The sequence below is a fragment of the Staphylococcus sp. GDY8P94P genome (genome assembly GCF_017892255.1).
Taxonomy (GTDB): domain Bacteria; phylum Bacillota; class Bacilli; order Staphylococcales; family Staphylococcaceae; genus Staphylococcus; species Staphylococcus cohnii.
This window is the reverse complement of the sequence record NZ_JAESKU010000012.1, coordinates 57,672-173,014: the sequence shown is the minus strand read 5'-3', so window position 1 is coordinate 173,014 and position 115,343 is coordinate 57,672. Positions and strand designations below refer to the sequence as shown.

The 115,343-nt window shown below is 32.9% G+C and carries 122 protein-coding genes, 1 tRNA gene, 3 pseudogenes, 2 riboswitches and 1 other annotated feature (2 of these 129 cut by a window edge); of the genes and pseudogenes, 84 read left to right on the top strand and 42 right to left on the bottom strand.

Annotation, left to right across the window (positions count from 1 at the left end):
• From KA926_RS08515 to KA926_RS08480, 8 genes are all read left to right on the top strand, one after another.
• A protein-coding gene (locus tag KA926_RS08515) for an SDR family oxidoreductase (protein ID WP_107386049.1) crosses the window boundary here: on the top strand, positions 1–317 show its 3' portion. The gene continues 442 nt to the left of window position 1, outside the view; 317 of the gene's 759 nt are visible here — the last part of the coding sequence; its start codon lies beyond the left edge, outside the window; its stop codon occupies positions 315–317.
• A gap of 33 nt (positions 318–350) precedes the next feature.
• Positions 351–671: a hypothetical protein gene (locus tag KA926_RS08510; RefSeq protein ID WP_073345411.1), complete on the top strand. Its 321-nt coding sequence runs from the start codon at positions 351–353 to the stop codon at positions 669–671.
• A gap of 46 nt (positions 672–717) precedes the next feature.
• Positions 718–1,065, top strand: a complete 348-nt coding sequence (locus KA926_RS08505; RefSeq protein ID WP_107386048.1) for a MerR family transcriptional regulator — start codon at positions 718–720, stop codon at positions 1,063–1,065.
• 355 nt (positions 1,066–1,420) lie between these two features.
• Complete coding sequence (fadX, locus tag KA926_RS08500) at positions 1,421–2,995, top strand: fatty acid degradation protein FadX (RefSeq protein ID WP_107384170.1); 1,575 nt, start codon at positions 1,421–1,423, stop codon at positions 2,993–2,995.
• Positions 2,996–3,013: 18 nt separating this feature from the next.
• Entirely contained in the window at positions 3,014–4,540 is a 1,527-nt protein-coding gene (fadD, locus tag KA926_RS08495) for a long-chain-fatty-acid--CoA ligase FadD (protein ID WP_107384169.1), read from the top strand.
• Positions 4,541–4,612: 72 nt separating this feature from the next.
• Entirely contained in the window at positions 4,613–5,821 is a 1,209-nt protein-coding gene (gene fadE, locus KA926_RS08490; protein WP_107384168.1) for an acyl-CoA dehydrogenase FadE, read from the top strand.
• Positions 5,822–5,865: 44 nt separating this feature from the next.
• A complete protein-coding gene (fadB, locus tag KA926_RS08485; RefSeq protein WP_119535724.1) occupies positions 5,866–8,121 on the top strand; it encodes a 3-hydroxyacyl-CoA dehydrogenase/crotonase FadB in 2,256 nt (751 codons plus the stop codon).
• A gap of 34 nt (positions 8,122–8,155) precedes the next feature.
• Positions 8,156–9,340 (top strand): thiolase family protein, encoded by a 1,185-nt coding sequence (locus tag KA926_RS08480; RefSeq protein ID WP_107384166.1) that lies wholly within the window; start codon positions 8,156–8,158, stop codon positions 9,338–9,340.
• A 195-nt stretch (positions 9,341–9,535) separates the two neighbouring features.
• On the opposite strand, the gene KA926_RS08475 is transcribed toward KA926_RS08480, so the two are convergent.
• The 3 genes from KA926_RS08475 to KA926_RS08465 are packed head-to-tail and all read right to left on the bottom strand — an operon-like array spanning position 9,536 to position 10,900.
• Positions 9,536–10,000 carry a DUF4188 domain-containing protein gene (locus tag KA926_RS08475; RefSeq protein WP_107384165.1) on the bottom strand — a complete coding sequence of 155 codons (465 nt, stop codon included), beginning with the start codon at positions 9,998–10,000 and terminating at the stop codon, positions 9,536–9,538.
• Entirely contained in the window at positions 9,993–10,463 is a 471-nt protein-coding gene (locus KA926_RS08470) for a DUF3021 domain-containing protein (RefSeq protein ID WP_107386046.1), read from the bottom strand. Before KA926_RS08470 ends, KA926_RS08475 begins: the two co-directional genes overlap by 8 nt.
• The gene (locus KA926_RS08465; protein WP_107386045.1) at positions 10,460–10,900 is read right to left on the bottom strand and encodes a LytTR family DNA-binding domain-containing protein; all 441 of its coding nucleotides are present in this window, start codon (positions 10,898–10,900) and stop codon (positions 10,460–10,462) included. The genes KA926_RS08470 and KA926_RS08465 overlap by 4 nt, the downstream gene beginning before the upstream one ends.
• 324 nt (positions 10,901–11,224) lie before the next feature.
• Between KA926_RS08465 and KA926_RS08460 the strand changes: the two genes are divergently transcribed.
• A complete protein-coding gene (locus KA926_RS08460) occupies positions 11,225–11,386 on the top strand; it encodes a hypothetical protein (RefSeq protein ID WP_181187411.1) in 162 nt (53 codons plus the stop codon).
• A 330-nt stretch (positions 11,387–11,716) separates the two neighbouring features.
• Here KA926_RS08460 and KA926_RS08455 read toward each other — a convergent pair whose 3' ends face one another.
• From KA926_RS08455 to KA926_RS08430, 6 genes are all read right to left on the bottom strand, one after another.
• The gene (locus KA926_RS08455; RefSeq protein WP_210144117.1) at positions 11,717–13,618 is read right to left on the bottom strand and encodes a diflavin oxidoreductase; all 1,902 of its coding nucleotides are present in this window, start codon (positions 13,616–13,618) and stop codon (positions 11,717–11,719) included.
• Positions 13,619–14,072: 454 nt separating this feature from the next.
• Positions 14,073–14,813, bottom strand: coding sequence for a cyclase family protein (locus KA926_RS08450; RefSeq protein WP_107386463.1), 741 nt, complete (start codon positions 14,811–14,813; stop codon positions 14,073–14,075).
• Positions 14,814–14,837: 24 nt separating this feature from the next.
• On the bottom strand, positions 14,838–17,084 hold the full coding sequence (gene metE / locus KA926_RS08445; RefSeq protein WP_107386464.1) for a 5-methyltetrahydropteroyltriglutamate--homocysteine S-methyltransferase: 2,247 nt from the start codon (positions 17,082–17,084) through the stop codon (positions 14,838–14,840).
• Positions 17,078–18,919: a bifunctional homocysteine S-methyltransferase/methylenetetrahydrofolate reductase gene (locus tag KA926_RS08440; RefSeq protein WP_107386465.1), complete on the bottom strand. Its 1,842-nt coding sequence runs from the start codon at positions 18,917–18,919 to the stop codon at positions 17,078–17,080. The genes metE and KA926_RS08440 overlap by 7 nt, the downstream gene beginning before the upstream one ends.
• Positions 18,873–20,048 carry a cystathionine beta-lyase MetC gene (metC, locus tag KA926_RS08435; protein ID WP_107386466.1) on the bottom strand — a complete coding sequence of 392 codons (1,176 nt, stop codon included), beginning with the start codon at positions 20,046–20,048 and terminating at the stop codon, positions 18,873–18,875. Before metC ends, KA926_RS08440 begins: the two co-directional genes overlap by 47 nt.
• Positions 20,045–21,148 (bottom strand): PLP-dependent transferase, encoded by a 1,104-nt coding sequence (locus KA926_RS08430; RefSeq protein ID WP_107384157.1) that lies wholly within the window; start codon positions 21,146–21,148, stop codon positions 20,045–20,047. The genes metC and KA926_RS08430 overlap by 4 nt, the downstream gene beginning before the upstream one ends.
• A gap of 65 nt (positions 21,149–21,213) precedes the next feature.
• Positions 21,214–21,587, bottom strand: a binding site (T-box leader).
• Between the two features lie 172 nt (positions 21,588–21,759).
• Between KA926_RS08430 and KA926_RS08425 the strand changes: the two genes are divergently transcribed.
• The 16 genes from KA926_RS08425 (at position 21,760) to add (ending at position 39,821) form a co-directional block, all read left to right on the top strand.
• Positions 21,760–22,593 (top strand): ParB/RepB/Spo0J family partition protein, encoded by an 834-nt coding sequence (locus KA926_RS08425; RefSeq protein WP_107386467.1) that lies wholly within the window; start codon positions 21,760–21,762, stop codon positions 22,591–22,593.
• A gap of 351 nt (positions 22,594–22,944) precedes the next feature.
• Complete coding sequence (locus KA926_RS08420; RefSeq protein WP_107385853.1) at positions 22,945–24,090, top strand: globin domain-containing protein; 1,146 nt, start codon at positions 22,945–22,947, stop codon at positions 24,088–24,090.
• 429 nt (positions 24,091–24,519) lie between these two features.
• Positions 24,520–25,701, top strand: a complete 1,182-nt coding sequence (locus KA926_RS08415; protein WP_226953554.1) for a YhgE/Pip domain-containing protein — start codon at positions 24,520–24,522, stop codon at positions 25,699–25,701.
• A 55-nt stretch (positions 25,702–25,756) separates the two neighbouring features.
• Positions 25,757–26,296 carry a PadR family transcriptional regulator gene (locus KA926_RS08410; RefSeq protein WP_107385854.1) on the top strand — a complete coding sequence of 180 codons (540 nt, stop codon included), beginning with the start codon at positions 25,757–25,759 and terminating at the stop codon, positions 26,294–26,296.
• Positions 26,297–26,471: 175 nt separating this feature from the next.
• Positions 26,472–26,563 (top strand) — tRNA-OTHER (locus KA926_RS08405).
• Positions 26,564–26,661: 98 nt separating this feature from the next.
• Positions 26,662–27,894 carry an aminoacyltransferase gene (locus KA926_RS08400; protein WP_192945668.1) on the top strand — a complete coding sequence of 411 codons (1,233 nt, stop codon included), beginning with the start codon at positions 26,662–26,664 and terminating at the stop codon, positions 27,892–27,894.
• A gap of 1,026 nt (positions 27,895–28,920) precedes the next feature.
• On the top strand, positions 28,921–29,655 hold the full coding sequence (locus KA926_RS08395) for a phosphoadenylyl-sulfate reductase (protein WP_192945669.1): 735 nt from the start codon (positions 28,921–28,923) through the stop codon (positions 29,653–29,655).
• A gap of 183 nt (positions 29,656–29,838) precedes the next feature.
• Positions 29,839–31,662: an assimilatory sulfite reductase (NADPH) flavoprotein subunit gene (locus tag KA926_RS08390; RefSeq protein ID WP_182478575.1), complete on the top strand. Its 1,824-nt coding sequence runs from the start codon at positions 29,839–29,841 to the stop codon at positions 31,660–31,662.
• 16 nt (positions 31,663–31,678) lie between these two features.
• Positions 31,679–33,388 (top strand): NADPH-dependent assimilatory sulfite reductase hemoprotein subunit, encoded by a 1,710-nt coding sequence (locus tag KA926_RS08385; protein ID WP_107384181.1) that lies wholly within the window; start codon positions 31,679–31,681, stop codon positions 33,386–33,388.
• 23 nt (positions 33,389–33,411) lie between these two features.
• Positions 33,412–34,179, top strand: coding sequence for a uroporphyrinogen-III C-methyltransferase (gene cobA / locus KA926_RS08380; protein WP_107384182.1), 768 nt, complete (start codon positions 33,412–33,414; stop codon positions 34,177–34,179).
• Between the two features lie 22 nt (positions 34,180–34,201).
• Complete coding sequence (locus KA926_RS08375) at positions 34,202–34,936, top strand: sirohydrochlorin chelatase (protein ID WP_107384183.1); 735 nt, start codon at positions 34,202–34,204, stop codon at positions 34,934–34,936.
• 44 nt (positions 34,937–34,980) lie between these two features.
• Positions 34,981–35,592 (top strand): NAD(P)-binding protein, encoded by a 612-nt coding sequence (locus KA926_RS08370; protein WP_107384184.1) that lies wholly within the window; start codon positions 34,981–34,983, stop codon positions 35,590–35,592.
• 24 nt (positions 35,593–35,616) lie between these two features.
• Positions 35,617–36,522: a sulfite exporter TauE/SafE family protein gene (locus tag KA926_RS08365; protein ID WP_019469811.1), complete on the top strand. Its 906-nt coding sequence runs from the start codon at positions 35,617–35,619 to the stop codon at positions 36,520–36,522.
• Between the two features lie 21 nt (positions 36,523–36,543).
• A complete protein-coding gene (gene sat / locus KA926_RS08360) occupies positions 36,544–37,725 on the top strand; it encodes a sulfate adenylyltransferase (protein ID WP_107385858.1) in 1,182 nt (393 codons plus the stop codon).
• 18 nt (positions 37,726–37,743) lie between these two features.
• On the top strand, positions 37,744–38,352 hold the full coding sequence (cysC, locus tag KA926_RS08355) for an adenylyl-sulfate kinase (RefSeq protein WP_107384186.1): 609 nt from the start codon (positions 37,744–37,746) through the stop codon (positions 38,350–38,352).
• A 491-nt stretch (positions 38,353–38,843) separates the two neighbouring features.
• Positions 38,844–39,821 (top strand): adenosine deaminase, encoded by a 978-nt coding sequence (gene add / locus KA926_RS08350; RefSeq protein WP_107384188.1) that lies wholly within the window; start codon positions 38,844–38,846, stop codon positions 39,819–39,821.
• 78 nt (positions 39,822–39,899) lie between these two features.
• Here add and KA926_RS08345 read toward each other — a convergent pair whose 3' ends face one another.
• The 3 genes from KA926_RS08345 to solA form a co-directional block, all read right to left on the bottom strand.
• Positions 39,900–40,760: a LysR family transcriptional regulator gene (locus tag KA926_RS08345; RefSeq protein ID WP_107385859.1), complete on the bottom strand. Its 861-nt coding sequence runs from the start codon at positions 40,758–40,760 to the stop codon at positions 39,900–39,902.
• 94 nt (positions 40,761–40,854) lie between these two features.
• Entirely contained in the window at positions 40,855–41,988 is a 1,134-nt protein-coding gene (locus tag KA926_RS08340) for a M20 family metallopeptidase (protein ID WP_107385860.1), read from the bottom strand.
• 2 nt (positions 41,989–41,990) lie between these two features.
• The gene (solA, locus tag KA926_RS08335) at positions 41,991–43,175 is read right to left on the bottom strand and encodes an N-methyl-L-tryptophan oxidase (protein WP_107385861.1); all 1,185 of its coding nucleotides are present in this window, start codon (positions 43,173–43,175) and stop codon (positions 41,991–41,993) included.
• Positions 43,176–43,559: 384 nt separating this feature from the next.
• Here solA and KA926_RS08330 point away from each other — a divergent pair, with 384 nt between their 5' ends.
• A complete protein-coding gene (locus KA926_RS08330) occupies positions 43,560–43,691 on the top strand; it encodes a beta-class phenol-soluble modulin (protein WP_046207113.1) in 132 nt (43 codons plus the stop codon).
• Positions 43,692–43,866: 175 nt separating this feature from the next.
• Here KA926_RS08330 and KA926_RS08325 read toward each other — a convergent pair whose 3' ends face one another.
• Positions 43,867–44,475 carry a class I SAM-dependent methyltransferase gene (locus KA926_RS08325; RefSeq protein WP_107384192.1) on the bottom strand — a complete coding sequence of 203 codons (609 nt, stop codon included), beginning with the start codon at positions 44,473–44,475 and terminating at the stop codon, positions 43,867–43,869.
• A 321-nt stretch (positions 44,476–44,796) separates the two neighbouring features.
• On the opposite strand from KA926_RS08325, the pseudogene KA926_RS08320 reads away from it, so the two are divergent.
• From KA926_RS08320 to KA926_RS08300, 5 genes and pseudogenes are all read left to right on the top strand, one after another.
• A pseudogene (locus tag KA926_RS08320) lies at positions 44,797–45,511 on the top strand (FtsW/RodA/SpoVE family cell cycle protein).
• Positions 45,508–46,092, top strand: a complete 585-nt coding sequence (locus tag KA926_RS08315; RefSeq protein ID WP_107385862.1) for a phosphatase PAP2 family protein — start codon at positions 45,508–45,510, stop codon at positions 46,090–46,092. The pseudogene KA926_RS08320 and the gene KA926_RS08315 overlap by 4 nt, the downstream one beginning before the upstream one ends.
• A gap of 72 nt (positions 46,093–46,164) precedes the next feature.
• On the top strand, positions 46,165–46,632 hold the full coding sequence (locus tag KA926_RS08310) for a nucleoside deaminase (protein WP_107385863.1): 468 nt from the start codon (positions 46,165–46,167) through the stop codon (positions 46,630–46,632).
• Positions 46,633–46,838: 206 nt separating this feature from the next.
• Entirely contained in the window at positions 46,839–47,237 is a 399-nt protein-coding gene (locus KA926_RS08305) for a hypothetical protein (RefSeq protein WP_107385864.1), read from the top strand.
• A 57-nt stretch (positions 47,238–47,294) separates the two neighbouring features.
• Complete coding sequence (locus tag KA926_RS08300) at positions 47,295–47,612, top strand: YflT domain-containing protein (protein WP_107384196.1); 318 nt, start codon at positions 47,295–47,297, stop codon at positions 47,610–47,612.
• A 235-nt stretch (positions 47,613–47,847) separates the two neighbouring features.
• On the opposite strand, the gene KA926_RS08295 is transcribed toward KA926_RS08300, so the two are convergent.
• The gene (locus KA926_RS08295) at positions 47,848–49,251 is read right to left on the bottom strand and encodes an MDR family MFS transporter (RefSeq protein ID WP_107384197.1); all 1,404 of its coding nucleotides are present in this window, start codon (positions 49,249–49,251) and stop codon (positions 47,848–47,850) included.
• 266 nt (positions 49,252–49,517) lie between these two features.
• Complete coding sequence (locus KA926_RS08290) at positions 49,518–50,417, bottom strand: DUF5996 family protein (protein ID WP_107385865.1); 900 nt, start codon at positions 50,415–50,417, stop codon at positions 49,518–49,520.
• A 277-nt stretch (positions 50,418–50,694) separates the two neighbouring features.
• Here KA926_RS08290 and mbcS point away from each other — a divergent pair, with 277 nt between their 5' ends.
• A complete protein-coding gene (gene mbcS / locus KA926_RS08285) occupies positions 50,695–52,272 on the top strand; it encodes an acyl-CoA synthetase MbcS (protein WP_107385866.1) in 1,578 nt (525 codons plus the stop codon).
• 140 nt (positions 52,273–52,412) lie between these two features.
• On the opposite strand, the gene KA926_RS08280 is transcribed toward mbcS, so the two are convergent.
• Positions 52,413–53,024, bottom strand: coding sequence for a YIP1 family protein (locus KA926_RS08280; RefSeq protein ID WP_107384200.1), 612 nt, complete (start codon positions 53,022–53,024; stop codon positions 52,413–52,415).
• Positions 53,025–53,280: 256 nt separating this feature from the next.
• Here KA926_RS08280 and KA926_RS08275 point away from each other — a divergent pair, with 256 nt between their 5' ends.
• The 11 genes from KA926_RS08275 (at position 53,281) to ychF (ending at position 65,749) form a co-directional block, all read left to right on the top strand.
• Positions 53,281–54,309 carry an efflux RND transporter periplasmic adaptor subunit gene (locus KA926_RS08275; protein ID WP_107385867.1) on the top strand — a complete coding sequence of 343 codons (1,029 nt, stop codon included), beginning with the start codon at positions 53,281–53,283 and terminating at the stop codon, positions 54,307–54,309.
• Complete coding sequence (locus tag KA926_RS08270; protein WP_107384202.1) at positions 54,306–54,986, top strand: ABC transporter ATP-binding protein; 681 nt, start codon at positions 54,306–54,308, stop codon at positions 54,984–54,986. The genes KA926_RS08275 and KA926_RS08270 overlap by 4 nt, the downstream gene beginning before the upstream one ends.
• Positions 54,983–56,158 (top strand): ABC transporter permease, encoded by a 1,176-nt coding sequence (locus tag KA926_RS08265; protein WP_107385868.1) that lies wholly within the window; start codon positions 54,983–54,985, stop codon positions 56,156–56,158. Before KA926_RS08270 ends, KA926_RS08265 begins: the two co-directional genes overlap by 4 nt.
• A 392-nt stretch (positions 56,159–56,550) precedes the next feature.
• On the top strand, positions 56,551–57,396 hold the full coding sequence (locus tag KA926_RS08260) for an ABC transporter ATP-binding protein (protein WP_107385869.1): 846 nt from the start codon (positions 56,551–56,553) through the stop codon (positions 57,394–57,396).
• Positions 57,393–58,019, top strand: coding sequence for an ABC-2 transporter permease (locus KA926_RS08255; RefSeq protein WP_107385870.1), 627 nt, complete (start codon positions 57,393–57,395; stop codon positions 58,017–58,019). The genes KA926_RS08260 and KA926_RS08255 overlap by 4 nt, the downstream gene beginning before the upstream one ends.
• Before the next feature lie 417 nt (positions 58,020–58,436).
• Positions 58,437–59,966, top strand: coding sequence for an NADH dehydrogenase subunit 5 (locus tag KA926_RS08250; protein WP_210144114.1), 1,530 nt, complete (start codon positions 58,437–58,439; stop codon positions 59,964–59,966).
• Positions 59,967–62,579 (top strand): DUF2309 domain-containing protein, encoded by a 2,613-nt coding sequence (locus tag KA926_RS08245; RefSeq protein ID WP_107385872.1) that lies wholly within the window; start codon positions 59,967–59,969, stop codon positions 62,577–62,579.
• A 181-nt stretch (positions 62,580–62,760) separates the two neighbouring features.
• The gene (locus KA926_RS08240) at positions 62,761–63,129 is read left to right on the top strand and encodes a Na-translocating system protein MpsC family protein (protein WP_107384209.1); all 369 of its coding nucleotides are present in this window, start codon (positions 62,761–62,763) and stop codon (positions 63,127–63,129) included.
• Positions 63,130–63,530: 401 nt separating this feature from the next.
• A complete protein-coding gene (locus tag KA926_RS08235) occupies positions 63,531–64,415 on the top strand; it encodes a mechanosensitive ion channel family protein (protein ID WP_107385873.1) in 885 nt (294 codons plus the stop codon).
• A 20-nt stretch (positions 64,416–64,435) separates the two neighbouring features.
• Complete coding sequence (locus tag KA926_RS08230; RefSeq protein ID WP_046836920.1) at positions 64,436–64,651, top strand: DUF951 domain-containing protein; 216 nt, start codon at positions 64,436–64,438, stop codon at positions 64,649–64,651.
• Positions 64,652–65,749, top strand: coding sequence for a redox-regulated ATPase YchF (gene ychF / locus KA926_RS08225; RefSeq protein WP_107385197.1), 1,098 nt, complete (start codon positions 64,652–64,654; stop codon positions 65,747–65,749).
• A 292-nt stretch (positions 65,750–66,041) separates the two neighbouring features.
• Here ychF and KA926_RS08220 read toward each other — a convergent pair whose 3' ends face one another.
• A complete protein-coding gene (locus tag KA926_RS08220; RefSeq protein WP_210144113.1) occupies positions 66,042–66,839 on the bottom strand; it encodes a GH25 family lysozyme in 798 nt (265 codons plus the stop codon).
• Between the two features lie 390 nt (positions 66,840–67,229).
• Here KA926_RS08220 and rpsF point away from each other — a divergent pair, with 390 nt between their 5' ends.
• Genes rpsF through rpsR form a run of 3 tightly spaced genes read left to right on the top strand, consistent with a single transcriptional unit; the run spans position 67,230 to position 68,358 of the window.
• Positions 67,230–67,535 carry a 30S ribosomal protein S6 gene (rpsF, locus tag KA926_RS08215; RefSeq protein ID WP_019469843.1) on the top strand — a complete coding sequence of 102 codons (306 nt, stop codon included), beginning with the start codon at positions 67,230–67,232 and terminating at the stop codon, positions 67,533–67,535.
• An 18-nt stretch (positions 67,536–67,553) separates the two neighbouring features.
• On the top strand, positions 67,554–68,066 hold the full coding sequence (gene ssb, locus KA926_RS08210) for a single-stranded DNA-binding protein (RefSeq protein ID WP_107385199.1): 513 nt from the start codon (positions 67,554–67,556) through the stop codon (positions 68,064–68,066).
• 49 nt (positions 68,067–68,115) lie between these two features.
• A complete protein-coding gene (rpsR, locus tag KA926_RS08205) occupies positions 68,116–68,358 on the top strand; it encodes a 30S ribosomal protein S18 (protein WP_002484306.1) in 243 nt (80 codons plus the stop codon).
• A gap of 59 nt (positions 68,359–68,417) precedes the next feature.
• Here rpsR and KA926_RS08200 read toward each other — a convergent pair whose 3' ends face one another.
• The 7 genes and pseudogenes from KA926_RS08200 to KA926_RS08175 all read right to left on the bottom strand — a co-directional run bounded on the left by KA926_RS08200 (position 68,418) and on the right by KA926_RS08175 (position 71,178).
• On the bottom strand, positions 68,418–69,269 hold the full coding sequence (locus KA926_RS08200; RefSeq protein WP_157947966.1) for a CPBP family intramembrane glutamic endopeptidase: 852 nt from the start codon (positions 69,267–69,269) through the stop codon (positions 68,418–68,420).
• Positions 69,269–69,587 (bottom strand): annotated as a pseudogene (locus tag KA926_RS08195) (tyrosine-type recombinase/integrase); the annotation flags it as partial. The pseudogene KA926_RS08195 and the gene KA926_RS08200, both read right to left, overlap by 1 nt.
• 28 nt (positions 69,588–69,615) lie before the next feature.
• Positions 69,616–69,723, bottom strand: a pseudogene (locus tag KA926_RS14190) (hypothetical protein); the annotation flags it as partial.
• Positions 69,724–69,731: 8 nt separating this feature from the next.
• Positions 69,732–70,523: a hypothetical protein gene (locus KA926_RS08190; RefSeq protein WP_107524090.1), complete on the bottom strand. Its 792-nt coding sequence runs from the start codon at positions 70,521–70,523 to the stop codon at positions 69,732–69,734.
• A 20-nt stretch (positions 70,524–70,543) separates the two neighbouring features.
• A complete protein-coding gene (locus KA926_RS08185; RefSeq protein WP_181187407.1) occupies positions 70,544–70,681 on the bottom strand; it encodes a hypothetical protein in 138 nt (45 codons plus the stop codon).
• Positions 70,682–70,705: 24 nt separating this feature from the next.
• Positions 70,706–70,912: a hypothetical protein gene (locus KA926_RS08180; protein ID WP_107383836.1), complete on the bottom strand. Its 207-nt coding sequence runs from the start codon at positions 70,910–70,912 to the stop codon at positions 70,706–70,708.
• Positions 70,913–71,037: 125 nt separating this feature from the next.
• Positions 71,038–71,178, bottom strand: a complete 141-nt coding sequence (locus KA926_RS08175; RefSeq protein WP_154409604.1) for a hypothetical protein — start codon at positions 71,176–71,178, stop codon at positions 71,038–71,040.
• 99 nt (positions 71,179–71,277) lie between these two features.
• On the opposite strand from KA926_RS08175, the gene KA926_RS08170 reads away from it, so the two are divergent.
• The 10 genes from KA926_RS08170 to KA926_RS08125 all read left to right on the top strand — a co-directional run bounded on the left by KA926_RS08170 (position 71,278) and on the right by KA926_RS08125 (position 77,254).
• Positions 71,278–71,466 carry a hypothetical protein gene (locus tag KA926_RS08170; protein ID WP_107385948.1) on the top strand — a complete coding sequence of 63 codons (189 nt, stop codon included), beginning with the start codon at positions 71,278–71,280 and terminating at the stop codon, positions 71,464–71,466.
• Positions 71,467–71,605: 139 nt separating this feature from the next.
• A complete protein-coding gene (locus KA926_RS08165; RefSeq protein WP_107383838.1) occupies positions 71,606–71,797 on the top strand; it encodes a hypothetical protein in 192 nt (63 codons plus the stop codon).
• 118 nt (positions 71,798–71,915) lie between these two features.
• Entirely contained in the window at positions 71,916–72,191 is a 276-nt protein-coding gene (locus KA926_RS08160; RefSeq protein WP_107383839.1) for a hypothetical protein, read from the top strand.
• Positions 72,192–72,530: 339 nt separating this feature from the next.
• Entirely contained in the window at positions 72,531–72,782 is a 252-nt protein-coding gene (locus tag KA926_RS08155; RefSeq protein ID WP_107383840.1) for a GlsB/YeaQ/YmgE family stress response membrane protein, read from the top strand.
• A gap of 130 nt (positions 72,783–72,912) precedes the next feature.
• On the top strand, positions 72,913–73,443 hold the full coding sequence (locus tag KA926_RS08150; RefSeq protein ID WP_107383841.1) for a hypothetical protein: 531 nt from the start codon (positions 72,913–72,915) through the stop codon (positions 73,441–73,443).
• A 152-nt stretch (positions 73,444–73,595) separates the two neighbouring features.
• A complete protein-coding gene (locus KA926_RS08145; protein WP_107385947.1) occupies positions 73,596–74,084 on the top strand; it encodes a GNAT family N-acetyltransferase in 489 nt (162 codons plus the stop codon).
• Positions 74,085–74,304: 220 nt separating this feature from the next.
• On the top strand, positions 74,305–74,493 hold the full coding sequence (locus KA926_RS08140; protein ID WP_046207074.1) for a hypothetical protein: 189 nt from the start codon (positions 74,305–74,307) through the stop codon (positions 74,491–74,493).
• Positions 74,494–74,695: 202 nt separating this feature from the next.
• Positions 74,696–76,012 carry a peptidoglycan recognition protein family protein gene (locus tag KA926_RS08135; protein ID WP_107383843.1) on the top strand — a complete coding sequence of 439 codons (1,317 nt, stop codon included), beginning with the start codon at positions 74,696–74,698 and terminating at the stop codon, positions 76,010–76,012.
• Positions 76,013–76,154: 142 nt separating this feature from the next.
• Complete coding sequence (locus KA926_RS08130) at positions 76,155–76,844, top strand: hypothetical protein (protein WP_107383844.1); 690 nt, start codon at positions 76,155–76,157, stop codon at positions 76,842–76,844.
• A 173-nt stretch (positions 76,845–77,017) separates the two neighbouring features.
• Positions 77,018–77,254, top strand: a complete 237-nt coding sequence (locus KA926_RS08125) for a hypothetical protein (protein WP_107383845.1) — start codon at positions 77,018–77,020, stop codon at positions 77,252–77,254.
• A 99-nt stretch (positions 77,255–77,353) separates the two neighbouring features.
• On the opposite strand, the gene KA926_RS08120 is transcribed toward KA926_RS08125, so the two are convergent.
• Complete coding sequence (locus KA926_RS08120; protein ID WP_107385946.1) at positions 77,354–78,658, bottom strand: TrkH family potassium uptake protein; 1,305 nt, start codon at positions 78,656–78,658, stop codon at positions 77,354–77,356.
• A gap of 95 nt (positions 78,659–78,753) precedes the next feature.
• Positions 78,754–79,491, bottom strand: coding sequence for a poly-gamma-glutamate hydrolase family protein (locus KA926_RS08115; RefSeq protein ID WP_107383847.1), 738 nt, complete (start codon positions 79,489–79,491; stop codon positions 78,754–78,756).
• A 339-nt stretch (positions 79,492–79,830) separates the two neighbouring features.
• Between KA926_RS08115 and KA926_RS08110 the strand changes: the two genes are divergently transcribed.
• The 3 genes from KA926_RS08110 (at position 79,831) to merA (ending at position 82,143) form a co-directional block, all read left to right on the top strand.
• On the top strand, positions 79,831–80,235 hold the full coding sequence (locus KA926_RS08110; RefSeq protein ID WP_107383881.1) for an SRPBCC domain-containing protein: 405 nt from the start codon (positions 79,831–79,833) through the stop codon (positions 80,233–80,235).
• A gap of 164 nt (positions 80,236–80,399) precedes the next feature.
• A complete protein-coding gene (gene hypR, locus KA926_RS08105; protein ID WP_107383848.1) occupies positions 80,400–80,834 on the top strand; it encodes a redox-sensitive transcriptional regulator HypR in 435 nt (144 codons plus the stop codon).
• Positions 80,821–82,143, top strand: coding sequence for a hypothiocyanous acid reductase MerA (merA, locus tag KA926_RS08100; protein ID WP_107383849.1), 1,323 nt, complete (start codon positions 80,821–80,823; stop codon positions 82,141–82,143). The genes hypR and merA overlap by 14 nt, the downstream gene beginning before the upstream one ends.
• A gap of 104 nt (positions 82,144–82,247) precedes the next feature.
• On the opposite strand, the gene KA926_RS08095 is transcribed toward merA, so the two are convergent.
• Positions 82,248–82,424: a hypothetical protein gene (locus KA926_RS08095; protein ID WP_181187406.1), complete on the bottom strand. Its 177-nt coding sequence runs from the start codon at positions 82,422–82,424 to the stop codon at positions 82,248–82,250.
• Positions 82,425–82,637: 213 nt separating this feature from the next.
• Here KA926_RS08095 and KA926_RS14075 point away from each other — a divergent pair, with 213 nt between their 5' ends.
• Complete coding sequence (locus KA926_RS14075; RefSeq protein ID WP_258230505.1) at positions 82,638–82,772, top strand: hypothetical protein; 135 nt, start codon at positions 82,638–82,640, stop codon at positions 82,770–82,772.
• A gap of 281 nt (positions 82,773–83,053) precedes the next feature.
• Here the strand turns inward: KA926_RS14075 and KA926_RS08090 are convergent, their stop codons facing one another.
• Positions 83,054–83,278 carry a hypothetical protein gene (locus KA926_RS08090; protein WP_107383850.1) on the bottom strand — a complete coding sequence of 75 codons (225 nt, stop codon included), beginning with the start codon at positions 83,276–83,278 and terminating at the stop codon, positions 83,054–83,056.
• A gap of 259 nt (positions 83,279–83,537) precedes the next feature.
• Positions 83,538–83,635, top strand: a riboswitch (guanidine-I (ykkC/yxkD leader).
• 53 nt (positions 83,636–83,688) lie between these two features.
• On the opposite strand from KA926_RS08090, the gene KA926_RS08085 reads away from it, so the two are divergent.
• The 3 genes from KA926_RS08085 to KA926_RS08075 all read left to right on the top strand — a co-directional run bounded on the left by KA926_RS08085 (position 83,689) and on the right by KA926_RS08075 (position 85,146).
• Positions 83,689–84,015 carry a DMT family transporter gene (locus KA926_RS08085; RefSeq protein ID WP_107383851.1) on the top strand — a complete coding sequence of 109 codons (327 nt, stop codon included), beginning with the start codon at positions 83,689–83,691 and terminating at the stop codon, positions 84,013–84,015.
• Positions 84,015–84,329, top strand: a complete 315-nt coding sequence (locus KA926_RS08080; RefSeq protein ID WP_107383852.1) for a DMT family transporter — start codon at positions 84,015–84,017, stop codon at positions 84,327–84,329. The genes KA926_RS08085 and KA926_RS08080 overlap by 1 nt, the downstream gene beginning before the upstream one ends.
• 190 nt (positions 84,330–84,519) lie before the next feature.
• Entirely contained in the window at positions 84,520–85,146 is a 627-nt protein-coding gene (locus tag KA926_RS08075) for a LysE family translocator (protein WP_019469885.1), read from the top strand.
• Positions 85,147–85,247: 101 nt separating this feature from the next.
• Here KA926_RS08075 and KA926_RS08070 read toward each other — a convergent pair whose 3' ends face one another.
• Complete coding sequence (locus tag KA926_RS08070) at positions 85,248–85,613, bottom strand: DUF4870 domain-containing protein (RefSeq protein WP_107385945.1); 366 nt, start codon at positions 85,611–85,613, stop codon at positions 85,248–85,250.
• Positions 85,614–85,722: 109 nt separating this feature from the next.
• Here KA926_RS08070 and KA926_RS08065 point away from each other — a divergent pair, with 109 nt between their 5' ends.
• Entirely contained in the window at positions 85,723–86,301 is a 579-nt protein-coding gene (locus KA926_RS08065; protein WP_107383854.1) for a histidine phosphatase family protein, read from the top strand.
• A 55-nt stretch (positions 86,302–86,356) separates the two neighbouring features.
• Here the strand turns inward: KA926_RS08065 and KA926_RS08060 are convergent, their stop codons facing one another.
• From KA926_RS08060 to KA926_RS08035, 6 genes are all read right to left on the bottom strand, one after another.
• Positions 86,357–86,572 (bottom strand): hypothetical protein, encoded by a 216-nt coding sequence (locus tag KA926_RS08060; protein WP_107383855.1) that lies wholly within the window; start codon positions 86,570–86,572, stop codon positions 86,357–86,359.
• Between the two features lie 322 nt (positions 86,573–86,894).
• The gene (locus KA926_RS08055) at positions 86,895–87,515 is read right to left on the bottom strand and encodes an NDxxF motif lipoprotein (RefSeq protein ID WP_107383856.1); all 621 of its coding nucleotides are present in this window, start codon (positions 87,513–87,515) and stop codon (positions 86,895–86,897) included.
• A 271-nt stretch (positions 87,516–87,786) separates the two neighbouring features.
• The gene (ahpF, locus tag KA926_RS08050; RefSeq protein ID WP_210144111.1) at positions 87,787–89,310 is read right to left on the bottom strand and encodes an alkyl hydroperoxide reductase subunit F; all 1,524 of its coding nucleotides are present in this window, start codon (positions 89,308–89,310) and stop codon (positions 87,787–87,789) included.
• A gap of 16 nt (positions 89,311–89,326) precedes the next feature.
• The gene (gene ahpC, locus KA926_RS08045) at positions 89,327–89,896 is read right to left on the bottom strand and encodes an alkyl hydroperoxide reductase subunit C (protein WP_107383858.1); all 570 of its coding nucleotides are present in this window, start codon (positions 89,894–89,896) and stop codon (positions 89,327–89,329) included.
• Positions 89,897–90,457: 561 nt separating this feature from the next.
• On the bottom strand, positions 90,458–90,808 hold the full coding sequence (locus KA926_RS08040; RefSeq protein WP_107385943.1) for a helix-turn-helix domain-containing protein: 351 nt from the start codon (positions 90,806–90,808) through the stop codon (positions 90,458–90,460).
• A 278-nt stretch (positions 90,809–91,086) separates the two neighbouring features.
• On the bottom strand, positions 91,087–93,078 hold the full coding sequence (locus KA926_RS08035) for a catalase (RefSeq protein WP_107385942.1): 1,992 nt from the start codon (positions 93,076–93,078) through the stop codon (positions 91,087–91,089).
• A gap of 397 nt (positions 93,079–93,475) precedes the next feature.
• On the opposite strand from KA926_RS08035, the gene nfsA reads away from it, so the two are divergent.
• The 6 genes from nfsA to KA926_RS13960 all read left to right on the top strand — a co-directional run bounded on the left by nfsA (position 93,476) and on the right by KA926_RS13960 (position 98,320).
• The gene (nfsA, locus tag KA926_RS08030) at positions 93,476–94,231 is read left to right on the top strand and encodes an oxygen-insensitive NADPH nitroreductase (RefSeq protein WP_210144109.1); all 756 of its coding nucleotides are present in this window, start codon (positions 93,476–93,478) and stop codon (positions 94,229–94,231) included.
• Between the two features lie 75 nt (positions 94,232–94,306).
• The gene (locus tag KA926_RS08025) at positions 94,307–94,873 is read left to right on the top strand and encodes a hypothetical protein (RefSeq protein WP_107383882.1); all 567 of its coding nucleotides are present in this window, start codon (positions 94,307–94,309) and stop codon (positions 94,871–94,873) included.
• Positions 94,874–95,422: 549 nt separating this feature from the next.
• The gene (locus tag KA926_RS08020; protein WP_107385940.1) at positions 95,423–96,457 is read left to right on the top strand and encodes a PTS sugar transporter subunit IIC; all 1,035 of its coding nucleotides are present in this window, start codon (positions 95,423–95,425) and stop codon (positions 96,455–96,457) included.
• 12 nt (positions 96,458–96,469) lie between these two features.
• Positions 96,470–97,147 (top strand): L-serine ammonia-lyase, iron-sulfur-dependent subunit beta, encoded by a 678-nt coding sequence (gene sdaAB, locus KA926_RS08015; RefSeq protein ID WP_210144107.1) that lies wholly within the window; start codon positions 96,470–96,472, stop codon positions 97,145–97,147.
• 12 nt (positions 97,148–97,159) lie between these two features.
• Complete coding sequence (sdaAA, locus tag KA926_RS08010; RefSeq protein ID WP_107383864.1) at positions 97,160–98,050, top strand: L-serine ammonia-lyase, iron-sulfur-dependent, subunit alpha; 891 nt, start codon at positions 97,160–97,162, stop codon at positions 98,048–98,050.
• Between the two features lie 90 nt (positions 98,051–98,140).
• The gene (locus tag KA926_RS13960; protein WP_107383865.1) at positions 98,141–98,320 is read left to right on the top strand and encodes a hypothetical protein; all 180 of its coding nucleotides are present in this window, start codon (positions 98,141–98,143) and stop codon (positions 98,318–98,320) included.
• Positions 98,321–98,450: 130 nt separating this feature from the next.
• On the opposite strand, the gene KA926_RS08005 is transcribed toward KA926_RS13960, so the two are convergent.
• From KA926_RS08005 to KA926_RS07990, 4 genes are all read right to left on the bottom strand, one after another.
• The gene (locus KA926_RS08005; RefSeq protein ID WP_107383866.1) at positions 98,451–99,833 is read right to left on the bottom strand and encodes an L-cystine transporter; all 1,383 of its coding nucleotides are present in this window, start codon (positions 99,831–99,833) and stop codon (positions 98,451–98,453) included.
• Between the two features lie 466 nt (positions 99,834–100,299).
• The gene (locus KA926_RS08000) at positions 100,300–101,328 is read right to left on the bottom strand and encodes a hypothetical protein (RefSeq protein ID WP_107385938.1); all 1,029 of its coding nucleotides are present in this window, start codon (positions 101,326–101,328) and stop codon (positions 100,300–100,302) included.
• A gap of 121 nt (positions 101,329–101,449) precedes the next feature.
• Positions 101,450–102,115, bottom strand: coding sequence for a hypothetical protein (locus KA926_RS07995; protein WP_107385937.1), 666 nt, complete (start codon positions 102,113–102,115; stop codon positions 101,450–101,452).
• Between the two features lie 246 nt (positions 102,116–102,361).
• Positions 102,362–102,775: a general stress protein gene (locus KA926_RS07990; protein WP_107383869.1), complete on the bottom strand. Its 414-nt coding sequence runs from the start codon at positions 102,773–102,775 to the stop codon at positions 102,362–102,364.
• A 227-nt stretch (positions 102,776–103,002) separates the two neighbouring features.
• A riboswitch (purine riboswitch) is annotated at positions 103,003–103,105 on the top strand.
• A gap of 248 nt (positions 103,106–103,353) precedes the next feature.
• Between KA926_RS07990 and xpt the strand changes: the two genes are divergently transcribed.
• The 9 genes from xpt to KA926_RS07945 all read left to right on the top strand — a co-directional run bounded on the left by xpt (position 103,354) and on the right by KA926_RS07945 (position 111,503).
• Positions 103,354–103,935, top strand: coding sequence for a xanthine phosphoribosyltransferase (gene xpt, locus KA926_RS07985; RefSeq protein WP_107383870.1), 582 nt, complete (start codon positions 103,354–103,356; stop codon positions 103,933–103,935).
• Positions 103,932–105,200, top strand: a complete 1,269-nt coding sequence (gene pbuX / locus KA926_RS07980; protein ID WP_210144105.1) for a xanthine permease PbuX — start codon at positions 103,932–103,934, stop codon at positions 105,198–105,200. The genes xpt and pbuX overlap by 4 nt, the downstream gene beginning before the upstream one ends.
• A 37-nt stretch (positions 105,201–105,237) precedes the next feature.
• Complete coding sequence (gene guaB, locus KA926_RS07975) at positions 105,238–106,704, top strand: IMP dehydrogenase (protein ID WP_107383871.1); 1,467 nt, start codon at positions 105,238–105,240, stop codon at positions 106,702–106,704.
• A gap of 20 nt (positions 106,705–106,724) precedes the next feature.
• A complete protein-coding gene (gene guaA, locus KA926_RS07970; protein ID WP_107383872.1) occupies positions 106,725–108,266 on the top strand; it encodes a glutamine-hydrolyzing GMP synthase in 1,542 nt (513 codons plus the stop codon).
• Between the two features lie 340 nt (positions 108,267–108,606).
• Positions 108,607–109,035: an organic hydroperoxide resistance protein gene (locus KA926_RS07965; protein WP_107383873.1), complete on the top strand. Its 429-nt coding sequence runs from the start codon at positions 108,607–108,609 to the stop codon at positions 109,033–109,035.
• A 309-nt stretch (positions 109,036–109,344) separates the two neighbouring features.
• Positions 109,345–109,542, top strand: a complete 198-nt coding sequence (locus KA926_RS07960) for a hypothetical protein (RefSeq protein WP_107385935.1) — start codon at positions 109,345–109,347, stop codon at positions 109,540–109,542.
• A gap of 37 nt (positions 109,543–109,579) precedes the next feature.
• A complete protein-coding gene (locus KA926_RS07955; RefSeq protein WP_226952043.1) occupies positions 109,580–109,843 on the top strand; it encodes a hypothetical protein in 264 nt (87 codons plus the stop codon).
• A gap of 524 nt (positions 109,844–110,367) precedes the next feature.
• Complete coding sequence (locus tag KA926_RS07950) at positions 110,368–111,015, top strand: hypothetical protein (protein WP_107386694.1); 648 nt, start codon at positions 110,368–110,370, stop codon at positions 111,013–111,015.
• Positions 111,016–111,338: 323 nt separating this feature from the next.
• The gene (locus KA926_RS07945; protein WP_182478557.1) at positions 111,339–111,503 is read left to right on the top strand and encodes a hypothetical protein; all 165 of its coding nucleotides are present in this window, start codon (positions 111,339–111,341) and stop codon (positions 111,501–111,503) included.
• Between the two features lie 80 nt (positions 111,504–111,583).
• Here KA926_RS07945 and KA926_RS07940 read toward each other — a convergent pair whose 3' ends face one another.
• Complete coding sequence (locus KA926_RS07940; protein WP_181187401.1) at positions 111,584–111,751, bottom strand: hypothetical protein; 168 nt, start codon at positions 111,749–111,751, stop codon at positions 111,584–111,586.
• A gap of 196 nt (positions 111,752–111,947) precedes the next feature.
• Between KA926_RS07940 and KA926_RS07935 the strand changes: the two genes are divergently transcribed.
• Positions 111,948–112,472, top strand: a complete 525-nt coding sequence (locus KA926_RS07935) for a GrpB family protein (RefSeq protein ID WP_107385660.1) — start codon at positions 111,948–111,950, stop codon at positions 112,470–112,472.
• A 72-nt stretch (positions 112,473–112,544) separates the two neighbouring features.
• Here the strand turns inward: KA926_RS07935 and KA926_RS07930 are convergent, their stop codons facing one another.
• Positions 112,545–112,757 carry a hypothetical protein gene (locus KA926_RS07930; protein WP_107385661.1) on the bottom strand — a complete coding sequence of 71 codons (213 nt, stop codon included), beginning with the start codon at positions 112,755–112,757 and terminating at the stop codon, positions 112,545–112,547.
• A 189-nt stretch (positions 112,758–112,946) separates the two neighbouring features.
• On the opposite strand from KA926_RS07930, the gene KA926_RS07925 reads away from it, so the two are divergent.
• The 3 genes from KA926_RS07925 to KA926_RS07915 all read left to right on the top strand — a co-directional run bounded on the left by KA926_RS07925 (position 112,947) and on the right by KA926_RS07915 (position 114,357).
• Positions 112,947–113,141: a hypothetical protein gene (locus KA926_RS07925; RefSeq protein ID WP_107385662.1), complete on the top strand. Its 195-nt coding sequence runs from the start codon at positions 112,947–112,949 to the stop codon at positions 113,139–113,141.
• Between the two features lie 171 nt (positions 113,142–113,312).
• Positions 113,313–113,474 carry a hypothetical protein gene (locus tag KA926_RS07920; RefSeq protein WP_154409607.1) on the top strand — a complete coding sequence of 54 codons (162 nt, stop codon included), beginning with the start codon at positions 113,313–113,315 and terminating at the stop codon, positions 113,472–113,474.
• Positions 113,475–114,051: 577 nt separating this feature from the next.
• Positions 114,052–114,357 carry a hypothetical protein gene (locus KA926_RS07915; RefSeq protein ID WP_107383879.1) on the top strand — a complete coding sequence of 102 codons (306 nt, stop codon included), beginning with the start codon at positions 114,052–114,054 and terminating at the stop codon, positions 114,355–114,357.
• Between the two features lie 148 nt (positions 114,358–114,505).
• Here the strand turns inward: KA926_RS07915 and KA926_RS07910 are convergent, their stop codons facing one another.
• Positions 114,506–114,922 carry a YxeA family protein gene (locus tag KA926_RS07910; RefSeq protein ID WP_107385663.1) on the bottom strand — a complete coding sequence of 139 codons (417 nt, stop codon included), beginning with the start codon at positions 114,920–114,922 and terminating at the stop codon, positions 114,506–114,508.
• 343 nt (positions 114,923–115,265) lie between these two features.
• Here KA926_RS07910 and cspD point away from each other — a divergent pair, with 343 nt between their 5' ends.
• Positions 115,266–115,343: the 5' end (the start) of a cold-shock protein CspD gene (gene cspD / locus KA926_RS07905; protein ID WP_019469926.1), read on the top strand. The gene runs 123 nt beyond the window's last position; 78 of the gene's 201 nt are visible here — the first part of the coding sequence; it begins with the start codon at positions 115,266–115,268; its stop codon lies beyond the right edge, outside the window.

Here is a 115,343-nt window from a genome sequence, read left to right as displayed (position 1 = left end):
TGCTTGCTGCATACACAGGCTTTTATTCAACTTATGCTGGAGGCAAATCGCCTGTTGAGCATTATACACGTGCAGCATCATCAGAGTTTATGGATAGAGGCATTTCAGTAAACGCGGTCGCTCCTGGACCAATGGATACGCCATTCTTCTATCCACAAGAAAGCGAAGATGCTGTAGCATTCCATAAATCTCAAGCGCTTCATAACCAACTTACAAAAATAGAAGACATCGCGCCAATTATTATTTTCTTAACTTTAGATGGATGGTGGATCAACGGACAAACATTATTTGCTAACGGCGGTTATACGACACGCTAGTTTACTTATTAATCATGAGGAGGTCATTTTGATATGAATTACTTTTTAGCAATATTTAAAGGGAAAGAAACAGATATCAAAATTATTACAGAAGCAAAGGTAATAGATGAAAAAAGTGTATCTGTGCCAAGTCATAATTACGTTAAATCATTAGCTGAAGAGATTATTGAGCTATCGCATCAAAATAATTTATTCCATAATGATATTAAAGGCATTGGTTTAAATATAGATGATCCTGAACACATTGGTTATAACAGTGTGGAGTCATTAAAGAACGATATGACATCGACATTTGGATTTGAAGCTATCATTGATAATGACTATGAAGATTTACTGGTTCAACTTATGAAATAGACAAAAAGGTGACTTTATAAAGTCACCTTTTTTTAGGAGGTAAATTATGCAAGTAAAACAAGTTGCCGATAACTTAGGCATCAGTGAACATACCATTCGATATTATGATAAAGCAGGACTTTTTCCATTTGTTCAGAGAAATAAGAATGGTTATAGAGATTTTTCAGAAGAAGACTTATATTGGATTGAATTTATAAAATGTATGCGTCAGACACATATGCCCATATCAACGTTAAAAGAAATTGCGGAGTTATATCATCAAGGAAGTGACACAAAAACGAAGCGAAAAAATATATTTTTGGAACATCAAAAAAATTTAATTGAACAAAAAAAGATTATAGATCAAGGACTTCAAACTCTAGAAAAAAAATTTAAATTGTTGGAGAATGAATAGATAAAAGTACAGTACAAGAGAGAAAATCTATACGATAAAAAAGAATCTGGGACGAATCAATGTTGTCCCAGATTCTTTTTTATCATCTTAAGACATATTTACTTTTTTGATAAACTATTTGATTTATATACCCCTCGTTCAACTATTTTCATATTTTTCTTAACCCACTTCTAAAACTGTCACAGCAGATGTTGTGCGTATTTTCACAATTCACTATAAACGTAAAATTTAAAATTTTTGCATAAATTTCAAAAATAATGGTATATTACATGTAAGGGCTTACATACATAAAGAAAGGAGATATTTATAACTCAAAACTTTAATAGTTGGATTAAACATAGATAGGAGAAACTGTATGAAAATTATTCCATTTTCAGATTTGAAAGACATCGTAAATGAAGGTGATGTTATAGCTCTGGCAGCCTTATCTACAGCAAATTTACCAGCTGAGATACTTAAAACGTTAGTCGAACAATATGATGAAGATCAATCACTTAATAATTTAACGTTCATGCTTGCAAATGATATTAGTGATTATAGAGGAGACAGTTATGATTTAGATTCATTTGTTTCAAGGGGTATGGTCAAACGATTAATCACGAGTATTATTACTGGTTCACCAGTAACGATTCAAGCAATGCAAAACAATGAAATAGAGGCTTACTTCCTGCCTCAAGGTGTAATAACCACACATTATCGTGGAAGTACGGAAGCTTTTCCAGGTCCGATTACTAAAATTGGATTAAATACAAACGTGGATCCACGTTATTCAGGTGGCAAAGTCAATTCATGTACGACTGATGATTTAGTTTCTTTAATAAATATAAATGATGACACTTATTTGAACTACCGTTTTCCAGATATTGATATAGCTTTACTAAGAGGTACATATGCTGATGAAGAGGGCAATATTTACATGCAGCATGAGACACATTTAGGAGAAGGTTTTAGTTTAGCAGCAGCTACGCATAAAAATAAGGGTAAAGTCATTGTTCAAGTTAAAGAAGTGATTCAAAGTGGTCGTTTCAATCCAAATGAAGTGTTTATACCTGGTAAATTAGTAGATTATATTGTGGTGAACCGTGATCCAAAATATCATAGACAAGTGATTCAAACGTATTATGATCCGGCACTTTCAGGACATTATCAAATTACAGAGATGCGAGAACCATATATAGCATTGAACACTCGAAAAGTAATTTTGAGACGTGCTGCTCAATTTTTACTTCAAGGTGATGTCATCAGTATTGGTTTTGGCATAAATAATGAGTTATCCAATCTTTTAACTGAAGAAGGCGTTAATAATTTAGTACAGCCCAATATAGATACAGGCGTGTTTGGTGGTTTGATTAGCAGCGGAAAATATTTTGGTATGAACTATAACTTAAGTGCACGTATGAGACACGATATGACTTGGGATTTCATTTATAACGGAGGTGTTGATATAGCATTTCTAAGTTTTGCTCAAGTAGATTCCAAAGGTAATGTAAATGTCTCAAAATTTGGCAATAAAATGAATGGCTGTGGTGGATTTATCGACATAAGTCAAACGGTAAAAACAATTGTCTTTTCCGGTTCGTTAGTTGTCGGGGGTCAACTAAGTTATGAACAGCGCAAGGTAAATGTAGAACAAGAAGGTCATATACCAAAATTTATCAATGAAATTGATAATATCGATTTCAATGTTGAAAATGCGTTTTTGCTTGATCAAGAGGTGTACTTTGTCACCGAAAGGGCTGTATTTGAACTTACACAACAAGGATTAAAACTCATTGAAATAGCTCCAGGTCTTGATTTAGAGCGGGATGTTCTAGCAAATATGGAATTCAAGCCGCTCATTGCAACACATTTGAATGAAATGAATAGCGATATCTATCAAGATAAGTGGGGAGGATTGTCTGATGCAATAAAGTCGGATTATCGTATTTAAACTAAGGGGGAGAAAAATATGAACTACGACTGGATTAAAACGAGAGCGACATTTGACGATGAAAAAGCCGCAGTGATTGACCCATTCAAAGGCACAGAATGGACCTATCAAGATTTGAATATTCGTGCAGAAAATTTAGCTAATTATTTACAAGATCAAGGTGTAAAACGTGGTGATGTCGTCGGTATATTCACTCCTAATGATGTAGCATTATTAGATTTGATGTTCGCTTCATTTAAATTGGGTGCTGTATACTTGCCAATTAACTGGCGTTTGAAAACACAGGAAATAAAAAGTGTGATTGAAGATTCCAATGTCAAACTCATTTTTTATGCTGAGAAGCATGTTTCAAGTTTAGAAGGTATTGCAGATGATTTGCTACACATGGATATTGACTCAAAAGCATACGATGAAATAGTAGATCCTTCGCAACACCGCCCATTCAATACTGTTAGTGTGGAAGGAAGCGATTTAGCGTCATTAATGTATACAAGTGGTACGACAGGGCTACCTAAAGGCGTTATGTTTTCATACGATTCTTTTGTAAATAACCCAATTAATATAGCACTGACTTATAAAATTAACTCGACATATACAACAATTGTTTCCACACCAATGTTTCATGTCTTAGGATTTAACGATTTGACACTGCCTTTATTAATGGCTGGCGGCACACTGATATTACAGCGTTACTTTAATGGCGAAGCGTTAAATGATTTAATGGCTCAGTACCAACCTAATTATTTAATTCAGATTCCAACGATGTATTATGCCATGTTAGTAGCTGAAAATTTCGATCTAAAAAACTTTGAAAGTATCGATTTCTTAATTCAAGGTGGTTCATCACCTTTACCAATGGTACAAAAGAAATTTAATAGCTTAGGCTATTCAATTATTAACGGTTATGGTTTAACTGAAGCACCGCTTGTCATGGTGAATACACCTGAGAATGGTGCACAGAAACCAGGCAGTATTGGTAAGCCGGTCATGTTTATGGATATATGTATATTTGATGATAATTTTGAAGAAGTAGAAGTTGGTGAAATTGGCGAACTTGGCGTTCGCGGTAATAATATAACACCTGGTTATTGGAACAAACCGGAAGAAACTGCAAAAACATTTCATGGCGAATATTTCTTAACAGGTGATTTAGCAAAAGTAGACGAAGATGGTGATGTCTATATTGTTGATCGTCGTAAAGAAATGATTATTACTGGTGGTGAAAATGTCTTACCTTCCGAAGTAGAAACGGTATTAGCAGAACACCCACTCGTAGCTCAAGGTGTTGTCGTTGGATATGACAGTCCTAAATATGGTGAATCAGTTGCTGCAGCAGTTGTACTTACCGAAGATGACCCGGATTTTGAAGCAAAATTAGATGCGCATATGCGTGAAAATATAGCTGGTTATAAAATACCGAGATTATATCTGAAATTGACACACATGCCATTGAATTCAACGTCAAAAGCAGACAAATTAGAACTTCAGAAATACATGAATGAGAAAGCCCAACAAGAAGCAAAAGATGTTGACGATTTGAATTAAAATAAAATGCTGAAAAGCACAAAATTTTTTTACTATAAATGTAAGCGCTATCAAAAAATGGAGGTTTTTATTATGCCAACAAAAGAAGAAACATTAAAAGCATTGTACCCAGAAGATATTTTAAGTATTGGAAAAGATTTAACAGAAGGTGAAGTTAAATTATTAAAACAATTGAATGACATGTTAGAAGAAAAGTATCGTGATTCTGTCAATGAACATTGGTTAAATGCCACTGAGCCAGAAGATTATTTTAACGAGTTAGGTAAACTTAACTATTTTAATAATCCATTGCTTTTTGAAGGACGTGAAGGCGCTCGTACACCGAGTCAAATGTTCCAATTTTTCATGTCATATACGATTGCAAGATTTGATGTATCTTTAGCAACGTTGCTAGGTGTGCATCAAGGATTAGGGCATAATTCATTCTGGTTTGGCGGTAGTAAAGAGCAACAGGCATATTACCTACCAAAGTTACAATCGCATGAATTACGTACTTGCTTTGCACTAACGGAACCAGAACATGGCTCTGATGTCGCAGGTGGATTAGAAACAACTGCAAAACGTCAAGGCGATGAATGGATTATTAATGGTGAAAAGAAATGGATTGGTGGAGCAAATGTATCAGATGTTATGCCAGTTTATGCCGTAGATGTTGAAACAGGAAAACCTAAAGGCTTCATTATTGAACCAAGCCAAGAAGGTGTAGAAATTGAACTGTTAGAACATAAAATTGCACTAAGAATCGTACCTAATGCAAAAATTCGTTTGAAGAATGTCGTTGTCAAAGAGGAACAACGCTTACAAAATATCAATAGTTTTAAAGATATAGCGAAAGTTTTATATTCAACACGTGCAGGTGTTGCATATATGGCAACAGGTGCAATGGCCGGTGCATTGAAAGCAACGACAGATTACGTAACAAAACGTAAACAATTTGGTAAAGAAATTAGTAAATTCCAACTCATTCAAGAAAAATTGGCAATGATGCAAGGAAACTTAGCACAAGCCATGGCTACATGCGCACAGCTCGCACGTATGCAGGCTAACGGTGAATACGATGAAGTAGCGACTTCAACAGCTAAAATGATGAATTCATTAAGATTAAGAGAGACTGTAGCTATGGGTCGTGGTGTTCATGGTGGTAACGGTATCTTAGCTGGAGAGTATGATATTGCTCGTTTCTTTGCGGATGCAGAAGCGATATACACATATGAAGGTACGCACGAAGTCAACGCACTGGTTATCGGCAGAGCAATTACAGGAGATTCCGCATTTATATAAAAATTTATGCTTAAATGGTTAATGAAAAAATTGGAGGGTTTAGTATGACGATAAGAAAAGCAACAGTGCTAGGTGCAGGAACAATGGGTAGTCAAATTGCTGCACTACTTGTAAATGCAGGCTTAAAAGTTAAATTATTGGATATTGTCATTGATGAAAATGATCCAAACAAAATCTCGAAAAAGGCTTATGAAGTAATAACAAATCCTAAACGTCCACAACTGTTTGATTTATCATTTGCCTCAAACTTATCATATGGTAATTTCAATGAAGATTTACAAGATGATGATGCAGATATATATATTGAGGCAGTGAAAGAAGAAGTGGACATAAAGCATCAAATTTGGGATCAAGTTAAAAAAGTAGCAAATGACGATGCAGTGTTTGCAACAAATACTTCAGGTATTCCAATTGAAGCAATTGCAGAGGTATTTGACGATAGTGATAAAGAAAGATTTTTCGGTATGCACTTCTTCAATCCACCAAGAATAATGAAATTAGTGGAAGTTATCCCAAATAAACAAACGCATTCAGAGGTTGTCGAACGGGTACAAGCTTTTGCAGAAGATGTATTAGGTAAAGGTGTAATTGTAGCAAACGATGTACCTGGATTTGTTGCCAATAGAGTCGGCACACAAACAATGAATGATATTATGTATCGAGCAGAACAACAAGGTTTCTCTATTACTGAAGTTGACGCATTAACAGGTCGCAGTATTGGTCGACCTAAAATGGGAACATATGGGTTATCTGATTTAGTAGGATTAGATATTGCTATGGCTGTGATCAAAGGATTACAAAAAATTCCAGAAGAGCAACCATTCTTCAAGGATGTAGCACTTTCTGAAAAATTAGCAAAAAATGGTGCATTAGGTAATAAAACAAAACAAGGTTTTTATAAAAAAGTAAATAAACAGCGTTATGTATATGATGATAAGCAAAATGACTATGTTGAACCTAAACACCCACAATTAGAAATTTTAGGTCGCTTTAGTAAAGATCTTGCCTCAAATTTAGATGTTATCTTTAATGCGCAAGATGATGCGGGCGTATTCTTATGGGAAACATTGCGAAATAATTTCTACTATTCAGCAGTGAATGTACCAAAAGCTGCGGAAGATTTTAAAGATATTGATCGCGCATTAGTTTGGGGCTTTAACTGGAAATTAGGACCATTCCAATTATGGGATTTAATGGGATATGAACGTGTTAAATCTCGTATGAAAGAAGAATTAGGTCAATTACCAGATTGGATTGAGCAACGCAACGAAGCATTTTATGCTGAAGGTGAATCTATTGAACGCGTAACACCAGTAACAGCTTATATCGATTCAGAGTTGTGGGATAGATCGGATTCTAATTTATCTATAGCGAATAAAGATCAACTATTATTAAAATTACAAAGTAAAAATAATGTCATTTCAAATAGCTTTTTATCTGACTTATTAGAAGCTATTGATAAGCTTGAAAATGAAGACTTTACGAGCATGGTGATTTACGCAGGCGGTAACAACTTTAGTGTAGGTGCTAATTTATATCAAATGAAGAAAGCACATGAAGACGGAAAAGTAGTTTCTGAAGTAGGTGAAGCGGTCGAACAATTACATCATGTATTTGCGAGACTGAAACATGCATTGAAACCTGTTGTAACAGCTGTTCAAGGACGTGCATTAGGCGGTGGTTGCGAACTCGTACTACATTCACCAATTGTTGTAGCGTCAAGTGAGTCTTACATTGGTCTTGTAGAAACAGGTGTAGGTTTATTGCCAGCAGGTGGCGGACTCGCAGAACTCACGGATCGCATTATGCGTACAAATCATAAAAATGATGATAAACAAGCGTCTATTACTAAAATTTTAATGCAGATTGGTTTTGCTAAAGTGTCTACAAATGCTTATGAAGCTAAGAGATATGGCTATTTAAAAGAAACAGATACGGTTATTTTAAATACCGAAAGACGTATTGAAATTGCATTGAAACGTGCGCGCTATGAATCCGAAGCAAATTATGTACCACTTCCAAAATCTCAATACATCGCTTTAGGCCGAGACTTTAAAGCCTTAGCAGAAGGTCAATTAGATGCACAGCGTGTAGGTCACTTTATTAGTGATTACGATTATGAAATAACATTGAAGGTTGCAGAAGTACTGAGTGGTGGAGATGTTCCACGTAACACCTATGTAAATCAAAGATATTTACAAAAACTTGAAAAAGAAAGATTCTTAGAATTACTTCAAAATAAAAAAACATACGATAGAATTTCTCATATGTTAGAAAAAGGAAAACCACTACGCAACTAATAATCGAACATTATAGAAGAAAGGGTGAAACTAAATGCGAGATGCATATATAGTAGCTTATGGACGTTCAGCAGCTGGTAAGGCAAAAAATGGTGCAATGACTCATGAAAGACCTGATGAAGTTGCTGCAAAAGTATTGAAAGGTGTTTTAGAAAGAGTTGGAGGTTCGTTTGAACCTAATATGGTTGAAGATGTCATTGTTGGGAATTCATTTCCAGAAGGCTTGCAAGGGCAAAATATTGCTAGAACGATTGCTTTATTAGCAGGAATGCCTAATGAAGTACCAGGTCAAACAGTCAATCGTTATTGTTCTTCAGGCTTACAAACGATTGCACATGCAGCAAATCAAATTAAAGCGGACCAAGCGGACATTCTTGTTGCCGGAGGTATTGAACTAATGAGTGCAGTACCGATGGGAGGCAATGAACCGACCAATAACCCAATTCTGCAAGACGAAGATTCTGGTGTTTCTTATCCGATGGGTTTAACTGCTGAAATGGTTGCTGAAACTTATAAGGTTTCTAGAGAAGATCAAGATGCCTATGCAGTACAAAGTCATGCTCGTGCTGCTAAAGCACAAGCAGAAGGTAAATTTGAAGATGAAATTATTCCGATTGAAGTAAATAAAGTAGATTATAATGAAAATGGCCCAGTCGTATCGCAGGAAGTATTTAAAGATGATGAATTGATTAGACCAGATACGAATCAAGAAGCATTATCTAAATTACCCACTGTTTTTAAGGCAGATGGCACAGTGACTGCAGGCTCCTCGGCACCCTTGACTGACGGCTCAGGCTTTGTAGTCGTTATGTCAGGAGAAAAGGTGAAGGAATTAGGCGTAGAACCGATTGCAAGATTCGTAGGCTTTAAAGCAGTTGGGGTAGATCCTAAATTGATGGGTATTGGGCCTGCCTATGCAATTCCTGAAGTGTTAAAACAAGCAAACTTGAATGTAGATGATATTGATTTAGTAGAGTTGAATGAAGCTTTTGCATCTCAAACAATCGCTTCAATGAGAGAGACAGGTTTAGATACTCAAAAGACAAATGTTAATGGCGGTGCAATTGCCTTAGGTCATCCATTGGGTGCTACGGGTGCGATGTTAGTCGGCAGATTACTTTCAGAAATGAAAAAACGCCCAGATACACAATATGGTATGGTTACAATGTGTATCGGTGTTGGTATGGGTGCTGCAGGTATCTTTGAATATGTAAGGTAATAATTTAAAGATTAAGTAGTAATAAAACTCTGAAATATTAATATTTTGTTAGGAATGCGTCTAGGACAATTAATATGCTCCCTTCAAAGTGACATTTAAAAAATGAAACTTGGAGGGAGCATTTCTATGCCCAAAAATTATTTTAGCATATTCTTATCATATCTATAGCGATAAGACATGATAAGTATTGGTAGGTTAGGTTTGTGTACGTAAGCGTTGTTTAGCAGTGTGTGTAGCTTTGGTTACTTTTTCATTTTTACGCGCTTTTCCTAAACCAAAATCTGGCATATTTATATAAATATTTTCATATTGGTTCGCATCGACATTATAAGTCTCATGATAAAAACCTACAGCATCATTATGCTTAAGTTCTTTCATAAATCGCCGCCACGCTTTTAAATGTACAGGCATTTTTGAATAAGAAAGTAATTTTTCATTAGATTCCCAATATTGAACAATCATCACACCACGATATTTAAATAGCATTTCAAAAGATAAACAACCCAGCGTTTGGTCTTTTGATAATTCTCTGAGCATAGGTGGCATAGATAAGAGTACAGGTAACCATTTATGAATTTTATGCCATTTGTTTATACGAAGCCCTATTAGAAAAACTGTGACCGATGAATTGGGTATTACAGTGTATCTACCTTTATTCATGTTTTTCATCCTTCCTTTTTGAAAGCATAGCGTTAATCTCATTGATATCTTGTTGGTTACGCTTCGTTTCTATTGACCAAATGATAAAATAGACAATGGTATAGATGACGACAAAAGATAATAAAGCTGAAACTTTAAGTGGAAACCAGCCCGCTAGTATTGCTAAAGGTAGCATGATGACGAACATTAAGGTGAAATGAAGTGAAGTTTTAAATAATAAAGATTTTCTAGAATTTGAAAATATGAGTTCCCCAAAACTGAATGTAATACCAATTAATGCCCAGATGGTAACTGCGATAAACATCGTTTGTAATTCACTTAAATATTGAAAGTATAAATGACCCATTGTTGAGACAGGAGAAACTGGATGAAATGAGCTATGTGAAAAAATAGTTGAAAACAATAACGAAATTATAACTCCAATAGTAATACCTGTGATTGCGCCGTGTAATAAACGTTTCATAATTTTAATGCCTCCTTGATTAATGGTAAGTACCTTCTTGATGAATAAGTGAAATCATTATTAGTAAAACGAACTTCAATTGTGCCATTTTTATTGAGTTTCAAATAATCAATATAATTAATATTGATTATTTCAGATTTAGAAATTTGTAAAAAATAGGTGTTGAGTTGAGATTTGATTTCGTATAGTCGTTGATTCATGGTGAATTGTTTATCTGTAGTAATCATAGTTAAGATTTTATTTTCTATGCGAAATGAAATAATGTCTTCTTGTTTTATAAAGTGTGTTTCTCCTTTATATTTTCCGGGAAATAATTTGGTTTTAGATAATTTGTTAATATAGTTAACGATGTCATTCACGTGTTCAGTGTGCTCATTTACTTCAATGATGATTTGATTGTTGTCTAAATTTTGATTATATATTACTTTCACATCCATGCTCAGTTCGCCTCCTTCTTATGATAAGTAAAACAAATATATGTCTGGGTTACCATACTAAATGGATAAGTGGTCGTAATCATATGCTAAATGGCATAATTAACGGTACATTTAGCATTAAAAAACCACCTCAATACGATTAACTGTAAAGTAATTGCTAAGACTGTCGACAAAGTCTCCGAATTTGTTGGCAGTTTTTTATACACGCTTTCCGCGGGCACTGCCTTAGCCTGTAGTCTTCGGCTAGTGCTATTCCCGCAGGAGTCGGCATAAATGACTGCCAATATGATAATATATGTAAATTAAGCAGTGATGGTGTTTATTATGTTAAATAAATCAATTGATAAAAGAGATCAATATGAAATGATTTCTATCTTTAACTTAGTCGCTAATAGTCATTTATTACGTAAAGTCGATGAGATATTAGATTTAAATTTTGTATATGAACTTGTCGAAGACAAATATTTGAGAAAATATAAGAAATAGCTATCAAAACAATTTAATAGATCACTCATCTTTATTTATTGATTCTATGCATATTAAAGCAAATGCAAATAAGAATAAGTATACTACTGAATTAGCTGAGAAGGACACACTCCATTTTCAAGAAGCATTAAATAATGAAATTAACGAATAAAGATTAGTTCAAGGGGAAAAGTCCTATTTGAAAAACGATATAAATAGAAAATAAACAAACCCTTCGCAAATTAATGCGAAGGGTTTGTCTATTTTCTGTACGATTGACTTTAAAGTAATCGCTGAGGTGGTTGTAGGATTAAAAGCGATGGGATGATAGCGTAGTGTCTGGCGCAAGTATCAATAAACATCACGTTGATATCTTTGATTTTTAATTAGTTCTGTTAAATAGTCTTCTGCTTGTGCTTGATTAAAGTTACCGTGCTGAATGAGTACATTGACAAAGGATTGGTGTACACCTTTTGCCATCTCTTCTTTGTCACCACAAAGATAAATGGTTGCACCATTTGTTAGCCATTGATAAAAATCTGCCCCATTTTCTTCAATTCGGTGTTGAACATAGATTTTATTTTCTGTATCTCTTGAAAATGCTAAATCTAGTTTGCTAAGCACGCCTTGATCTAGCCATAATTCTAAATCATTACGATATAAGAAATCTGCATCAACATTTTGGTTTCCAAATATGAGCCATTGGTTTCCTTTAAGTCCTAAATGTTCTCTTTGTTGGAGATATGCTCTGTAAGGCGCAATGCCAGTACCTGCTCCAATCATAATGACTGGTGTTTGCTCATCATAAGGGAATTTAAAATTTGGATTCTTTTTAAGATAAACAGGTAATTTATCGCCTAATTGTGTACGATCTGCAAGTTGTACAGAGCATACGCCATGGCGTTCACGATGATGTGCTTCATATTTAACCACGCGTACAGTTATATGGACGGTATGTGGGTTTACTTGATTGCTGCTGGCAATAGAGTATTCTCTAGGTGGCAGTTTTCTTAATAAGTCTTTTAGCATATCAGGTGACAGCGCGACAGGTGTAAAATCTTTAATTAAATCTATGAAATCTCTGCCATAAATATAATCTTGCACCCATTCCTTGTTTTGTACATTTGCATTTAGCATAGGATTTCCAAATAATGCAGCTGCATTATTTAATATAGATGGTGTTAATTTAGCAATTTCAAACTCATTCGTAAGTGCATCTTGTATAGTAGCACTATTGCCGTTATTGTCTATATCTATGGTTGTTGTGCTATCCCAACCCAATGTATTGATCACTTCTGCTACAAGTTCTGGATTGTTTTTAGGGATAATTACTAAACTGTCTCCAGGTTCATAGGCTTCGCCATATCCCTCTAAAGATAATTCAAGATGTCTGACTTCACGGGTAGCAGTTGGTTCAGTTAACACACTATTTTTGATGATTTCAGCATAAAATGGATGTGTTTTTGAATAAGCTGCTTGTGGTTCTTCGACAACAACATCTTCATCTTTGGGTTCATTGTTTTGATTACCGGGAGACATTTGAGACAAAAGTTCAAGCATGTCAATAATCCATTGCTCAGACACTTCTTCAAAATCAAAGTCACATTCAACACGATCAGCTAAACGATGACCGCCTAAATCACCTAAGATTTTGTCGAAATCTTTACCTGCTTGGCAGAAATCAGGGTAATCTTGATCACCTAACGCGAGTACTGAGAAGTTTAAATGACTTAAATCTGGTACCTCATCGCTATGCAGGTAGTCATAAAAATCTAACGCATTAATCGGAGGTTCACCCACGCCATGCGTTGAGGTAATGATAAACACATGGTTAACTTTCGATAAGTCCTCTTGAGGAAAGTCATCCATTTCCCACGTGTGAACTGTAAAATCGTGTTCTTTTAATTTCGTTTCAAATTCATCAGCAATTTCTTCAGCATTGCCTGTTTCTGTACCAAATAAAATGTTAACTTCGATGGGTTCATCTGTAGATATTGTCGAATGTGACGTATCTTCTGTTGGTGCTTCAGCAGTAGTTGTGTGAATGGATGATGTTGATTCAGCTGTTGCGTTTGAGTGCTCTGATGGTTCAGGATGATCAGTATATTGTAATGGGTCACCTTCATCTGTAGAAGCATTAAGCAAATAGCCGCTTAACCAAGACTGTTGATTTGATGACAGTGTTGGCATGAGTTGTTGTATAAGTTCCAATTGATTTTCATCAAAAGGGGAATTTGTTCTATTTAATTCCAAAAAGGTCACCTCGTATTGTATTAAAAATTTATAGTAAAGCATGAACAATAACACGCTATTTATATAATAGAATTTAATTGAAGTATAACATTGATTTTAATTTTTTAAATGATAGAGATTATCATCTGTCAAAAATCCAACTTATGACCTATGTATTTATTCAATAAAAGTGGGACGGGATAGAAATCAAATATGGTATTTGATATCAAATTCCCGCCCCAATTAAGTTGGTAATATGATTTAATATGTTGGCTTCTATAAACAGCAAATGATAATGATCTGTGTAGTATCATTTCAAATAGTTACGTATCAACATGATCATACTTTAGAATGTATTTATTATTTATAAAAGAGAAATATCAATATAAGAAGTGCTCAATTTCTTATATATTATAATGGCTAGGTTTTATAAGTTTCATATTATAGAGGCGAAATGGACGGTTTCGCATCATGTTTATGGTTTGATAGCAAAGGCACGTACTGGAAATCCAGGTGCTTTGTTTGGTTTTGGACTAATAGCATAAATAATGGCACCTCGTGTAGGCAGTTGATCCAAATTCGTTAGTAACTCAAGTTGGAAAGTATCTTGACCTAATACGTAACGCTCACCGACAATATCACCATTTTTGGCAACATCTATGGAAGCATCTGTATCGAATGTTTCATGGCCGATAGATTTGACTTGTCTATCTTCTAGTAAATATTGTAAGGCATCCAAGCCCCAACCAGGTAAGTGAAGTTGTCCTTCTGCATCTTTATTTTCAAAGCGTTCAATATCTGGCCATCGTTTGGACCAATCGCTACGAAAGGCAACAAAAGTGCCAGGTTCGATTGAACCATGTTCAGCTTCCCATTGCTTAATATGCTCACGCGTTAAAATAAAGTCAGCATCAGCTGCTACTTCTTGTGAAAAATCTAAAACAACTAGTGGTAATACGAGTTCTTTTAAATCAATCTCATGAAGATAGCGTGTTTTTTCGACAAAATGTATCGGCGCATCTATGTGTGTCCCATACTGAGTCACAATATTCCAATTTTGGACATAGAAGCCATCGTCAGCAACATTAAATAGTGTAGAGACTTTTGCGCGTTCAAATTCACTAAAACATGGAATGGTTTCATCAAATGTATGGGTTAAATCTACCCATGTTGAAGTTTTTAATTGTTCTAACTGCTCCCATAGTGGATAATTCATTGATATCACCTTCGTCATTAATGATTAAACTGTTGCTGGATTTGTTGATTTACGTAATTTGTCTACTGAATTCACAAGCACAGTCAATGCTTCTCTTACTTCGTCCTCTTTACGTGTTTTCAAACCACAGTCTGGATTAACCCAGAATAAAGAACGGTCAATTTCTTGTAAAGCGCGGTTAATCGCTTCTGTAATTTCAGATTCAGTAGGGATACGTGGACTATGGATATCATATACCCCTAATCCGATACCTAAGTCATAAGTAATATCTTCAAAATCTTTAATTAAGTCTCCATGGCTACGAGATGTCTCTATTGAAATAACATCTGCATCTAAATCATAGATAGCATGAATGATTTGTCCAAATTGAGAATAGCACATATGTGTATGAATTTGCGTTTCATCGGCAACAGATGACGTAGCTAATTTAAATGAACGCACAGCTTTATTAAGATAATCTTCATGATATTCTGAACGTAATGGTAAACCTTCTCTCAATGCAGGTTCATCAACTTGAATAATTTGGATACCAGCTTTTTCTAAAGCTAAAACTTCTTCATTAATCGCTAATGCAATTTGATCCTGTACAGTTTCACGCGGTAAGTCTACACGTTCAAATGACCAATTCAAGATAGTCACTGGTCCTGTAAGCATACCTTTTACTGGTCTATCCGTTAAACTTTGTGCATAAAGTGTCTCTTTTACTGTTAAAGGCTCTGTCCATTTTACATCACCATAAATGATTGGTGGTTTTACCGCACGCGAACCGTATGATTGCACCCATCCATACTTCGTCACTAAGAAGCCTTGTAATTTTTCGCCGAAGAATTCTACCATGTCATTTCGCTCAAATTCACCGTGTACTAAGACATCTAAGCCGATATCTTCTTGGATTTTAATCCAGCGCGCAATTTCATTTTTTAAGAATGTTTTATAATCTTCATCTGTAATTCGATTATTTTTCAAATCTGCACGGAATTTTCTTACTTCTTGCGATTGCGGGAACGATCCAATCGTTGTCGTTGGTAAATCAGGTAAGTTAAGACGTGCATCTTGTGCTTTTTTACGCACTTTAAATGGTGACTGACGTGTAGTGTGTACACTGTCGAAATCATACTCTAGATTTTTGAATGATTGATTTTGGAAGCGTTCATAACGTGCTTTTAATTCATCAAATTTTTGGCTGTCATTGTCATTAAATAATCGTCTTAATGCATCTAATTCATCTAATTTTTCAGTGGCAAAACTCAAGCCCTCTGCGATAGATTCATCTAATGTTTCATCGTCTAATGATACTGGCACATGTAATAGAGAAGAAGATGGTTGAATGACAAGGTTATTTGTAGCATTTTGTAATGTGTCGATTAATGATTTTTTAGCTTCAATATCTGCTGCCCACACATTACGACCATCTATAATACCTGCATAAAGTGATTTGTTTTTGTCTAAGTCTCCATCTTTAATTTGTTTTAAGTTATAGCCATTATCATGTACAAAATCTAAACCTAATCCTTTTACAGGTAAGCTGTTTAGGAATTTTAAATTTACACGTTCAAAATAAGTTTGAATCACAAGGTGATTACTTACGCCTGCTTCGTCAAAATAGTTATAAGCAGTACGTGTAATATCTTCAAATGATGCACTATCATCTTCCACAAGTACAGGTTCATCGATTTGAATGTATTCCGCTCCTGCATCTACTAAAGACTGTAAAACTTCTTTATATAAAGGCAGTAATGTATTTACTTTTTCTTCAAATGATTGTGAACCTCCCTTAGAAAGTTTTACGAATGTTATTGGGCCCACGATCACTGGGTGTGCATTCACGTTAATAGATTGTGCATATTTGAAACGCTCTAATAATACGTTGTCATTCAATTTTGGCTCTACGTTGTCCCATTCAGGTACAATATAATGATAATTTGTGTTGAACCATTTGATCAATGCACTTGCAACATGTTCTTTATTACCTCTGGCAATGTCGAATAATAAATCATTGTCTAATGCTCTGCCTTGGAAACGTTCTGGAATAATGTTGAATAATAAAGATGTATCAAGAATATGATCATAAAGAGAGAAATCTCCGACAGGGACACTTGTTAAATTATAATTCTTTTGTAGCAATAAATTCTCTTTATGCAAGTCTGTTAATTGTTGATTTAATGTAGGGGCGTCTATTTTATTAGCCCAGTAACTTTCTATTGCTTTTTTCCACTCTCTTTTTCTACCTAATCTTGGGAAACCTAAATTTGATGTTTGAATTGTCATAATATTGCCTCCTGTTTACTTGAAGTAATTGATTGTGAATATGATGCAAGTGCTAAAGTGTAATCTACTTTCTGGAACGGTGTAATTAAATATAAACCGTTAAAATATTTATGGACGGTATCTATAAGTTCCTTAGAAAGTTTAAGGCTTAATGCTTTCGTTTTTTCTTTATCATCTTTAACAGCTTCAAATTGTTCTAAAATGTCTTCGGACAGTTTAATACCAGGCACTTCGTTGTGTAAAAATAGTGCATTATTATAGCTAGTGACTGGCATAATGCCAATAAAGAATGGTACGTCCAAATGTTTGGTTGCTTCATATATTTCTTCGATTTTTTCGGTGCTATAAACTGGCTGTGTTATAAAGTAGTGCGTGCCACTTTCTATTTTTTTCTCAGCACGTTTGACTGAACCTTCGAGTTTACGAACATTCGGATCAAAAGCACCTGCGATGTTGAAATTTGTTTTCGTCTTCAGCGCATCACCATCAGTGTTAATACCTTCGTTAAAGCGTAATGCAATTTCTGTTAAACCTTTGGAATTCACATCGTAAACATTCGTTGCTCCTGGCAAGTGACCAATTTTTGATGGATCTCCTGTAATGGCTAATATTTCATTCACATTTAGTAAGGATAAGCCTAATAAATGTGATTGCAATCCAATGAGATTACGGTCGCGGCAAGTAATGTGAACGAGCGGTTCAATATTATATTGTTGTTTGATAATACTCGCTGCTGCAACATTACTGATACGCACAGTGGCTAAGGAGTTATCTGCTAAGGTCACCGCATCAATTTGAGCATCGTCGAGTTTTTTGATATTTCTGAAAAATGTTTCTGTATCTAAGTGCTTTGGCGTGTCTAATTCTACTATAATTGTAGGTTGTGCTTTAACTTTAGTTGTTAAATTTTGTTGCTGTGTCTTGGCATATGAAGGGCTATTGTATTTTTTTATAGGAATTACATTTTTACTGGATACCGGTTTGAGATTGGCTACTGAGGACTTAATGTATTGAATATGTTCTGGTGTAGTCCCGCAACATCCCCCGATAATCCTAACGCCTTCTTTAATTAATTGTTCCGCCACTTTACCAAAGTATTCGGCATTGTCACTATATTTAAATCGACTATTTTCAATATCTAATAAACTTGCATTGGGATAGCAAGATAAATACGCATTGTCAGGTAATTCAATATGTGAAAAAGATTGCTGCATGTGATGAGGACCATGGTGACAATTGAGTCCAACGATATCAGCGCCACTGTCAACAACCCGTTGTAAAGCTGTATTAATTTCTGTACCATCTCTTAAATAATTTGTGTTTAAAGCAGTTAATTGAGCAATGATAGGAATATGATGTTTTCGTTTTGTAGCTTTAATAATATTAGTAAGCTCTTCTAAATCATAATAGGTTTCAAAAAGTAAACCATCGACACCTTCTTCAACTAAAGTATCTACTTGGATTTCGGTATGATATTGAATGGCTTCTAAACCTAAATCTTCCTGTTTCACACCTCTAAATCCACCCACAGTACCTAATATAAATGTTTCGTCATTAGCTGCTTTTTTGGCAATTTGTACTGCGGCTTTGTGTATTTCTTTAACTTTGTGTTCTAAACCAAATACTTTTAATTTTTCAAAGTTTGCACCATAAGTATTGGTCTGAATAATATCAGCACCAGATTCAATGTAGGAGCGGTGTATCCGTTCTATTTTGTCAGGATGGGTTAAATTATATGCTTCTGGACAAGTATCTAAACCATCAGAATATAGAATGGTTCCCATTGCACCATCAGCGACTAAAATGTTCTGTTTCAGTTTGTTGATGAGTTGACTCATTGAAAGCCTCCTTCAGTGCGTAGTTTAAATCAGCAATTAATTCGTCAGCATTTTCTAAGCCCACACTTAATCTGAATAATCCAAACGTTATATTGCGTGCTTCACGAACTTCTTTTGGTACAGCAGCATGAGACATAGTAGCAGGGTGAGATAAAATAGTCTCGACACCACCCAAACTTACAGAAACAAGTGGCAGTGTGAGTGCATCTACAAAGGCTTGTGCCTTCGATTCATCTTTAAGTCTTAAACCTAAAACAGCACCACCATGTTTTGCTTGAGACAAGTGTAACTTGTCATTTCCCGGGTAATAAACTTCTGCAATTTCTTCACGCTGCGATAAGAAATCATAAACTTTCTGTGCATTTTCCACAGATTGATTGAAACGTACAGACAATGTTTTTAAGTGTTGTGCTAATGTCCAGCAATCATGTGCAGATAGTGCAGTTCCAGTACCGTTTTGTAATAGATAAAGTGCGTCTGCTACTGCTTTATTGTTTGTGATAGCAGCGCCAGCAATAATATCACTATGGCCACCCAAGAATTTTGTAGCGCTATGTACGACGATATCTGCACCTAAAGCTAAAGGTGACTGACCAAGTGGCGTCATAAATGTATTATCAACAGCGAGTAATAGTTCGTGTTGTTGTGTAATACGAGAGACGCCTTTAATATCAGTGATTTTAAATAATGGATTAGATGGTGTTTCAATATAAACTAGTTTTGTATTTGATTGAATGGCTTCCTCGATTTCTTGTAATTGCGTTGTGTCTACCGTCGTAAACTGAATATTAAAACGTGTTAAGATTTGTTCTGTTAATCTGAAAGTACCACCATAGACATCATCGGGTAGAATGACATGATCACCTGCATTTAATGTAAGCAGTACAGCTGAAATAGCTGCAATACCTGATGCGTAAGCAAATGCGTAATCGCCGCCTTCAAGTGCTGCTAATTTTTCTTCTAACAAAGCACGATTAGGGTTGCCACTTCGCGCATAATCATATTTAGCATCGCCACCTAAACCTTTTTGATGAAATGTCGAAGAAGCATATAATGGTGGGTTAGCTGAATCGTATTCAACACCTCTTTGTGCGTCAAATATCACTTCTGTTTCTTTTGATAAACTCATATAATCACGCTTTCTTTAGATTTTTCTAATGCTTGTATAATGTCTTGTTCAATATCTTCGTAATCTTCAACACCGATGGATAATCTTAGTAAATGTTCATCAATGCCTCGTTTTTCTTTTTCTTCATCTGGCATATCAACGTGTGTTTGTGTATATGGAAATGTTATAAATGTTTCTGTTCCGCCTAAACTTTCTGCAAAAATACATACTTTTAAGTTTTCTAAAAATTTATCGGCTTTATAATTTTTATTTAAACGTAGACTCATCATTCCTGTTCGACCACAATATAAGACTTGGTCAATGCCTTTTAAGTTATAACATCGTTTGGCTAATAATTGAGCATTATATTCTGAACGATCCATTCTTAAGTGCAATGTCTTTAAACCACGTTGTAGTAAGTAGCTGTCAAAAGGTGATAAAGTTGCACCAATCATGTTATGAAATTCACCTAATTTTTCAGCCAAATTTTCGTCTTTAACTGTCACTACACCAGCAAGTACATCATTATGACCACCTATGTATTTCGTAGCAGAATGTAGTACAATATCTGCACCATCTTCAAGTGGTGTTGAGAGATATGGTGTTAAAAAAGTGTTGTCTATAATCGTCAATAAGTGATGTTTTTTACTTAAAATATAATATGGATCAACATCTACTTCTTGCATTTGTGGGTTTGAAATCGTTTCTATAAATAGTGCTTTGGTATTTTCTGTAATGTTTTCTTTGACTGTTTCATAGTTTAAGAAATCTACATATTTGAAATGTACACCGTATTGTTGCTCATAAAAATCAAATAGTCTAAATGTGCCACCATAAAGGTCGAATGAAACGAGTATTTCATCGCCAGCTTTAAATAAATTACATATTAATTGTATGGCTGCCATGCCACTTGCAGTTGCAAATGAAGCAGTACCACGTTCTAACTTAGCAAATGATTCTTCAAAAGCTGAACGGGTAGGATTTTTAGTTCTTGTATAATCAAAACCAGTTGATGTTCCTAAATGAGGATGCTGATATGCTGTTGATAAATAGATTGGATTTGCAATCGCTCCTGTTGCATCTTGTGTCAGTGCAATTTGTGATAACTCAGTATTTTTCATAATACAGATAACCTCCTTTAAAAAATAAAAAAAGCTTCCGTCCTTTAAACCCGACTCAATCGGATGTAAAGGACGAAAGCTTAGCTCGCGGTACCACCTTTGTTCATTACTTTATCACTAAAGTAACCTTATCCAGTACGCCAAATTGCATTAATTACTTGTACTGAACTTGCGCTACCGTAATATGTCCAAATAAAAAACTCACTGCCACTGAAAGTGAAATGAGTATTAACGACATATGCAACGCTTGGAATAATCCAGTACGCCATTAAACAAAATGTTAATACTGTATCGCTATAACGGGCGATCCCGTTGACACCTCATATTGGCATCAACACTCAAAGGCCATTTTCAAACTTTCTTTCTGTGTCTTCTTTCAGCAGGTGAAGACTCTCTGTGTCAGCAGTGTAAGTTCTACTTTCCTTATTACTGTGTGTTGCTATTTCGAATTTGTTATCACTTAGATTACACATTAAAATAACTTTTGTCAATAACTTATCTGAAAATTTTGATTTAACCGATAATTTAAAATAATATTTTTCATTGTTACTGTGATGATATACTATGTTTAACTAAAAAAATTATTTTATTTAAGAAAGTAGGTGTAAAAAATGAATGATTCTATAGATGAACGACTCAAAGTAGATAACAATGCGCACGTAAAAGAAATTGCTATTAACAGCATTAAACCTAATCCTTATCAACCTAGAAAAACATTTGATCAAGAACGTTTAGAAGATTTAGCTGAGTCGATAAAACTTCATGGTATTTTACAGCCTATCGTGTTACGAAAAACAATATCTGGTTATAACATTGTAGTTGGAGAGCGACGTTATCGAGCTTCAAAACTAGCAGGATCAACGACAATACCAGCTATTGTAAAAGTGCTATCTGATGAAGACATGATGGAACTCGCTGTGATTGAAAATTTGCAGCGCGAAGATTTAAATGCGATTGAAGAAGCAGAAAGTTATCGTAAGCTAATGGATGATTTAGAGCTGACTCAACAAGAAGTTGCACAGCGATTAAGTAAATCTAGACCTTATATTGCCAACATGTTGCGTTTACTACAATTGCCTAAGGAAATTACTCAAATGGTTAAAGATAATAAATTATCAGGTGCACATGGACGTACATTATTAGGGATAAAAGATAAACAAAAGATGAAAAGCATTGCTAAGCAAGCCTTCCAGGAGTCTTGGAGTGTACGTACATTAGAACAGTATGTAAATGAAAACAATGAAGATAAAAAAAAGATTATAGAAAAACAACAAGCAACTAAAAAACCAAAGTTTATTCAACAGCAAGAGCGACAACTAAAAGAACAATATGGTTCAGCTGTGACGATTTCTAACAAAAATAAAAAAGGTTATATCACCTTTGAATTTAAATCCGAAACGGAGTTCAGAAGGTTGATACACCAATTGAATGAGAAATATAATTAAAATAGAATTTTTATCTGTTAATTAATAAGTGTAAAGCATTTTTAAAACATATTAATAAGAGTAAATAAAAAAGTTAAAACCACAAGCCAACTCATTTATCGTCCGGTGCATGTGGTTTTTAATTTTTGTTAAAACTAATTTCTAAAAAAATATATTTTATTTTAAATTATATTATGAATGAAAGTAAGCAATGATTTCCTATATGTTGTCTTTTAAAAAATTGTTAATCATAAAATAGTTACAAATTAATGAATATTGAATGTGAAAATTATGTGAAATAAAACACATTCTCTTGTAAGTAAACGAATGGCGTACAATAATGGAGGTGAAGGAATAACTAGGAGGGGTTTTATGTTAAATCAAGAAGAAATACAGACTATAAGAGAAACGATACCATTATTAAAAGATAAAGGGCAGACAATAACATCAACTTTCTATAAAAGATTATTTGAACAACATCCTGAATTGAAAAATATATTTAATCAGACTAACCAAAAAAGAGGGTTACAATCTTCTGCATTGGCGATGGCAGTGTTAGCAGCGGCAGAAAATATCGAAGACTTATCACCGATTGTTCCCGCAATTATGCCTGTGGTTTACAAACATTGTGCTTTACAAGTAAAAGCTGAGCATTATCCAATCGTTGGTGAAAATTTAATTTGGGCAATTCAACAAGAGACTGGTTTAAAAGAAGACGATCCTATTATCCAAGCTTGGATTAAAGCATATGGAGAAATTGCTGATGCATTTATCGGTTTAGAAAAAGAAGTATACAGTAAAATGGCTTGGGATGGTTTTAAACCATTTACTGTAACAAATATCACTGATGAAACTGAAATAATTAAATCATTCACAGTAACATCTGACGACATTGATTTAAGTCAATTTGTACCTGGACAATATATTACAGTAGACATATCTAGTGAGAAGTTGCCATACAGAGCTAAAAGACATTATTCTATTGTAGATGGTGACAAGGATTTCTTAACATTCGGTGTACGTAGAGACGTTACGGAAGAACATGAAGGTGAAGTATCTACAGTGCTACACGATGAAGTGAACGTTGGAGACACTCTATTGCTATCTGCACCAGTTGGTGGATTTGGATTGGCAAACAAAGATAACAAACAATTATTCTTAGGCTCTGGCGTAGGTGTTACACCTCTCGTTTCAATGTATAAAGAAGCAGTTGATGCTGGTTTAACTTCAACATTCCTTCAATCAACATCCGATGCTCAAAATGTAGCATTTGAAGAAAATTTAGAAGCAATCACAGCACAATCTTCAGTAGCACAATTTGATAAACATTTCCGTGATCAAGACGGATTTATAGACGCTGAACAATTAAAACAATACCTTGATGGTGAAACAGAAGTTTATGTATGTGGTGGTAATTCATTCTTAAAAGCTATGATTCAAGAATTACAAAAATTAGAAGTACCAATGGAGCATATTCATTTTGAAACATTTATCCCAAGATTGAGCTTTTCAGTGTAATTTAACTCGGTTTACACATTTTATATAGATTCAAAAAATATTATAAAATAAACATGGTATTTTATTTATCTGAAGACCTTTCATTTTTATTAAATAAAGCCCTCGACTTAATAGCTTAGTCGGGGGTTTTTTTATTTTACACTGCGCAAATATTTTTCAAATAAATCAAAAATATAAAGATATAGTGCCAGTTAAGTATACTTTGTAATTAGCAAAACAATTTGAGCATAAATTGTATGTATACAAAGCATTTTTACCCTCTATACACATAAAAATAGACATTCAGTTGTCGTATAACGTTTCGTAAAATAATGAAAATTCTAGGTTTATATAATTGACCTATTAAATCCAAAAGAGTAGTATAAAAAAAGTACTTTGTTAAAAGTACTTTTATAAAACTATATATGTGTATTAGAGAGGATAATTAAGATGAAATTTAGTGCTTTTTTAAAAACAAAAGGGGCAGTTGGCGCAATATTCATGGGGATTTTTTATGGATTAGTGATGTTGGCCATCTTTTTACCTGGTTACAAAGCGATGCCAGGTAATATTGATAAATTACCGATTGCGATTGTTAACGACGATAAAGGGGATTACGGTAACCAAATATCAAAACAATTGAACAAAAGTTTACCGTTCGATCATATTAAAAAAGATATTTCTAATGCGAAAGCAAATAATCAGTTGGAACATAATAAATTAAATCTTGTTATTCATATACCTCAAGATTTTTCAAGTGATTTAAAATCTGAAAAAGCTACACCAGGACTAGATTTTAAAGTGAATGACGCTTCTCCAACGATGATTAGTCAATCTATGGATTCAATCGGAAGTGAAATTAATAGTCAGCTTAGTAAACAATTTTCTAACCAAACTACAGAAGGTGTTTTACAACAAGCAAAAATACCTGATGAACAAATGGACGGCTTAATTAAGCAAATAAATGCCTCATATTCTGGTGACATTACTCATATGAATAAAATGCCATCAAGCATGAATTTTAAAATGTTACCTATGTTTTTAACTTTAGCTGGATATGTAGGAGCAATGATTGGAGCGACGCAATTAGTTAGTGCATTTAAAGAAAACAGAAACAAGGCTAGTAAAACTAAATTGTTCATCTATGTTCAACTAACAGCCTTAATCATTGGACTAGCTTCTTCTGTAATTTCGTTAGGTATTGCTTATTTAGTAAATGATTTAGAAGCTGATAAATTCTTAAGTATTTTTGGCCAATTAGTATTGAATTATTGGGTTTCCTTTAACTTTACTGCAATCGTCGTTTTCCTAATAGGTCAGGCAGGTATGATTTTAAATATTCCTATTTTACTCATACAAACAATTGCTAATGGGGCAACAATGAGTCGTGATATGATGCCTACAGTTTATAACTGGATGAGTCATATTTCACCAATGTATTATTCAGTGCAGGGTCATTTTGCAAACATTTTTGGAAGTGTGTCACAAACACCATATATTTTATCTATGGTAACTGTAGGTGTCGTTGCCATGTTGGTTAATATTGTTATCGTAACTTTTGTTTATAAAAAAGAACCCGATGTTGTTTTTGAGCATTACAAAAATACTAACGAAACACTTGCAAACTATTAATATCTTCTTTGATTCTGTTAAAATAAAGGTATTATGAGAAAAGGAGACTTTAATAATGTCTATCCAAATATTTATATTAGGGAAATTAATGGAAAAAAACAGTTATCCTTATTTATTAAAAAAACAGCTATCAGAACCAATACCTTTTGATAAAATGAGCGGACTAACAGAAAGTAAACTTTATTATAATTTTGAAGCATTATCCAAAAAAGGCCTTGTAGAAATAGTGGAGACAATTAAAGAAGAAAATCGTCCGGATAAGCAAGTATTTCAAATTACTGAAAAAGGTAAACAAACTTTGCCTAAATTGATATATAAGTTGTTCGAGAACACTAAAGAAATTAGTGAAATGTATGTTGGTGTTGCTTACCTTAAATTTGTAGATAATCAAAAAGTAATCAATATCTTGGAAAGCAAGATTCAAGATAATAAACAAATGTTAATAGAAGCACAAGAGATAAAGCACAAAATTCAAGTAACGCCTGAAAATGAAGGGCTTTTAAATTTTATGTCGGATCACTTTACCACTAAAACAAGTAATACAATTCATTTTTTAGAAAAACTAATAACACTTATTGAAAATGAAAATGTATGATATTAAAGAAGGAACGAGTAACGTAAGAACGGTTACTTGTTCCTTCTTTGTTGTTGTGAAAAGATGGTGCCTTATAGATATGGATTTGCAATGAAAAAAGGTTTTAATATATTTTAAACAATACTTTCATTTTCTGTAAATGAGTAGTACAATATAATCAAATAATTAAAATTTTGGAGGGATACCCAAGTCTGGCTTAAGGGAAATTAATAGTTAATATTAATTAGAAGCATCTTGCTTGCGTTGGTTCGAATCCTTCTCCCTCCGTTGAAAATCATTTAGCCAAGCCTTCCTAGTGCTTGGTTTTTTTAATGATATATAAATATTGTTCAATGCATTATAAATTAAGAGAAAGTAGGTTTACAATGTATTTCACTCACTTGAAAGTTGATGAATTTGAAAATTTTACTCATAATCATGCCTCACATTACACACAAAGTGCCAACCATTTTCATTACAGAAACCAACATAAAAACGATGTGCATATTGTAGGTGTTAAAGATAACGAAGATAATGTTATAGCAGCATGCCTTTTAACTGAAGCACGTTCCTTTAAATTTTTTAAATATTTTTATACGCATCGAGGACCTGTTTTGGATTTTTCGGATTATCAGTTAGTAAGGTTTTTCTACAAAAATTTAACTAAATATTTAAAAAAGCATCGTGGTTTATATGTTTTAACAGATCCATACACGTTAGAAAATATAAGAAATACTCAAGGTGAAATATTAGAAAGTTATAACAATAAACCACTTATTAAGACTATGGAAGATATCGGTTATAAACATCAAGGGTATACAGTAGGGTATTCTCAAATAAGTCAAATTCGTTGGTTATTTGTTCTGGATTTGAAGAACAAAACTGAAGATGACCTACTTAAAGAAATGGATTATCAAACACGTAGAAATATTAAGAAAACATACGAGATGGATGTACAAATACGTACACTCCCTATTGAGGAGACTAGTAGATTTTTTAAATTATTTAAAATGGCTGAAGAAAAACATGGTTTTAAGTTTAGAGATCAGCATTACTTTAAAGAAATGCAAAATATTTATCATGATAATAGCATGTTAAAATTAGCATATATCGATTTGTCAGCATTGTTAGTCAAACAAAATAAACAATTAGAAAAATTAAATGAAGACTTAGAAAATATTAAAGCGCGCTTAGAAAATAATCCTAACTCGAAAAAAAATAAGTATGAGCAGGGTTTACAACAAATAAAAGCACAACAAAGAAAAGTAACCGAAACAGAAGCATTAATCAAAACAGATGGAACCATATTGGATTTAGCAGCTGCACTTTATATTTACAACGATCATGAAGTTTATTATCTTTCAAGCGGCTCCAACCCTAGATACAATACATATATGGGTGCCTATAGATTGCAATGGGAAATGATAAAATTTGCGAAAGCGCACAATATCCATCGTTATAATTTTTACGGTATAACAGGAGATTTCAGTGAAAATGCTGAAGATGCTGGTGTACAAAAATTCAAAGCAGGCTTCAACGCGCATATAGAAGAGTATATTGGAGATTTTATTAAACCAATAAGACCTTTACTTTATAAAATATATGCATTAATAAAATAGGATTGATTTACTTAACGCTTTAGTTTTATTAACTGATACGAAGGACAACCACCCACTTTAACATTGCATATTATTATATTTTAATTAACCATTGATTTGAATTTCTAAAAATTGAAATGAGCTAGCCACCTTTTTATAAAAGGTGGCTCAGACTGTCGACAAAGTCTCCGACTTTGTCGGCAGTTTTTTGTGCATGCTTTCCGCGGGCACTGCCTTAGCCTGTAGTCTTCGGCTAGTGCGCTTCCCGCAGGAGTCGGCCCAAATCACTGCCAATATCACACTAAAAGTATTACTGATTTAGAAGTGGGATAATATGTTAAAAGAGAACGATAAAAACAATTTGCTTATAGTCTACATGCATGTGTAGATAAAGATGGTTATATCATTGAAAAGCACTGTTGATACTGTAAAGAAACAATATAATTTGCGAAGTCAAACAATTGAGAGAAGATTTAGGCGATATAAAAGAACAGCATGGTATGCGATGAACGAAATATAGACACCATGACAAAGTTTCTATGGAGACCATGTTAATTTGTGTTGCCATGAATCTTTAAAAATTGGCAATATGGTTAGTAAAATGGCCAATAATGGTTTGAAATACCACTACTATTTTGAAAAAACTATATAAGTAGACAAACCCTTCGCAAATTAATGCGAAGGGTTTGTCTACGTTCTGAATCACCTTTTATAAAATGATGGCTTTTAAAATACAGTCAAAAATGAAAAATCTAAAAAATTTCAGAAAAATGTGAAAAGATGTTAGAAAAGGCGAAAATTCAATATAACAAGGTTGTTATAAAAATGAATTAACTTAGAAATTAAAAGTGCCTAAAATACTATGACTATGCACTTTCTATACAAATTTAATAAAAAATGTAACTAATGCGCGCGTTCAAATATACACTTGACATAAAAATTTACAATGAGTAAAGTGTAAATCATAATTATTTTCAAATAATTCTAAATTTATAATAAATCTAATTATAATGTATTCATGTACGTTATGAGGGGGCGAATAGATTAATGTTTGAACCAAAAGTTACTTATGAACATTTTAATGCAAATGTCTTTGAGTCAATAGATATTGATGATGAAACAAAAGGTGCACGCGAAATCGTCTCATGGGCTTATCAAACCTATGGAGATTCGGTTATTTATGCCTGTAGTTTTGGCGCGGAAGGCATGATTTTAATAGATTTGATTTATAGTGTTAAGAAGGATGCACAAATTGTATTTTTAGATACAGGCCTTCATTTTCAAGAAACATATGATTTAATTGATCGTGTTCAAAAACGCTACCCGGAACTACGTATTAAACTAAAAAAACCGGAATTAACTTTGGAAGAGCAATCATCACAATATAACCCCGCACTTTGGAAAAACAATCCAAACCAATGTTGTTATATTAGAAAAATCAAACCATTGGAAGATGTCTTGTCTAGTGCTACTGCTTGGATTTCTGGGTTACGTAGAGCGCAATCGCCAAGCCGTCAAAATACGCAGTTTATAAATAAAGACGAACGTTTCCAATCAGTTAAAATTTGTCCATTGATACATTGGACATGGGATGATGTATGGCAATATATTAAAAAATATAAATTGCATTATAATGAATTACATGATTTTAACTATCCAAGTATAGGATGTATACCGTGTACGACAGCTGTTGAAGGATCAGGAGATTCAAGAGCGGGAAGATGGACCAATTCAAACAAAACAGAATGCGGCCTTCATACCACAGACCATACATCTTTATAATAATAAATTTTTTTGACATTAAATCCTAGTATTCCCATCGGATAGATATATCTAAAGGGTGATTAAACAAAATAATCTTAGGTGATGGTTAAAAATTTTTCTGAAAAGAGTATGGCGTCAATTGTTGAGTAAGTTTAAACAAAATGATTGTTAAATAAAAAATTAAAATGAGGTGAAATGGTTGTGAACTTATCCGTAATAAATAGTCCGTTTGATGAAAATCAAGCCACACAACTAAACCAAATTATTCAAAATCTTACGATTGAGCAGCAAGTTTGGTTAAGCGGTTATTTAACTGCAAATTTACAAAGTGTTACTACAAAACAAGAAACACCATCGGAAGTAGCTCAGTTTGTATTAAATAAAGAAAACACTTCAAATAGTGAGAGACATATCACTGTATTGTATGGTTCAGAAACTGGTAATGCACAAGGTTTGGCTGAAAAGTTAGCTGATCGCCTTGTCGAACTCAATTTCAATGTGAAATTGAGTGCAATGGGTGATTATAAAACAAAAGATCTAAAAAAAGTAGAAGATTTATTTATTATTTCTTCTACTCATGGTGAAGGAAATCCGCCCGATAATGCCATTAGCTTTCACGAATTTTTACATGGTAGAAAAGCACCTAAGTTAGAAGGTGTACGTTTTTCAGTTTTATCACTCGGGGACGCATCATATGAATTCTTCTGTCAAACAGGTAAGGATTTTGATGCACGTCTAGAAGATTTAGGAGCTTCCCGCTTAGTAGATAGACGAGATTGTGACTTGGATTTTGATGATATGGCTGAATCTTGGATGGATCAAATTATTGAGCAGTTAAGCGAAGCCTCATTGAGTGAAGAAAAGGTGACAACAACGAACGCGGTACAATTGACAAATGAAAAACGATATTCAAAAACACAACCTTATGAAGCTGAAATATTAGAAAATATTAACTTGAATGGTAGAGGCTCTAATAAAGAAGTTAGACATATTGAATTACAATTTGAAGATTATGGTGAAGACTATGAGCCAGGTGATTGCTTGGTTGTGATTCCAGAAAATGATGAAAAACTAGTAGAAGTCTTACTGGATAAATTAGATTGGGATGCTCAAACAGAAATACCAATCAACGACAAAGGCGATGTGCTTTCATTAAAGGATGCACTACAACATCATTTTGAAATTACTAAATTAACTAAACCACTACTACAAAAAGCAGCTGAGTTGTTTGGAAATGAAGCGTTGGCAGAAAACGTCTTAGATCAAGCGTGGGTTAAATCTTATGTTTATGGTCGAGATTTAATTGATTTAATTCAAGACTTTAAACCAGAAAACCTGGCGCCTGAGGTGCTATATCAATTTTTAAGAAAATTACCACCTAGAGAATATTCTATAGCGAGCAGTTATGAAGCAAATCCTGATGAAGTTCATATCACTGTAGGCGCTGTAAGATATCAAGCACACCAACGTGAGCGCCAAGGTGTTTGTTCAGTTCAATTAGCTGAACGCATGGAACCTGGAACATCTATATCTGTATATCTAAAGAAAAACCCGAATTTTAAATTTCCATTCGATGAAGCTACACCCGTCATTATGATTGGCCCTGGAACAGGTGTCGCACCTTTTAGATCTTATTTACAAGCACGTGAAGAGTTAGATTTATCAGGCCAAACATGGTTGTTCTTTGGAGAACAGCATTTTACAACAGACTTTTTATATCAAACAGAATGGCAAGATTGGCTTAAAGAAGGTGTGTTGAGTAAGTTGGACTTAGCATTTTCAAGAGATACGGATGAAAAAGTTTATGTTCAACATAAGATTGTGGAACAAAGTGAAACTTTTTATGAGTGGTTAAAAAACGGTGCATCTTTATATGTATGTGGCGATGAACAAAATATGGCTAAAGATGTACATAAAGCGATACATCAGGTCTTAGTTAAAGAAGGTAATATGTCAGAGGAAGAAGCTGAGACTTATTTGACACAAATGAAAAAAGACAAACGATATCAAAGAGACGTTTATTAGAAAAGGAGCTGATCACGTGACAGAGTCAAATTTAAATTTTTCTCAAAAACTTGATGAGATGGAACGTATCAAAGCTGATAGTAACTACCTTCGTGGCACAATTGTTGAAGGGTTAGCAGATAGAATTACAGGTGCTATTTCAGAAGAAGATACTAAATTATTAAAGTTTCATGGGAGTTATATGCAAGATGACAGAGATCTTCGCGATGAACGCCGTAGACAGAAGTTAGAGCCTGCATACAGTTTCATGATAAGAGTGCGTGCTCCGGGCGGTGCTTCGACTCCAGAACAATGGATTGCGATGGATGATATCGCGAATCAATATGCAAATCAAACGATTAAATTAACGACGAGACAAGCGTTTCAATTCCATGGGATTTTAAAAAGAAATTTAAAACAAACGATGTTTGATATAAACCAATCTTTATTAGACACGCTTGCAGCATGTGGAGATGTTAATCGTAATGTGATGTGTAACCCTAACCCTTATCAATCTGATGTGCATGCGGAAATTAATCAGATTGCGAGTGATATTAGCCGTCACCTTTCACCTAAAACACAGGCTTACCATGAAATTTGGTTAGACGGAGAGAAAGTGTTAGATACGAGTGATCAAGAACCAGAACCAATGTATGGCAAAACCTATTTGCCACGTAAATTTAAAATTGGTATTGCAGTCCCACCCTCTAATGATATCGACGTATTTTCACAAGATATCGGGTTAATTTCAATCATTGAAGACGGTGAATTAGTTGGATTTAATCTCACAGTTGGTGGCGGCATGGGTATGAAACATGGAAATACTGCGACGTACCCACAAGTTGGACGATTGATTGGCTATTTCCCAAAATCACAGGTCATTGATGTTTGTGAAAAAATCCTTACGATTCAGAGAGATTATGGAAATCGTGAAGATAGAACGAATGCACGTTTTAAATATACTGTGGATCGCAAAGGGGTAGCATGGATCACGGATGAACTGAATCGTCGTTTAGGTTGGGAATTAGAGTCCAAGCGTGCATTTCACTTTGAAGATAATGGTGATCGATATGGTTGGACTGAAGGCAGTGGTAAGCATCATTTCACTTTATTTATTCAAAATGGACGTGTTAAAGATACGGAAGAATATAAATTGAAAACAGCGTTAAGAGCGATTGCTGAAGTACATACTGGAGATTTTAGACTTTCACCTAACCAAAATTTAGTAATTGCGAATGTTGAAACAGAGAAAAAGCCAGAAATTGAAGCACTCATAAAGCAATATGGTTTAACAGATGGTGAACATTATACTGGGTTGCGGAAAAATTCCATGGCTTGTGTCGCTTTTCCTACTTGTGGTTTAGCAATGGCAGAATCTGAACGGTATTTACCTTCATTAATTACCAAAATAGAAAGCTTGTTAGATGAAGCGGGCTTAAATGAAGAAGAAATAACTATTAGAATGACGGGATGCCCTAACGGTTGTGCGCGTCCGGCATTAGCTGAAATTGCATTTATTGGTAAAGCACCAGGTAAGTACAATATGTACCTAGGTGGCGGTTTCGCTGGTGATCGTTTAAATAAATTGTATAAAGAAAATATTGATGAAGCAGAAATATTAGAAAGTTTGAGACCCATTTTATTGCAATATGCACAAGAAAGAACAGATGGTGAGCGCTTTGGTAATTTTGTAGTCAGAGCAGGGATTGTTGAAGCAGTCACAGACGGTCAATTATTCCATAGTTAATCAATTAAAAAGGTGGTGTTAGGATGGGAAAAGTTTTTTTAGTAGGCGCAGGACCTGGTGATCCTGATTTAATTACAGTTAAAGGTAAAAAATCGATTGAAACAGCTGACATTATTTTATACGACCGTTTAGTTAATCCTGAGTTATTGGAGTACGCATCTATAACTGCGCAGTTAATATATTGTGGTAAAAATCCTAACCATAAATCTGTTTCGCAAGTAGATACTAACCAACTACTCGTTGATTTGGCTCAAGAAGGTCACACGATTACACGCTTGAAAGGTGGAGATCCTTTCGTTTATGGCAGAGGCGGCGAGGAAGCAGAAGTATTAGCCGCCAATAATATTTCATTTGAAATCGTACCAGGTATAACTGCAGGTATTGCAGCACCTGCATACGCAGGTATCCCTGTAACACATCGAGATTACAGCTCTTCTGTTGCATTTGTTACGGGTGTTATCAACAAGGAAATTGACAAGGATGAATACTGGAGACATCTAGCTTTAGGGCCGGAAACGTTATGTATCTATATGGGCGTTAAAAAGCTGCCAGAGATTGTTGAGTTGCTAACTAAAAATGGGCGTAATAAAAATACGCCAGTAGCGCTTGTACATATGGGTACTTCTAAATTACAAAAAACCGTTGTTGGCACATTAGAAACCATTGTCCACGGTGCAAAAGATGTTGAAAACCCAGCGATGATTATTGTGGGTGAAGTCGTGAAATTGCGTAACCGCATTAGTTGGTTTGAGGAAACATATAAAAATGAATTATTAACACAACTCACATAACAGTGGCTGGAGGGATAATTATATGCAAGGCGTCTTATATGTTAGTCATGGTAGCCGTGTAGCAGAAGCAGTTGAAGAAGCAACGTCATTGATTGAGCGTGTTCAAGCAAAAGTTAATATTCCTTTACAAGAAACATGTTTTTTAGAACTTGCAGACCCAGATATATCTGAAGGTTTTAGGAAATTAGTGCATCAAGGTGCAACTGAAATTTCCGTGATCCCTGTATTACTGCTTAGCGCAGGTCATTACTACAAAGATATACCTGTAGAGATTGAACGTATTAAAACTCAATTTCCCAACATAAAAATCAATTACGGTAAGCCTTTGGGTGTACAAAAACGATTAACTGAAATTCTTAAACAACGTTTAGAAGAGCGTGAAATCACGCCTAATGCTGACGCTAAATTATTAGTTATTGGTAGAGGTAGTTATAATCCACAAACGAAGCAAGATTTTTCGATAATAAAGTCACAATTATCAGAAATGTTTCCTTCTAAAAGCATAGAAGTGTGTTATTTGGCAGCTTGTGAACCGCTATTTGAAGATGCGTTGGACCGTTTAGTAAACGCAGGTCATTCGCAAATATTTATTTTACCGTATATCTGGTTTACAGGTATTTTAGACCAACATATCGCTGATGTTGTGAGTGCATACCAATTAAAAAGTGACATTATTTTAGCAGCTCATCTAAGCCATCACGAGCAATTACAAATTGCATTAAAAGAACGTGTTGAAGAGACGTTTGATACAGTTTAGTCATTTTTATCAAAGTTGAAAGTACTTATCTGAGGAGTGACATCATGTCTTACATCCCTTTAGTGGTTGATATTTCACAAAAACAAATCGTTGTTATAGGTGGCGGAAAAATAGCTGAAAGACGTGTCAATGTTTTAAAAACATATACAAAACAAATTCAAATTATTAGCCCCACGCTAACAAATAGCTTAGAACATCTTGTTGATAAACAAGTCATTCAATGGCGGAATAAAACATTTGAAAGTAGTGATGTGCAAGACGCGGATTTAATTATTGCTGCGACGAACGATACAGACGTAAATCAATCCATATTACAAGCCAAGCCAGACAAGGCATTAATTAATATGGCGGGTCAAGCGTTAGCTGGCGATGTATTCATTCCAAGTATATTACGACGTGGAAAGTTAATGATCAGTGTTTCAACACAAGGCGCCAGTCCTAAACTGACAAGCCAAATTTTAGCTGAGTTACAACAACATTTTAATAGTGCATATGGTGATTATGTTGATTTCCTATATGAATGTAGGCAACAAGTTAAACGTAGCTCACTTTCACCTGAGGAAAAAGAACGGTTTTTGAAGCAAATCTTAAATGAAAAATATTTAAAAATAAGTAAGCAAAATGAAGTTAGAAAGTGGTTATCAGCGCTGGAATAAATTGAAAGGAAAGGGGGACATCATATGTATAAATTATTTGTTTTTGCACTGGCTGGTTTTCTCGCTCAGTTAATTGATGGTTCATTAGGCATGGGGTTTGGCGCATCGTCTTCTTCGATATTATTGACATTTGGTGTGGCGCCAGCAATCGTATCAGCAACAATTCATTTTTCAGAAATTGCTACTACAGCTGCCTCAGGAACGTCGCACTGGAAATTTGAAAACGTACATAAACCTACGATGATCAAATTAGCGATTCCTGGAGCGATAACAGCATTTATTGGTGCTGCTATATTGAGTCATATACACAGTGATTTTATTAAACCATTTATCGCTATTTTCTTGTTATCAATGGGGCTCTATATTTTATACCAATTTTTATTTACCAAAGAAAAACCATTATCGAAAGCGAATGAAAAGACATCTCGACTTGTGTTAATACCACAAGGTGCAGTGGCAGGATTTTTAGATTCAATTGGCGGTGGAGGCTGGGGACCAGTCAATACGCCATTGATACTTGCTCAAAAGAAATTAGAACCTAGGTATGCGATTGGTACGGTATCCGCAAGTGAGTTTTTCGTAACGGTGTCTGCGTCTCTAAGCTTTATTATTTTTCTTGGCTGGAGCCAAATTAATTGGTGGCTTGTCGTATCATTAAGTGTCGGTGGTATGATTGCAGCACCATTTGCAGCGTGGTTAGTTAGACTGTTACCGATGAATATTTTAGCTGTTTGTGTGAGTGGATTGATTATTTTCACAAATACAAATTCACTGATTAGTGTCGTTGAAATCAATCATGCTTTATCAATCACAATAAAAATTGCATTGATTGTGATTTGGTTCGGATTAATTCTGTATGCTTTATACCAAAATAATAAATTACCGTTTGCTACTTTTAAAGATGAAACAAATGTAAATAAATTAGATTAATTCATTAAGGAGTGTGACGACATGTCATTAATAAACGAAAAAGAACAATCTACCATCCAACCTCATGGTGGTTCACTTATCAATAGAGAGGTCCACGGTGCAGCGCGAGAACAATTGCTTAAAGAAGCTGAAACACTCGCATCTATCACATTAAATCCTTGGAGTTTATCAGATTTGGAATTAATTGCAATCGGTGGATTTAGTCCATTGACAGGATTTATGAAAGAAGCTGATTATTCTAAAGTTGTAGAAGACATACACTTAGAAAATGGTTTGGTTTGGAGTATCCCAATCACATTACCTGTGACAACAGAACAATCTCAAAATTTGAATATTGGCTCTCGTGTTGCCTTGTATGGTGAAGATGGTGTTTTATATGGTGTGATTGACTTAGAAGAAAAGTATACGTATGACAAACAAAAAGAAGCGCAACTTGTATACGGAACTACGGATGTTGATCATCCTGGTGTCAAAAAGGTCTATGAAAAAGGAGGTGTGTATCTCGCAGGCCCAATTTATTTATTAAACAGACCTAAACACGACGAATTTGTGGATTATCATCTAGACCCCAAAGAAACAAGACAACTCTTTACAGACTTAGGATGGCAAACTGTGGTAGGTTTTCAAACTAGAAACCCAGTACATCGCGCACATGAATATATTCAAAAAGCAGCCTTAGAAGCAGTGGATGGCTTGTTGTTGAATCCTTTAGTAGGTGAAACAAAATCTGATGACATTCCAGCATCAGTGCGTATGGAAAGTTACAAAGTTATATTAGAAAATTATTACCCGGAAAATAAAACGCGTTTAGTTATTTACCCTGCTGCAATGAGATATGCAGGACCTAGAGAAGCGATATTACATGCTACAGTACGTAAAAATTATGGATGTACACACTTTATTGTTGGACGTGATCATGCAGGCGTAGGTGATTATTACGGCACCTATGAAGCGCAAGAACTGATTTCTAAATACGAAGCAGAATTAGGTATACAAATATTAAAATTCGAACACGCCTTTTATTGTAAAACGTGTGAAAATATGGCTACAGCAAAAACGTGCCCACATGATGCTTCAGAACATTTGCATTTAAGTGGTACGAAAGTTCGTGAAAAATTGAAAAAGGGAGAATCGCTACCGAAAGAATTTTCGAGACCAGAAGTAGCTCAAGTCCTTATAAATGGATTGAAAGAACAGAAATAAAGGAGTGTAGATGTAGTAATGGGAGAATCTAAAAATATAACATGGCATGCTTCAGAGGTTACCAAGGATGAAAGATTACAGCGTAATCAACATAAGAGTGCAGTTATTTGGTTTACAGGACTTTCTGGCTCAGGAAAATCAACGATATCTGTAGAACTTGAAAAAGCATTGTTTAATCACCAAATCCATACATATCGTTTAGATGGAGATAATGTTAGACATGGATTGAATCGAAATCTAGGATTTTCACCTGAAGATCGTAAAGAAAATATAAGACGTATAGGTGAAGTTAGTAAATTGATGGTAGATGCAGGTTTGATAACAGTCACAGCTTTCATCTCTCCTTATAAATCAGATAGAGAAGCAGTACGCCATTTATTAGATACAGATGATTTTATAGAAGTTTATACGCAATGTAGTCTATCAGAATGTGAAAATAGAGACCCGAAAGGTTTATATAAAAAAGTAAGAAGTGGTGAAATCGCAGAATTTACTGGCGTAAATGCGCCATATGAAGCCCCTACACAACCAGAGATTACATTAGATACAGAAACACTTTCTGTGGAAGCATCAGTATCCAAAATTATGGATTATTTACAAAAACATCAGTATATCGATGACATTTAAGTTTAATAATAAAAAATTGAAGGGGCAATCGAATGGAGATATTAAATATCATTGCCATAATATTATTTATTATATTTATTTTAGTAGTATCGTGCGGATTGTTACTTGTGCGTTTAGGTCAAAGTAGAAAACATTTTTTTGTAGAATTGAAAGTGATGGTCACAATTATGGTAATATGTTTTATTGGCATAGGTGTATCACTAATAATACTAGGTTATTATCATCAATTATAAATTATATATGCATTGATAAACAGGGCTACGAAATCAAATGACAAGTTTGATTTCACCCTGTTTTTATATTTAAATAAGTGTATTTCTATTTAACAATCGTTATTATATATTGTTTTGTAGATAAGCAAACAGTATCAATGATACTTATATGTTTTATAGTAAAGTGAAAATTAAAGTGTTATATTAAGTAAATCAAATTTATCTGATTGGCGTTTTAAACGTAATGAATACAATATAAAGGTAGGGACATTTATCAAAATGGATCAAAGTATAAAGGATATTCCTAAAATAGAATTACATTGTCATTTAGATGGTTCAGTCAGTAAACATTTAATTCGACAATTGGCACAAGAACAACGCATACCTTTAAACGAGGATTGTCTTACGGTGCATGAAGATTGTGAAAGTTTAGAAGCGTATTTGAAGTGTTTTGATGAAGTATTAAAAGTATTACAAACCGCAGATAGCCTAAAGCGTGCAATTGTAGATGTTGCGCAACAAGCTTATGAGGATAATGTTAAATATATAGAGATTCGCTTTGCACCGTTGCTACATATGGAACAAGGTATGACGCTTTTAGATGTATTAAAAGCTGTAGAAGCGGGGGTTAATATCATACAAGACACATTGCATATGAAAGTGAATTTACTCATTTGCGCAATGAGGCAGCATGCATCGTCTGTGAATAAACAATTATTTGATGATGTGTCTATATATAATAGCGAAAAAATATGTGGTATAGATTTTGCGGGGCCTGAAGTAGGATTTCCTCCATATGAAATTCAAGATACTATTCAATACGGATTAGAAAAAGGTATGAATTTAACACTCCATGCAGGTGAGTGTGGTTGTATACATAACGTTTTAGAAACGATCAAAATAGGGGCTAAGCGTATTGGTCATGGTGTTGCTGCTAACTTAGATGAAGCTGTATTAAAGGAAGTTAAAGCGAAGGATGTATTGTTAGAAATATGTCCTAAAAGTAATTTGCAAACCAAAGCTATAGAGACATTGTCACAAATAAACATCCCTTACTTATTAAAAAACGATATACCTTTTATTATCAATACAGATAATCGTATGGTGACACAAACTTCATTAAATGAAGAATATACGTTGTTATTAAAACATCAGTTAATAAATATAAACCAGATTAAATACATTAATAAGCGTGCAGTTCAATATGCCTTTTTAACCGAAGAAGAAAAAAGTCAAGTGCTTCAATCAATGTCATAACGCGTATACACTTTACACAATATGAAGCGTTAATCATTAACATTTTATAATACTAAAAATATACACTACTGTTTATTTTTAGTATTCAAGCGCAACAGATTTGATAGTTTGAATAAAATGAGTCATAGCAGGGCTTAAATGATAATTTTTATTCCAAATAAAATCCGTTGAGATATTACTATAGTTATCAGGCAATTGATAACTATACAATGACCCGTTTTCTAAGTCATTTTGTACGGATGATTTTGGAACTAAACTGATACCGATACCAGATTTAACACTACCAATAATTGTTTCCATCGTACCAAATTCTACAAGTAATGGCTTTTTAATATTTTCGGATTTTAACCAGGCTTCAAGATTTCTTCTATAATTACATCCATTTTTAAACACCAAAAATACAGCGGATGTTATATCTTCTAATTGTGTCATTTCTGTACTGGATATTAACACAAGTTTTTCTTTAAATAACTCTACTTTATTTATATTGTGATGATGTTTGAAGCCTGTGACAAATCCACAATCCAAGTTTTGATTGACTATTTTTTTAGAAATATTGGCAGTAACATCAGTATGTAATGATAGAGAAATTTGTGGCGATTTTTTCCGAAACATTGATAATAGCATAGGTAATTTAGTAATCGTTTCGACAATCCCGATATCAATTTTACCGTTAGATGATGCTTGTTTGTCAAAATCACGTTCTATTTCATTTAATGTAGCTAAAATTTTTTCAACATACGTTTGGAATTTTTCACCATCTGTCGTCAAGGTCGTACCTTTATTATGACGTAAAAAAAGTTGTGTGTTGAGTTCTTGCTCTAACTGTTTTATGCGAAATGTAACATGTGATTGCACATAATTAAGTGATTTAGCAGCCTTACTAATACTTTGATGTTGACTAACACTTTGAAAAATTTTAAAATCTTTGATTTCCATAATATCACCCGACTTTTCGTTTGAGGCTATTATACATGAAACCATTTCTTTTATGCTGAAAAAAAGCACTGCCGTCACTATGACGGCAGTCTTATTATGTTGCATATTTTTTAATTAAAGTTTTGAAGAAGTCTATAGATCGTTCAAATGCTTCTATTTCTACATATTCGTTGGGTTGATGTGCTAATGTTTCTATTCCAGGTCCATAAATTAATGTAGGAATGTTGCTATTAGGGTTTAGCACAGAGCCATCGGTGTAATAAGCCATTCCAGTAATATTATTTTCTTTAGAAGTATCTAAGGCTTTTTGAATAATTTCAGTGTCCTCATCAGTTAGAATCGTAGCGCGATCAAGCAATACTTTTGTGCTTACTTTTGGAGCGTTCCTATCAGAAAATATCTGGTTTAAACGTTGATTAAATTGCTTATACAGTTTGTCATGAATATTCGGTGTAACTGTTCGTATATCAACATTTAATACACATTCATCAGGTATCACGTTCGTTTGAATACCACCATTGACCATATTTGCAGAGATACTACTTTTACCTAATGCTGCAGTTTCTTCTGACCATTCTTCTTTTAAATCATTTATCAATTGAATGACTTTGTTTATGCCTTCAACTGCATTAATACCTTGTTCTGGCATCGCGCCGTGTGCAGTTTTTCCAGTCAAAGTGACTTCTATCCATAATGCGCCCTTATGTCCAATTGCAACTTTCTCAGTCGTGGGTTCAGCTATAATGATAGCAGCGACATTATCCATATTTGTGTTTTTGACGTAATGTTCCGCACCTATTGAATCTACTTCCTCTCCTGCAGTGGCTAAAAATTCGATATCTTTCTTTAATTCACAGTTTTCCTCAATTAAAGATTCTAATGCGAGATATAAAGCGGCTAAGCCACTTTTCATATCTGTTGTTCCTCTTCCATATAATTTTCCATGATCAATATCACCTTTAAATGGGTCATAATCCCATTTTTGTGCACCTATCTTTACAGTGTCGGTATGGCCGGATAATATGAGTTTGCTAGCGTTTGGCTGCTTGGATTTTAAAGTTACTGAAAAATTGCTTCTATTATCACTTAAATTTGTAATGTTAAAAGGAATGTTTCGAGACGCACACCGTTGTTTAAAAAGTTTTACAACGTTATTTTCATTAGCAGGTGGGTTGGTGCTATCAACATTGATGAGAGATTGTAAGAATTCTAAATTTGATTGTGTCATGTTCAAACCCCCCTAGCTTTATTAAAAACTTTGTCTTTATTTTCAGGTTGTAAACTTGGACGTGTTATTTTAAACAGTGATATATCCTGTTTGGATTTACCTTTAGTGGTTAATTCATATAATATTTCTCCGACTGCACTTGAAAATTTATAGCCATGTCCTGAAAAACCAGCAGCAACGACAATATGTTCATGTTCGGGATGTTTATCTATCACAAAGTGTTCGTCTAATGTATTTGTAAACATACACGTTTTACCAACATTAATATTTCCGTTCGCTTGTTGCATGTATTGGTTCAAAAAACCACTAATATCGTTTTCGTCTTTTTCATAAGACCCAAATGATTTATTGTAATAAGTTGGGTCGATAGGGTCTCCATTATCGTAACGTCCAATTTTTAAACCAGTGCCATCAATAGAAGGGAATCCATAATATACACCACTTGGGACGTCGGCAAAAAAGCCCGGAAACCCATCTGACTTATACAAAATATCGTTGGAATCAAACCACGCAATCGTTTGTCTAGAAGGTTGGAGTTGAAGTTTTAAATCTAAATCATCTAAAATTTTTTTATTCCAAGCACCACCAGTGATAATTAATTTATTTGCGGTGAATGTTTCGGAATTGGTTTGAACTTCGACTGAGTCATTAAAAATATCAATATTCATGACTGGCGCATTGGTTTTTAATTCAGCACCATGATTTAAAGCAAGTCGTTTAAATGCGCGGATACAGTTTTGAGAAAATAGCACTCCGGCCTCAGGTTCATAACAACCAATTTGGTCATCAGGTATTGTAATACCTGGCCAAGTGTCGTTAATTTGTTTAGCTGATAAAGTTTCAGTATTTAGATTATATTGTTGAGCACCATTGATTGCGGTTTGTACAAACAATGAATCGCTTGGGCCAAAAGTAATGACACCAGTATTTAAAAATATCCGTTCATTTGTTTGTTTTTGAAGTTCATTCCAAAGTTCTTGTGCTCTCAAAGCAATAGGTACATACGCTAAACCTTCTCCACAAGCATGCCTTATTAATCTTGTGTCACCACTATGACTACCATTTTCATGTGGTGGGTCAAAAGCATCTATCATTAAAGTATCCCATCCACTTTTTGCCAAATAGTATCCAGCTGACATACCCATAGAACCGGCACCGACAACGATGACATCGTAATGTTTTCTCATTTCCATCTCTCCTTAGTTGAAACAAATTTAATATTTGCCAAGTATTTATTTCAAGTCTAATAGCAACTAGTCTTAGTGTAAAATTACAAAATGAGATGGTTGATATCTCTAAAAGTGATATCGATATACGTATGTATTTTGCCTAACTGTACTTTTTTTATTAATTTAAGACAGTTAGGAACTTAACTATACGAATTGAGAAAAATTTAACATTTAAATTATTAATTAGCATACAATGTAATTACACAAACAAGTAAAGGGGTGTATTGACATGATGATTGCAGATATTATCGGTGGTATCATTAAATTAATCAAAACTTTAGTTGACACTTTCGCGTAATTTTTAAATAACTAATTAAATCAATTTAAAGGAGTGCTTACATTATGTCAGGTATCGTAGAAGCAATTTCAAATGCAGTAAAATCAGGTTTAGATCACGACTGGGTAAATATGGGAACTAGCATTGCGGATGTAGTAGCTAAAGGTGCAGACTTCATCGCTGGATTCTTTGGTTAATAAACATATTTTTAAATAAACATATACTTAACAAAAAAGCTACTGTTTCACACGTAAAGTGTTAGAAAACAGTAGTTTTTTTGTTGTTAAGTTATTTAAAAAAGTAACTTTTGTTTTTGAATAACTATACAAATAATATACATTATATTTTGTATAATTATACATTTCAGAGAGATTAGGTTAACTGCCCAGATGCTAAAAATAGACTGGCATCTTTGTTCATAAATATATTTTTGCCTTGATAAAAAGTATGGCTATTTATATTTGAAAGTCCTATTTTACGTAATGCTTTGTGGATATCTTTTTGTTCGAATCCATTATATATATTCGGGTGATTAACATTTTCATTTTTATCGAAGTCTACTATGATTAGTATGCCATTACGATTTAATTGAGTAGCTAATTGTTGCAGTAACGCCATGTAATTTCCGCTATGAAGTAGTACAAGTGAGAGTAATATCACATCATATGATTGGTGAAGTTTTGTTTTGTTTGGATCTAGTAAATCGCCTTCAATGGCTTTAATGTTTGTTTTATTTAATGATTTAATTTTGGCATTACATATTTCAGCCATTTTAGGTGATGCATCTAAAATAGTAATGTGATTGAAATGATGTGCGATATCGAATGCGACAAGCCCAGTGCCACCACCGTAATCTAATAACGAATCATACGTAGTTTTTTTAAACAGTAAATTTAATTCGGAAGAGATTGTTTTAGCTAACTTAATTCTTTCGTCATTATCATAATTTTGTGCTATTTGATTAAATTGAGATTGATTCAAGCTCATCATCCTTTAGAATAGATTTTCTTTTTGTATTTTTAGAGTTATTATAGATTTGTAAAGTCTTTAATTGATTTTAGCATAGTAGGCAAATTTTTTTCAATTAAATGACGTCAAGTTGTCTTGTAATATTTAAAATTATAGATAATCAATGGTTATTTTAAAAAAGTATATTTGTTCAATTTATGTATGGATAAAATATTTAAATAAAATTACATAATATACTAATAGTATATTAAATTAGGTAAGCCTAAAGTCTGATTGAGTATGGCTGTTATATTTGGTTTACTAGGTGGTGGACGTTTATAACGAGGTGCAGAGATGAAGAAAAATATGAGAGTAATTAGGCGGCGGTTAAAAGGTCTAGATTACGGGATGCTAATTAGTTTTATTATATTAGGTGTCATCATGATATATAGTGCGAGTATGGTATCAGCATCTAAGGGTGCATTAACTGGTGGCGTTCCAATTGAAAGTAATTATTTTATGAAAAAACAATTTATCTTTTTGATTGTGGGTATTTTAGTGATTATATTTATTGCATTATGCATAAATATAAACTTTTTAAAAACACGCATGTACAAAAATTGATGGCTATCAGTTAACGAGCGCGTTAACCTCGATTGGTAATGGCAGCCTGACTGGTAAATGTTTAGGAAATGGTCTAGCAAAGTTAGGTTATTTACCAGAACCGCACACTGATTTTATATTTACCGTTATTTCAGAAGAATTGGGGCTACTAGGTGTGCTATTTACGCTCATAATTTATGGTTATATCTTAATAAAAGGACTTATTTATGCGAATAAAACGAACAATCAATTTTATAAATTGATTTGTGTTGGTGTAGTCAGTTACATATTTATGCAAGTTTTCATTAATTTAGCTGGTATATCTAGTATTGTTCCATTAACTGGTGTGACTTTGCCCTTGTTGAGTTATGGTGGTTCTTCTATGTTGAGTATCAGTATAGCTTTTGGCGCACTTTTAGCAGTGGCTAGAAGAATTAACAACGACAGAAAGGAAACTTTAAAATGACCCGTATTTTAAAAATTACACTACCAGTTATTTTGCTTATTGCTATTTTGATTGGTATTGCAATAGGTATAGCAAAACCTATAGATCAAGGGATCTATAACATGTTACATACATATTTAACTATAGATGTTATAAAACAATATCTATATTTTGTTTCAACTATTTTTGACCCTAAAATTTGTTTGATTTTAACATTATGTGTTTTGGCTGTTTTGTTTTTCTATCATAAATTTAAATTTTTGTGGTATGGCTTTTGGTGCTTTTCAGTATTTTTAATAGGTACTTTTATGAAATATGTCATTCAACGGTCGAGACCATCCGAACATTTTGACGGATATAGTTTTCCCAGCATGCATGTTTTAAGTGTATGTATATTAGTGAGCCTAATTTTATTAATAAAAAGGAATAAAACATTATATTGTATAGCCATTATTTTAGTGGCTTCAATTATAGTATCCCGTATTTATGTGGGCGCGCATTATTTTACTGATACTATGGGAAGTTTATTAGTGATTTCAGTTATGATTCAATCACTTAATTACAATAATCATGCAAGCGAAAAACTAGATAAAATCGAATGATTTGTTAAGCTAAATGCTAATCTATAAATTATTTATTGATTCATACATGGAATGATGAAGGGAGTCATTTGATTGAATTATGAAAAATATTTAAACAGGACAGTCGAACTTGCTGAGGAAGCATTAAATTATGGGAATGAACCTTTTGGCTCACTTTTAGTGGATATTGAGGGTAATGTTTTATTTGAAGATTATAATAGAATCAGTAGTGGTGATGCGACTGAACACCCAGAAATTGCTATCGCAAAATGGGCAGCAACCCATCTTACTCCTGACGAAAGAAAGCATACTATTGTTTTTACTTCCGGAGAACATTGTCCAATGTGCGCAACTGCACACGCACTCGTTGGTTTAGATAAAATTGTATATGCGAGTTCCTCAAAACAATTGAGTCAATGGTTGGAAGCCATCAATGTTGCGCCTGCCCCTTTTAAAAATTTACCTATTGAAAGTGTAATTAGAGATGCTCATGTTGAAGGACCTTTTGAAGCAGTGTCATCTAAAATTAAAAAATTGCAAATTCGTTATCATCAACAATAAGTAGAAGTATGAAACCCCTCCAGTAGCCAAACTGCTGAGGGGTTTTATGTTTTTTAGCATTTTTTGTCTTTAAATGCTTATAAATTGAAAAGCTTTGATGGTTGTGATAAAAGCATTTGTCATGTTTAAGAATATACAGAATGGGAAAATTATGCATAATATCGTAATAACACAACTAAGGTGTTTTTGATAAGGGGGACAATTAGATGAGTACGTTAATTTTTCTTTTAATTCTAGCTGTAATCATTATTATTTATTTACTAGTGAAACAAAGTTTTGCTAAAGATTTTAAAGCTCAAAAGCATAAACGTTATAGAGAGAAGCGAGTGATAGATTTTATTCAGAGCGCATATAAAATTGACAACATTGAAGCAATTCACCGTAAACATAATCATTTAGAGCTTATTTATAATCGTAAGACGTTAGATGTAAAAAGTGAACAGGTTATTTTTGTCGACGAAGCAGATCAGGAAGTTGTTGAAACTAACTTTAGCTTAGCTGAAGACGATGAAAGAGAAGACTTATTTGATAAAATTTTAGAAAATACGTATTTTTATATGACAAAGGAACGCTTCGATCATTTAATGATTCAGTCTAAAGCGTAATGGTTAATGTGTATCCATGAAAAATGATGACGGATATTTTAAGAGGAGGACTTTCTTATGAAACCAGTAGTTAAAGCTTATAAGAATGATAGTGAGTTAGAAGTGGATGTTACTGCATTACAAGATAAAGGTATAGGTAATCAGGACATTTACGTATTATCCTTAGATAAATCTCGAACAGAAAAAATTGTAGAAGATACGAATATTTTAGGTATAGATATTAAAAAAGAAAATGATTCTGAGAGAGAAGCTTTGAAAAGAAAGTTGATTGATTTAGGTGTAGATGAAAGTGAAATCGCTACTTTTAAAAGTGATATGGATGACGGCAAAGTTTATTTAATCGTCACTGATGTAAGAGTTAGAGGGTTATTGTAAAATATTTAGATGAACTATATCGCTTCAGGATTTTAAGTAAACAAAATGCCTATGTAGTTCATGTTTTGAATGCTCTGAACATTGAGTTGAATGAAGATAAAGTTGATATAAATGCTTTGAACAATGATGCGCTTAAGCGTAAACAAAAAACGTCAATTTCTATTTTATATAGAAATTGACGTTTTTTAATCAACAATATTGATGTTCTAGACATTGTATTGTTATTTATACGTGTTTATAAGGTGCGACGTTTTGGTTTACTGTCGTCTGAAAGTCTAAATGATAATAGTAATCCAATTGCTGAGATAACTGTAGCAATGATAAACGTTACGTTAACACCATGAATTATACCAGTAATACCGTCTTGAGGTATTGCTGAAACTGACATTATAGTAATAAAGACTGCAGTACCAATAGCACCTGCCATTTGTCTAAATGTATTGTTCATGGCAGTACCATGTGCGATTAAATCATTTGGCAGTTGGTTAATTGCTAATGTCGTCATAGGCATCATAACCATGGCGATTGAAACCATTCTCAATGCATTAGAAGTAGCGAGATACGTAAATGTTGTATGCTCTGTTAACATTGTAAATGGTAATGTCGAAACGACTAGTACGAATAAGCCAATTCGAGCGAGCCATTTACCACCGAATTTATCGAATAAATAACCAGTTATTGGGTTCATCATACCCATAATAATTGCACCTGGTAATAAGACTAAACCAGATTTTAAGGCTGAGTATTGTAGCATGTTTTGCATATAAAGTGGCAAGATAATATTTGTTGCAATAAGTACACCAAATACAAACATACTTAGTACCGTACCTAACGTATAAATACCGTAACTAAATACTCTAAACTCAAGCATAGGTTCTTTTAAGTTTAATTGACGACGGATAAATATAACGAGTGAAACGATACCAACAACAAGCGGTGCAATAAATTGTACGCTAGTCCAACCTGCTTCACCAACAGAACTGAAACTATATAGTAAGCCACCAAATCCTAATGTAGATAAGATAACTGAAGCAATATCTAATTTTGGATGTGTTGTTTCTGTAACGTTCTTCAATAGGAATATAGAAGCAATAATGATAATAATCGCGATAGGGAATACAACATAGAAGACACTTCTCCATGATAGGTGTTCGACTAATATACCTGATAAAGTAGGTCCGATAGCTGGAGCAAATGCGATAACAAGTCCAAACAGACCCATTGCAGTACCGCGTTTTTCTTTAGGGAAAGTTAAAAATAGTATTGTTTGCATTAACGGCATCATTATACCTGCGCCTGCTGCTTGTAAGACACGTCCGATTAATAGCATTGAAAAATCAATACCGACTGCACAAAGCAACGTACCTACTGCAAAAATACTCATTGCAGTTAAGAATAACTGCCTCGATGTAAAGCGTTCAATTAAAAATGCAGTTACAGGAATCATAATCCCGTTTACTAACATAAATATAGATTGTAACCATTGTACTGTACTTTCTGACACTTGGAGATCTTTCATTATTGGTGGTAATGCTGTTCCAAGTAAAGTTTGGTTTAAAATAGTTATAAAAGCCCCTGATAATAGAACGATAAACAGAGGTATTCTCTTTTCAACATGGAAATTTCCAGTTTCTGTCAATGTACTCACTTCTTTCTTAACAAATTACACATCTAAATATTATAGCACTTGAAACGTTGTAAATCTAAAAGTTGAACTTATTTTTTAAAATTTATCTGTGAGAAGTTTGGAATATTGTCATGAAAGGGATTTCTTATGTTGGGTATATAGCAATTTAGTTTTGTTATGCATCAAAAAGTTGTATGAAAATATAAATGAGGGTGAGACATGATAGGTGTCTCATACCCTCGATTTAATTAAAAGTAGCTGAATTCATAGATTTTAAATTAAGGTGTATTATTTAAATGGTTTGGTCTCATTTTTAGAGGAGAAAAAGCATAATCGACGTTATCCCAATTTAGAAAATCCGCGAATTTTAAATAAGACGCTTTGAAAAATTGAGTTATTGTATCGATATCATGATGTTGTTTATATTCGATTAGATATTCCATTAATTGTTGATCAAAATAGCAATCTTTAGGAAATTGATGGTCAGTATCAAAAGGTTGATCTGCAAAAGGATACGGTAAAACAAAGAATGTCGGACCTTCAAACTGGTCATCACCAAACCAAAAGCCAAATTCAATCATTTCTTCATCAAAAGCCGCACGTTCAATGACCATGCTATCATTTTCAAATGGTGCTGATTTATCTTTGACGATAATACAAGAAATATCAAATGTTCCCCAAAATAGGCCAGGTTTAGATTTTCTTACTCTTAAGCCATTAATGAAATTTGCCTCAGCATGGTAAGCAAATTTCATCAATGCTAATGCCTCTGATGCAATTTTATCATCGTAATGATGATGTTCTACGTCATTTTCAAACGGTATCGGATTTGGTACTTCTTGTGGCAAAGTGTTAACTTTTAAATGAATATCTGATTGATTTAACAGTTTTTCAATTTCATTATAATAATATTGTATAGTTCTTCCATTTTTTAAGGCAATATCATGTACATGTTGGTCAATGACGATTTCAATATGGTGTTGCATCAGGTTAACGCTTAATGCAAATGTATGTGTTCCATAGCTTAACATACCAGTTGAAAAGCCTTGGACATCTATATTTAGCGTCACGTGTGACCATTGAGGTTCTTGATGACTTGCTTCTAATTTATATTTACCTAGAATCTGTGATAATAAATGTAGCGTATCTTTTTCATTTTCCCAATCCTTGAAATTCATATTATGAATACCACCTCATATATTATTTACTATAAATTTTATTCCACGGATACTAAAGATAAAACACAATATAAAAATGCTTGTACCAAGTATATTAAAGTATCATTTGTTATAATGAAAAAATGATATGAATATATGAACTAATCAAGTATGTGTTAATATGTAGTTCATAACAAAAACGAATGTGAACGCAGTGCTATTTTCTGAATAATCAAAATACAACTTGATATTGTTCTGTATATTGTAAAATTAATCACCGAAATAAGGAGAGTAACCAATGAATAAAGCAGATTTAATTGCTCCAGAAACATATAACATCGTTAGCGAAATTGAAAAATATGCAAATAATCCGTCAAAAAAAGCGATTATTTTTAATGATCAAACTGGTGAAAAACGGGATATAACGTATAACCAATTGATAAAAAATGCAAACAAAGTTGGTCATATGTTTTTAAAATATGGCCTAAAAAAAGGTGATAAGTTATTAATCATGATGCCACGTGCGATTGAGACATATGAAATATATTTAGCCGCATGGAAATTAGGTATTATTATTGTGCCTAGTTCTGAAATGTTGCGTACTAAAGACTTACAATATCGTATAACACATGGTGAAATTAAGGCAGTTGTAGCCACAGGTGATAGCATCGAAGAGTTCAAAGGTGTTAAAGAATATGACTCATTACTTAAATTTATAGTTGGCAGCAAGGAAGATAATTGGATTAACGTTGAAGACGCGCAAACTGATGCCTCAGATGAGCTTGATACAGAAGCAACTTCAAGAGAAGATATCGCTTTATTATCGTATACTTCAGGCACAACAGGCAATCCAAAAGCAGTTGTCCACTCTCATGGTTGGGGATATGCGCATTTACAGATGGCTCCCAAGCATTGGTTAAGTATAACTGAAGATGATATCGTATGGGCAACAGCAGCACCGGGCTGGCAAAAATGGGTATGGAGTCCATTTTTATCAATTATGGGTTCAGGCGCAACGGCATTTGTTTATAATGGTAAATTTAATGCTGAGAAATATCTTGAATTATTAGAAACGTATCAAATCAATGTGCTTTGCTGTACACCAACAGAATATCGTTTAATGGCAAAATCTCCTGATTTAACAAAATATAATTTGTCACATTTACATAGTGCTGTATCTGCTGGAGAACCATTAAATAAAGAAGTTGTTAATAAATTCCAACAAAACTTTAACTTAACTGTTAGAGATGGCTATGGTCAGACAGAGAGTACGTTGTTAATCGGTTTCTTAAAGGATACAAAAGGACGTCCTGGGTCAATGGGTAAAGCTATTCCAGGTAGTTATGTTACAGTAATCGATGAAGATGGTAATCCTGCACAACCCAATGAAGTAGGGAATATTGCAGTGCCGTTAGACTTACCTGCATTATTTAAAGGCTATTATAAAGATGAAGCACGTACTGCGGACCCACAAGTTGGAGAATACTTTATTACTGGAGATTTAGCAAAAATGGATGAAGATGGTTACTTTTGGTTTGAAGGTAGAAGAGATGATATCATCATAAGTTCTGGCTATACCATAGGACCATTTGAAGTAGAAGATTCACTGACGAAACACCCATATGTAAAAGAATGTGCAGTCGTAGCGAGTCCACATGAAATTAGAGGGAATATCGTCAAAGCGTTTGTCATCTTGCAAGATGATGTTACAGGTGATGAAACTATTGTTAAAGAATTACAAAATTTTGTTAAACAAGACGTAGCACCTTATAAATATCCAAGAGCGATTGAATTTGTAGAAGATTTACCTAAAACAAATTCAGGTAAGATTAGACGCATTGAATTAAGAGAAGCGGAAAAAGAAAAATATTTATAAATCAATGTTGATTCATTAGAAAGAAAGCGCCCATCATTATTATTGTCAGTATGATGGGCGCTTGTTTTGTGTGTGAGTAATGTTATATCAAAATAAAAACATGGAACGCTACCGTTCCATGTTTTTAGTAAATATATTTATTATTGGAAACTTGCTCCGATTAAGGCAAATCCAATTGATACAACGATGTATACAATTGCCCAAATAATTGAAGCTTTTTTAGACAAGCGATTCGTTGCAAAGAGCATGATGCCAAATACATATGCGCTGATGAGTGTTTGTAAGTTAAGTGTGCCTAACATTTGGTTGCCTTTATCAAAGACATTTAAGCTTGCAATATTATAATCTGTAGGCGATAAACCAGCAATCCATTGAATTAATAAAATAATTAAACCTACGATGCCAGTAATTATAGTAAAACTTAATGTTGCAGAAAAGATAGGTTTTGCAGTTGCATCAGATTTCATTATCTTAGAAATAACTAAAAAGATTAAAAATGTAATACCAATACCAAATATACCACCAATTAAACCAGCGACGATGCCACCAATTAAACCAATCATTTGCATATTGCCCATATCTTGAGCACTTGCACCTGCATCTTGATAAATTTCATTGTAATCAATTGACATAGCACCTACTGCAGTTGAGAGTGCAATGACTACGATTGCAATGATTAGTTTGAGTCCCCATTTAGGTTGTTCACGTAATTTTGAAAAATGTTGTGCGAATGGTAAGTTAGAATTTTCCATGAATCCCTTGCCCCCTATATATATTATTTTCCAAAGCATAACATTACCTACAATATTTTAAAACACTTTTAAGAAAAACTTTAAATAAAATTAAAAAAATAAAATCTTTTTGATTACTATTGCCAATATTACAATATTGTTAGGTATATATTCACTGAAAAATATTGTATATAAAATAATGTTATGCATTATATTTTTTGTTGTGTGATTATGATAGTATCTAAAATGAATAATAATTTAAAGGAGTGTTTTAGCATTGAAGAAAAAGTGGATGTGGATTATCGGTGTTATTGTCATTATCGTATTAATTGCAATTGCATTAATTTTAAAGCAAGCAAATAGTAGCTCAGACAAAAAGGATGGTTATGATACATATAAAGTGGAGAAAGAAAGTCCACTCAATTTAGAAGGTAAAGCTTCACCTAAATCAGTTAAAACATATAATAACAACAGTCAATTGGGAACGTATGTAAGTACACAAGTTGATGATGGTCAATCAGTTAAACAAGGTGACCCACTCATCAATTACGAAATTAATAATAATAAACGCCAACAATTAGTTGATAAAGTGGACAATGCAAAAGATGAAAATGAGAGAGCGGAAGCACAACAACAACTTAACCAATATGATCGTCAAGTGAACGATAGTATTTACGCTGCTTTTGACGGTAAAATTGATATTCAAAATAAAGAAAACGTTTCTGACGGAGAGCCTATTTTACAACTTGTTGCAGATGAACCACAAATTAAAGCAACTGTAACTGAATTTGATTTAGGGAAGATTAAAGAAGGCGACAAAGTAGACGTTAAAGTAACAAGTACTGGTAAAAAAGGTAAAGGCGAAATCAAGAAAATTTCAGAGTTGCCAAAAAGTTACGAAGAGAGTTTAAGTAAATCTGGAGGCGGAGCAGCAGCTGGTTCAGGTAGTGAGGAAGACGGCGGTGCTCAAGCTTCTAATCCAGTTTCTGACCCAAGCAGTGGTAGTGACTCAGATTCATCGAAATATACAATCGTCATTAGTGATATTGATATCCCTGTACGTGCAGGTTATTCCATGGAAGTTGAAGTGCCATTAGATGCCATTAAATTACCAAAATCAGTATTAACTAAAGATAATAATGTTTTTGTATTAGGTAAAGACAATAAAGTTGAAAAACGTGATATTAAAATTGATAAAGTAAACGGTGAAATTTTTGTAAAAGAGGGTCTGAAAAAAGGTGACAAATTAATTAAAAACCCTAAAAAATCTATGAATGATGGAGACAAAGTTGAGGTGTCATCATGATAGAACTTGTAGATATCAATAGACATTTCAAAAACGGCGATGAAGAAAATCACATTTTAAAAGACATCAATATCAACATTAAAGAAGGAGAATTCATAGCAATTATGGGGCCTTCGGGTTCTGGTAAAAGTACACTCATTAACATATTAGGGTTTATTGACAGAGGCTATGAAGGTGCTTATTTGTTTAATAAAGAGAATTATAAAAAAAGTTCGGATAATGAATTGGCAGAAATTAGAAATAAAACAGTAGGATTCGTTTTCCAGAACTTCAAATTAATTCAAAACAATACGATATTGGAAAATGTGAGCATTCCGTTAGTTTATGCAGGATTAGGGTCACAAGCACGTAAAGAAAAAGTAATCAATACATTACATGATGTTGGACTATATGATAAAGAAAATTTAGTACCTAATAAATTATCAGGAGGGCAACAACAGCGTGTAGCCATTGCACGTGCTATCATCAATAACCCGAAATTTATCATTGCTGACGAACCTACAGGGGCACTTGATTCTAAAACGTCTGAAGATATTATTAATTTATTTATGAAATTAAATAAAGAACATCGCACAACGATGATTCTCGTAACACATGATCGCAAAGTAGCAGATAAAGCAGATCGCATTATTCATATACTAGATGGTCGTGTCCAAAGAGAAGAGGTGGTTGAATGAAGAATTTATCAAATATCATCGCCATTTCATTCAAATCCATTTTAAAGAATAAGCGTCGTAATATTTTTACTATGATTGGTATCATCATTGGTATTGCTGCAGTCATTACGATTATGTCTCTAGGTAATGGGTTTAAACAAACGGCATCAGAACAATTTGAAGATACAGGTGCAGGCAAAGATTCTGCTACGGTTAATTATATGACGAGTAGTGGTGAAGGTGCGAAAGATAATCCTTTTAGCCAGCAAGATTTGGATATTGCTAAACAAGTAAATGGTGTTACAGATGCAAAAATCAAAGAAAGTGACGATCAAGGTTATTCTGCAAAAATGACGAATGCCCAGAAAAAAGGCGACGTCAGCATTTTAAAGAAAAAAGAAATGACTAGCCCAGAAACAGGCAAAGGCTTTAATGAAGACGATAATGAACTGAACAAAAAAGTCGTTACAGTCGATGACAAAATTGCCAAAGATGTATTCAATAATGATGCGATAGGTAAAACATTATATATTGATGATCAAGGATTTGAAGTTGTAGGCATAGCAAACGACGCTATGAACCCATCAGCTGTTAATATGCCTGCAAATACATTTGATAGATATATGGGACAATTAACGCAAGATTTTCCATCACTCCAATTATCATTAGCAGATGGTGCTGACAAGAAAGAAGTCGCAGACAAAGTCGCTAAAGAATTGAATAAAAAAGGTTCAGGCGCAGGCGATGGTAACTATAGTTACACAGATATGGAAGAATTTATGAAAAATATTAATAAAGTATTTGATGGCATTACTTACTTTGTGGCTGCTGTTGCAGGTATTTCATTATTTATCGCCGGAATCGGTGTTATGAATGTGATGTATATTTCAGTAACAGAGCGTACAGAAGAAATTGCAATTCGACGTGCATTTGGTGCAAAAGCGCGCGATATTGAAATCCAGTTCTTGGTAGAAAGTGTTGTACTATGTGTGATTGGCGGTATCATTGGTCTAATCATAGGTATACTTGTCGCAAGCCTGGTAGATGCAGTAACGCCAGACTATATTAAGAGTGCGGTTAGTCTAAGTTCAGTACTCATTGCTGTAGGTGTTTCTACATTAATTGGTATCGTATTTGGTTGGATTCCAGCGCGTTCAGCAGCTAAGAAAGAACTCATTGATATTATTAAGTAATATTTTAAAAAGATGTAAAAAGAGACATTATCTTATATAAAATAGTTTCGTCATTTCATGCTATTCAAGTTGGCTAGAAAAGCGTAAACATTATAGCTCATGTATAAATATGACATGCAACAGGCTGGGACAAAAGAATTGTCTCAGCCTTTTATCCCATTGAACTCTAATTATCTTTGTTGGGTGGAATGATGTAGTCATTTTAAATACAATTAACAGTTAATGGCTTTTAGTTATTACGTATTTAGATATACATTTAATTAAAAATAATAAAAATAAATATTTTTGAAAAATGTATTGTGTATTATAACGAGGTGTATTATGTTAATTTAGAAAGTGATTTAATGTAAAAGATTAAGATTTTATCAAAAAATGAAATATAGGGGGTTATCATGGAGTATTTGCTCAATGTACAAAATTTAAACAAAACTTACGTTGATTCAGATTTTAATTTAAATCAAATTAATCTAACAATTGAACCCAATACAGTGGTAGGACTTATTGGAAAAAACGGTTCTGGTAAATCTACGTTGATTAATACATTAGTGGGAAATCGCTTTGCAGATGCTGGGGACATTCAGTTTTTTGATACACAGATTTCTCGCGATGACTATGCGTATAAAGAACACCTAGGCGTTGTATTTGATGATCTTCGACTGCCTAATAAACTTAACGCAAAACAAATTAGTAAAGTGTTTTCTAATATTTATCGCACATGGGATGAACAACAATTTTTTGAAATGTTGGAGAATTTTGAATTACCGAAAGAACGTCAAATTAAAACTTTTTCCCGTGGTATGAGTATGAAAATTTCAATATCTATTGCTCTGTCTCATGATAGTAAACTTTTAATCCTAGACGAAGCTACGGCAGGGATGGATGTTTCGGGACGTGAAGAAGTATTAGAAATACTTGAAGATTTTGTTGATGAAGGTAACGGTATTTTAATTTCATCACATATTTCGGAGGATATTGAGACGCTTGCAGATAAATTAGTATTTATGAAAAATGGGCGTATTTTATTACAAGAGCAGAAAGATACATTACTAAATGATTATGGCATTGTTTCGTTTGAAGAAGGGGAATTTGATGTTAATCACAGTAATGTTGTTGCTTATCGCATACATAAAGGAACAGGGAAAGCACTTGTAAACCAAAATAAAGATATAGAGTTAGCACAGCCATTAAAAAATATTGATGATGCCACAAAAATATTAATGAGAGGAGAATTAGCATGAAGGGTTACTTACTGAGTTATTATTTTACAAATCAAAAATCAATTTATATATATTTATTGTTAAGTATTCCAATTTGTTTGTTTTTCTCCTTTACAAATCCAATAATGGCTAGTTTCATGCCTATGATATTTTTAGTTTCACCAGCTACAGATAATTTAAAAAATGAAAAAGACTCAAAGTGGATGTATTTTGTTTCTACATTACCCTATAGCAGAAACACTTATGTGAGTAGTCATTTTGCATTTTATAGCTTATTGGCACTAACAGGGATGGTGGTGTCACTTGTGATTAATGCAATTGTTGCAGGTAGTATTGTTAGTGGAGTGAATTCAGCGTTGCTTGGTACAGGATTTATCGCGTTGTATTCGCTTATTTTCCCATTTACTTTTAAAATGGGTGCGGAAAAATCAAATGTCATATTTATGATTGTATCTATTATCGTAGTCATTTTATTCTTTGTTTATTATTTTGTAGGTATGGCCATATTATCAGGAACAGGTAATCTTATAGAAGAAATTAGTGAAAACCTGTGGTATGGTGGTATTTTTGCATTGATTGGCTTAATCGTTATGGTGCTTTCATTTATTGCTTCTAAACAAGCATTTAAGTATAAAGAGTTATAATGAACAAAGCTTAACTACTGTCTATCTTGACAAACACGAATAATCGTTATATCTTATTAATATTAAAAGTTTAAAATTTAGGCATACTTTTCTATGTTTTTCTATATAATTAAAGCTTTAGCAAGTTGTTAATCAGTGTGTATTGGCAAATTGAAAAAGTGAATAAATAGTAGTGGAAATAAGAAATTGTACGTCTTAACGTAAAAAAATATAAAATTAGCATATTTTAAAATAAATGAATATATAATAGGTAGCAAAGCAAAACACTCATCATATGTGCGTTGTAATGAAGCCGACAATGATAATAAGTCAGTATCGATTTATTATTAATTGTCGGCTTTTTTCGTGGAAAATATAATTTTAAATTAAGTGTTTTATTACTATTATAAATTTAAATGTCGTAGTACAGAAGGTAAGGTGATAATCGTGATTGACGCGCATATTTTTATAACATTATTATTTCTAACTCTAATTATTTCAATTTTAAGTAGTCTCTTTTTCTTAATAAAAAAAATATCGCCTAAATATGCACGAATACATATTTATTTTGTAGCATTACCGGCAATTGTGGCTAACTTAGGTCTTATATTGTCACAGAAAAATATAGAGATAGGTATATGGCGGTCTGACGTATTATCTTGGCTCATGGTTGGTTTTGTCCTCGTTATTGGTGTGATCATCCAACGTTACTGTATTCGTTATTTAGCTGGTGATAAAAGCTATAAAAAATACTTCACTTTATTTACTTTTACGACTACCTTCGCATCATTTGCTTGGTTAACTGCGGATATGAGAATTATGGTGATCAGTTGGGGATGTACATTATTAGGACTTACGATTTTGATTAGTTTAACAAGCGCCTGGAAAGTTACACGTGAAGCAGCGAAGGTAACAGGTAGGTTATTCATGTTAAGTTGGGTTGCGTTATTAAGTGCTGTTTTGTGGATTGGATTATCTACCGGTGAATGGCATTATTCTGTAGCTTTAAATGAAGCACATCTATCCATGCTTAACGGTTTGGCACAATTTGGTATTAATTTACTCATTGTACTAGCTGTTATGATTCCAGCGGCACAATGGCCCTTTCAACGTTGGTTAATCGAATCTGTAGGAGCACCTACACCAGTTTCTGCGATTATGCATGCTGGTATCGTTAATGCTGGTGGTATTATGTTAACCAGGTTTTCAGGCATTTTTAGTGGCGACATTGCATCTGTAATTTTATTAATTTTTGCAAGTGTCTCAGTATTACTAGGTGCAGGCATTAGTTTAGTCCATGTGGATTATAAAAGATTATTGGTGGGTTCTACGATAGGCCAAATGGGCTTTATGTTAATTCAGTGTGCATTAGGTGCATATATTCCTGCAATCATTCACTTGATTTTACATGGTTTATTCAAAGCGACTTTATTTTTACGCTCTGGATCAGCAGTGCGTCATTTTAGTGTACCGAGTCGTGCAAATGAAAGAATGTCATATGTATGGATAGTCAGTGGCCGTATTTTAGCGTTCCTGATTGGGTTAGGCTTTTGGTTGAGTGCACCAGAAGAAAGTTATCGTCTAGTGAGCGGTCTTATCTTAGCGTGGTCCTTATCTGTCTCATGGACACAGTTAGTAGCTTTTGGTGAAGGCAATTTTGGCCGTGTTATAGGTATGACGATACTCATTGTTGTAGGTGCAGTTTATTTTGTGGTGCATCATTATTTTTCAGATGCTTTACATACTCTGACAATTCACAGCGTACAACCACCTACTTTTATCGTTATTGCCGTAGCAATCATTTTATTGTTGGGTAGTTTGATTAGTACCTGGGTAGCACGTCACCGGTCTTCTGTCGTATTTTCAATTCTGTATATGTGGATTGTTCGTTTAGGAGATGCAAAGGTTGAAACGGTTGAACGTCATCCTAATTATTTAAAATCTTATTTGTCAAAAGGAGGGCACTAAATGGGAAAGCATAAAGAAATGACAAACCAAAATCAGCACAAAGATGATATCGATCAAATAATTTCTAAAGCGAGTAGGGTTATCGTTCCTTTATCGCCTATTTCTGTGTTTGCCGCAAGAAACCCTTGGTCAAATTTGGAGCAATATGAATTTAAAGATGTGGCACAATGGTTAGCAAATGTCCGTGACGTAGATATCTATCCTACAATGTATATGTTTGAACAAGCATATCAGCGTGACGAAATTGATAAAGATATGATTGAATTTAAATTACAAAAATGGTTAAATCAATCGGTGATCTCGATAGATAGACAGTTTGCTGAAAGTTATGCTAGAGCGATGTTAGATTTGTCTAATATAGTAGTTATAACGCGTCATTCTGAAAATAAAAGACAAGTCAATCAACATAATGAAAAAATAAATTTAGACGATGAAACTAATACTGTGCCATTAGTAAGTACATATATTACGGATAAAAATGATAGACGGTTGATAGATGTTGTAGATTACCACGTTATTAAATGGTGCAAATTATATTTAGATGATGCGCAATCTGGATGGACGATGCCTAATAGAGAAAAGGGCTTATTCTTTGCATGGCAACGTTTGGTACAACATGATCCAGCATTGACCAAGCAACAACGTTCACGCTTGAAAACATTGCCAAATCAAGCTGAATCGCTCATTCATATGGTTTTACAAAAGCTGGGTATTGCTGAGGCACAGTATCAAACATATTTGGAAAATCATTTGCTATCATTACCTGGATGGGCTGGTATGATGCTATGGCAAGATGAACAAGCGTCTAATGCTGACCAAATGTTATTGTCTTATTTAGCTATTCGTCTGGGTATAGAATGGGCCATTGTTGAACCATATTTACCTGTGAATTCAGCAGAGAATCCAATAGCATATGAACGCGATGAATTTGCAGAGCATTGGATGTCTATTGGTATGTTTACGACAGAACAATGGCAACAACTATCTAAACTTGAAAAAAACGCTTATATAAATTTTGCATTACAATTTGAAAAACAAGGTCGTAGACAAATTTTATTAACGGCTTGGGAAGCAACATACGAGCATCAATTGGAAGGTACTGTAACCACACACACACATAAAGATAATGAGCAAGAAAGACAAAAGCCACAAGTACAAATGGCATTTTGTATAGACGTACGCTCGGAACCTTTTCGACGTCAAATAGAAGCGGCTGGTGCATTTGAAACAATCGGTATTGCAGGATTTTTTGGTTTACCAATTGTCAAAGAAGCGTTGGGTCAATCACATAGTCATCCGTCTTTACCTGTGATGAACCTCCCGCAACATAAAATTAAAGAATACACACATGAGCAAGAACCTACAACTTTTCGTCAGCATCAACATATACTAAAATCGATTACGTATACATTTAAAAAAATGAAACAAAATGCTTTGCCGAGTCTACTATTGCCAGAATTAAGTGGCCCTTGGTTAACGCTTCAAATGTTTTCACGAAGTTTCGCACCGAGACCAATAGGACAATTGATACGAAAGTTTTATGATAGTTGGTTACAAAAACCAAATGACACAGCGTTATCCTTAGATCATCGTAATATTCATGAAGAGGGTATACCAGTGGGTTTTACAAATGAAGAAAAAGTAGATTATGCGCAACAATCATTGCGCTTAATGGGATTAACTTTAGATTTTGCACCATTAATCGTATTGTGTGGGCATGGCAGTCAAAGTGCGAACAATCCATATGCTTCTTCACTTGACTGTGGTGCGTGTGGTGGCGCAGCGAGCGGATTTAACGCGAAGGTATTAGCACAGCTTTGTAACTTAGCTGAAGTTAGAACAGCGTTAAATGAGAGAGGTATTGTCATTCCAGAAGACACTGTCTTTGCGGCAGCAGAGCACCAAACATCTACCGATGAATTAAATTGGATATACTTACCAACTATGTCAAAATCTGCGCAAAATGCTTTGAATCAAATTCAAACTGCAATGTCTGATATTACTTATCGAGCAAATGCACAACGATTGAAAGCATTACCAGATAATCACATCTTAAAACAAGACCCAATTAAAGAAGTACATCGTTTATCAAACGATTGGAGTGAGATTAGACCAGAATGGGGCTTAGCGAGAAACGCTTCGTTTATTATAGGGCCACGTGATTTAACAAAAAACAGCGACTTAAAAGGGCGAGCATTTTTACACAATTATGATTGGGAACAAGATAGTGATGGCAGCCTCTTAGCGAATATCATTAGTGGCCCAGCTACCGTGGCTCAATGGATTAATTTACAGTATTATGCCTCAACTGTCGCACCGCATTATTATGGTAGCGGTAGTAAAATAACACAGACAATTACGGCAGGTATAGGTGTTATGCAAGGTAATGCGAGTGATTTGTTGACGGGTCTACCTTGGCAATCTGTAATGTCGGCAGACAATAAAATGTATCATTCTCCTATTAGACTACTCATTGTCGTGCACGCGCCAAATGATTATATTAAACAGCTATTAAATGAACATCATGATTTTTATCAAAAGGTACACAATGGATGGGTTAAATTGGCAAGTATTGATGAATTTGGTAATTGGCAACACTGGTCAGTTGATTAACTTAAAAAGCGCTGTTCCGATTTGTTAATGGACAGAATAAGCAAATGATTTTTATATGATTTATCAAATTATTTTCTAGGTAATTGCGCATAACTATGGAGAAAAATATATAAAAATGATAATGTTAGCATTATTAAATAATACGACAATTAATTTTGATTCTATGGGAGATGCATTCGACATGAAAACAACTAAAGGTACCTATGAGTCTGAAATCAGTAAAGCAATTACACAATGGGAAAAAGACTTTCTTGGTCGTGGCTCACTGTCTGTAAAAACTGATATTTTGCGTGATATGATTATTGTTAGTTTACAAGGTGTGTTGACACAAGCTGAATATAAAGTTTGTGAGACACATGAAGGATTATTAACAATTAAACGTACTAGATCTAAACTTGTAGAATCCGGTATAGAAGCACTTGATGATATTGTTTTTTCAGTTACTGGTGAAGCAGTCAAAGGATTTCACACGGATTTAAGTTCTAAAACAGGTGAACGTGTCATGATATTTAAACTTTACAATAATCTTGAGCAAAAAATAGCAGAATAAAGAAATTATTGATGAAAGTGATAACTAAAAACTGAGGAAATGCTTTATTTCATGGGATGTTTGTAGTAATATTACTTACTGAGTATTAGAGAATCATAATTTTAAATTATGGTTCTTTTTCTTTTGTCTTTTTTAAATTACATAATTTAAATTTAATTAAACGTAAAAATTATATAAACTATAATTAAAAATTGATAGTATAAAGTGGGTAATGATAATATGGGAATTTCTGATTATAATCATACAAGCTGTAGCATGCTTTCTATGTAAATGAAAGTAGATATATACCCAAAATGATACGTTTATTCGTTAGACAAATTTAGTCGGAAGTTGGATGTGTTTAACAGTTTAAATAATTATAATAGAATGAGAAGAGTCTTTGACTAAGGGAGGAAATATTATTGGATCAAATCAAAAGTATCATGTATTCCTTAATAGAACCTTTAACTAAACCAGAAACATATCAAACGCTAATTTCCAATCTTATTATGATTGTGATATATATCATAGTAGCGTGGATAGTATTGCGTTTTATTAATAAAGGAATAGAACAATTTTTCAAAATACAAAATAAAGGTAAAAAAGCGAATAAAAAACGTTCAGCAACATTAATATCATTAGTTCAAAATATCGTAGCGTATGTGGTATGGTTTGTAGTGTTAACAACCATTTTAAGCAAGTTTGGTATTAGTGTTGAAGGTATTATTGCAAGTGCTGGGGTTGTTGGTTTAGCTGTTGGTTTTGGTGCACAAACAGTTGTTAAAGATATTATCACTGGTTTCTTCATTATATTCGAAAATCAATTTGATGTAGGAGATTATGTTAAAATAAATAATGGTGGTACAACTGTTGCAGAAGGTACAGTTAAAGTCATCGGTTTAAGATCAACAAAAATAAATACCATTACAGGTGAATTAACGACATTACCAAATGGCAGTATGGGTGAGATTACAAATTATTCAGTGACTAATGGTGAAGCAATTGTCGAAATCCCAGTTTCAGTAGAGGAAGATATTGATCAAGTAGAAAATGTCTTAACAGACCATTTTCAATCTATACAAACAAATTATTATTTGTTTATCTCTACACCGCAAGTTATTGGTATCAATTCAATCAGTCGAGATGAAATTGTATTGAGTGTATCTGCTGAAACAATTCCGGGCGAAGGTGCTTCCGGAGCGCGTATTTTAAGAAAAGAAATATTTAAATTGTTTAAGCAAAAAGATATTAAAACACCTAAGCCGATGATGTTACAATATGATCCTAATCAACAAAATAATGCTTAAATATTCGGAGGAGTGACAGAATGACATCAAATTACGGTTTAAATGACATTGTAGAGATGAAAAAGCAACACGCCTGTGGGACGAATCGTTTTAAAATCATTCGTGTAGGGGCAGATATCCGAATAAAATGTGAAAATTGTCAAAGAAGCATTATGATTCCGCGACAAACATTTAATAAAAAACTGAAAAAAATATTAGTATCTCATCAAGATACTGAAAATAAGGAGAATGAATAAATGGCTCTAACAGCAGGTATCGTTGGGCTTCCAAACGTAGGGAAGTCAACACTTTTTAATGCAATTACTAAAGCGGGTGCGCTCGCAGCGAATTACCCATTCGCAACGATTGATCCTAACGTTGGGATTGTTGAAGTTCCAGATAGTAGATTAGATGTATTGACAGATATGGTACAACCAAAGAAAACAATTCCCACAACTTTTGAATTCACTGATATTGCAGGGATTGTTAAAGGGGCTTCAAAAGGTGAAGGATTAGGAAATAAATTCCTATCTCATATTCGTGAAGTTGATGCAATTTGCCAAGTCGTACGTGCATTCGATGATGATAATGTGACGCATGTCTCTGGTCGTGTTAATCCTATTGATGATATTGAAGTAATCAATATGGAACTTGTATTGGCGGATTTGGAATCAGTTGAAAAACGTCTACCAAAATTAGAAAAAATGGCAAGACAAAAAGATAAAGATGCGGTTAATGAAGTTCGCATTTTATCAAGAATTAAAGAAGCTTTAGAAGAAGGTAATCCAGTAAGAAGTTTAGAATTTACTGAAGAAGATCAAAAATACGTAAACCAAGCACAATTATTAACATCTAAAGAAATGTTATATATTGCTAATGTCGGAGAAGACGAAATTGGCGATGAAGATAATGAAAAAGTTCAAGCTATTCGTGAATATGCTGGTAAAGAAAGTTCAGAAGTCATTGTCATCAGTGCTAAGATTGAAGAAGAAATTGCTACATTGGATGATGATGATAGAGCAATGTTCTTAGAAGATTTAGGCATTGAAGAGCCTGGTTTAGATCGTTTAATTCGCACAACTTATGACTTATTAGGTTTGGCAACTTACTTTACAGCGGGTGTACAAGAAGTACGTGCATGGACATTCATTAAAGGCATGACAGCTCCACAATGTGCAGGGATTATTCATACTGACTTTGAACGTGGCTTCATACGTGCAGAAGTGACAAGCTATGATGATTATGTAGAGTTTAATGGTGAAAATGGTGCTAAAGAAGCTGGGAAACAAAGATTAGAAGGTAAAGAATATATCATGAAAGATGGAGACATCGTTCACTTTAGATTTAATGTATAAAATAAAAGCTTACGCGTTACTTAATATTGTAATGCGTAAGCTTTTTTCAGAAATTTGGATAGTGAGTATGCCGGGAGTCTAGAATATTCATTTGGTTCATAGAAATGTTTTCATTAAATTTAACTGGCATAAGGTTAAAATTTTAAACTATATATACTTCTTAATTCTTGATGAATGAAATACATAAAAATATACGGTGATTCGAATATAGGTTATAAATAAAAGTGACATGACGTTGGTTGTGTTAAGTTTTACCTATCAAAATAATATTACGAATGCTGCAATGAAAAACTTAAGATGTAAACCACGATGTATCTACACCAGGCCCTGTATAATTGGCGTCGACATTTTGGTTTAATTCAGGTGAGGCATAGCTATCTGTATATTGCCATAACACATGTTCTTGCGTTGGTTGTTCTTGGTTATAGTTAGCGAGCCAATAGCCATCATATTGTCCCACTGATTCTGTAGCATGTTCTTTCATAAAGTTTTCATATGAATAAAATAAGATTTTTTTGTCTCCTGCAAGGCTACGCATTTTGTCATACCATGCAGTTGTACTTTCATCAGCGGTACCCGATGTCACAGTATTTTCTTCAAAATCATTAATATAAAAACTGGCTTTAGGTGCACGATTGTACAAGGTTTGTGCTTCATATCTGGCATCATCAGGGTTTTCATACATACTATAAGAGTAAACACCAAAATCTAAGTTATATTTATCTAATAAATTTGAGTTATGCTCTAATGCCGCATCGACTTTTTCAGAACCATATTGTGCACGAATAATAATGAAATCATAATTTGCTTTTAAATCTTTGACTTGTTGCGCTGAAAGCTTACCTTGCCATTCAGAAATATCTAAGACACGTTCACCAGAAGCTGTTGTACTGGCGTTAGAACGAAAGGCACTTTCTTGAGTTTCATTATTTTTTTCTTCCGGATGCTTTTCAATATATTTTTGATAGCCATATCCCATTGTTCCTTTTTGATTTGCTGTATTTTCAGCTGCGTGTACAGTATTAAATGTTATTGGAGTGGCAAACAGGACACTCATGGACAGCAATCCTTTTTTAATAACTGAAGTCATATAAATCTCCTTTGATTAATTTTGAGTTATGTAAACACGCCCTATGATTGTAATGATACAAATCAAGAACGTACATGATATGCTATTAGAATTAAAATGATTTATCAAGTTTATCTGGAATGACTTTTAAATTTATTTATAATCATTTTAAAGTGAATATAATATGTAATTTTTTATATAAATATTTGTATTAATGTGCGAGCTGTGGATGCTGAGTTGATAAAATGTTTCATATGAAACATGATGCAAAAATGTCATTTTGAACGTCTGATAATCATTGTAAAATGTAAAGCTCTGTGCTATAATTCTTGATTGTGAGTAATGAAAATTATTCCTTGCTTACCACAATGATGGTGAGCCGCATAGACCACAAGGAGGTGCAATTATAAAATGAGAACATATGAAGTTATGTACATCGTTCGTCCGAACATTGAAGAAGATGCTAAAAAAGCTGTCGTTGAACGTTTCAACGGTATCTTAGCTTCTCACGGATCAGAGGTTTTAGAAACTAAAGATTGGGGCAAACGTCGTTTAGCTTATGAAATTAATGATTTCAGTGAAGGTTACTACAACATCGTACGTATCCAAACTGAAGACAATGAAGCGACTGACGAATTCCAACGTTTAGCTAAAATCACAGACGATATCATCCGTTATATCGTAATTCGTGAAGACGAAGATAAGACAAGAAAATAATAAATGGGGGTCGTTTAAATGATAAATAGAGTTGTTTTAGTCGGTCGTTTAACGAAAGATCCAGAATATAGAACAACACCCTCAGGCGTGAGTGTTGCGACTTTTACTCTAGCAGTAAATCGTACGTTTACAAATGCGCAAGGGGAACGCGAAGCTGATTTCATTAACTGCGTTGTTTTTAGAAAACAAGCAGAAAATGTAAATAACTACTTATTCAAAGGTAGTCTAGCTGGCGTTGACGGTCGCATTCAATCACGTAGCTATGAAAACCAAGAAGGTCGTCGTATATTTGTAACTGAAGTTGTCTGCGATAGCGTTCAATTCCTTGAACCTAAAAACCAAAATCAGCGTCATGCTCAAGAAGGAAATAATAATTTCCAGAATTTTGGTGGACAACAATCCGGACAAAATACGTCATCTTATCAAAACAATAACAATAATAATAATTCATCAAACAATAATCAATCAGATAACCCATTTGCAAATGCAAACGGCCCTATTGATATTAGTGATGATGATTTACCATTCTAATTATAATGAACGCATAAAATTAAAAAACTATTAAAAGGAGGCAGTTACCATGGCAGGTGGACCAAGAAGAGGCGGACGTCGTCGTAAAAAAGTTTGTTATTTCACAGCAAACGGAATTACACACATCGACTATAAAGATACAGAATTATTAAAACGTTTTATCTCAGAACGCGGTAAAATTTTACCACGTCGTGTAACAGGTACTTCAGCTAAATATCAACGTATGTTGACATTAGCTATTAAACGTTCTCGTCATATGGCATTATTACCATATGTTAAAGAAGAACAATAATAGATATTGTATCTGAAAACCCCGTAGGCATATACCTACGGGGTTATTTTTGTGGATTTTTATTTGTGAAAAGGGCACTTTTTACTTTTTCTTTTAAATATAAGTAATATAGATAATGTGATAATACTACCTAGATACATAGTTAAGAATAAACCAATTAATAACATACTACCTGTAAAAGATTCATTGAATACTATGATAGGATTATTTTGTTGGTTGAAAACGTATCTCGTTAGTTCTAAGCAAATTAAATGGAATAGTACACTAGGCCAGATCGAGTTTGAATATTCTCTGTATAATTGTAATGTTATTCCAAAAATATATAACTGTATTGATAATACCAAAGGAGGGAATGTTAAGTTCCCTGTGGTAATAAGTGTACCAATTAAGTGACTTAGAAATCCAATTATTGTAAATATAAAAGGTAATAAAAATAATGTGGAGAAAAAAGAAAGCTTTTTTCGTAACTCGCTAAATATAACGCCTCGCATTAGTAACTCTTCTGGGAAAGCTTCATATAAAAAAGCTACTAAAATATTTAAAAGAAAAGCATACCAAGCACTGCCATCGGAACTCAAAGATAAGTTATGTAATGTTCCGGTTGCAAAACCTAAAAGGATTGATAGCATGAATAAGATTATCGGTAATACTAAAGTAATAATTAATGGTCTATTAGCTTTTTTTAATAAACCTATATCAGTTATGATATTCTTATTTGTTTGCTTGTAGATAAATAGAATAAAACTAATGGTAAGTAATGTGAACAATAAACCGCTAAATAATTGTGGTATGTCATTAGGTAAATTCGTTTTGTCTAGTAACTGAGGAGTGTTAGTTGAAATGATAAAAATAAGACAAGTTATAATAATGTAAAATATAAGATTGGTAAATTTAAAGTTCTTAGTGTTCACTATATATACATCCTTTCTAATATGTTCATCATATCTTTAGCCACTTGATCTGTAAGATGGGTGTATATTTCTAGTGTGATTTTATAATCACTGTGACCAACTCTATCTTGTATAGCTTTTAGGTTTATTCCTAATTGAGCAAGTGTAGATATATGCGTATGACGTAGTGTGTGTTGTGACACGCATACTAATTGAACTAACTTAATTATATTGTTCACCTTGTTTAAGTCAAAAGGATTACAAGCAGTGTTGGTAAATATATAACCTATCTATATACTTATCATCTAACTTGTTCTCTATACGGTCATTTAAGAGCAATGAGATTCTTTATGCGAATGTTCTTCATTTTATTTAGACAACCGATTACACGTTCCCATTTGTCTGTGTATGGGTCTTTGTTCTTCTCATAGAACCGATATTGAGTTTGATTATACTTATTAGTGAATTTGCTCATGCCATATGTTATCTTTTCTTGTCGGATTCAGTATTATTTTCTCTATAGTGCTTTAAGTGGTCATAGTTTTTCATAGTAATACTGTAATTGTATGTATAGAAAAATTGTATTGATAATATAAGTATTATAAAGGCATAGATAAGGATAATCATAGGATCTTTGCCAGCAAGTGAAAGTATAAAGATTAAAAAACCATTTATAAGACTACCTAAAAAAATAAAAATTAAAATAATATATCTATAAAGGATTGTGATTTTTAAACGCGAGTATTGTTTTGTTTTAGGATAACGTTTTTCAATCATTTTTCTATAAAAATTAAATTTGAAATTTGAAAGCAACTTTTTATTGCTGACCCTAGAAAAAACTTTAAGTTCAGTTTTTCTTTTTTGTTTATTATGAGCATATAGGTGTTTTTGATATTCAGTCATGTCATAGGATATCAAAGAGGTCCTTAATTTTGATTGAAATCCTAAGAGGAAATAAATTATAAACCAAATAACGAAAATTCCTAAATTAACATATAAATAAAAATAAGGTTTTATTGAAAATTCATTAAAAAATGATACAGCTAATGCGTTTAATACAACAATCATAATAGTTGTTATTATGATGAGGGCAATTGGAAACATCGCAGGCTTGATATTTTTTATGATTTTTACGTCTACAGAAGAATCCATAGGTGAAAGCTTTTTAATAGTGACAATTAGAGTTGCTATAAATGAAAGCATAGAACCCCAGTTGATATAATTAATCAGCCCGCTTAAAGATTCAGAAAAGTGTTGAATTGCTTGTTCATCCATCTAAAAACCCCTTTGTTATATTATTCATCTTTTTCTAATCCTAAAATAACCATTAACACAGCTGAAATGAGCATGAATGGTACAAAAATAGATGTTATTAAAAAACTACCAATCATGATTAGATAAAACTCATCAATTTTATATTTGCCAAATTTCATCATATCACTCCTCATAAAGTTATATTACTTCTTGTTATAGTCATCTATCGTAACGCCATCTTTTTTAACTTTTTTCGTACTTGCTCGTATTAATAAAATTGCATTAGCCATAAAAAATACTGCTAATATTAATGAAGTGGTAAATCCACCAATATTTGTATAATTAAAAATAATGAGTGTTATCATTAAAATGATATTAATTGTATGGTGTATAGCCATTTTCTTATTCATTTTCTCCACTCCTCAAATATTAATCCTCTGCTTTTTAACATTTGGAATCAAAAATATGTAATTAACTATCTAGCATTATTGTATTTTGTCTCGAAATCCATTAATGCAATTGTATAATTCTTCCATCATGAATCCTTTTCGTAATATTCTAAAAGTACTTTTAATTCCAAAATACTATATGTAACTGTACAATCTGAAAATATCAAAGGATAAGAAAGTGTATGTCCTTCATACCAAAAGCCCATATCAACAATTAATCTATTCAAATTATGTCAACTCCTAGAATGATTTGGATGGATACAACATATATTTTATAAAAAGTATGTTAGCATGGAAATATTATTATAACAAAAAGGGGTATTTATATGTGGAATAATATGGAGATAGTTGTTTCATTTATTATATTTGTAGGTGCGCTCATATTTGCTGTTTATTCATTTTACATTAATTCTATTACAGCAGGTATTGGTGCTTTAATTGTGACTACAGGAAATATCTATTACATGGTTCAAGCATTGAGAGACAAAAGAAAAGAAAGAGAAGATAATTACTAAGTGTAGGTATTGTATTAAATAATTATACAGACATCTGGATAATTCAGCACATTATTAATAAATTAAATTAATATATAAGTTTATGTAAATATGAGTGAGGTATTTTTCTAAAAATATTAGTTCAACAGGAGTGAGAAATTTGAAAAATAATATGGATACGAGTTTTATAATTGCTAATTTTATGAATGTAATTTTAGTACTATTATTTGCTTTTGGAGCGTTTAATCACCTTAATAGTTTTATTACAGTGATTTTTGCAATAATAACTGTTTTAAATGCAGGCTTTTTACTTTATAAAAGTATCGAAATTTCAAAGAAAAATAACCATTAAAAGCCTTAACTAAAGTATTTTCTACACTATATAATCCACTAACAGAAATTTAAAAAACATAAATATTAATCTTAAGTATTTTAAAATGAATATTCATATAGCATTTTGGAGGAATTTTATGAATCATGAAAATAATAAGAAAAAATATCAGAAAATAGAAGTTATAGCAAACACATTAGGCATAGCAGCTTTGATATTAGTATTTGCCTCATTGATTCTAGCTTTGATCTTTGAATGGAAATTTCTAGACTATGTTGTTAACGGGTCTGGCGTACTTATTATACTAAGCTTAATCATAGGTGCGATACCGCACGTTATGGAAAAAAATATCAAGATAATCCTTTTTGATATTCTCTTTATCGTAATAATAGCGATTATATTTTATAATTTATAAGGGGTTATGCATGAAATTTATCACTAAAATTGTAAGATGAAATCAAGTAAGTGTTAAAATATACAAATTTAAGATTTACATTAGCGTCACGTAGTTTTATAATTAGTTTTGCATGCCCACGGGTGTGCGAAAATGAGGAGATGGGTTTTCTGTGTGCCCTTGGGCATGCAGAAGATTCATAACTCCCGTTATAAGGCCCCTTTTATTAGGGGTCTTTTTGTATTTAAAAATATTAATTACTATTTACGTAAATAAAGTAATTGTGGTATTGTATTTTCATGTTGGTTATCGTAATATTCATGTGTTTGAAAATATACAAATAAAAAGGAGTTTATGCATATGAGTTTTATAATAATGATCATTGTAGGTGGCCTAATCGGTTGGATTGCAGGCGCTATCGTAGGTAAAGATATCCCAGGAGGTATCATTGGTAATATTGTTGCAGGTCTAGTTGGTTCTGCGATTGGTAGTAGATTGCTAGGTACTTGGGGCCCAGTATGGGGCGGCGTACCAATTTTCCCAGCATTGATTGGCTCAATTGTACTAATATTTATCGTTTCTCTTATCATTAAGTTACTTAGAAAAAAATAATTAAGTTAAATCGACTTACAAAAAGTTAGAAAAAATTTTTATTATAACGGGTAGAAATTATGATCTTTTTTGTAAAAATATTACGATAATCAACAACCATCTCTCAATGATAATATAAAGGTGGTTTAGTATGATAAACATTATTTCAGCTATTGGTTCTATCGGAACTTTTATAATGGCGCTATTTTATTTTGTTTCAGTTTCAATACAACTGTACCAAATGAAAATAAGTTTTATTCCTGCGCTCGGATTTAATCAAATTTTACTTTCTTTAGACAAAGATAATCAATTACAAATGATTAATACAAGTTCTGATTCTGTTGAACATCAAGATTATTTAAAATTGTTTAATCTAGGTGGCGGGGCAGCAAAAGATATTGAGATTGAAATTATTCTTAATGAAGATAACGTAATTCAAAAGAAATATGTAAGTATATTACCAAGTAAAGAAGGTTATTTATTACCAATTAATAAAGACGTTTTTGATGAATTGCAAAGTACAATTCAAAATAATGGTTATGAATCTAATTTAAATATTAGAATTAATTATTACCATAACGTTAGTAGAAAAGTAAAAACAATTATGCTCAATGGTAAATTAGATAGATTTAATACGTATGATGAAAAAGAACTTTATGAATTACAATTTATTAATAAATAATACACTTTGTGCTTTGTGCATATATATAAACATTTTATGAAAAACACTCATTTGATAACTTAAAGGTTATGGTGAGTGTTTTTGTTATGTTTTATGACATAGATTTGCTGAAGATTTGCTTTAAATATACAATGAACCTGAGGTGAAGCGATATGATCAGACAAGCACGACAATCAGACTTACAATCGATTTTAACTATATATAATTATGCAATATTAAATACGACTGCAGTTTATACATATGAGCCAGTAACTATTGAAGAAAGAGAAACTTGGTTTCATAAAAAATTAGCGCAAGACGAACCCATTTTTGTATATTTAAAAGATGGCAAAGTTGTTGGATTTGCAACGTATGGCTCGTTTAGAAATTGGCCAGCGTATCAACACACTGTAGAACATTCGATTTATGTTGATCCAGAAACGAGAAATGAAGGTATAGCTTCACAACTGTTACTTAAATTAATTGAAGATATCAAAAACAGCAATTATAAGACGATTATTGCAGGTATTGACGCATCAAATACCGCTAGTATTAAATTACATGAAAAATATGGCTTTGAATTTTGTGGAAATATAAAAAGTGTCGGTTACAAATTTGGCAGATGGTTGGACTTAGCTTTTTATCAATTGATATTGAAATAATTATGTTTAAAGCCAAACGATGGTATTTTAAAATAAGTTAATAATTTATTATAGAAATAGAACCAAAACCAAAGTTTCGAATGGAAAAATAAGTGGTTGTTAGTTTAATGTATAGAAAGGGTATGGATAAATAAATTATATTACCTTTTCATAAGAGATTTATATTTTTATGTAATGATACGCTTTGAAAATCTTATTAATATGACTTGGGGTGATTGTGATGGCTGTGTTTGCGTTGTTATTTCATTTAGTCTGTTTAATTATTGTTTTAATCGCAGGTTTTAAAGCATTAAAAGAGTTCAGAAAACCTATGAATCAACGTAATCAAAGAAAAATAGATTCCATCTTAGTACTTGTGTTAGTGGTGGCTTTGATTGCGATACTGTCTAGTGTTTTTACAGATATTTAATAAAATGTCGTTGCTCAAATGAGTGACGACATTTTAATTTTGGTTTGGAAAGGTAAAGCATCATTAATATGAAGTATAAAATAATATTTCATTTTGTAATTAATTCAATATTAATATAGAATGAATTAAAGAAGTTTTGTAAGTGAAATTTTTGGTTACCTAATATTAACCGTATTAATATTTTATTTAAGGAGATGTCGTTATGAAGTTTAGATTTAGTGTTTCATTGTTATTAGTATCGAGCTTGCTACTGTCACAAACTGCAATTGCAGCACAAGAAAATAAAAACACGCAAGATACGAAGAAAAATGATACACAAAACAAAGAAAATACGAGCAAAGCCATTGATTATGAAAAAGCTCAAAAAATGAGTCCACAGCAATTGAAAAATGCATTAACACCAGGAGATTTAAAGTTACATAATAAAGATGGTGAACGTCAAAATACTGAAATGAGAAGTTTTTCGGCAAATCGAGCGTATCAAGATGTAAATACATACATAGCAAATAATAATATAAAACCAGCTAAAATCGTACAAGATTCCAGAATGAATAACTTACCAAAGTATAATTATAAATCTGGTAAATATATTGGTGTAGTAATACATGAAACTGCAAATCCGAACAGTACAATCGATGGTGAAGTAAATTACATGTACAACAATTATAATAGTGCGTTTGTGCATGCGTATGCGGGTAGTGATAAAATTGTTCAAACTGCGCCAAGTCAATATTTAGCTTGGGGCGCAGGTGCTAATGCCAATCCATATTTTTATCAAATTGAATTAACAAGATCTAACACATTTGATGGGTTCGCCAGATCTGTTAATAACCAAGCATATTTAACTGCAAAAATGTTGAAAGCCAATGGGCTACAACCTTCGCTTGCTGACAATAATCAAGGAACAGGAACAATTATAAGTCACAATGCGGTAAGCCAATATTGGGGTGGTTCAGATCATTCAGATCCGGTTGGCTATTTCGGACAATGGGGTTATAACATGAACCAGTTTTACAGTTTAGTACAGAAACACTATAAATCTCTATCAGGTGGAGGTAGTGACGGAGCAATTACTGGCAGCACATATAAAGTATCAAAAGGTGATACGCTGTATAGCATTTCGAGAAGAAGTGGCGTTTCAATAGATAATATTAAGAAATGGAATAAATTAACGAGCAACACGCTTTCTGTAGGGCAAGTACTAAAGTTGAAAAATCCAAGCACACCAAGTGATTCCATTACTGGCGATTCGCACAAAGTGGTTGAAGGAGACACACTATATAATATTTCAAAACGAAGTAAAGTTAGTGTGGCAAACATAAAAAAATGGAACCATTTAAAGTCGGATAATATTAGTAAAGGACAAATCTTATATCTAGTTAAGACATATACGGTTAAAAAAGGTGATACATTATACAGCATCGCTAAAAATCAAGGTACCACTGTAGATAAAATTAAAAAAGATAACAAGTTGAGTTCTAATAGTTTAAAAGTTGGGCAAATTCTAAAAATAAAATAGAAGTGTTGCATAGAACGAGCATCGTCTAATTAGACGGCGCTCGTTTTTTTAATAAATCAAAAATTGTTTTTTATTAATATAATTGTGAACGTCATAATTTCGTGTTACTTTAATAATATAAAATTATGGGTGGGTATAGATAATGAAAAAGTTCAGTTTAATACTGTCATTATTATTTTTATCAGTGATTCTGACAGCATGCGGGAACAATGAAGAAAGCAACAATGACATTGAACAAAGCAGTGATACAAACAAACAGGATGAAGATAATAATCAACGTGAGGAACGTCAATCTACAGAACAAAGTGAAGTGAAAACGGATCAATCATTACATAAAGATTCATCGGCTGAAAATGACAAGGGTAAAGACCCAACGTCTAAAAACGATAATGCTTCAAAAATGAAAAATAATGATAATAGTAAAAGTTATTTAAATGGTTTAAGTGCTTCAAAAATCGAATACGCACGTATTTGGCATCAACTAGGTATGGTTAAAGATGTCAAAAATATTTATGTCAAAAAATATCCAAAAGGAACGCCCGTTAATAAAAATGCGGAAAAGAGTGCAATGTATCCTGAGGATGTCGTTAAATTAGAAGCGCCAATGAAAGTGGGTGGTTCAATCACTTATAGTAGTAATGGGGATGGAACTATTAATGTTTATGAAAAAATACCTTATAGATGGGAATCAAGCGCATCTTCGAACCCTGAGGATATTTATCAAGTCACTAAAAATGCAGTTGAACAAGATATAGAAACGGTTGAAATTAATGCAACAGACAACGCACAAATTAAAAGGTTGGCCCAAAGTATACAATTGGTTAATGATTGATTAGTTGAGTCTTAAAATAACAACAATTTTGAAATATTTTAATCATGACTTATATGGGATTAACAATTCTAAATATTTTATGATTATATATAGTGTGATACATTATATGTAATCGAAATTAGTGAATTGTTAATGTGTTATATAGAAAGTTCGTAAAAGTTGAGGTGATACAGATGTTAACTAAAGGTATTAAATATCCATATGTTAAATTTTTATTTGATGTGATTGGTATTTTATGTGTAATAAGTGTATTAGTGCTTGTGTTTGTTAACGGTTTTATCAATAATCAATCTGGGAACTTTAGCATAGGATTCGATGTATCTGGTACACATATGGTAATTATGACTACCTTGGTATTAATGACTATTATTTGTGCGACAACATCTACAATTTTAAGAAAAGTGAAATAATGTTATTAAGATTTGATTAGACGATACTGAAACGAATATTTATGTGAAATAGTAATAGACCAGAAATTAAAAGCTAATTTCTGGTCTATTTTTATTTCTTTATAGATGCACATTTTCTTTAGCATAATGAAATTTTTGGTTTTTTTCAGTAATAAATAATTGGAGAAATGTAAGTATACCAATTTTACCAATTAACATTGTTAGCACAATAACTATTTTCGTAGGGTTATCATAAAATGTCGTGAAGTTCATCGATAGTCCAACAGTGCCGAAAGCAGAAATTACTTCGAATAATACTTTAGTATAAGATATTGCTGAATTTAAATAGCTTACTATAAATGAGACGATTATAACAAATGCTCCGGCAGAAAATGTAATGACCACAGCAGTTTTTAGTGTATGGTTATTTATAGATTTTTTGAAAATAGAAGGGTGCTGTTCGTTTCTTAATGTACTTTTTATAAATAATAACGTTAAGACTAAAGTTGTTACTTTAATACCACCTGCAGCGCTGATAGGAGCACCACCAATAAACATTAATAGCATTAATAATACTGAAGTGGGTGGTGTGATTAGACCGATATCGACGCTGTTAAAACCAGCAGTTCGCGTAGTAACAGACTGAAAGAATGAAGCGCCAAGTTTTTCTAAAAATGATAAATGTGTCATAGAATTGTTATATTCTAAAAAGTAAAATACAATCCAACCAATGAATATCAGTATGACCGATGTCGTTAATACAATTTTTGAGTGTACGGTTAATTTAGTTAACTTCCTAGTTGTAGCGATATCTAAAAAGACAAGCGGTCCAATGCCACCCATGATTATAAGGATTGGGACGATAATAGTTATTATAGGGTCATTAACAGTGCCCATCATATTGTCATTAAATAATGAAAAACCAGCATTGTTAAAAGCAGAAATTGAAGTGAACACACTTAAAAATATTCCTTTACCAATGCCATATTTTGGAATAAATGATAGTGCGATACATATTGCCCCAATGAATTCTGTAAAGATACTATAAACGACAAATTGTAGAATCAATTTGATGACGCCACCAGGTGTCTCAATGTTCCATGTTGTCATAATCAAATAGCGGTTTCTTAAACTGATTTTTCGATGCATTAGAATAAGTGTTAAAAGTGTTACAGTGACTATTCCTAATCCACCAATTTGAATAAGTAATAAAATAATCGTATCGCCTAACCAATTAAATTGGCTAGATATATCTATAGTGGCTAGGCCAGTAACTGTGAAGGCACTGGCAGAAATAAAAAATGCGTCTATAAAGTTTAAAGGTTTTACACCTGTGACCGGTAAATATAACAATAAGGTTCCAACGATTGTGGTTAATGAAAACAACATTAAATACATATATAACGGCTTGTTTAATAGTCTCATTATTAAAGTCCTTCGTATTTTAATAATCAGTATTTTATACTCATTATTAAAAAAATCAAGTCCATTGATACAAGTAAACTGAAAAAAATAAAATTTTATGTTTGTGAATGAATCCCTTTAGTGACAGCTTCTGCGAAATCATAAATTGAATCTCGGTATTTATTCGTATTTTCTCTCGTTTTTCTGTTTAAGTTGTCCTTTTTGAAAAATGATTTTCTAATAGATGTAGATATTTCCAGTTGAACACCTGAACCTGAGTCGTTTTCATTAATGAAATTTTTAGAAGAACGGCCATTAATATTATTTGGACTTTTTTCTACATTAAATCCTTCTTTTTCTAATTCTTTTTTTATGGATTGCGCCATTTTTTTATCTTGACCACCAATATAAACGGTATCTTTATCGCCTTGAAATCCGTGTATAGAAATAGATTCTTGTGAACGATTAGTCATTTCGTTCAATTTAGGATCGTCAAAATTGGTAGATGTAATATGCAATTGTTTGTTATTTGATTTTAATAATCCTTCAAAACTATATAAATTAAAGTCGCCTTTTTTAGAAATGATTTTAGCTAATTCTGAGGTGCCTGGTTCTATACCACCACCATGAATGGCAGTGATGAGTATATCTTTATTGTTTGTTTTTTTAATATTTCTTTGCCAATCACGCTGTTTCACTGTGTCTGATTTTAATTGAGCGAAATTTTGATATTTATCCTGATTTGATGACTGGTTATTGTTCCATATATATGTAAAATATAGACTAATCAGTATTATGCCAACAATAACAAGCATAATTAAATAATATACGTAAGTACTTAGAATATTTTTCATAATTAGCTCCTGAACAAAAATATTTACTAACTAGTAAAGTATAACAAATTTATTAATACTATATAGATTATATGTTATTTACAATTATGTTAATAGCAGTGTAATGAAATTTACATTTTGAGGTATGAAATATAGAGCAAGTAGATAGAAAATGAAATGTATATTTGTCGAGTTTTTATGATACACATGTTAATAATTTCTGGTTTTCTTTATCATGTAAGGTTAAGTCTTTTTCTGTTCAGTTAATAATCGCTGAATCTCTTAAGACAATATAATTATATGTTCTTATTATTAGATGATTATAAAATGTTTAACTTTAAAAGAAAGGTTGTGGGCATTTTGGATATAGTAACTAAAATGCAAGTAAATGTATCTAGTGATCAAGTATTTGAAGCTTTTGTCAATCCAGAATATATCGGAGGATTTTGGTTTTCTTCTAGTTCTAAACGTTGGGAAGAAGGTAAAACGATTACTTTACGATACGAAGAGTATAATGCTGAAATCGATATTTTAATAGAAAGTATTGTTGAAAATGAATCAATTCATTTCAAGTGGGGCAATAATCATGTGACTATTGAATTGGATGGTGATGATAACCATACAATTGTAACTACTACAGAAAAAGATATTGAAGAAAACGATGTAGAACGTCTATTAGGTCAAAAAGAAGGCTGGGTATATATGCTTAGTTGTCTGAAATCATATTTAGAATATGGCAATAAAATAAGAGGTGCATTAATGTAACTGTCCAATAAGGATTGAAAGTGTGGCCAATGTTTAACATTGAACGCTCTTTCAATCTTTTTTAATACACATTGCAAATATCAAAACAAAACTTTTGCACAATATAGTTTAATGTGTTTAAATGTAACTATAAAAGTTTCAATTAAAAATAAAAGGTGATTTCTATGAATTTAGAATTCAATATAGCAGTTCATTTACTGACTTTTTTGCTAAAGCACTATGATGAGCGTTTTAGCAGCAATGAATTAGCAGAACGTATTTGTATTAACCCGGTTCAATTACGCAGGGTAACACGTAAGTTAAACCAACATCATTATTTAGAAACTTCAAGAGGTAAATTTGGAGGATATCAAGCTAATGATATGACAGCAAATGTTAATTTGTCTGAGTTATTTGTGATGTTTAAAGAAGACCGTTCGGAAGGGCGCTTATTTACTGGTGATGCAGGCAGTGACTGTGAAGTTTCAAGAGAAATAGGCAACACGATGTTTAAATTTCATCAAAAAGAAGAAGAGTTATTAATTCATTATTATCAAAATGTAACGATTAAAGATGTCTTAAATGAAACGATTAAGGAGGACAATTATGAAAAAATATGATTTATTAATTATTGGATTTGGTAAAGGTGGTAAAACTTTAGCGAAATTTGCGTCTGGCCAAGGAAAAAGTGTAGCTATAGTTGAAAAATCTCAAAAAATGTATGGTGGTACTTGCATTAATATAGGTTGTATTCCTTCAAAAACACTTGTACATGAAGGTTTAGCGCACGGGTCATTTGAACAAGCTTTTTCTAGAAAATACGATGTAGTAAATGCGCTAAACAATAAGAATTATCATAATTTAGCAGATGATGATAATATCAGCGTATTAGATTATACTGCAGCATTTAAGTCTAATAATGAAGTAGAATTATTAGATGAAAGTGGTGAGGTGCAAGAAACAATTACTGCCGAAGATATAGTGATTAATACAGGCGCACAACCAATTATTCCATCTATTGAAGGTATAGAAACATCACAACATTTATATGATTCTACTGGCATTATGGAATTGGCAACGCAACCTAAGCGTTTAGTTATTGTGGGTGGAGGTTATATTGCTCTAGAATTTGCTTCTATGTTTGCGAACTTTGATACACAAGTAACAGTTTTAGAGAAACATGATGATATTATGCCTAAAGAAGATAAAGATGTTGTGGCAGAAGTTAAAAAAGATCTTGAAAATAAAGGTGTTAATCTGGTATTCAATGCTGATACAGAGCGTTTTGAAGATAATGCATCTGGTACGACAGTACACACAACGAAAGGTAGCTATGAAGCGGACGCGGTATTGCTAGCCACTGGTCGTAAACCTAATACAGACTTAGGTTTAGAAAATACGGATGTTGAAATTGGCGAACGTGGAGAAATCAAAGTAAACCAAAACTTACAAACGAATGTGCCAAATATTTATGCATTAGGTGATGTTAAAGGTGGCATGCAATTCACGTATATTTCATTGGATGACTTCAGAATTGTAAAAGATCAATTATTTGGTAATAGCGAACGTACTACTGAAAATCGCGGTGCTGTGCCATACACTGTATTTATTGATCCGCCATTATCACGTGTAGGTTTAACAGCAGAAGAAGCCAAAGCGCAAGGTTATCAAATTTTAGAAAATGCAGTACCTGTAAACACAATTCCGCGTCATAAAATAAACAATGATACAAGAGGTTTGTTTAAAGCAGTAGTTAATAAAGAAACAAATGAAATATTAGGAGTTACTTTATACGGCTTACAATCTGAGGAAATTATTAACTTAGTAAAATTAGCAATTGACCAACACTTATCATATGAAGTATTAAAAGAAAATATTTATACACATCCTACAATGGTTGAATCATTTAATGACTTATTTAATATGTAAAGCAAATAGTTTTAACACTTATTAAAAAATGTCGAATCAAAAAGAGCAGGGTTAAGAAATCTGGTTTAATTGGATTTCTACCCTGCTCTTTTTTATATTATATGTTATATGATTGATCTAATAATCTGACCTATAAATCCGAAAATACCAATGATTAAACAAACAACGCCAAAGCTTACTAAACTTTGTTTTTTGCCGACACCTTCACTTTTTGGTGTGCGGTTATTTATGATGAGCAACACAATACCAACGATAATGAGTAATATTGAAACAATCCACATTTTGCGTCCCTCCTTACATTTATCGATAAAATAATAACACTTTTACTATATATTTACCCTGTTAACTACTAAAATTAACGCATTCCTTATTCTTTACACATAATATGTGATGTGACATCAAAAAACTATTTAAATATATTATAAATGATTATGTAATGTACGGGTATAGAAAGCTATGAAATAGATTGATAAACATAAATTTGAGGATGTAATATGAGGAGAATTGATCATACTTATGTATTGGATACAAATAAACTAGGAGACTTTATGAAAATGTTTCACTCAAATGGTTGGATTGGGCATAATAAGGATAAGATTAAAGCAGTTATGAATGCTGAACACATATAGTGATAGCAAAATATAATGGTAGTGTCGTAGAATCGGTTCGATATTTATCAGGCGGTGCTTTTAACGCGTCAATTTATGACAGTGTTCGTAGAATGATTATACAATTAGGTCGGTGTCGTGTGTACATTTAATTTCAACACATGGTGTAGAAAGGCTATATCAAAAATTAGGCTTTCAAAATTAAAAAGAAGTATGGCTATTTATACGAATCAAAAATTAAAAGATGAGTATACTGATTAATGTCTATCAGTTATACTCACCTTTTTGGTCGAGAATCTAGATTATAAAATATTGTGGCTCACATCCTCATGTGAATAGTTTTTCAATAAAGAACAACCTAGTGGATGATGACCATTGTCAACGTAATGGTTGATTTCTTCAAGTACATCTAAAATTTCATATTCTGGAGTATTTACATCAAACGTATATTTGAATACTTGTTTCTTGTCAGATAATACAGTAGCAACGAGTTCATTTTTTTGCATTTTGTAATTTAACAATTTCATAATAATCCCTCACTTTTATCAATATTTTGGTCTAGCTAACGGAAGTACTCAATTGAGAATAAGTTTCATTAACGACGCTATTACATTATAATTATTATAATGTAATCCTTATTATACATTAAAATACATAAAAAGTAGAGCGTTTTGGCCTAAAAATTAATTTAAAACGCTTTCTTTATAAGAATTAATATAATGTATTATAAAATGAAGCATCTGAACTTGAAGTTCTAAGTGTAATTTGATATGATCTCAATAATTGAATAAACCTTTCTAGGGTTCCACAACGATGGTGTTGGTTCGGTCCGAGAGAAAGGCACATATTTATATGTGACACGGAAGGATAAAAGCCTGGGAGATAGTATAGATAACTATCTCCCAGGCTTTTTTTAATTTTAAAGGAGGATTTTGATATGAATTGGTTGAAAATTGTTATTGCAGCCATCTTTGAAGTGGGCTGGGTGATTGGTTTAACTCATGCTTCATCAGTATTTGAATGGATTTTGACAGTTATTGCTATGTTTTTAAGTTTTTATCTTCTTATTGAAGCATCAAAAGTATTGCCAGTGGGTACCTCTTATGCAGTTTTTGTAGGACTTGGTACAACCGGCGTTACGTTATTTGATTTTATTTTCTTTGGTCAACCATTTAATCCAGGGAAAATAGTATTAATCATAACATTGTTGCTAGGTGTAATTAGTCTGAAATTAGTAACAACAAATGAAGGAGGGCGTTCATAATGGCTTGGATTTTATTGATTTGTGCAGGTGTATTTGAAATGCTTGGTATCACATTTTTGAATGCTTATGTACATAGTCGCAAATATAAATCGCTCGGTTGGATGTTAACATTCTTTGCAATTAGTTTTTTAACATTATCTATTGCTATGCAACAGTTGTCGATGAGTACTGCATATGCTGTATGGACCGGTATTGGTGCTGTTGGAGGAGCAGTTTTAGGTATGGTTTTTTATAAAGAATCAACGGATATTAAACGGATTATTTGTATTCTTGTTATATTGGGTAGCACGATTGGTTTGAAATTATTAAGCTAAAAACGAATTGATTTGAATCACAACAATTCATTTTCTGTTCCAAGCTTTTCAAATATTGACCAATGATCCAAATTTAAATTTAGTTCATCTATTATTTTCACTTTATAACAAACGGATGGTAAAAGATTTATTTCGTGTGTTGCGATACCGTGCGCATCTTGATAACCTAATTAAGGTGGAGGTGCAGAAAATGGAAGGATTAGCCGCATTTATAACAATTACATTAATGATTATTATCGTTCCAGGACCTGATTTTTTCGTCGTGATGAAAAATTCGATCACTTCTGGTAAAGGTAATGGCGCAATGGCAGCATTGGGCATAACGACAGGCCATGTTGTTTACTCTCTACTAGCGGTATTTGGTATTATTTTTATTTTGGCTAATATGTATTATGTGTTTTTAGTGATTAAAATACTGGGCGCTTGCTATCTTATATATTTAGGTATCAAAAGTATTATTAGCGCACGTCAAAGTATGAATTTTTCAACCACACAAATGAAAGCACAACAAATAAGTTATTTAAGCTCATATAGACAAGGTTTCTTTAGTACCATTTTAAATCCAAAAGCATTACTCTATTACATAAGTATCTTGCCGCAATTTTTAAGTGCGGGCGATGGTGTTACAACACAAATAGCTGTGTTATCTGCGATTGTAACAACGGTTATTTTATTATGGTTTATTTTCTGTGTATATATTTTTCAATACATTAAATTACTTTTTGCAAACAGAAAGATTAAAGCTATTTTTGACTATACGGTAGGAGCAGTATTAATTGGTCTGTCGCTTAATTTATTATTTAGCAAAAGTAGTTAATCTAGATTTAACTAAAAACAGCTTGAGGAAGTCAAAACTTCCCAAGCTGTTTTTTAGCATATTTTCATGGCTATCTAATATTCAAAAACAAACGATTTATCTTAGGGGTTAAAATAAGCATTTTCAGAAATTAATACTTTGATGCCACGATAAACATTTTTAATCGTATACCAAATCGTGAGTATAATTAAAATCACTGCAAAAATAATCGTTATCACCATAATTGTTTGATGTTGTTGATTGATTAGCATACCACCTAAACTTGCAATGATAATAATAAATATTGGCCCTAAATATGTGATGATATGATAGAATATCGATTTAGCAGCATGTGTTGATGCTGGTTTGTCAGCAAAAATCCAAATGATGATGGGTAATATGATTGGTGCGAAAAATATACTAAAATAACTTACAGAAGCTAAGACACGTCCGGCTTGTGTATCTGATTTTAAAGGTTGTTCATTCATTTTGATCACCTCACATTTAAAGTAACAAAAATAAATCTTGTTTTATAGAAGTTATACCTCATCTAACAAAAATGTTACCTTATTTAAAAATGCAAAGGAGTACAAACATATGAAGTTATACTTAATTCGCCATGGTGAATCAAAATCAAATTATGATAAAAAAGAAGGAAATCATTATTTTTGTGGTCAATTAGACGTTCCATTAACTGAAAAAGGCGCTCGAGACGCACAATTATTACAACACCATTTTAATAAATTAAAAATTGATCATATCTATATGTCTGATTTAACAAGAACGAGACAGACTTATAATGCAATTTTTGATAAAGATATTCCGGCAAGTGTGACGACATTATTGAGAGAACGTTCTTTAGGTAAGTTTGAGGGCGGAAAAGTGAGTGAAATTGAACAAGATACTCAATTTGCAACATATTTTAACGGCGGTCCAAACAGTTCGTTTAGACACAGTTTTACTCAAAAAGCACCAGCAGGGGAAAGTTATGAAGATGTGTTACAACGTGTAGAATCATTCTTTAAACAAGAACTAGATACATCTTTAGATACGGTTGTAATCATTGCTCACCAAGTTGTAATTAGGTGTTGTTTCGTTTATTTAGGTTATGAAAATAAAATATCTGTGATAGATAAGAAAATAGAAAATTGTGTACCTTATGAAATTGAGCTATAGTATCAATAAAATCATGTATTAAAAAAACCTGAACTGTTTATCTACTCAGTTCAGGTTAATATTTTTTTGCTGCTGTTAAGCTATCGTGAAATCCTTGGAATACAGTGTTGATATTGTCTAAGAAACTACCAACAATAACTGCGAGTATGACGTAAGTAATACTTAAAGCAATAGATTTATATGAAATTACGCCATAAGTTTCTTTTTTCTCAAAGAGATTAAAAGCTATGAAGACAGCAGCCATAGCACCTAGTAAAATCGTAATTACCATAGTGCGACCTCCTTAAAAAAGTTTTCGGCTGTGCTCCTACGTTTACTATGTTCAATCTTATAACATAGGATAACAAATACTTCTCTGAGAAAAAAAGGCATATTATATTAAAAAACCTTACAATCGTGTAAGGTTTTTTACAAACATAAGTCAATATGAATCATATAATCTTAAGTAAGCGCTTAAAAGGCTTTATATTGCTGGAAATAGGTGATGTCATCATTTTGTAATGCATCATGTTTATTTTGATATCAATTTAAAGTGGATTTGATGATTATTCAAAAAATGTTCACAAATTCAAGTAGTTCCATAAAACTGTATTTTACTTATCTATTGCATCACTTTTAATACCCTTATCTTTAAGGAATTTTTTGATTTTTTCTTGTTTTTTACCATTTACGTTACCTGCATTTTCTGCGGGTACGTCTACTACGTTTAGCTTATTTTGAGGTTGATAGTTTACTTCTTCAATTTGTTTATCAGCATCTTTAATAGTGGTATTTAACGCTGTGAAATAGTTTATGATTCGATCAACATCGTCTTTATAACCTTTAGGTAGATGATTGTCTTTGACAAATTTTTTGAAACGTACGTCATTTTTAACCGCATTGTGTGATAAATTAGATAATCTTTTTGCTTGTGCATCAGTAATTTTAGTATCTGTACCGGTTTGTTTATCTAATTTATATTGTAATAAATATTTATTGTCGAGGATATCTGAATTAACATCCAGATATTTTTTAATCGCTTTGTTCATTTCCGCCTCGCTTATATTTTCTCCCTTTTTGTTAGTATCAAAGATATCATTTTCTGTAACTTTTTTTACATTTGAAGGGGCGTGTCTCTCACTGTGTTGCTTATCACCATTTGAATCGCCATTTGCACATGCTGTGAGTATCATAGTTAGCATGAGTACTAATGTTATAAGTATACTTTTTTTCATAAAACGTATTGCTCCTTTAATAATAGTCCGATTTATATATTAATTTATGTGCTTTTGAAATTATAACCTAAGACTATCATTTCAAGCTATTGATTGATATAGATGTCGTAAAGTTAAACGCACAATCTTTTGAACAAAATTTGAAAATTCGAGTCTATACGTTTCATACCAGTGAAAAAAGTCTCTACTATCACATAGAAGCTAAAACAACAAAAATAAAAAGGAGAACCAATTTGGTCCTCCTTTATAATCTATTTGAATAGGGAAGTGATTAGTGTCGAATAATATAATCAAATGCATTTAGTGCAGCATTTGCGCCTGCGCCCATTGAAATAATGATTTGTTTATTACGATCGTCTGTGACATCACCTGCAGCAAATACTCCAGGGATGCTTGTAGCATTTTTACGATCAATGATTATTTCATTTGCTTGGTTTAATTCAACGTAATTTTCTAACCATTCTGTATTTGGAAGTAGTCCGATTTGTACGAATATGCCTTCCAATTCTATCGTGTGATCTTCACCAGTTGCTTTGTCTTGATATTTAAGACCAGTAACTGAAGTTTCACCTAATACTTCGGTTGTTTGTGCGTTTTTAATAATTGTAACGTTTGGTAAAGAGCTTAAACGTTCTTGTAATACGTTGTCTGCTCTAAGCGTAGCGTTACGCTCAAGTAGGGTAACATGTTCTACAATACCTGCTAAATCTATTGCAGCTTCAACACCTGAGTTGCCGCCACCAACAACAGCAACGTTTTTATTTTCAAATAGAGGTCCGTCACAGTGCGGGCAGAATGCCACCCCTTTATTAATAAGGGCTTCTTCACCAGGTACTTCTAACTTACGCCAGCGTGCACCTGTAGCAATAATAACAGTTTTACTTTGTAATTTAGCATCATTATCTAAAGTGATAACAATACCATTGTCTGTTTTTTCAATATCACTTGCTCTGACACCTGTCATGATATCCACATTATATTGTTTTACATGATCTTCAAGTGCAGATGAGAATTTAGGACCGTCTGTTTCTTTGACAGTAATAAAGTTTTCGATTGTTGCAGTATCATTGACTTGACCACCAATGCGATCAGCAACAATACCAGTGCGCAATCCTTTACGTGCAGTATAGATAGCGGCACTACCACTCGCAGGGCCACCGCCAACGATTAACACGTCATAAGGATCTTTAGCGTTGAATTCTGAAGGGTCTGCTTTACTACCTAGTTCAGATAATATATCTTGTACTGTCATGCGTCCATTGCCAAATTCTTCACCATCTAAATAGATAGCTGGCACTGCCATGATATCTTCAGATTCTTCTCTGAAAATAGCACCATCAATCATTGTATGAGTAATATTTGGGTTTAATAAACTCATTAAGTTCAATGCTTGAACGACATCAGGGCATTTTTGACAAGTTAAACTAATATAAGTTTCAAAATTGAGTGGGCGATCTAAAGCTTTAATTTGATCTATTACAGATTGTTCTTCTTTAGGTGCGCGACCACTTACTTGTAATAAAGCTAATACAAGTGAATTAAATTCATGACCCATAGGTAAACCAGCGAATGTAATACCTGTATCTTCGTCAGGTTTATCCACTGTAAAACTTGGGGTGCGTTTTAAGTCTTTCTCTTCAATTGTGATATGGGATGATGCTGCAGCAACTTCATCTAGCAACTCTTTTAGTTCTTTTGATTTATCATCTGTACCAAGACTTGCGCTTAGTACAACATCACCTTCCATTAATTGAAGTAATTGTTGTAATTGTGATTTTAGCTGATCATTAAGCATTCAAATCAATGCCTCCTTAGATTTTACCTACTAAGTCAAGACCAGGTTGTAATGTTTCTGAACCTTCTTCCCATTTTGCTGGGCAAACTTCACCTGGGTGTTGACGTACATATTGCGCTGCTTTAATTTTGTGTACTAATGTACTTGCATCACGGCCAATACCGTCTGCATTAACTTCAGCTGCTTGAACTACACCATCAGGGTCAACGATAAATGTACCACGTTGAGCTAGGCCAAGTTCTTCATCTAATACGTCAAAATTACGAGTGATTGTTTGTGAAGGGTCACCAATCATTGTATATTGAATTTTGTTAATCGCTTCAGAATGATCATGCCAAGCTTTGTGCACGAAGTGTGTATCAGTTGAAACTGAATATACGTTTACACCTAATTCTTGTAATTTATCATATTGATTTTGTAAATCTTCTAATTCAGTAGGGCATACGAATGAGAAGTCTGCTGGGTAGAAGCAAACGACACTCCAAGAACCTTTTAAGTTTTCATCAGAAACTTCGAAAAACTCATCTTTCTTTGGATCGTAAGCATTAGCTGTAAATGGTAAAATTTCCTTGTTGATTAAAGACATGTGAAACATCCTCCTATTTAATAACTTAGTGTTAGTTTAAGTATTATTGAATTAGATTATCATAATTTCTTAATTATAATAATTCTAATCTTTCGTTTACTATTATTGCATGTAGCTATCGTTTCGTCAACATTAGAACCTTCAAAGCACAATAGTTATAAATCGTGCTCGTTATTTGCATTGGAAGACAATAAAGTTGATTCAACTACATTCAAAAATGAAAGCATATACATTATTTGTATTTTCTTTCACACTCAATAAATAGCCTTCCTATTCTCAACTAAACATAAGAATTGAGAAGGGAGGCTATGAAAGTTTGATATGATGGGCTTATAAAAATTGTCACAAATTTGTGAATGCAATTACTGCTTTCGGAATTTGTAATGATAAGTGAATATTACATCATTCTTAATGATAATTCATAGATTTATTGTTCAACACTGTCATCGCATTTTTACATTTATTCAACGGTTTCATACTAAAAATAGATAACTGTATTTATTGAATGATTAAATTGCATAGAGTAATTATTTTAATTTTTGGAAGCATTGGTTTTTATAATCAAACAAACGACTGTACCATCCACCAAATAATAAACGCTACAGGGAAGAATAACCACCAATAGTTGGATAAAAATTCCCAACCATTCATAGGTCGATCTTTCTGATTAGAAACAGGTTGTTGATAGGTTTCAATAATCGTCTTTTTTAATGCTTTATCTCCTTTAATGAGTTCATCTAAAGACACGTCGAATAAATCGCTCATTTTAATGAGCATGTCAATACTAGGATAGACTTTGTTTAGTTCCCATTTTGAAATGCTTTGGCGTGAAATATTTAATATTTCTGCAAGTTCGTCTTGTGACCAATTTTTGAGTTCACGTTGTTCTTTGATTTGTGTTCCAATTTCCATAGTTATCACTCCTTTTATTTGAAATTAACTGTATAAACATGTAATGTCACGCACTTAATCGTTTCTTAGTGTGCAACTAGTGGTTGCGATTGCATATTTGGAGGTATTTTGGAATGAATAGAGCTTAAAATTAAATCTTTAAATATTTAGTATGTATTTACCCATATATACATAAAAAAGACGAGAAAGAAATTAAATTACAATGAAAAATTTCTTTCTCGCCCTTTTGTATAATTAAATATATCATTTAATGGACAAATGATTTTAATTTTATAAGTTTATCTGTCCCAATATCTTGCGCGTTCAAATGCTTGAACAATTGTTTGAGCATCATCTGAAATAAATACACCAGGTGCGTCCAAGTCTAGTTTTGCACTTGATAGTTTTTCTGATGCGGCTTGATTAACTACTAACGGTTTGTTGTGTTTGTAAGTGAGTTCAGCAAATGCCTCTGCATCAGGTGATAATTGTGTACCATCTGAAATTACAAATACACTATCAAATAATGTAGGGTGTGCAGTATCATACGTCTCAGTTATGCCGAAATCTTTAGTGATATCCTTGGGTTGCTTACCTACAAAAGCGTAGTTGAGTTTGTTGTCGACAAATGTTTTTGCGTATGATTTTAATGTTTCCTCATTTATTTCACCATTCACTAGTACTGCTACAGAATGTCCAGGTAACGGTATATCGAATTTTTCCATTGTTAACTTACTATCTTTTGCATCAGTTTGTACTTCTTCATTTTCTTCTGGAACTTCGACACCTACATTTGCTGCGACACGCTCTGCCAAAGTACGATCAACTTTGTTCAATTGATTTACTGCATTTTGTTTAACCATAGCTGATTTACATTTACCAATTTCAAATGAAAATCCGTCTACGGTATGGTCAAATTCAGGCTCTGTTAAACTGTTTAAATAAAGTTTAGCTTGACTGTAATAGTCTTTAAAGCTTTCACTACGTTTTTGTATTTTACGGCCTTCAACTTTTTCTTGATAATGTTCATAGCCGCCTTCTTCTTTATGTGTTGTGTGAGGATCGTTATTGTTTAAAGCATTGTTGTGGTATGCTGTTTGTCCTTTGTGGATATTCATTTGATGCATAGCGTCTCTTTGATTGTTGTGTACTTCGTTAACTGGTCGATTAATTGGGATTTGATTAAAGTTTGGTCCGCCTAATCTTGATATTTGCGTATCTGTATATGAGAATAAACGTCCCTGTAATAGAGGATCGTTAGAAAAATCAATGCCAGGTACGATGTGACCAGGATGGAATGCGGCTTGCTCTGTTTCGTCAAAAACATTAGATACATTTTGATTCAACGTCATTTTGCCAACAATTTCAACTGGAACCTCATCTTCGGGCCATATTTTTGTTGGGTCTAAAATATCAAAATCAAAATCAAATTCTTGTTCTGGTCGTATGACTTGGAGACCTAATTCCCACTCAGGGTAGTCTCCCTTTTCAATTGCTTCATATAAATCTTTACGGTGGAAATCAATATCTTTACCAGATAAGATTTGTGCCTCATCCCATACCAATGATTCTAAACCTTGAACTGGCTTCCAATGGAATTTAACAAAATAGGATTGACCTTTACTATTAACTAAACGGAAAGTATGAACGCCAAAGCCTTCAATTTGTCTGAAATTTTTAGGGATTCCTCTGTCACTCATAGCCCAAACAGCCGTGTGCATTGTTTCTGGGTTTTGTGCGAAAAAGTCCCAAAATGTATCGTGTGCAGTGCCACCTTGAGGCATTTCATTGTGCGGTTCAGGTTTAACAGCGTGAATTAAATCTGGAAATTTAATAGCGTCCTGTATAAAGAAAACAGGTATGTCATTACCTACTAAATCAAAAATACCTTCATCTGTATAGAATTTTGTAGCAAAACCACGCACGTCTCTTACTGTGTCTGGAGAACCTTTTGACCCTTGGACAGTAGAGAATCTGACAAACACTGGGGTAGTCTTTTCAGGATGTGTTAAAAAGTCTGCAGAAGTGTATTCAGATAAGTCTTTGTAAACTTGGAATTCACCGTGAGCGCCAAAACCACGTGCATGTACGATTCTTTCAGGAATACGTTCATGGTCAAAGTGCATAATTTTTTCTCTAAAATGAAAATCTTCTAGTAAGCTAGGACCACGTTCACCAACAGTTAAGGTGTTTTCATCCTCGCTAACTTTAACACCATTATTCGTCGTCATTGCTTTATCGTCATTGTTTTTTTCTACATTTTTTAATTGTTCCTGTTTTTTGTTACTCAAATGAATTACCCCCTTATTACTATCGTTCCACATTAATGATTTTAAAAACATTTCAATTTTTGAATTAATTTTGAACATTATTATTTTTTTAACGAGGTATTTTACAAAACGCAAAAATGTTTGTGCTTATGCGAAGTCTGAGAGAAAAATTTTTAGAAGTATGTGTTGTATATTCATTTATGACATATGTGTGTTAAGATGACTTATTTTTTGAGTCACATAAACGTTACATTAGAGCTTTATTTTGTTCATATATTTTATGAATACCTAATATTTAATAGGGGATTAACATTTAATTAGAGTGAAAAAAGGGTAAACAAATAACAAGCAATTCATTACGAGCTTTGTTAACATTTAAATACTATAAACATTTACATAAAAGAGGAGCGGATAATACATGTCTGATTATGTATACAACTTATTGAAAAAACACCATTCAGTCAGAAGCTTTAAGGATGAACCTATTTCAGAAGAACATATTAAAAAATTAATTGAGGCGGGTCAAAGCGCTTCAACGTCAAGTTATTTACAAGCTTATTCAATTATAGGCATAGATGATCCTGAAATTAAAGAAGACTTGAAAGAAGTCTCAGGTCAACCTTATGTGGTAGAAAACGGTTATTTATTTGTTTTTGTCATGGATTATTACAGACATGCAATTGTAAATGAAAATACTAAAAAAGATATGGCGACATCATTTGAATCAGCAGAAGGTTTATTGGTCGGCACGATTGATGCGACATTAGTTGCTCAAAATATTGCTGCTGCAGCTGAAGATATGGGATATGGCATGGTTTATTTAGGATCACTTAGAAATGATGTTGAACGTGTGCGTGAAGTTTTAGACTTACCTAAGCATACTTTCCCATTATTTGGTATGGCATTAGGTCTGCCAGCAGATGATGAAAATGGAAATCCTAAGCCACGCTTACCACTTGAAAATATCTTCCATCACAATAAATACGACAGCGATAAAGAAACGCAACGTAAAACATTGGTAGATTACGATGAAACCGTAAGTAAATATTATGCATCTCGTACAAATGGCGAATGTAATGAAACATGGTCGGAACAAATTTCTAATTTTATGAGTGCTAAGCAGAGACTAGATATGTTAGAACAATTGAATAAATCAGGTTTTATTAAAAAATAATTCACTGACAACTTCTGTTGCGTGTCATTTATGATGGATAGGCCATATCTAAGAAAGGGGTTGGTTATGTTGAGCATGTTTGATAAATTTTTTGGTAAGAAAACGCATGGAAATCATAAAGCTAATGAGCAATATATTTATTCTTCTAGCAGTAAACTAACCCCTCAAGAAGCTCAAGCTTATTGGGTGAAAATGGCCCAAAAGTTAGTTGTCGGAGCAATTAATTCCGTTGATCACACAGCAGAACGTATATTTATTCTTATTTCATTTAACGAAGATGATTCTACGATAGATATATTCTTCCAAATGGACGGCCAGTTAAGAATGTGGAATGATTTAGATAATCAAACGCATAAAAAAACCATATCTAATAGTTTAATTTCACAAGCACCGAATCTCGTGAAACATGTGAACTGTTTATATGATAGTGTTGATTTAACTCGGCTCGCATATTCACAGATTCAATATGAATTTGAAAGCAAGGCATGGTATTTACACGATATTAGTGAAGATAGTGCCGAAGCGCATCTAGACAAAAACCCTGCATTTTTAAAGTGGTTTGATGATGTATCGAATACGATTGACACCATTCCGTTAGATGGCAAACAGAAAATCACTTGGGGCCCCTTCAAACCAAGATAGCAAATATTAAAAAGTGACGATAAAATCATCTTTAATGAAATTATAGAAGAGACGTCGTTAAGAAAAATAATTAAGCATGAAACATTTTCATATTAAATAGAGTTATTAAGTTGATTAACTCAATATTGTCAATGCTTTAAGCGTTTGTAATTTCAACAGTTTGGCTTAAACAGTAAACGTCAATTTCTATTGTAACAATATAGAAATTGGCGTTTTTTTATGGAATTTTTGAGTTTGTTGCGCAATGACAGTGCTTAATATTTTATGATAATAAAGAAAATTCAAGTGTTTGTATAACTTTTAATAGCTTTTGAACGTATATCCAGGTTTAATGATTATTCGTTTTCATAAATCCATTAACTTAATATAATAATCAATTTGTTAAATTGTTTATTATATTATATAAAATTCTCTATTTTGTGAATTTATTTACAAATATTTCATAAAAGTCTGTTTTTTGCCATTGTAAGTGCTTTCACAAAGTTTTATGATGTGGTTGGAAATAAAAAAGTGATAGATATCAATGAAAATAGAAAGAGGTTTGAGGAAATGGATATTATTTTAGGTGTAGGAACGCTACTCATTGTTTTGTTAGCTATGACGCTATTTTTAAACTTTGCACCTTATGGTAAGAAAGGACTACAAGCATTATCGGGCGCTGCCTGTGCAACCTTCTTACCGCAAGCATTTTTAAGTTATGCCATTGGCGGTGTCTTTGACATTAAATTTTTGCAAGAGATTGGTGACTTAGCCGGTAGTTTAAGTGGTGTGGCAGTCGGCTTTCTTACTTGTTTAAAATTAGGTGTCTCGCCAGTTTTTGCCGTAATCGTTGGTTTAGTACTTCATGATTTTAAATTACTACCTGCTTTTTTAGCTGCTTATTTAGTTTCTTTTGCTATTAAATTTTTAGAAAAGAAAGTCCCTGAAGGCTTAGATTTAATTACTGTAATTTTATTTGCTCCTGCTGTTTCATTCCTTCTTGCAAGTATTATGAGCCCGGGTGTTATCGCATTATTAAAACAAATTGGTAGTGCCGTGACAGCTGTTGGTGATAACAATCCCTATGTCTTAGCAATTATTTTAGGTCTCATTATTCCTGTTACAGGTATGACACCACTTAGTTCTATGGTATTAACAAGTTTATTAGGACTAACTGGTTTGCCAATGGCAATTGGTGCACTGACATGTACGGGTAGCTCATTTGTCAATTTCATTATGTTTAAACAATTAAAAATAGGTAACGCTTCTAAAGCTTTTGCTGTTGCAGTTGAACCATTAACCCAAATAGATATTATTGCGAAGTATCCTTTACAACTCTATGGTACAAATGCGCTTATTGGTGTTGTAAACGCATGTATCGTCACATTTAGTGGATTAGTAATCAATGTGACAGGTATGGCGACGCCAATTGCCGGTGCTATTGTATTGTTTGGATTCAATGATCCAATTAGGTCTGTAATAACGATTGTTACAGTATCAATTACTAGTATTTTATTAAGTCTAGTTATAGGAAAAATGATTAATAAATTTAATATGACAAGCTTAAATTTCAATCTACCTAGAATGAAAAAACAGACAAATTAAGGAGAGAGAAGAATGGCAAGAAAACAAGATTATCAAAGTGCTTTTGATGTGATTGGTCCAATTATGATGGGGCCTTCTAGTTCTCACACGGCAGGTGCAGTAAAAATAGGTAATGCTGGACGCACAGTACTACAATGTGAACCTCAAAAAATTGTAATTCATTATTATGAATCATTTGCCTCCACGCACAAGGGGCATGGAACAGATTTAGCAATTATAGGTGGATCATTGGGTTTCAGTACATTTGATGAACGTATTAAAGACGCTATTTCATTTGCTGAAGCTCAAAATATTGATATAGAAATTATAGAAGAAACAAGTGCTAGCTTAGGTGAGCATCCTAACTGCGCATTAATTAAATTAGATGGCAACGAACGACATGTGGAAATTAATGGTATTTCAATCGGTGGAGGTACAATCAAGATTAAAAGTATTCACGTGGACGGTCTTTGTATCCTTATGCATCACGCATTACCTATTTTGGTTGTAGATGGAGCAGCCAATATTTCATTAATTAACCATTTGATTAATGACTTGATTGAGTATGAAGTAGATATTAATGAAGAGATAAAAACAATTAATGATGACAAGTGTTTATTGGCATTACACTTAAATAAAGCTTTAAATATAGATAGTTTAAGTAGGTTACGCGAGAAATATAAAGAATTAAATTTTTCATATATCTGTTAGAGGAGTGGCAATATGTATCATTCAATGCGAGAAATTATAGATTATGCAATGACGCACAACACAACATTTGCTGAAATGATGATTCGTGAGGAGATGGATTTAAAAGGGATTTCAAGGGATGAAGTTCGTGCATTAATGAAACAAAACCTTGATGTTATGAGAGAAGCTTTAGAAAAGGGACTTTCTGGAGAAGGCGTAAAAAGTGTTACGGGCTATACAGGACAAGATGCCGTGAAACTAGATCGATATAATGAGCATTACCATGCTTTATCTGGACATGATATGGTAGAAGCTTTAAAAGGCGCAATATCGACAAATGAAGTAAATGCTGCGATGGGAATCATTTGTGCAACGCCAACTGCTGGTTCATCAGGTACAATACCAGGAATACTATTCAAGTTAGAAAAGACACATGGATTAACACAAGCACAGATGATCGACTTTTTATTTGCAGCCGCACTATGTGGCAAAATCATCGCAAACAATGCAAGTGTTGCGGGTGCCATTGGTGGCTGTCAGGCAGAGGTGGGATCAGCATCCGCAATTGCAGCAGCGGCAGCAGTTGAGATATTTGGTGGAACACCTGAAGAAAGTGGTCATGCGATGGCTTTAGCTATCAGTAATTTATTAGGATTGGTTTGTGATCCTGTGGCAGGGTTGGTTGAAATACCGTGTGTTATGCGTAATGCTATAGGTTCAGGTAACGGACTAATTTCAGCTGATTTAGCATTAGCGGGAATAAAAAGCAGAATACCAGTTGATGAAGTGATAGAGGCGATGGATAGAGTAGGACGTAACTTGCCAGCATCGTTAAGAGAAACTGGATTGGGAGGTCTAGCTGGAACGCCTACTGGAGAAGCGATAAAGAAAAAGATATTTGGAGAAACAAGTGTTGAAACTTAAATAACTAAGGACATATAAATTACTAGCATAAAAAATTGAATTGAAAAAATACATGTTTCCCACTAAACTGAATTAAAAGAGGTGGGAGACATGTTACTGAAGCTAGGGCTTATTTTTATTGTGTTTGTTATAAATAGTATCGTAACGTATTACTTAACTACAGACGGTACATGGGTCAACCTATTGTTGAAATCATTGTCGCTAAGTTTGATTATTGTCTTTATTTATAATTACGTAAAACTAATGATAACGATAAAACGACAAAAATAGTAATATGATTAAAATAGAATTGAAAATATATTGAAAGTATAGAAATGAAAAAAGGTTGGAACGACAAGCGTTCCAACCTTTTTTCATTTATAAAAGATATCCAAAGTTCATAGTATGTGTTGTCTTGTTATTATGAACTTGTGATTTCACCGTATTCTTTTGAATGATAAGTGTCAGTATCTAAGTTGTTTGTCAATTTAGCTGTACCTGTACCAGCAAGCATAGAGTCGTTAACATTTAATGCAGTACGGCCCATATCGATAAGTGGTTCTACTGAAATCAGCACACCAGCTAATGCAACAGGTAAATTTAAAGTAGATAATACAATGATAGAGGCGAATGTTGCGCCACCACCAACACCAGCAACACCAAATGAACTAATCACGACAATGCCGATGACAGATAATATAAATTGTAAATTAACTTCAACACCAGCTGCTGGTGCTACCATTATTGCTAACATTGCTGGATAAATACCAGCACAGCCGTTTTGACCAATAGAAAGACCAAACGAAGCTGAGAAGTTTGCAATACCATCCGGTACACCTAAACGATTTTTTTGAGTTTGGACATTGAGTGGTAATGAACCAGCACTTGAACGAGAAGTAAATGCAAATAACAATACTTCAGATGTTTTCTTAACAAATGTAACAGGGTTTAGTCCCATACCAGTTACAATGAGTAAGTGAATGATATACATTACAATTAATGCCGCATAAGATGCGATAACAAATTTACCTAACGTCCATATTGCACCAAAATCACTAGTCGCGATTGTATTCGCCATTATAGCTAAAATACCATATGGTGTTAGACGTAGTACAAATGTCACAATCGCCATAACGATATTATAAATTGCATCGATACCACGTTTAAGTAAATGACCGCTTTCTGGTTGTTTACGCATAACGCGTAAGAATGCAAAGCCAACAAACGCAGCAAAGATTACAACAGCGATTGTTGATGTTGTACGTTGACCAGTGAAATCTAAGAATGGGTTACTTGGTAATAATTCTAAGATTTGTTGTGGTAGCGTGTTCGCTGTCATATCCTTAGCTTGACTTGCGAGTTCACTACCTCTTGAGCTTTCGGCACTACCTAAATCAATTGTAGATGCGTCTAAACCAAAGACAAGTGCTGAGATAATACCGATAATTGCTGCAATTGCTACAGTCCCAATTAAGAAAATGAAGATATAGATGCCAATTTTAGCAAATTTTTCTCCAATATTAATTTTAGTAAATGCTGAAACGATTGAAATAAAGATTAAAGGTATAACAATCATTTGTAAGAATGAAATATAGCCATCTCCAACTATACTAAACCAATCTGTGGTTTGTTTAGTGACCTTTGAGTCCACACCGTATATTAAATGAATAGCAATTCCAAAGACAATCCCGATGCCTAATGCTGTAAAGACACGTTTAGGAAATGAAACATGTCTTCTTGCCATTACATATAATCCGATAAGGAAGGCCGCAAAAATAATGATGTTTAAAATTGTTAGTAACATAAAAACAAGACCTACACTTTCTATTATTTAATTTATTTTGTTAAATCCGATACGCATACTAAGGATAGTAGCAAAACGAATAATATTCAAGTCAATTACTCAAAAAAATTATGAAATTTACATGACTTTATTTTTGAAACAGAATTGGAGAAGCTATAAACCTAGGTAGGGTGTGGTGTCAAGGCGTTTGTGGCTAAATTAATTAGCAATACAGCTAAGATGAAATTAAGGGGAATTTTGATTTAGAAATGCTGGTGGCCATTCTTAGAAGGGATTCGATTCGAGCAATATGATAGTTAAACGAGGATTTAATAAGTCGTAGTAGCCCTGAATATTAGGAAAATAGTTACACAACAAGCTACGAGATTTCATGCAAAACAAAGAAACGTCAATTTCTATACTATTTCAATAGAAATTGACGTTTCTTTTTAACCAAAAGCTTTTATGCCTTGGAATCATCTGTCACTTATAAATTAAAGAGGCGTGCGAAAAATCCTTTACGTTCTTCTTTGTGCTCTTCTTTAGCAAGTGGCGAAGCGTATGAAGTAGCCTCTTGAGATGCATTTGATTGCTGTGAATCTGACTCATTTGTAGTAGATGACGCTGATGCGTCTTCTTTATTATTATCTGTTTGTTGCTCAACTTCAGAAGTTTCTTTGTGAGTACCTGATTCAACAGGGGCATCTGATTTATCAGCCGTGTTTGCTTTGGAAGTTTGTTTTTCAGCTTCTGAATTTGCTGATTGTGCTGTAGGTTGTTCACTAATTTGTGTGATTTCTTCATCAACAGTTTCTGCTGATACATTTTCAGAAACTTCATTTGTATGAGGATCTGTTGTGTCAGCCATTTTTTCAGGTGTTACTTTAGTATTAGCTTGTTCAGTTGTATTTTCAGTGAACGCATTTGCGTCGTTATCTGTTGAACTTTGATTTGTATACACATGCTCAGATTCGACATTAGATTTCACAAGTTCAGTTTGTTCTTTTTGAGAATCTTGAATGACACTTTGTGTAGATTTAATTTCGTCTGTAGATGATTGAATTGCTTTAAGTGATTCTGTATTTTCTTCTAATTTAGAAGTAATCTGATTTTGCATTTTATGCAATTCTTGCTGTTGTTGGTGTACTTGATTAATCATTTGTCCTAGCATTTGGCGCTCGTCACGCATATTTTGAATTTCAGTACGTAAGTCCTCTACGAGTAGAGATACATTTTGGTCTGAAGGTAGATTGTTGTCATCTTCTTTGACTAACACCTGTAGAAAATCTTTTTCCTTTTCGAGTTCTTCAAAAGCTAAATCATAGCTATTTGTCTGTTTAACTTTTTCAGCAATATCTTGGAAGAGTTCAATATCCTCTTCTTGGAAATCTGTAGCTTCGCGGCCACGATATTCAGTTTTACTAAGTTGATAACCGCGTTCTTCTAAATGTTGAACGATTTTACGGACTTGCTTTTCACTTAGCTCAACACGTTGTGCAAATTCTTTAGTTAACATAGAAATGAGTCCTTTCATAAATGATTTTATGTATACGGACGTTTGTCTTCGGTTAGTGAAACGTCAGTCTTACCTCTATGTTAGTCTAAACTGTTTTAACAGTGATTTCAAGTGGTGTACACTATGATTTACGTAAATCCATTTCTTCTAACAGTGGGTAAATAATACTTCTAGAAATTCTATTTGCAAATACATACTTTAATATATAGTTTGATTTAATACATGGTCCATATATGTCTTTTGTCAGTTCTATATTAGATTTGATAAATAAATCTTTCGGTGATCCCTCTGAATATCCATTTAAATTTGGGGCTAGATAATCTAAATCATATTGCTTTTCAAAGCCATGACTAAATAAAAATTCACGTCTATTACTGAGCACTTGTTGCTCATCTTCTGAAACAAGTTCTGGTTCTTTCGGTACCTCTAGCATAATAAAGTTTACATCGTGTTCATGTAATTGATTGGATAAATAATTAATTTCCTTTTCAATACGTGCCAAAGTATTTGTAATTAATTCATCGTGATCCGGTTGATCATTTGCAATCAGATAGATTAAAAATGCAGAATTTGTCGTCGCTTCATAATGTGCAGTTGCTAAACTAACAACTTTATCTGACTGTAAGCCTACTAAAAAGATATAGTCATCTTTGGTATGTTCATTTTTTAAAGATTGTTTAAATATTTGTTCATCTTCAGATAAATCAATGTCAAATTGTCCATCGTATAGTTTTAATGCTGCTTTAAATAATGGATCATCAATTGATTTGATAGTCTTAAAATCCATGAATAGATGCACCCCCAATAATAATGCGTTTATTATAACATAGTAAATTAATGGAAATCAGTGAAAATATTGTATGTATCATTTGTAATAGAAATAAAATAGGAGCGAGACAGAAACCACAAAATACATAGTGATTTTCTGTGTTCGCTCCTGATAAAGGTTGTCTATATGTTAAGCAATAATTTGAAAGTATGTTGTGACCATTTTTAAATAATTACATTAAATCACAATTTGATTAAGCGAAGATTAGGATTTTGGTCCGTTTGTTTCTTCTGCGTAATGCTTATCTTCAACAGTATTACGTGCATATGCAGCGTTTGCTTCTTGAACTTCTTCATGAGAAGAGTTATCTCTAGTTGCAACAACTAGAAAGTTATTATCAAGAAGTTCTTTTTTATAACGTTCTTTGTCATAATCATTAATATCGTAATAAGCTAAAACAGTTTCTTCACCGTCTTCTCCAGTTAAAATTTTTGCCATTTTGTCACTGAATGAACCACTCGTTGCTGTTAGGTTTACTTCAGAATCATGTAACTCATCAAAATGAAGTTTTGTCTTACTTAATACTGAAATTTCAGATTCAACATATCCTTCTGACAATTTTTGTTGGATAGTTGGTAGTATTTCATCTTTGCTTTGTACAATTGTAAAATCAGCCATTGTCTTGTCCCTCCGTCCACTTTTCTATTGTTTATCTAATACTTTCCCTATTAACCACTAGGTAAAACGAATATATTTTTATTATATAATGAAGTGACGTATCTGACAATCTTGATTTTAAAGTAAAGAAAACGGTTACTAGAAGCGTTGGTTATTATTAAATCTCTTTATTTAAAGCGCTTACTTATAATGTTCGTATTGAAAATCATGCTGAAATTTGCTATCATCAGTTAATAATTTATCTAACTCATATAATCTAGAGGATATGGCTCTAGAAGTTTCTACCATGTTGCCATTAACGACATGACTATGGGTAACCAATACAATACAAAAAGCATTCAACTCCAATCGTTTTAAAGCTTTATTAGGGAAATGAAGTTATACATATAATCTTCTAAAACAATTGTAGTGTTTTCAATTTTTACATAATTAGGGAAATGAATGTTGAAGACTTAATTTGCAACGTACATGTTGTAAGTTAAACATCAGTTCTTTATAGTATTGCACGTTCACTCATAGATCCTGAAACTAAGTTAGTTTAGGATTTTTTTTGTATAAAAAATGAGGAGGTTTTTTGAGTGGATTTGTTAAAACGGAAAGTTGAGGCAGACGGTGTCGTCATTGATGAGAAAATTTTGAAAGTAGATGGGTTTTTAAATCATCAAATAGACGCAAAGCTGATGCACGACGTAGGACTAACGTTTTATAATCAATTTAAAGATGAAGGGATTACTAAAGTATTAACGATTGAGGCATCTGGTATTGCACCAGCAATCATGGCAGCAATGCACTTTGATGTGCCGTGTTTATTTGCTAAAAAAGCAAAGCCTAGCACGTTAACGAAAAATACTTATCAAGCTGATATCCATTCATTCACTAAAAATACGACGAGTACTGTAGTGGTTTCAGATGAATTTTTAGACGAAAATGATCGCGTATTAATCGTCGATGATTTCTTAGCAAATGGTGATGCATCATTAGGTTTAAATGAAATTGTTCAACAAGCCAATGCTGAAACTGTTGGCATAGGTATTGTAGTTGAAAAGAGTTTCCAACCAGGCAGAGAACGTTTAGAAACAGCAGGATTGAAAGTATCGTCTTTATGTAAAGTTGCTTCTCTAAGTGGTAACAAAGTGACATTTTTAGAGGAACAATCATGAAGGCATTCATCTTAAGTTTACAACATCTATTGGCGATGTATGCAGGCGCTATACTCGTACCAATTATTGTAGGGACAAGCCTAGATTTTACTCCAGAACAAATTGCCTTCTTAGTCACTGTTGATATTTTCATGTGTGGTGTAGCCACATTTTTACAAGTTTGGAAAGGTACAGGCACTGGGTTGCCCATTGTCTTAGGCTGTACATTTACAGCCGTTGCACCGATGATTTTAATCGGGCAAACTAAAGGTATCGGTGATTTATACGGTTCCCTTTTCTTATCAGGTATATTAGTTGTCATCATTGCTCCATTTTTTTCATATTTAGTTAAATTCTTTCCACCAGTTGTGACAGGCAGTGTCGTTACAATTATAGGTATCAATTTGATGCCAGTAGCGATGAATTATTTAGCAGGTGGAGAAGGTGCTAAAAATTTTGGTGATGCCAAAAACATTTTACTTGGTGTAATTACATTAATAGTCATATTAATTGTGCAACGTTTTACAACAGGTTTCTTAAAATCAATTGCCATATTGATTGGCTTAATTGTAGGTACTGTATTAGCGTCAATATTTGGCATTGTTGATGTGAAACAAGTTGGTGAAGCACATTGGTTTTCATTACCACAACCATTCAGATTTTCAACATTCAGCTTTGATTTTGGTGCAACTTTAGTATTCTTTATTGTTGCATTAGTCAGTCTGATAGAATCAACAGGTGTTTACCATGCATTAAGTGAAATTACAGGTAAGAAATTGGAGAGAAAAGATTTTCGTAAAGGTTATACTGCTGAAGGTATCGCGATTATCTTAGGATCCATTTTTAATGCGTTCCCGTATACCGCTTATTCTCAAAATGTGGGATTAGTATCTTTATCTGGTGCTAAAAAGAACAAAGTTATCTATGGCATGGTTATCTTGCTTATTATTTGTGGATGTATCCCTAAATTGGGTGCCTTAGCAAATATGATTCCATTACCAGTATTAGGTGGTGCGATGATAGCAATGTTTGGCATGGTTATGGCATATGGTGTTAGTATATTAGGTAATATTAATTTCAAAAATCAAAATAATTTGTTGGTAATCGCGGTATCAGTTGGACTAGGAACGGGTATAAGTGCAGTACCTCAAGCGTTTCAAGCTTTAGGAGACCAATTCGCATGGCTAACTCAAAATGGTATTCTACTCGGTGCTATTTCAGCAATTGTTTTGAATTTCTTTTTTAACGGCATTAAGAATCAACAAAACATAGAAACTATGGAATAATGGAGCTATAAAACAAATATTAGGAGGCTGTATTCATATGTGGGAAAATAAGTTTGAAAAAGAATCTTTAACTTTTGATGATGTGTTATTGTTACCAGCAGAATCAGATGTATTGCCGAAAGAAGTAGACTTAAGTGTTCAATTATCAGAAGGTATTAAATTAAATATCCCTGTTATTTCAGCAGGTATGGATACTGTAACTGAATCCAAAATGGCGATCTCAATGGCTAGACAAGGTGGTCTAGGTGTTATTCATAAAAATATGAATATTGAAGATCAAGCAGATGAAGTTCAAAAAGTTAAACGTTCAGAAAACGGTGTTATTTCAAACCCATTCTTCTTAACGCCAGAAGAAAGTGTGTATGAAGCGGAAGCATTGATGGGTAAATATCGTATTTCAGGTGTACCTATTGTAAACAATGAAGAAGAGAGAACATTAGTCGGTATTTTAACAAACCGTGATTTACGTTTTATTGAAGATTTCTCTATTAAGATTTCAGATGTTATGACTAAAGAAAACTTAATTACAGCACCTGTAGGCACTACTTTAGATGAAGCTGAAGAACTATTACAGCAACATAAAATAGAAAAATTACCGTTAGTTAAAGATGGTAAATTAGAAGGTTTAATCACAATCAAAGACATTGAAAAAGTACTTGAATTCCCCAATTCTGCTAAAGACAAACTTGGCAGATTGCTAGTAGGTGCAGCAATTGGTATCGCAAAAGATACGGATATTCGCGCTGAAAAATTAGTTGAAGCGGGTGTAGATGCCTTAGTTATTGATACAGCTCATGGACATTCTAAAGGCGTTTTAGAACAAGTTAAACACATTAAAGAAAAATTCCCACAAGTAACATTAGTTGCCGGAAACGTGGCAACTGCTGCAGGCACTAAAGCTTTATATGAAGCAGGTGCAGATGTTGTCAAAGTAGGTATCGGACCTGGCTCAATTTGTACGACTCGTGTTGTTGCTGGTGTAGGTGTACCACAAATTACAGCTGTATATGACTGTGCAACAGAAGCACGTAAGCAAGGAAAGTCTATTATTGCTGATGGTGGTATTAAATTCTCAGGAGACATTATCAAAGCGTTAGCTGCAGGTGGACATGCTGTGATGTTAGGTAGCTTACTTGCAGGTACTGAAGAAAGTCCTGGTGCTACAGAAGTATTCCAAGGTAGACAATATAAAGTATATAGAGGTATGGGCTCATTAGGTGCAATGGAAAGTGGTTCTAACGACCGTTATTTCCAAGAAGATAAAGCTCCTAAAAAATTCGTCCCTGAAGGTATTGAAGGTCGTATTGCTTACAAAGGTCCATTACAAGATACGATTTACCAACTTATGGGCGGTGTGAGATCAGGCATGGGCTACACTGGTTCAAGAAACTTAGAAGCATTAAGAGAAGAAGCACAATTTACACGTATGGGACCTGCTGGTTTAGCAGAAAGTCACCCACATGATGTGCAAATTACAAAAGAATCACCAAATTATTCATTCTAAGTTAAAGGAGATTTAAAGTTATGGAAATGGCGAAAGAGCAAGAGCTCATACTTGTTTTAGATTTTGGTAGCCAATATAACCAATTAATTACACGTCGTATACGTGAAATGGGTGTGTATAGTGAACTGCACGACCATGAAATCAGCATTGAAGAAATTAAACGCATGAATCCGAAAGGGATTATCCTTTCAGGAGGACCAAATTCAGTATATGAAGAGAACTCTTTTACGATTGACCCAGAAATTTACAATTTAGGTATTCCTATTCTAGGTATTTGTTATGGCATGCAATTAACAACTAAATTGTTAGGCGGGAAAGTTGAACGTGCCAATGAAAGAGAATACGGTAAAGCCGTGATTAATGCGAAAACTGACGAATTATTCTTCGGATTACCTGAAGAACAAAATGTTTGGATGAGTCATTCAGATAAAGTTATTGAAATCCCAGAAGGTTTTGAAGTGATTGCAGACAGTCCAAGTACGAACTATGCAGCAATTGAAGATAAATCACGCCGTATCTACGGTGTTCAATTCCATCCTGAAGTACGTCACACTGAATTTGGTAACGACTTATTACGTAACTTTGTACGTCGCGTGTGTGAATGTACTGGCGAATGGTCAATGGAAAACTTTATAGATATCGAAGTTGAAAAAATTCGCGAACTAGTTGGTGATCGCAGGGTGCTATGTGCAATGAGCGGTGGTGTAGACTCATCTGTAGTTGCAGTATTATTACACAAAGCGATCGGCGACCAATTAACATGTATCTTCGTAGACCACGGCTTACTACGTAAAGGTGAAGGCGACATGGTCATGGAACAATTTGGTGAAGGTTTCAACATGAACATCATTCGTGTCGATGCTCAAGAACGTTTTATGAATAAACTGCAAGGTGTGTCAGATCCGGAACAAAAACGTAAAATCATTGGTAATGAATTCGTTTATGTCTTTGATGATGAAGCATCTAAGCTAAAAGGTGTTGATTTCTTAGCGCAGGGCACATTGTATACAGACGTTATTGAATCAGGTACAAAAACAGCACAAACGATTAAATCACACCATAATGTAGGCGGATTACCTGAAGATATGGAATTCCAATTAATTGAGCCTATTAATACATTATTCAAAGATGAGGTGCGTGAATTAGGTATCGAATTAGGTATTCCAGAACACTTAGTATGGAGACAGCCTTTCCCAGGTCCAGGTTTAGGTATTCGTGTGCTGGGTGAAATTACAGAAGATAAACTTGAAATCGTACGTGAATCAGATGCGATTTTAAGACAAGTCATTCGTGAAGAAGGTCTTGAACGTGATATATGGCAGTATTTCACAGTGTTACCTGGTATTCAATCCGTAGGTGTCATGGGAGACTACCGGACATATGACCACACTGTAGGTATTCGCGCAGTGACATCTATTGATGGTATGACAAGTGACTTTGCACGTATTGATTGGGAAGTCTTACAAAAAATTTCAAGCAGAATTGTTAATGAAGTAGACCACGTGAACCGTGTTGTTTATGATATTACATCTAAGCCCCCAAGTACCATAGAGTGGGAATAATAGAATAGAATGATGAACACCCCCTTGAGCATAGGCTTAAGGGGGTGTTTTGTGGGTTTGAGAATTTGAGGGAATGGCTAAACTGGCAGTCTTACGGGTGAGTTAAATGAATAAAATAAATTATACGTTAAATTAATTGAAAGTATTTTAGCCAAATAGGACATTTACTTATGTACTTGTCCTATTTTTTTATGAGTAGACATAAATGACAATTTAACACTTATGATTTTAAATATCTAAAAACTAATGATAAAATACAATTAGATTAAGCTTAATTTGATATGTAAAATGATTAATTAATCATTATTATTGAATTTCAAAAATTATTGGAGTGATTTTCATGGCAAAACCATTATTTGAAACAACTGTAATAAGTAATGGCGGAAGAGATGGAAAAGTTTTTAGTGAAGATAATACATTTTATCAAGACTTAGCTGTTCCAAAAGAAATGGGTGGCAACGGCGTTACTGAGTCAAACCCTGAACAGTTATTTGCAGCTGGTTACAGCGCTTGTTTTAACAATGCACTAATGCATATTTTGAAAGGTGCAGACAAGGGTATGATTGAGCCAGAAGTCCGTGCGACTGCTTACTTATTGCCAGATAAATCTGATGGCGGTGTAAAATTGGCTGCTGAATTAGATGTAACACTTAAAGATCTCAGCCAAGAAGAAGCGGAGATGTTCGTTGAAAAAGCGCATAATTATTGCCCGTACTCGAAAGCACTTAAACACAGTATTGATATTGAAATTACTGTTAACGTTAATTAAAGTGATGCAAAAAGCTAAATAGAATTTTTTGGAATTTTATCAAGCAGTCATATATCTATATAACCGAATCTTAATTAGTGCGGTTATTTTTTATAAAACAATATAATCCAACTAAATGTATAAGTACTTTCATTAAGAAAAAAGTATCAATTTGATCATAAACACATTGGTATAAATCAGAAAATATTTTATGGAATTTAGTGCTGTATTTTTAGTGATGGTGATATTGTTACATCATTAAATAATGGGCCACCCTCAGTGGAAGCATCAACATTTGTAACTATAAATTTATAAATTGGAGTACTTAATATGCCTAAATCACAACAAGTATTGGTTGGTATATGGCTAATATTATTTATTTTTAATTTCATTGCACCTATTATTGGAACAATGATGCATATTGAAATATTAGAATTTAGCTCACCTTTAATTAAAGCAGTACAATTCGCATTTGTCATAATTTTTGGTATTTTTACATATAGACAAATTAAACGTAAAGGTTTCTAGCAGTGCAAGAAAAAAACTATACGATCGGAGTTTTAATATGTCTATGTCAAACATAGTCATGCTGATACTTACTATAATAATGCTGTTATTTGTATTTGTTTTTGGTCTATTACTTGATAAACCAGTTATATACATGTTTATTGCATTGTTTGCTCATTCAACGTTTTTATTCATCATTCGTTACTTCTGGCAAGATAAAGAATTTGGAGAAGCTTTTACACATTCTTTTGATTTCATTACCATAACAATAGTTATTATATTTACAATTTTGAAAGTTCAAAAAGCAAAATCAGGTGAATAATACGTTTGAATATACGTATACCTACTATTGATAAAACGAAGAGTGGAACTTTTGTTTAAAAAAACAATTGGAATATACTAATAAAATTTGAAAATCAATGTTATGAAAAATTATAAACACCTGAAATGACATTTTAAAATAATATCGAATAATATTTAATCATATAAAAAGAGCTGGAAACATTGCTAAGGTGCAGTTTCCAGCTCTTTTTATTTTGATTTTTACATTTTGACAGAATCGATATTACCGATATTTAAATTTAAAACTTGCATATTATTACTATTTTCTAGTTATATTTTTACTTAATTGGAAATATTCCTCTAATACACGACTAAATGCAATAATATAGTGATTAGTAATGAATCCATAAATATTCGTTATTAATTTATAAAATATATTGTATACATACAACAGATAACTTCTTGGTAGTTAAGGAAAATTTTATATTACGAAAATTCACTTTAACAGTAAAAGTGAGTGAGATATTAATATTACAATAACTCCATTAGAAAGGAAGTTTCGAAATGAAAAAGTTACTATTATCTACAGCTTTATTAATGACAATTGTACAATTTAGCAGTCAAGAGGTAAATGGTGAAGAGATTCCTCATGGTATTTTGCATAAGGATGGAAGCTTTACAGAACCAAATGTGTTTCCGCACAAAGATATAGCAGAGGTTGAAAAACCGATAGAGTTAAAGGATGGTACGAAGAAAATTCCTCATGGTATTTTGCATAAGGATGGAAGTTTTACAGAACCAAATGTGTTTCCGCACAAGGATATAGCAGAGGTTGAAGAGCCGAAAGAATTAGAAGATGCTACGAAAGAATTTAATCATAAATCTAATAGTGAGACGTCATTGCACAATAATGCAGTAAATGAAAAATTAAAAGATGAAGGTGTTTTAAACTCTAGAAACTCAGGAGGAGAAAGTGATCGATTTAATAAAAATCAGAACTTAGATGCTTCAAAATATAATGATTTCTCAAAAGTTGAGACTGAAGTAAAAAATTCAAAAAATAGCGTGAAGCACAATGCAATAAAAGAATTACCTGATACAGGCATGATTTCAGATAATAGAACACTAACCATTTTTTTAGCGAGTATCTCATTGATTGTGGGTAGTTTATTATTATGTAAACGTGTTAATTTTAAAGTTTTTCAAAAATAAGACATTTTAGGTATTGCTATTGTCGTAATCTTACAGTGATGTCATTCTGAATAACATTAACAAAAATTTAAATATTATGATGTGGATGAAGTCACAAGCATTTACTTTCCATAAGATATTCAAAGCTGAAACATTATTATGTTTCAGCTTTTGTTTTTATTACAAGTATAGTTGAATTGGGATATTTTCAATTACAATAAGTTGGATTATTTACAAACAATTCACGTTTTAAAATGTATGATATTATAAAAATATAAGTCGAAGTATCTTTTGAACTTGAGCGAATAATAATAAGTTATACAGTACATTTTAGGAGAGGTAAAATGAAAACGGTTGGCATTATTTTAGGGATTTTAGTTATTCTTTCTTGGCTATTTGTAATGAAAGAATACAAAAATGGAAATCAGGGCACTCATAAAGCTCAAAATGTTATGTTATTAGCTTGTTTGTTAACTATAATTACGACCGTTTTACAATTATTTTATTAGTCATTCGTGAATTAAGTTTGTAAATGAACAAATAAGTAATGTTATATAGAAGTCTCAACATATTTCCTTTGATTTTAAACTTAGGACTGAGACTTAACTTTATTGTAAAGAATACCTACGCCACAGTTGCTATATCCTAATTGGTAATCAAATTTAATGATTTCGATATAAGGATTTTCTTCTAAGAATTCATTAACTTTCTTGTTTAAGCCTTTTTCTGTCATAGCTGTTAAATTTACAAATTTCATATGATGACTCCTTTACTATTTTTATTATATTATACAGTATTTTAGAAACATACTTTTTACAGTTCGAGTTTTAATTCAACTATATCATTTCTCATTTATGGTAAAAAGTCACCTTATTTTAAAATGTTTTAGTTGAGATGAATTTTATGTCACTTTTTAATATTAATGAGGATAAAAGAAAGTAGGAAATTGAACGATGGAAATTATATTAAAAAAAGATTATGAAAAATGGGAAGCGCAATTTGTTAAAGAAAAAGATCTATTGTTAAAAGTAGTTGGTAAAGAAATCATAGAAATGCATCACATTGGCAGTACAGCTATAAAAGATATTTATGCTAAGCCTGTTATTGATATCATGGTAGTCGTAAAAAATATAATGTTTATGGATCGTTACAATAATGCGATGCGACAATTAGGCTATGAACCTCAAGGAGAAAATGGTATCAGTGGTAGAAGGTTTTATATAAAAGGTGCGGATACTAGAACTTATCATGTCCATATATTTCAATTTGATAACTATGAAAATATTGACAGACATTTAGCGTTTAGAGATTATTTAAATGCTAATAAAGCTATTGCGAAAGAATATGAAAATTTAAAAATCACACTCGCTAACAAGTATTCAAATAATAGAAGTGCGTATTCAAATGGCAAATCGCCTTTTATCAAACGCATAGAGAGTCAAGCATTAAAGTGGTATCAAAAGAATCAGGATGGATAGGCTACCTACTGTCTTATTTACATAATAATTAAATCTTTCATCTTATTTTGATTATTACTCAATTCAAATTTATTAAAACAAATTTGAATTGAGTAATAATAGATAAAAGCCTGTTGCCATAACTGCAAACAAACACCACATAAAGTGGCATTGTTTACCATTCATTGTTGCCGTGCCCTCATTTTCAGCCCGTTTAATAAGCTTGATATGTAAAAGTATTGTTGAATTTGAAGCATATACAAAAACAAAAATAATACCCAAAAGTGTAAGTAAAAATAGTTGCACATTACCCCTCCAACTTTATGATATTTAATCCATAAAATTTTTAAAAAATAACCATGTACAATGTTAATTATAAAATAACACACATGTTTTTAGTTTGTAATAAAAATTAAAATTTATTTCAATATTTATTCTTTAAAAAACTTGTGGTACGATGTGGAATAAATCAGATGATATCTTGGAGGGCGAACCATGGCTATTATATTGTTAAGCATTGTTTTGATCGTTAATTTTGTTGAAGCGTTGTATTTAGGAGTCAAATTTATTCGGTTGAAAATGCGTAATGCACCAGATCAAGCGTATAAAGATTTAGTGAGTTCTCCGTTTTGGTTAATGTCACTCATTATTTCGATTATATTATTTGTGATTGCATACATATTGAGTTGAAAAACAATAAGATGTGCTTAAGTGGAATTTTCCATATTTTATAAATAAAAAGTTATTGTATTTGTGACGCCAAATTTTTTAAAACTCTACAACAGACTGTCTTTATTTCTTTTTAAATGAATTTCAGTATAGGAATAATGTAAATTAATATAGCGAAAAGGGAGCAATCCAATGAAACTTTCATCTATATTAATCAGTATTATAACTGGTTTACTTATGTTTTTAGTAACGTTTTATACTAGTAATCATGCTTTGATACCGTCATTAGTTATGGGTGTTGTCGGTTTAGTAACAAATATATGGATTGGCATCGAAGCAAAAAAGCGATTATGAGCGTTAAAATGATAGAAAATATTAGAAGTATTAAAGACTGAGACAAATGTTGTCTCAGTCTTTACTTTATCATTCAGCGATTTTTATATTTATGGATGCTATTGTTGTGATATTGCTCTCAAAACTTATGAATCTGTTTCATGCATAGTCAATTCAATATGAAATAATGAACTGTTAGTCAATATCATCTTATATCCAAAGAATATAATGCATTATAATAGTATAAAATAATGAAATGTTTTGAAAAATTTTTAAAAGGATAGATATAAAAGAGATTCATTATAAGGGGATGAGGTATATGGTTTCGGTGTTTTTAGAGGCGATATAGAAAATCGGTGTCATATTATCGATTTTCTATATCGTTTTATTAAATTATAAGTATAAATAAGAATTATCAAAATCAAAGTTTAAAATATAATTTCAGGGTATAGATGTAATATATAACTTTTGGAGTAATTTTATTTTATTGTAGGTGGTACGACTTGATTTATTGTATTAAGTTTAGTGTCAAAAAGTTAACTTGTTAGCATGTAGTCTTAATTTGAGATGGATTTGGTGAATGAAATGGGGGATCAGAATGGTTAATAATTACAATAAAGATATAAAAATAGATAGAACTGATGAAATGCGTTCAGATGAAATTTCTAAAATGATTGAAGAGGGTGGACTTGGTGCTGACCAGTATTATGTTATAGATAAGTATCAGCCCAACCATAAGAGATTAGTAGAAAATATTGATCAATTTCGACAAGAATTAGTTCAAATGAATAATGATGATTTAGTAGACATTTTGATTATTAACACTCAAGAAAATACAAGTTCTAAGTACAGCCAAGCATTAATGATTATTAAGCATGAAATAGTCAAAAGAATGAATAACTAAGTCGTAGTTGCTGAATCATTACAAACAAAGCGCGCAAGTTAGAAAGTTATATTTTGCAAATAAATATTTCTAACTTGCGCGTTTATTATATTATTAGCACATTAAAATAACATTGTTATTAAGTGGATTATTTTAAATAATCAGGTGATTATTGAAGTTGATTTAATGCTTTTTTGGGCACTTTATTTTTAGCTACTTCTTCATAACTTTGGACATGACCAAGTTCGGTATCTAATTTTAAGAAATGATCTGTTTTTAAGGGTTTTTCACCAAAACCATTGAAATCTAAGTGTTTTTTTTCACCTTTTTTATTATATCCATCTTGCTTATAATTATATGTGACAAAGACTTCTCCATTATCATCTTTATTGTGCTCAACTTTTGTTGGCTTTTGAGTTTTTACGTAATATGTTTCATTAGTAATGAGTGGGTTTAATTTGGCAAAACTAACGATATCAGTATTGTCTGAGTTTTTTTCTGCGTAAACTTTCCAGCCAAAAAGGCCGATAAGAACAATGATAATGATAATAAAGATGCTTAGAAGTACTTTTATTAATCTGTTCATATTTATTACCTCCTTAAAGTAACTATCTATAATGTAAAAGTTATTTGATTCGTTTGCTATATTTTTAAGTTACAAAAAAGCATTTTAATATAACGATTTTGTCATTTTTTCAAATGTGATTAAATGATATATATTCACCAATGGATTATATTACTAAAAATAAAGTGCAAAATATATTTTTTTGAAAATAGGGGTATACAAAAGTCGGATTATTCGTTATACTAGGTATTAAGTAATTTAGTTCGTGAAATTGATTTGTAGTTTTATTCTTTTGAATTTACTCCTTTTGATTTTTTAGACAGATTACAAATTTTTGTGCAAAAGCACTTGGAGGATTTTTATTATGAATAACGGTACAGTTAAATGGTTTAACTCAGAAAAAGGTTTTGGTTTTATCGAAGTAGAAGGCGGAAACGATGTA

Bases quoted from the DNA above. Each gene is read 5' to 3' on its own strand.
- KA926_RS08510 (WP_073345411.1), top strand. From the start codon at position 351: ATGAATTACTTTTTAGCAATATTTAAAGGGAAAGAAACAGATATCAAA.
- KA926_RS08505 (WP_107386048.1), top strand. From the start codon at position 718: ATGCAAGTAAAACAAGTTGCCGATAACTTAGGCATCAGTGAACATACC.
- fadX (WP_107384170.1), top strand. From the start codon at position 1,421: ATGAAAATTATTCCATTTTCAGATTTGAAAGACATCGTAAATGAAGGT.
- fadD (WP_107384169.1), top strand. From the start codon at position 3,014: ATGAACTACGACTGGATTAAAACGAGAGCGACATTTGACGATGAAAAA.
- fadE (WP_107384168.1), top strand. From the start codon at position 4,613: ATGCCAACAAAAGAAGAAACATTAAAAGCATTGTACCCAGAAGATATT.
- fadB (WP_119535724.1), top strand. From the start codon at position 5,866: ATGACGATAAGAAAAGCAACAGTGCTAGGTGCAGGAACAATGGGTAGT.
- KA926_RS08480 (WP_107384166.1), top strand. From the start codon at position 8,156: ATGCGAGATGCATATATAGTAGCTTATGGACGTTCAGCAGCTGGTAAG.
- KA926_RS08475 (WP_107384165.1), bottom strand. From the start codon at position 10,000: ATGAATAAAGGTAGATACACTGTAATACCCAATTCATCGGTCACAGTT.
- KA926_RS08470 (WP_107386046.1), bottom strand. From the start codon at position 10,463: ATGAAACGTTTATTACACGGCGCAATCACAGGTATTACTATTGGAGTT.
- KA926_RS08465 (WP_107386045.1), bottom strand. From the start codon at position 10,900: ATGGATGTGAAAGTAATATATAATCAAAATTTAGACAACAATCAAATC.
- KA926_RS08460 (WP_181187411.1), top strand. From the start codon at position 11,225: ATGTTAAATAAATCAATTGATAAAAGAGATCAATATGAAATGATTTCT.
- KA926_RS08450 (WP_107386463.1), bottom strand. From the start codon at position 14,813: ATGAATTATCCACTATGGGAGCAGTTAGAACAATTAAAAACTTCAACA.
- KA926_RS08440 (WP_107386465.1), bottom strand. From the start codon at position 18,919: ATGAGTCAACTCATCAACAAACTGAAACAGAACATTTTAGTCGCTGAT.
- metC (WP_107386466.1), bottom strand. From the start codon at position 20,048: ATGAGTTTATCAAAAGAAACAGAAGTGATATTTGACGCACAAAGAGGT.
- KA926_RS08430 (WP_107384157.1), bottom strand. From the start codon at position 21,148: ATGAAAAATACTGAGTTATCACAAATTGCACTGACACAAGATGCAACA.
- KA926_RS08425 (WP_107386467.1), top strand. From the start codon at position 21,760: ATGAATGATTCTATAGATGAACGACTCAAAGTAGATAACAATGCGCAC.
- KA926_RS08420 (WP_107385853.1), top strand. From the start codon at position 22,945: ATGTTAAATCAAGAAGAAATACAGACTATAAGAGAAACGATACCATTA.
- KA926_RS08415 (WP_226953554.1), top strand. From the start codon at position 24,520: ATGAAATTTAGTGCTTTTTTAAAAACAAAAGGGGCAGTTGGCGCAATA.
- KA926_RS08410 (WP_107385854.1), top strand. From the start codon at position 25,757: ATGTCTATCCAAATATTTATATTAGGGAAATTAATGGAAAAAAACAGT.
- KA926_RS08400 (WP_192945668.1), top strand. From the start codon at position 26,662: ATGTATTTCACTCACTTGAAAGTTGATGAATTTGAAAATTTTACTCAT.
- KA926_RS08395 (WP_192945669.1), top strand. From the start codon at position 28,921: ATGTTTGAACCAAAAGTTACTTATGAACATTTTAATGCAAATGTCTTT.
- cobA (WP_107384182.1), top strand. From the start codon at position 33,412: ATGGGAAAAGTTTTTTTAGTAGGCGCAGGACCTGGTGATCCTGATTTA.
- KA926_RS08375 (WP_107384183.1), top strand. From the start codon at position 34,202: ATGCAAGGCGTCTTATATGTTAGTCATGGTAGCCGTGTAGCAGAAGCA.
- KA926_RS08370 (WP_107384184.1), top strand. From the start codon at position 34,981: ATGTCTTACATCCCTTTAGTGGTTGATATTTCACAAAAACAAATCGTT.
- KA926_RS08365 (WP_019469811.1), top strand. From the start codon at position 35,617: ATGTATAAATTATTTGTTTTTGCACTGGCTGGTTTTCTCGCTCAGTTA.
- sat (WP_107385858.1), top strand. From the start codon at position 36,544: ATGTCATTAATAAACGAAAAAGAACAATCTACCATCCAACCTCATGGT.
- cysC (WP_107384186.1), top strand. From the start codon at position 37,744: ATGGGAGAATCTAAAAATATAACATGGCATGCTTCAGAGGTTACCAAG.
- add (WP_107384188.1), top strand. From the start codon at position 38,844: ATGGATCAAAGTATAAAGGATATTCCTAAAATAGAATTACATTGTCAT.
- KA926_RS08345 (WP_107385859.1), bottom strand. From the start codon at position 40,760: ATGGAAATCAAAGATTTTAAAATTTTTCAAAGTGTTAGTCAACATCAA.
- KA926_RS08340 (WP_107385860.1), bottom strand. From the start codon at position 41,988: ATGACACAATCAAATTTAGAATTCTTACAATCTCTCATCAATGTTGAT.
- solA (WP_107385861.1), bottom strand. From the start codon at position 43,175: ATGAGAAAACATTACGATGTCATCGTTGTCGGTGCCGGTTCTATGGGT.
- KA926_RS08330 (WP_046207113.1), top strand. From the start codon at position 43,560: ATGTCAGGTATCGTAGAAGCAATTTCAAATGCAGTAAAATCAGGTTTA.
- KA926_RS08315 (WP_107385862.1), top strand. From the start codon at position 45,508: ATGACCCGTATTTTAAAAATTACACTACCAGTTATTTTGCTTATTGCT.
- KA926_RS08305 (WP_107385864.1), top strand. From the start codon at position 46,839: ATGAGTACGTTAATTTTTCTTTTAATTCTAGCTGTAATCATTATTATT.
- KA926_RS08300 (WP_107384196.1), top strand. From the start codon at position 47,295: ATGAAACCAGTAGTTAAAGCTTATAAGAATGATAGTGAGTTAGAAGTG.
- KA926_RS08290 (WP_107385865.1), bottom strand. From the start codon at position 50,417: ATGAATTTCAAGGATTGGGAAAATGAAAAAGATACGCTACATTTATTA.
- mbcS (WP_107385866.1), top strand. From the start codon at position 50,695: ATGAATAAAGCAGATTTAATTGCTCCAGAAACATATAACATCGTTAGC.
- KA926_RS08280 (WP_107384200.1), bottom strand. From the start codon at position 53,024: ATGGAAAATTCTAACTTACCATTCGCACAACATTTTTCAAAATTACGT.
- KA926_RS08270 (WP_107384202.1), top strand. From the start codon at position 54,306: ATGATAGAACTTGTAGATATCAATAGACATTTCAAAAACGGCGATGAA.
- KA926_RS08265 (WP_107385868.1), top strand. From the start codon at position 54,983: ATGAAGAATTTATCAAATATCATCGCCATTTCATTCAAATCCATTTTA.
- KA926_RS08260 (WP_107385869.1), top strand. From the start codon at position 56,551: ATGGAGTATTTGCTCAATGTACAAAATTTAAACAAAACTTACGTTGAT.
- KA926_RS08255 (WP_107385870.1), top strand. From the start codon at position 57,393: ATGAAGGGTTACTTACTGAGTTATTATTTTACAAATCAAAAATCAATT.
- KA926_RS08245 (WP_107385872.1), top strand. From the start codon at position 59,967: ATGGGAAAGCATAAAGAAATGACAAACCAAAATCAGCACAAAGATGAT.
- KA926_RS08240 (WP_107384209.1), top strand. From the start codon at position 62,761: ATGAAAACAACTAAAGGTACCTATGAGTCTGAAATCAGTAAAGCAATT.
- KA926_RS08230 (WP_046836920.1), top strand. From the start codon at position 64,436: ATGACATCAAATTACGGTTTAAATGACATTGTAGAGATGAAAAAGCAA.
- ychF (WP_107385197.1), top strand. From the start codon at position 64,652: ATGGCTCTAACAGCAGGTATCGTTGGGCTTCCAAACGTAGGGAAGTCA.
- KA926_RS08220 (WP_210144113.1), bottom strand. From the start codon at position 66,839: ATGACTTCAGTTATTAAAAAAGGATTGCTGTCCATGAGTGTCCTGTTT.
- rpsF (WP_019469843.1), top strand. From the start codon at position 67,230: ATGAGAACATATGAAGTTATGTACATCGTTCGTCCGAACATTGAAGAA.
- ssb (WP_107385199.1), top strand. From the start codon at position 67,554: ATGATAAATAGAGTTGTTTTAGTCGGTCGTTTAACGAAAGATCCAGAA.
- rpsR (WP_002484306.1), top strand. From the start codon at position 68,116: ATGGCAGGTGGACCAAGAAGAGGCGGACGTCGTCGTAAAAAAGTTTGT.
- KA926_RS08190 (WP_107524090.1), bottom strand. From the start codon at position 70,523: ATGGATGAACAAGCAATTCAACACTTTTCTGAATCTTTAAGCGGGCTG.
- KA926_RS08185 (WP_181187407.1), bottom strand. From the start codon at position 70,681: ATGAAATTTGGCAAATATAAAATTGATGAGTTTTATCTAATCATGATT.
- KA926_RS08180 (WP_107383836.1), bottom strand. From the start codon at position 70,912: ATGAATAAGAAAATGGCTATACACCATACAATTAATATCATTTTAATG.
- KA926_RS08170 (WP_107385948.1), top strand. From the start codon at position 71,278: ATGTGGAATAATATGGAGATAGTTGTTTCATTTATTATATTTGTAGGT.
- KA926_RS08160 (WP_107383839.1), top strand. From the start codon at position 71,916: ATGAATCATGAAAATAATAAGAAAAAATATCAGAAAATAGAAGTTATA.
- KA926_RS08155 (WP_107383840.1), top strand. From the start codon at position 72,531: ATGAGTTTTATAATAATGATCATTGTAGGTGGCCTAATCGGTTGGATT.
- KA926_RS08150 (WP_107383841.1), top strand. From the start codon at position 72,913: ATGATAAACATTATTTCAGCTATTGGTTCTATCGGAACTTTTATAATG.
- KA926_RS08145 (WP_107385947.1), top strand. From the start codon at position 73,596: ATGATCAGACAAGCACGACAATCAGACTTACAATCGATTTTAACTATA.
- KA926_RS08140 (WP_046207074.1), top strand. From the start codon at position 74,305: ATGGCTGTGTTTGCGTTGTTATTTCATTTAGTCTGTTTAATTATTGTT.
- KA926_RS08135 (WP_107383843.1), top strand. From the start codon at position 74,696: ATGAAGTTTAGATTTAGTGTTTCATTGTTATTAGTATCGAGCTTGCTA.
- KA926_RS08130 (WP_107383844.1), top strand. From the start codon at position 76,155: ATGAAAAAGTTCAGTTTAATACTGTCATTATTATTTTTATCAGTGATT.
- KA926_RS08125 (WP_107383845.1), top strand. From the start codon at position 77,018: ATGTTAACTAAAGGTATTAAATATCCATATGTTAAATTTTTATTTGAT.
- KA926_RS08120 (WP_107385946.1), bottom strand. From the start codon at position 78,658: ATGAGACTATTAAACAAGCCGTTATATATGTATTTAATGTTGTTTTCA.
- KA926_RS08115 (WP_107383847.1), bottom strand. From the start codon at position 79,491: ATGAAAAATATTCTAAGTACTTACGTATATTATTTAATTATGCTTGTT.
- hypR (WP_107383848.1), top strand. From the start codon at position 80,400: ATGAATTTAGAATTCAATATAGCAGTTCATTTACTGACTTTTTTGCTA.
- merA (WP_107383849.1), top strand. From the start codon at position 80,821: ATGAAAAAATATGATTTATTAATTATTGGATTTGGTAAAGGTGGTAAA.
- KA926_RS08095 (WP_181187406.1), bottom strand. From the start codon at position 82,424: ATGTGGATTGTTTCAATATTACTCATTATCGTTGGTATTGTGTTGCTC.
- KA926_RS14075 (WP_258230505.1), top strand. From the start codon at position 82,638: ATGAGGAGAATTGATCATACTTATGTATTGGATACAAATAAACTAGGA.
- KA926_RS08090 (WP_107383850.1), bottom strand. From the start codon at position 83,278: ATGAAATTGTTAAATTACAAAATGCAAAAAAATGAACTCGTTGCTACT.
- KA926_RS08085 (WP_107383851.1), top strand. From the start codon at position 83,689: ATGAATTGGTTGAAAATTGTTATTGCAGCCATCTTTGAAGTGGGCTGG.
- KA926_RS08080 (WP_107383852.1), top strand. From the start codon at position 84,015: ATGGCTTGGATTTTATTGATTTGTGCAGGTGTATTTGAAATGCTTGGT.
- KA926_RS08075 (WP_019469885.1), top strand. From the start codon at position 84,520: ATGGAAGGATTAGCCGCATTTATAACAATTACATTAATGATTATTATC.
- KA926_RS08070 (WP_107385945.1), bottom strand. From the start codon at position 85,613: ATGAATGAACAACCTTTAAAATCAGATACACAAGCCGGACGTGTCTTA.
- KA926_RS08065 (WP_107383854.1), top strand. From the start codon at position 85,723: ATGAAGTTATACTTAATTCGCCATGGTGAATCAAAATCAAATTATGAT.
- KA926_RS08060 (WP_107383855.1), bottom strand. From the start codon at position 86,572: ATGGTAATTACGATTTTACTAGGTGCTATGGCTGCTGTCTTCATAGCT.
- KA926_RS08055 (WP_107383856.1), bottom strand. From the start codon at position 87,515: ATGAAAAAAAGTATACTTATAACATTAGTACTCATGCTAACTATGATA.
- ahpF (WP_210144111.1), bottom strand. From the start codon at position 89,310: ATGCTTAATGATCAGCTAAAATCACAATTACAACAATTACTTCAATTA.
- ahpC (WP_107383858.1), bottom strand. From the start codon at position 89,896: ATGTCTTTAATCAACAAGGAAATTTTACCATTTACAGCTAATGCTTAC.
- KA926_RS08040 (WP_107385943.1), bottom strand. From the start codon at position 90,808: ATGGAAATTGGAACACAAATCAAAGAACAACGTGAACTCAAAAATTGG.
- nfsA (WP_210144109.1), top strand. From the start codon at position 93,476: ATGTCTGATTATGTATACAACTTATTGAAAAAACACCATTCAGTCAGA.
- KA926_RS08025 (WP_107383882.1), top strand. From the start codon at position 94,307: ATGTTTGATAAATTTTTTGGTAAGAAAACGCATGGAAATCATAAAGCT.
- KA926_RS08020 (WP_107385940.1), top strand. From the start codon at position 95,423: ATGGATATTATTTTAGGTGTAGGAACGCTACTCATTGTTTTGTTAGCT.
- sdaAB (WP_210144107.1), top strand. From the start codon at position 96,470: ATGGCAAGAAAACAAGATTATCAAAGTGCTTTTGATGTGATTGGTCCA.
- sdaAA (WP_107383864.1), top strand. From the start codon at position 97,160: ATGTATCATTCAATGCGAGAAATTATAGATTATGCAATGACGCACAAC.
- KA926_RS13960 (WP_107383865.1), top strand. From the start codon at position 98,141: ATGTTACTGAAGCTAGGGCTTATTTTTATTGTGTTTGTTATAAATAGT.
- KA926_RS08005 (WP_107383866.1), bottom strand. From the start codon at position 99,833: ATGTTACTAACAATTTTAAACATCATTATTTTTGCGGCCTTCCTTATC.
- KA926_RS08000 (WP_107385938.1), bottom strand. From the start codon at position 101,328: ATGTTAACTAAAGAATTTGCACAACGTGTTGAGCTAAGTGAAAAGCAA.
- KA926_RS07995 (WP_107385937.1), bottom strand. From the start codon at position 102,115: ATGGATTTTAAGACTATCAAATCAATTGATGATCCATTATTTAAAGCA.
- KA926_RS07990 (WP_107383869.1), bottom strand. From the start codon at position 102,775: ATGGCTGATTTTACAATTGTACAAAGCAAAGATGAAATACTACCAACT.
- pbuX (WP_210144105.1), top strand. From the start codon at position 103,932: ATGAAGGCATTCATCTTAAGTTTACAACATCTATTGGCGATGTATGCA.
- guaB (WP_107383871.1), top strand. From the start codon at position 105,238: ATGTGGGAAAATAAGTTTGAAAAAGAATCTTTAACTTTTGATGATGTG.
- guaA (WP_107383872.1), top strand. From the start codon at position 106,725: ATGGAAATGGCGAAAGAGCAAGAGCTCATACTTGTTTTAGATTTTGGT.
- KA926_RS07965 (WP_107383873.1), top strand. From the start codon at position 108,607: ATGGCAAAACCATTATTTGAAACAACTGTAATAAGTAATGGCGGAAGA.
- KA926_RS07960 (WP_107385935.1), top strand. From the start codon at position 109,345: ATGCCTAAATCACAACAAGTATTGGTTGGTATATGGCTAATATTATTT.
- KA926_RS07955 (WP_226952043.1), top strand. From the start codon at position 109,580: ATGTCTATGTCAAACATAGTCATGCTGATACTTACTATAATAATGCTG.
- KA926_RS07950 (WP_107386694.1), top strand. From the start codon at position 110,368: ATGAAAAAGTTACTATTATCTACAGCTTTATTAATGACAATTGTACAA.
- KA926_RS07945 (WP_182478557.1), top strand. From the start codon at position 111,339: ATGAAAACGGTTGGCATTATTTTAGGGATTTTAGTTATTCTTTCTTGG.
- KA926_RS07940 (WP_181187401.1), bottom strand. From the start codon at position 111,751: ATGAAATTTGTAAATTTAACAGCTATGACAGAAAAAGGCTTAAACAAG.
- KA926_RS07935 (WP_107385660.1), top strand. From the start codon at position 111,948: ATGGAAATTATATTAAAAAAAGATTATGAAAAATGGGAAGCGCAATTT.
- KA926_RS07925 (WP_107385662.1), top strand. From the start codon at position 112,947: ATGGCTATTATATTGTTAAGCATTGTTTTGATCGTTAATTTTGTTGAA.
- KA926_RS07920 (WP_154409607.1), top strand. From the start codon at position 113,313: ATGAAACTTTCATCTATATTAATCAGTATTATAACTGGTTTACTTATG.
- KA926_RS07915 (WP_107383879.1), top strand. From the start codon at position 114,052: ATGGTTAATAATTACAATAAAGATATAAAAATAGATAGAACTGATGAA.
- KA926_RS07910 (WP_107385663.1), bottom strand. From the start codon at position 114,922: ATGAACAGATTAATAAAAGTACTTCTAAGCATCTTTATTATCATTATC.